The following is a 115,343-nucleotide window of genomic DNA, read 5'->3' on the forward strand; positions in this document are numbered from 1 at the left end:
TAAAAATAACACCCCCTAGAATTTCATCGGCTAAACCCGGGGGTTTTTCCAATGTCTATTCTAAGGGGTGCACTTCACACAGGCTAAAGAGTCTTATGGCTATACAGCCCTTATAGGTAAATCTTAGTGTCAGACACTTAAAATCCCCTCACAAGGAGTAGCGCCGAAAGCTCTGGCCAGCTCGGCCAGCTCCCTGTCCGTTATTCTCTGCCTGATATCCTTGCCGGCAATCAGCATATAGATCTGAGCAGCCTTCTCGATCGTTTCAATCAAACCAAATGCCTCGTCCAGCGTGCTCCCTGTTCCGAATATCCCGTGATGCGGCCATAACACGGCTCTGTGATGCTTCATTTTGTCCGCCGTCGCCCGGCCAATGTTATCTGAACCCGGTACCATCCAGGGGATAATGCCCACTCCCTCGGGAAACACGACAATGCACTCTGTACACATTTCCCACAGCGTTTTTGTGAATTTTTTCTCATGTAAATCATGCACAAAACTCATGGCAACTACATGGGTCGCATGATTATGAATGACTGCGCGGTGCTGCGGGTCCACCTTCAGGCGTTCGATATGGCTCATAAAATGGGAGGGCAGCTCGCTTGTCGGTACAGCCCCGCCCTGGAGTCCCCATAAAAGCTCGATCTGTTCCCCATCTGCTGTTACCCGCAATATGCCCAGATTGGCTTCCGGGTCACTTATCACATTCTTGAAGTATTTGCCCGAGCCTGTCACGATGAAATAAGTACCTGCCAGCTCATGCACCGGAAACGCAAGCTTGATCGTCCGCTGCACCTGATGAATATCGATATAAGTGGCAACCGTATCTTCGTCGAGAATGCAGCTGACATTGCCGCCGTTCCGTTCATCCCAGCCGAATCTCCACATAGCCCGGGTCAGCTCGGCCACTTCGCGGACAAACGGGATCTCAAGACCCGGGATGGCGGCTTCACCTGTATGAATACCTAAAGTGCTCATGAACTCCACTCCTTGATCACAGTGTAATTTAACAAATGGCTTTTGTTCATCACTGTTTGCATCTTTAGCGTACTGCCAGATGTGGATAGAGTCAATGTATTTATTTTGTTTGTGTTGTTTTATTTTTGTTTGTGACTATTTGTTGAAAAAGGGACCCCGAATTTCAATATTATTATTTTTGAGCAGTAGAAATTCGGGATCGAAGGCGAACGCTCCGCTTTTCCGGAATTGCTTCGTTCTCTCCGCTGCTGCGTGCATATTCCTACATAAACCATGTCATCCTTCGGAGCTGCCAGCAGCCAGTTCCCCCTTCACTGCCGGGGTTGCTGTTTTTACAGCCGCCTGCTGGACATCTGAAGCTGCGCCTCCGGAATCAGAGGCTGCGGATGTCATGATATCGATAACGGGATCTGCTCCGGTGATCTCGAACCGGATTCTATACATGGGGACACCTGTCAAATTCACTTTGCTTGTCATCACGGAACGAGCGGGCAGAATGAGCTGCTGTTGAATGGCGGGGAGCCGCTGCTTGCCATTTTCATCATTCTCTTCATTAAAAACAGACCATTTGATATTGGCGGCTTCAGCCTGATTCTCGTTGCAGAATCGGATTTCAAGCGGGTCGGGCAGGCTGCTGCCCGTGTTGAGAATCGGACCGCTAGTGTACACAGGCATATCCTCTACCTCCTGCTCCCGTAAGAACTTGGCATGACTTGCTCATAAGGCAATTTTTCTAATATATTCTGATGCTTGACAAGGTGCATGGACTTTACTATCGGCTCGATTGAAACAGGGTTCCTACCCCTCCGCTCTGTCAACTGTCAACACTCCGGCTTGGGGATTCCATGTCATTTTTACTCCAAGCCCCTTTTCCAGCAGCTGATAGGGCACCATTACCGCGCCCGTAACTGCTGTTACCGGTTCAGGCAGCGCAGCTTGCTTCGTGCCTGTCTGGAATAAACTCTGATTCATCATGAAAGTAACTGTTCGGCCATTGCTGCCAATCTGATATGACCCGCTTCCATCTTCGTCCCGTAGCATGGAGAATTCTGCTCCCAGCGCTTGGGATAATGGCTTGGCCGGGACCAGCACGCCGAAATCCGTGACGATGGCCGGAAATATCGAATCAAATCGCTGACCGTTGATCATTATGTCCACCGCCTGGCGTGCGGGAGCCGGGCGGTAGGCCATACCGCCCTCCGAAGTAGGCGGCCCGCCGGTTTCATAATACTTGTCTCCGCCCCATCCCCAGACTCTTCCATCTTTCGTGATCGCGAGGTTATGATGAGAGCCTGCGCCGATGGCGGTTACACCCAAAAGTCCGGCGACTTTCCCCTGTTTCCCCGTTACCGTCGATCCGAAGCTGAACACATCGCCTTGAGCAGTTAATAATAGTACATAACCATCTCCTGCACGTACGCTCTGTATCGTCAGCTCACTGTGATAACTCTTTGCTTTCCCGCTACCGCTTAATGTCCATAGCTTCCCCTTTGAATCCAAAGCGTAAAGTTGATCATTATTGGCGGAAACCTGTTTGATTTTGCTAAAACCCATTATCTTGACAGGATGCAGGGAAACAGCCCCATCCGTATTGCTTGGGGCGGACGGCTCTCTCCACTTCCACAGACTTCCGTCCGACTTGACGGCATAAGCATTTCTCCCATCCGCAGCAACCTGAACCACATTGCTCAACCCAGGAACGGGCGCAGGCTTGCGAGCATCTTGGGCCAATGCTTCATTGCGGTATCGTCCCCACGACCACACTGTCCCATCCTCTAACAATGCGACACCAAAGTCTTCGCCAGCAGCTGCTGTGGCTGCACTGGAAACTCCATCAACCTGCCGGGGAAGCAGGGAATGCACCTGCTGATCTGCATATCCGTCCGCTGCTCCCCACTGCCAGACGGTTCCATCCGATTTCACGACAAGATTATGGCCGCTGCCGTATACACTCAACGAGCGAATATCAGACAAGCGTCCAACTCTCACAGGAGCTTCAATACGCCGAAGGTTGACCGTTTCCTGCAGCCCCAGCTCGCCCCACAGGTTCCGCCCCCATATCCAGACCGATCCGTCATTTCTAAGCGCGGCCGTATAATACCTTCCTCCTTCAACCTGAATAAACCGTTTGCCGCCACCCTCTACCTGTGCAGCTAAAGTGAAATGCGGAGCCATAATCGCCGCAAATATCAATAGAAGGGTTAAAGCCAAAACAACCCTGCGCCATCTACGAGTCAAACCCAATACGACTCATCTCCTTCTATAATTTTGTCATTCGCATCTCATCATAAAGTTCTTCCTCCAGCAGTGTTCACCTCCCAATTCAACAAAAAAAAGCAATAGGCTGCCAGTTGGCAGTCCATCGCTTTAATAGAGGACCATGTTATCTTCATACTCGACTTAGGCTTTTACTTCCCGCAGGGGTGCCTCGCCGGAACCAGATATGTTGGCCTTTCCGTTTTTATTCTGGTATTTGGCCCAATAAGCCGTCAAGATCGGCACCAGGATAGAAGTGACGATTACGCAGGCCGCTACCAGCGCGGTCGCGGATTGGGCCACAGGCAGAAATTCAGGCTTCATGTTGGCCACGATAACCGGGTTCGCCACGGCCGCGCCTGCCGTACTGGAAGCCGCAAGGCCCGCAGTGCCGTTGCCGCCGCCAATGTATTTATCAGCCAGCATGAGCGGAATGCCTGTAATGATAATGACCGCAATGCCCAGCAGAATCCCGAGCAGCCCTGTCTGCAGGATTACTCCCAGATCGATGGTGCAGCCAAGCGCAAAGCCGAAGAAAGGAATCAGCGTATGCGTCGCTTTTCCAAAAAATTCACGCAAATCATGATCCAGGTTGCCCAGCAGAAAACCGATCAGAAACGGCAGCACTGCTCCCACAAAGGTCTGCGGCTCAAATACCGCGAGCCCGGTGCTGCCCAAAATCAGCATTGTAACCAGCGGTCCGGATTCCAGCGACATCAGCACAAACGCGCCCGCTTCCTCCTTGGAGCCATACTGCTGCATAATGGAAGCATATAAGCCGCCGTTGGTCATATCCATGGCCGCTACCAGCGCCAGCACAGACAGCCCTGCAAAAAATCCGGTCTGAATGCCTCCCCCCGGCAGAAAGGTGGAGGCGATCATCGCCACAACCCAGGCGACAGCGATTTTGGTCAATACGAGCGTACCCGATTTTCTGAGCACCGTGCCTGTCGCGCGGACATCGATGGACGCCCCCATGCAGAAAAACCATACGGCCAGAATCGGCACCGTGCCTGTCATCAGCCCGTTGGTAAATGATCCGAAATATTCTCCTGCACCGGCCCAAAATGTATGCACGATGGCACCGATGAACAGGGGAACCAGCATCATTCCGCCAGGAATTTTCTCAATGCTTTGTTTGATTTTCATCATTACCATACCTTTCTTTTTGCCGTCGCATAAATTAAAGCGCTCTCATTTTCGGCTCAATCCAAGCTCAGGGATCAGCTTCCCTAACGTATCATGATTTTCTTTCAATTGGCGGCCGAAACCTGCGCCGTCTTTCACCAGCAATCCCAATCCATTCTCTTTCATTTGTTCCTTGAATTCCGGGTCTTCGGCCGCATTCATAAAAGCTTGCGCCAGCACATCTGTAACATCATCGGGTGTGCCCTTCGGAACCGCGAGTCCTCGCCAGGTTCCCGCAAAGGTGACATCCAATCCGGTGGCCTCCTTCAGAGTCGGAACCCCTGGAAGCGCTTCCGAAGGAGCGGTATCATTAATAGCCAGCGTGCGCAGCTTTCCCTGCTGCACGTAGTTTTTCACTTCGGCCGGGCTTACAGGCACCGCATCCACAAACCCGCTCAGGAGCGCCGATACGGCTGGCCCCGCTCCCTCATACGGAATATGCGTGAACGTAAGACCGCTTTCTTTTTCCAACGTCGCCGCAGCCAGATGCCATATGCTTCCTGTCCCCGCATTGCCCATCTTGACTTCACCGGGACGGGTTTTCGCGTAGTCCAGAAATTCGGCCGCCGTCTTCCACGGCGCGTCCGCCCGCACGGTGATGGCGGAAGGATCGTGATTGATCTGCGCAATCGGCTTGAATTGCTCATAGGTAATCGGAAGCAGCCCGAGATGGGGCAGGATCGTCAGCTCCGTTACCATGCAGGTGACGGTATAACCGTCCGCTTTGGCATCCGCGCCTTCCATTAATCCGATGGCGCCTCCTCCCCCTGTCCGGTTCACGACCACAACCGGCTGGCCGAGACGCTTTTCCGCCGCTTTAGCAAGCGCTCTTGCCATGATATCGGTTCCGCCGCCGGCAGCATACGGGACGACCAGTGTGACCGGTTTGTTGGGAAAAGCAGCCGTACTACGTTGCTCCGCCTTCAAAGTCCAAGCGTTCCCTTGAAAGGTTAAGAACCATACTCCCGCCAGTACTACAGCCGCTGCTGCGAGTGCAGTCCAGCTCCTCCATCCTCTGCTTTTCACGTCATCCCTCTTTTCTTCACATATGCGGCCGTCATCCGGCTTGACCCTCTAATCTCTCCGGTCCTCCGGTACCCGTCCTTCTTCACCCCCCGTGCTTGTTCTGAGTGTGACAGCTGGCTTCGTCATATGAGCAGCATTTCACAGCCTCAGTGTAATCCAGGGCGCGGGGGTTATCCATCGTTCAATCTGCTTAAGTATCTTCAAAAATGCCGGAGTGGCGCGGTTTTGGCAGATCTGCATACCTGCTGGAAGATTTGCTGCTTTCCCGGAATTTGCCCGGGGTTACCGCTTTGATTTTACGAAATACTCGGATAAAGCTGTTTTCATTCTGATAGCCAACCATGCTGGCGATGCTGGAAATTTTGTGGTCACTTTCCGTCAGCAGCTCACATGCCTTCGCGATGCGCAAATGCGTGAGGTAGTCATATACGGTTGTTCCCGTTTCTTCTTTGAACATGCTGCTGACGGATGACACACTCATCCCGACATGTCCGGCGATATCCTGCAAGCCGATATTCTCCTGCATATGCTCTTCCATGTACTGAATCATGTCCTGTACCCGTTTGTATTCCCTTGTATGGCTGTGAACCTGAATCTGCTCCGCGATTTTGACGGTAACCTGGCACAGCAATTGCTCAATGTCCGTCAGGTCCATCGTCTGCACCTGACTCCAGTTATAGTTGTTAATTTCCTCAGGAGGATCCATGCTGCGGGCGGCGGTCATGTCCAGAATTTCCTCCAAAATATGATCCGCAGCCCTGTATACCTGCTCTGGTTCAACACCATGCTCACGGATGAGAGACGCCCATTTCACCACCGCGGCCGCGTTCGCGCCGCCGTCACCGTTCTGCAGACCCTGAATGATCTCGGCGGACCAAACCTCCTCCATGTCGGCTTTCATATGTTTATCCCAAGCCGCATGCGCGTGCACCCGCCCGTAGCCTTCGTACAGCCGGTAAGTCAAAATTTTGCGTGCAGCGGCATGGGACTGCTCCAAAGCGGAAATATCCTGCACCTCCGGACCGATGCCTGCGGAGACGGACATATTCAGATGTCTGCTCACAATTTCAATCAGCTTCTCCGCGTCCAGCCGCAGTTCCCCGGCATCGGCCGCTTCGTCCTTGGGCTGCAGCAGCACCACAAAGCTGTCCTTCTTCGCTGTGACACATACCATCCGCCACGCCGGAGCAAGAACCTCTTCCATAATATTTTGCAGGGCATATTTAAGCAGCATCCTGTCTTCCTCCATAAAAGAAGCCGCCCACTGCCAGTACCGGTCAATGGACACCACCATGACGGTCAGGGAATCTGCGCTCCAATCATGGAAATAGTGGCTCCATTTCGTGCGGACCTCCTTGATGCCAATACAGCGGTTCAGAATATCCTGGATATATTTGCTCCTCAGCTCGGGCAAACTTCTTTCCGCCACGAATGTTCTGCGCTGGTATTCCCCTACCCATTTGCCGATCACGGGCTCAAGATCAAACAAGCTGCCCTGCGAGCTGCCGCCGGAAGCCGGATTTAACAGCTGATGAATTCTGCGCAAGGGCCGGAAAGCCGCATAATTATAGTAGTAAATAGCCGAACAGCCCACGATGATCGAGACGAGGGACAGGAACAGCATCATGTTTCTGGCCAGCTTGACGTTTTTGAGCATATGGTCCATGGGCACCAGAGACACCAGCCTCCAGCCGGTCACGTCCGAGAAGGTCTGGTTGGCCATATATTCCTGGCCCTGTACTTTTACATAGCTGAACGGTCTGACATCAAGCTCATCAATAACCGCGTCCATATCGGATGGCCGAACGCCTGTGTTCAGCTTCGGGTAGATCAGTTCGCCGTCCAGGTTATATACATACTGCTGGCTGGACAGGTGTGTATACATTTGCGAGAAAAACAGATCGTAATCCAGATTGACGATAACCGCTCCCGCCGCCTTGCCGTCCGCCATCACGGGTCTGACAATGCTCAGCAGTTCGGTGCTGCTGTCCCCCATCTCTGAGCCAAGCCATCTCCGCTTGATCAGCAGCGGACGTTTCTCAATCTCCTGAATCCATGCAGTCCAGGCAGAGTCCTGCGCTTCCTCCCATTTCGCCAAGTAGCCAAAATCACTGGAGACCACGGATTTATGGGCAAAATCGGCCACTGCAACTGATTGCACCTTTTTATCCGCTGCAGCACTTGCCAGCAGCTGCTGTACCTCAGCAGCCTCGGCCCGCTGCCTGGATACTGGAGCATTCAGATATGACATCATTTCCGTACGATACGACAAATCCACCGCTTTCTCGTCCGCCTCCCGGAAGGCACGGTTCGTCACATCCATATTGATTTGCAGCAGCTCCACGTTAGGCGCATTCAGCTCGGTATCCAGCCCCTCCCGGTAGCGGACGTACGACCCCAGCCCAATCAGTGTAATCAGCAGGGATACGGATAACGTGAGCAGCAGAATCAGCCTTGTCTGTTTGTTTTTCAACATATATCTGAATTTAAAACGAATCATGCATCCTTCATCCTTCCATTCCGGCAATCTCGCAAAAGCGCCGGCATTCAGCGCCTGTATTGTCCAATATATGAATTCGCTTTCTTGCAAGAAAATGGATATCTTTATCTATTGTAGCTAATTTTCAACTGAATTGCAGTGCCGTTTTTTACACATGGTTGGAAAACAAAAAGACGGCAGACAACGCTGCCGCTTTTTAGAGGTAGTTCAAAAAGTGTGGAAGGGAATCTATCATTTTTTATCGACCAGCAGCATATGCACCGGCTTTAACGACATGGCAGGACGGATCGCTTCCTCCGAAATGACCTTCAGCTTAAGCAGGCTTGAGATTTTCGCCGGATCCGCTTTGGACAGCAGACGCCAAACCGTGGGATCAGACAGCGCCTCGTACAGCTTGTCGTCATCATATTCCCTATGGTTCTTCTGCACCAGTTTCAGTGTATATCCGCCTGACTCGAACTCGCTGATTCCATGGTCTTTGCAGTATGCGGTAATTTCCTCGCGCAGGGCCGCCAGCTCCTTCTCCGTCTCCTTCTGCCGCTGCTTCAGCAGATAATATCGCTTCACGTTTATATCCATCCTCTCCCCTCCTCTGCTATGTATGTATGCTGCCGGGCATTTTTTTAGGACAGACGTTAAAGCGGGCACAGAGGAACTTTTATACATATCATTTTCTATTCCGCTTGTCTTTGGGATAAATTAACTTGGTTTAAATTACTATATTCTATTACATTCTCCATATATTGATGAAATTATAAACATCTTTTATACTTCTTATATCCGGGGATTGAGGAGGAGAAACATTTGGACGAGAGCAACCGTTCCGGAATCGAAGATCTGGACACCCTTGTAAACATGCTGAAGATGGCCTTTGCATTTGAAAATTGGGACAAGATCATAGAGCTGTCCGAAGACTTGCTCTCCCTTGTTTCTCTTAACGGAAACGGCACATTGAAGTCGAACCGTACAAGGTCATTAGTGTATTACTACGGTTACGGTCATATGATGAAAGGCCAGGCTCTGACAAAGCTGCGGCAGTACGATCGAGCCAGGGCGTGCATTGCGGAATATGCCGAGCTGGACAGGTACGGTAATCTTGACGAACACGATCTTGAAGAAGTGGAATACTATCGTTTCATGGCTACAGCCCATCTGTTTGAAATCAACATGCTTTCCGGACATACAGAGGTGCTTGGCGATTACGTCAGCTTTTTGCAGGAAAATCCTTTTGAGGTACTGCCCGGTCTGACTACGATTGTGGAGGCCGCTCATGAGCACGGATTGAACGTTGACTCCATTCTGGAGCAATTCTCCGCACAGATACGGGAATTCGGAAATACGGAAGAAGCGGCGGATCTGACCGCTTACCATTTCTTTCTGCTGGAACTGGCCAACTACCAAATCAGTCGAGATGAACAAGGTGCCGCGGCGGAAAACATTTTAACCGTTCTGGAAGCTGCCGAGAACATGGAGAATCAGAGCAACTTCAGAAAATGCGCCGCCCTGTTCGAGCTTATTCGTGACTCGGCATCCCCGGCGCAGAAGGAGCGTTACAGAGGCATGATGCGGGCAGTTGTAGAAAAAGAGCTGTAACCAAATAGGCTGGCGTCTCTGGAGGACGACGCCAGCTTTGTTTTGTTATAAATCATACACTGACATATAGTTCTATAAGACCAATTTCTTGTTCACAACGAAGTATGTACAACATTATCTTGCTTGGTTCCGCTGTTAAACAACAAGGAATATGAGGAGACAATTCAGTTTTCTGCAGTGCACTCTACCATATTTTGATTTAAAAACTTCAATAAATCGTTATTCAACCGCACAATTTCATTGTTTGCGCTGCTCGCATAATCCGGCAACATCATCTCCTTAACCATTTTAGTCCGGAGCCATATCATAAAGAAAAAATCCAAAATCAAATCAGGGAATTTAAGCACAATTTTGAGTGCAGATGGATTAATAGCAATGCCAGCTTTTTGGATTGCCTTTAAATACGTTTTTAAAGTGATTGTTATTTTATGTGCCGTTTTTCTGGTTTTAGCTGTTTTTTCATCAATGATCTTATCTGCAGCATGTAAAACACTAAGCATGGCAATGTCCGATACTGAATGTGTGATTAGATAAGCTTTCATATCCTTATTAATTGCGTAGGGAAGTTTTGCTGTTTCAAATAATTTTGCGAGGTTTTCTGCACGTTCTGTCACTAAACCATTAATTTCTCCAAACATAGTAGCCACTAGAACCTTTGGTGGAAACCGGGCATACAAAACTCCATCTTTAATCTGTCCGCCGGCGCCGGGGAAAGCTGGTAAAAGTCTATCTCCAACAATATCCAGCCACGAAGAAAATCCAATTGAATTGCTGATCATCGTAACAATATTTTTGCTTTGATTGTCTTTTAATGCTAACAACGCTGATTCGGATCGATCGTAACGAACTGTAACGAAAATAAAATCATATACATCATCATTTTCAAGCGTATCAATGACATTTACTTTTATAGATTTAACCGCACCTTTTTCATAATATAGAAGGCCATTTTCTTTTAATGTTGTAAATCTATTAGAACGCGCAAACAGATTGACGTCAATTCCTGCTTCAATGAATTTGATTGCGTATGCGCTGCCTATAACACCTGCACCAAAAATTAAAACTCTATTTTGTTTTGCGGACATAAAACCACCCCTATTTTTCAACATTCCTTTCAATCATCAGACAACGTGTTGTATAATGCGATCATAGGTCTTTAGTATTCCTTTATCAACCATCAGTTTTTTATTATTTGTCGGATGATATTCTTGTTCGAATAGGAGTATAAAATGAAAAAGCAGCCAGAAATAACCGAGAAAACAAAACAAATTTTTATAGATGTTTTTTGTAAGTTATACAGCCAAAAGCCGGATTGAAAAAATCTCCATTCAAGAAATTGCGAATAAGTCAGGATATAACCGCAGTACATTTTATCAGTACTTTTCTGATATTTACGAACTGTTAGACTTTGTTGAAACTAATTTATTGAACTATATAAAAGAAGAATTGGCGAATAAAGAGTTATCGATGGACACGGTTCAAAATGCGCTCCATTGTTTGGACAAAAGGGAGTATCTCTCGATTCTCAGTGCCCTCCTGGGCGATTATGGAAGCACTCGTTTTTTAAATCGCTTAAAAAGAGAAATCACCTTGAATAGATTGGAATTAAACTTTCCGCAAAACCAGTCCATAACGCCGTACTTGATTGAGTTTTACCTCTCAACATCCCTTTCTTTATTTCGGCTTTGGCTCCAGCGGCAAAAGGATTTATCGTCAGAAGAATTTTTCAAGTTAGTGGACAACCTGTATACAAAGGGGATTACGCCCTATTCTAAATAATAAATCTCCCATTTAGACCCAATCATGGTTTAGTACAATAAGGACTTCCTTCCTATATGCCTAGCATTTTTAACGGGACATCATTTTCCATGCTACAATACTACCGAATCCATCATGCAAAGGCGGTAGTTTCATTGATTTATTTCATCAAATTCGTTTACAGCTTCGTCCTGCCTCCCGGGCTGTTCATACTGCTGCTGCTGGCGCTTGCGGTATGGCTGTGGCGATGGAGGCGGGAGGGTAAAGCGGCGTCGGTTCTGCTGGGGATCACGCTACTCTTTTATTTATCTTCCACTAATTTGGTAGGAGACGCGTTGATTGCCGGACTGGAAGATGATTATCCGCAGCCTTCCGCCGTGCAGGGCGACGTCATCGTCGTCCTTGGCGGAGGCGCCGCCTCCGGGACACCGGATGTGGATGGGACAGGCAATATGTACGGATCGGCGGCCAACCGGCTTATTACCGCCGTGCGGCTGCATGAACAGACAGGGCTGCCCATTTTGTTCTCAGGGGGCCAGGTTTTTGCGGACAGCGGCAATGAAGGGGATATCGCCCGCCGGCAGCTGCTGGGAATGGGCATCCCGGACAGCAGTATTTTAATAGAGAACCGGTCGCTCAATACAGAGCAGAATGCGCAGAATACGGCAGCTCTTTTGCGGGAGAAAGGGTTGTCCCGGCCTGTGCTCGTCACCTCCGGCTTCCATATGACCCGGGCGGTTCTGCAGTTTGAGAAGGCGGGCGTTGCCGTGCAGCCGTATCCGACTGATTATCTGGTCAGCAGGCCGATGAGGATGTACACCGGAAGATTGTCCCCCTCTGCAGGGGCGGTATCCAGTACGGGACTTGCGTTGAAGGAGTATCTGGGGATATTGGTAACCAGGCTGAAGTAGCGGGAAAGCGAATAATGTAAAACCTCGTTCCAAGTACAGGACAGCTGTCCACGTACAGAGAACGAGGTTTTTGCCATTCAACCGAGCAGTTCCGCCGCTGCCGCCGGTTTGATTTTCTGCTCAAATCCGTGCTGCAGCAGCTGGGTAATGACACCCGGAATTCCGGAGCCAACCTTGATGCCATTGATGATCGTGACCGGCATCACTTCCTTGGTCGTGCTGGTCACGAACACTTCATCGGCATCCATCAACTCTTCAAGGGTAAAGCCTGTCGTCCGGTACGGAATACCGCTCTGCTTGGCCAGCCGTTCTACCACCTGCTTGGTAATTCCATCCAGAATCAATGGACCGTTCGGATGTGTAATAATTACGCCTTTCTTGACCATCATCACATTGGAAGAGGTGCATTCCGTAACCCGTCCGTCACGGACCAGAATGGCCTCTTCCGCTCCTGCATCGGCCGCCTCCTGCCGCGCCAGCGTATTGGCCAGCAGATTCAGGGATTTAATATGACATTTGTGCCATCTTTCATCATCGAGTGTAATCGTGGCTATGCCTTTTTTCAGCTGCTCGACAGGGCGCGCAACCTCTTCGCAGTATCCGAGCATAACCGGCTCGACGGATTCGGGGAGCAAATGCGACCGCTTCGCCGCCCCCCGCGTAATCTGCAGATACAAAATTCCATCTTTCTTCCCGAATGTTTCGGTGAGGGAGTCCACCATGCCGGACAGCTCTGCTTCGCTCCAGGGCAGCGTGATTCTTACTTCGCGCAGGCTTTGGAACAATCTGTTCAGATGCGCCTGCTTCTCGAACAACTTGCCACCATAAATTCGGAATACTTCATAAATACCGTCACCGAAATAGTAGCCGCGGTCCAGGTAAGAGACCTGAATTTCATCTTCCTGTACGAGTCGTCCGTTCCATAAAAACATGATCTCCACTCCTGTCATAGTGAATTTGATTGGCATAAGAGGCCGCTTACACTTTGGCGGTTCATCGCAGTGGGCATTCAAATACAACCTTGCCGAAGTATGCATTTGTTGTATTTTAACTTATTTAATGATTTTTACACTTCACCGTCAACTGTTAATTTTAGATAAACGCTGCCAGCTAAGGATTGAATGAAAACCATACAACCGTATCACCTGCGAAAGGCAGGACTTTTTTACAGTGCCGGACTGCCTGCCACTGCCATACTGTGTTACAATGCAGAAGTAGCTGACAGCCACATTTAACGGCCTTCCGAGAGAAGTCCCCTTCCTCTGCAGGTAGGGGATGAATCTCGGTTAGGCGAAGCCTAAATGCACTTGTCTATTGTATAAGGCTCGTGCTTTCCTAGTCGAATGTTTGTGTGGTATGATGGGAATATATGTTCTTGTTAAGGCGGTGACCCTTCGTGCAAATCACGTACCAATTTCGCCTCTATCCGACCCCCGAACAGGAAGAACTCATGATTCGAACGTTGAACTTGTGCCGGAAGCTGTACAATCGGGCGAAGGAGCAACGGGATACCGTCTACAACCAAGAGGGCAAAACCGTCACCTACGCCATGCAGCAGAATGAATTGCCCGCCTTTAAGAAGGAATTTCCCGAATATAGAGAAGTTCATTCGCAAGTGTTACAAGATTGCCTGCGGCGTTTGGATGATGCCTATCAGCGATTCTTTCGCGGCGATGCGGGCTTTCCCCACTATAAGTCAGCCGACCGATATCTCTCCTTTACATACCCCCAGCCTGGTGCGGTAAGTAAGACCTTCGCCCGGGATGGATATGTCTATCTGTCCAAAATCGGCTTTGTCCGCCTGCGTACACATCGTCCGTTCGACCGGACGAATGTGACCCAAATCAACGTAAAGCGGCATGCAGACGGATGGATGGTGGGGATCGGTGTGAACATAGAGGCAGCGGAAGTCGGCCAGACGATGGAAGCAGCCGTGGGCATCGACGTCGGGCTACGCACGTTTGCGGCACTGTCTGATGAGACGAAAGTGGACAACCCACGTCATCTGCGAAGAGCGGAGAAGCGGCTCAGACGCGCCCAGCGGCGGCTATCCCGTAAAGCGCGCGGTTCCCGCAACCGGCAGAAGGCCAAACAGAAAGTCGCGAGCATCCATCAGAAAGTGGCGCGGCAGCGAAAAGATTTCTTGCACAAACAATCGTACCGCATCGTTCAGAGACATGACCTGATTGCGGTGGAGCAGCTGAAAGTGAAGAACATGATCCGCAATCGCCGACTGTCCAAAAGCATCTCGGATGCCGGATGGCGAAGGTTCATCACGTATCTGTCGTATAAAGCTGCAAAACAGGGGAAGCGACTCGTACAAGTGCCCGCCCACGGCACATCGCAAACCTGCATCTGCGGTGCGGATGTTCCCAAAACGTTGGCGATCCGGCTTCATGAATGCGAAGCATGCGGACTGGTGCAGGACAGAGACATCGTTTCGGCCCAGGTCATTTTGCAGCGGGCTTTGAATATCGTAGCGTGATGTACCGAATACCGTAGGGAGGGTTTGCCCCGAACGGGATGCGTACCGCATCGAACGCTTGTGGAGATCCAGTCAGACCTTTCCTACAGAGAGGCAGCGATCGTCGAAACAAGAAGCCCCCGCCTCTTCAGGCGGTGGGAACATTCACGTCCATTAAAAACCAGGAGTTGTACTCAAATGCGCAAAAAAATTGTAGCCATCGATATGGACGATACGATCTGCCACCTTGTTCCAAGAGCGATTCATTATCACAATTTGCTGTACCCTGATCTGCCGCTGACGATGGAGCAAATGATCAGCTTTGACATGACAGGCATTTGGCATCCGCAGTGCACTGAGGATATCTTCTTCGGAAGACCAGGCCTTTATGAAGAACTGGAAATTTTCGATGAGCATACCGTAGAGGAAGTTAGAAAGATTGCCTCAGACCATGAAGTCATTATCGTAACGGCGGCCAGACCGTCCTCTGTGGCAGAAAAATGGAACTGGCTGCAGCGTTGGATGCCGTTCATTCCGTTTGAGAACTTTTTCGTGGCCAAGAGGAAGTACTTGCTGAACTTTGACCTGCTCATTGATGACGGTCCGCATAACCTTCTTCCGGCTAAAGCAGCCGGCAAACAGACCATCGGCATCCCCCGCCCCTGGAACAAGCATATCCAGGAGCAATTTATAATGAAGGATGCCTGGCAAGGTATGAGCGATCTAGTCAATCGGTTGCTGACAGGGCAGACAAGTCAGGGCTGAATAAATGGCATTTTTAAAGTATACATTATTGCGGGCAGCTGCCTGCATACCGATGGAAGCGGATAAAGCGCCATGTTGGCCGCATCAACCATGCCTTCGGCATGAAAGCTGTATCCAAAGTCACCCTGAGTCCAAAAACGGATAAACTGCTCTATTTTAGAGCTTTCCTGGCGCTTGTCCAGGCCATATTGAACCATATGCCTGTCCATGGTTTCCTCATCAATCACGACCGGATCTGCCGATACCTGTTGCGGAATACATAAGGTGATGAATAGCAGGATCATTACAAGTCGGCTTGTTTGTTTCAGCATAATCTCCCCGCTTTCGCTGGAATGTCATGTCAAATTTGCTAGATTGCCCGCATCGTCATATAATCAGCTTTAAGCAATCTTTTTTGCATTACCGAAACTACATAGGAGGACCGATATGTTATTGCTAGTTTCTGCCATGCTGTCTTGTTTGCTGGTCGTACTGCTGATCCCTCCCCTTCGTAAATTGGCCATCAAAATTGATTTTGTTGACAAACCTCGTCCTGATCTGGAGCGGAAAATCCACCGTGAACCGATACCGCTTACAGCCGGAATTGCCATCTTTGTCGGTTTTTTTGCCACCTATTTCATTTTTGCCGGCTTTACAGGTGCCGGGCTGACCGGAAAGTCGGCAGCCATTTTTTGCGGAAGCCTGCTCATTCTCGGCATCGGCATGCTGGATGACTGGTACAAAACCCGTGGAAAAGAGCTTGCCTCCCTGCCGAAAATGATCGTTCAGGTGGCTGCTGCACTTATTGTTTATTCTTCAGGCATTGCTTTTGAAGGCTTCAACAATCCATTCAACGGACATTATATCAACCTCCCGGAATGGCTTCAGCTAATCCTGACCATTTTGTGGATTTTCGGCGTGACAACGGTCATTAATTTTTCCGACGGGATTGACGGCTTGGCCGGCGGCCTGTCCGCCATCTCAGGGGGTACGCTCTTTATTGTAGCCCTGACCATGGGACAAAGCGAGTCGGCGCTGATGTCGGTCATTCTCGTTGGTTCCGCAATCGGCTATCTCCGATATAATAAGCCGCCGGCGCGTGTATTCATGGGAGACGCGGGGGCCACCTTCCTTGGCTTTATGCTGGGAATTATCGCTTTGGACGGAGCTTTCAAAGGGGCCACGCTCGCTTCCTTGTTCATCCCGATCTTTGCTCTGGGCGTCCCGATACTGGACAATGTCATCGTGGTCATCCGCAGACTGATCCAGCAAAAACCAATCTATAAAGCCGATGCCTCTCAGGCTCACTACCGGCTGCTTGCTACAGGACTGAATCAGACCCAGACGCTTGTTTTCCTCTGTCTGCTCAATGTTTGCTTCGGGCTGACCGCCATTATTCTTGCACTTCAATCAGATATGTAGCTTCACCCTAATCATTGATCCACCTTTACCGGTGGATCAAATTTTTAAACTCCCGAAATAAAAGAATGCTCTGAGCTGTTAAAAAACATTTGACCAACTTGAAATAAATGGTTATATTTGTAACATAATAGCAATTTTATCAGGGGTGGTTTATTTGAACGATACAACCACGATTCGCTCCGAATTGGAGGATTATATAAAACAGCATAACCTGAACATTACCCAATTCAGCAAATTGGCAGGTTTAAACCCAGGTACAATGAGCGCCATTTTGAACGGAAACCGGGTGATGGCTGTCAATCAGCTGGACCGGATTACCGCAACGCTGACCCTGCCCGACGGTTATTTTTATGAACAATATATAGAGGAGTATTTAAATGAGGCTTCTCCAAACTGGCGCAGAATCAGACCTTTTTTATACCGCTGTTCCGAGCTGGGCAAGCTTGAGTGCATCCGGCAGGTTTTGGAGTTGTTAATGGACAATTTGCTTTATTCCCCCTTGCTGTTTGAAACGGCAGAGGTGTTTTTTCAGGAAGGCAAAAAGAAAGCAGCCATCCTTTTATTTGAATGCGTGGCCGCGAACGAGCGAAGCCAGTATTCGGAGCGGCTTGCTTTTTGCCAGTACCGTCTGTTCACTCTTAAATTGGGGGACGACCAGGAACAGAATTTATTGGTTGCCCATCAGTTTGAGCCATACGTGGATCGTCTTGACGAAACGGATCAGCTGGATGCGCTGAAGGATTTGGTAAATACATACCGCTCTTTAAGGCAGTGGGATAAAGTAAAAGAGCTGGCACAGCAAATGGGACACAAGGCGCGGATTCAATACAAGCTGGAGCAGCGGCAGACGCGAAAGAGCAGCAGCGAAACTAAAAAAGCATCCAAACCATTATTTGTCTATATTGCTTATTCCAGCTTGTTACAGGCTGCTGTTTGTGATGCAAGAAAAGATTACAAGCAGGCGCTGCGTTTTACTTATGACTATGCGGATTTAAGCTGGGTGAAAGAAACGGACTCTGAATCTGTGCATTGGAAGGGCCTTTTTGAGCACTGGGCGCAGGTCAATACCTATGTAAACAAATTAATGATGGGGGATATCAGCATACTTCCCAAGTATGTGGAATATATTGAAGGTAAAAAAGAAATATTTGCAGAGCTCCTGAACATTGTGGAGGCAGCTAATCTTTACAATATGGATGTCGATCATATCCTTGACCAGTTTAGCGATGCCATCATGTCTTATGAGCAGCAGCCATCCTCAGGTGATGTCTATACCCGGCAGGTCATTCCCGAACAAGCCACACGCTTCTGGTATGAACTCGCCAAATATTACTTGAGAAACGGGCACTTCTCCAGCGGGTTCAGGTACTTGTTTAAAGCAATGGAAAAGTCTTCGGAAATTAATAATAAAACGGTCATTATTAATTGCGTAGGCTTGTATGAGCGCTTTAAAAACTTCGCTGTGGACGAAATCCAGCACCAGTACCAATTTTACATCAAAAAGGTGTGGGCAGAAAATGAAAAAAGCGATCCCATTGTCAGTAATTATTAGTCTTGTGTTTTTACTCTCCCCTTTAGTCCAAGCTCTGAACGCGCTCAGTGAAGCGGCCGAGCAGGTTGGAGGAGTATAAGGAATTTCTTTAATCATATACACACTTTTTTCAACTACACGGTTGACAGAATTGCTCTGATTCTGTTCAATCGTCTTTTTTTGTTTAAGCGCAAGACAACAAAGCCGACTGCTTTGGCAATCGGCCCTTTGGCGAGAAACTTTTGCCGGGTCACTCGCACTTTTATTTTAACCCTTAACACCTTTTTTTGACCTACATTCATTTTTTGCAACACAATAATTTTAACTGTAATGAAAGCAGCCGGGCCGAGGCATAATCATTATGTCCGATGTACACTCTATCCTTAACAGGAAGGAGCTGACGCTTATGCCATATGATCGTAGACCTGATATAACAGATGGAAATCCGCAGACTGAATATGAAGATACCCGGCCGCACATGAGAACAGGCTTTTTCCCGACGCAGCCGGACCGGACCGCGCTTCCTTCAGAGGACGACAGAAGCACACAAAATCCTGCTCCAGCCCATAAAGAACATAAGTAGGCATTTTTACCAGCAGCAGGCCTCGTAGGAGAGCCTGCTTTTTACATGTTATACGGGCCACTCGTTTAGGCACAACAAAGAACAGTCGCTGTATAAATAGCGAAAACAGAAGCAAATTATGGGAAACGAAAAAAAGGAGAACACATTCATTATGCTTCAGTTTTTAAACGAACTGCTGTTTCAACAACGCAAAAAAAAGAACGGCACCGACAATAAAAAACAGCAAGCTTCGGCCCCGCAAACCAGTTCAACAACCATGGAGGAGCCTGTCAGCTCTTCGTTGATGGATACAGTGGCATATTTAAATTATAAAATGGGCGGCAGCTCCGATTTCATTGCCCGGGAGTTTCGGGACTCCGACGGCGTTTCCAGAGTTGCCGTTATCTATATTGACGGTCTCGTTGATCAACAGCTTATGGGCAAGCTGATGGAGGGTATCGTCTCAGATCAATATAAACAGCTCTCCCAGCAAACCGATCCCGCGGAATGGCTGAAGAATCAGCTTCCTGTCGGAGACGTTCAAACAATGTACGGCAGAGAAACGCTGCTTCAGGCCATTCTGGCAGGACAGACCGCCATTATTATCGACGGGGTGCAGTGCGCATTCACCACTCCCATACAAGGCGGAGTCCGGCGGTCCGTAGAGGAGCCATCTTCACAAACGGTCGTACGCGGTCCCAAAGAGGGCTTCACGGAAGACATTGGGACCAACATAGCGCTGCTGCGCCGCAAGATCCGATGCGCCGATCTGAGATTTGAGTCCCGCACTCTGGGCCGCTATACACAGACCAAAATTGCTGTTGCATACATTCAGGGGATCGCCGACCCGGAAGTGGTCAAGGAAGTATCCAGACGTCTGGATACCATTCATACCGACAGCATACTGGAAGGTGGTTATATCGAAGAGTTTATTCAGGACGGTGTACTCTCTCCATTCCCTACCCTGCTGAATACAGAGCGTCCCGATGCGATTGCCGGGGGGCTCCTGGAAGGATTAGTCGCCATATTTATTGATGGAACCCCGTTTGTCCTGCTTGCGCCTGTTACATTTTTCAGGTTTTTTGCCTCTCCGGAGGACTATTACCAGGGCTTTTACCTGGCTTCCTTTTTACGGATTATACGCTTCGGTTCCTTTCTTGTCGCGTTGCTGCTTCCCTCCCTTTATATTGCAACGACGACCTTTCAGCAGGAAATGCTGCCAACGACGCTGCTCATCAGCCTGGCGGCCCAGCGGGAAAATACACCTCTGCCCGCTCTGCTTGAAGCTTTCGTTATGGAGCTGACCTTCGAGATTATACGTGAAGCAGGGGTGCGAATGCCGCGGGCGATCGGCCCCGCCATCTCCATCGTTGGCGCGCTCGTGCTGGGCCAGGCCGCCGTACAGGCGGGTCTCGTATCAGCAGCCATGGTCATCGTCGTCTCCTTTACGGCGATCTCGAATTTCGTGCTGCCTTATATTAATATGGCCGCGTCCATCAGACTTCTGCGTTTCATCCTCATGATACTTGGCGGCTCGTTTGGCTTATACGGTATTCAGTGCGGATTAATTCCTATTATGATGCATCTCGTTTCACTGCGTTCGTTTGGTGTTCCTTATTACACACCGGTGAGTCCGATTTATTTCCACAGTCTGAAGGACTTGGTTATTCGCTTGCCCTGGTGGAGGTTGAAATCTCGGCCCGCCGTGCTTGGGGATCAAAATCCCATGCGCCAGGCAGCAGAACCGGATTCGTTTGTCCAGCAGGAGCGGAACCATGAGCGAGATCCACTGCCTTAAGGAGGCTAATCATGTACCGAATCAGAGTGTCAGGGATTCTACTTATGACGGCAGTCATCCTCACCGGCTGCTGGAACCGGACGGAGCTGAATGAATTGGCCATTACGACAGCGACGGGGATAGACCGCTCGCAGCATGATTGGATTGTCAGCTACCAGAGCATTGTTCCTTCTACAGTGGCTTCTTCTACAGGAGGATCGGGGGGAGGAGGCTCTCAGCCTGCTGTCCATACGTTTTCGCTCCGAACGAAAACCATCCATCAAGCGATGAACGACAGCAGCATGGAAAGTCCACGCCGGGTATATGTGGCCCACAATCACGTGCTTATCATTAGCCAAAAATCTGCTGAACAAGGGCTCAGTGAATTGCTGGATTATTATCTCCGCAGTGCGGAAACCAGGGAGACGGTGGGTATGGTGATCACAGATGGGAAGGCCAGCGATATGCTCAAGAACATGATCCCCCCCGAAAAGATTCCGGGAATGAGTCTGTCAAACATTCTGGAAAGAGAGACGGAAAATGTATCCGTCTATCCTTCGGTTTCCGTGTTTGAATTTGCACAACATTTTTATTCGGACGCAGGCGGACAAATCGTGCCGATGATCGGGCTCACAGGACAACAAAGCGCTAAAAACATGGACAAGCTACGGTCGCTGGACATTCTCAAGAAAACGTCAGCTCCGGTCAAGATTTCGCTCACCAAAGCGGCTGTTTTTAACGGAGACCGGTTAGTCGGATTTCTTAACCGCAGTGAGAGCTACGGTCTCTCCTGGCTCAACAGAAAGATCAGAGGCACCGAGCTGCCTCTTCCCTGCTCGGCATCAGAAAGCTCCGGCAGACTGGGATCCGTCAGAATCAACAGAGTGAAAACTCATTTTAATCCTGTAAAAACGGGCTATCATTATACGATGCAGGTTCGAGTGAAGGTCAGAGGTGTCTTGTCCGAATCCGCCTGTCAGCAAGACCTGTCCAAACCGGAAACTATCCGCAGCCTTGAGTCCATACTGGAAAAACAGATTGAAAAAGACATTTATACAGGCTGGGACAAAATACAGAAGCTTGGGGTAGATGCTTTGGGTTTTGCAGATAAAGTACACCGAAAGTATCCCGGTCAATGGAAGAGCATCAGGAAAGAATGGCCCCGGGAATTTAAAAAGATGGATCTGGATGTTCAAGTAAAAGCAACCATCAGACGAACAGGACTTCTAAAGAAAACGTTGAAATAAAGGAGCAGCATGATGAGCAAAAACGCAATTCGGATCTCTGAACTGGTGGCCGTTCTGATCCTTTATGAAATAGGCAGCACAACCCTTTATTTACAGGGAGCAAAGGCTCTGCAGGATGCCTGGGCAGTGATGATGATCGGAGCATGCGGCGGCTTTTTGCTCCTGCTCATGTACCTATGGATCTTTCGTCTGGATCCGCGGCGGGATCTGTTTGAGCTGTGCATCCATTATCTGGGCAAGATTGCCGGCGGTTTTATCGGGTTATTATTCGTAGGTTATTTCGCCTATGAAGCCTCACGTGTGACGAGAGATCTCGCGGAGCTGACTGCGTTGACCCTGCTGGACAGAACTCCTTTAGTTGCCATTGTACTGATGACGCTGCTGGTGTCTTACAATGATGTGAGATACGGCCCAAAATCCGTTTTTCTGATCACCCTTACATTGCTTCCTATCGTCGCTGCAGGATACATTATTTTGCTGTTACTTCTCTCATTCTCAGGAAGAATCCAGCTGGAATACATATTTCCCGTGCTGGAAAACGGATTGTTGCCGGTATTTAACATCGCCTTTCCCACCAGTATCACATTTCCGTTCGGCCAGGTTGTCATCTTACTGGTATTCTTCAGGCTTCTCGATGCAAACCGGAAGCAGATTAATAAAGCGGTCATGCTTACCTACGGTATTGTGGCATTGATTCTGATCCTGCTGAATCAGCTGAACATCGTCGTTTTGGGACCAAAGCTTGCAGCCATGTTTACCTACCCGCTGCTTGAGGTGGTGCGGCTTATCAACATCGTCAGGGTGTTTGAACGGTTGGATGTGATTTTCGTACTGATTCTGTTTATGGGTCTTGGTACCAAAATTGTAATTTTTTATACCGGAGCCGCAATCGGCTTTTGCAGGATAACAGGTTTAAAATATAAAGCCTCGGTAGTCCTGTCGGGCATCATTATTTTTGCCTGCTCACTTTTCCCGGCAAACTTTACCGAGTATATATGGATTGGCCTCAATTTTACTGTAATATGGGTCTGGCCCATTTTCCAGTTCGTTCTTCCCCTGCTTCTGCTGCTGATGATGCTAATCCGGAAAAAGAAACGGCAGCAGCAGCCGGAAGATGCAGTCCCGGCAGCAGCAGAAAGAGCCTGAAACTCCCAGTCATTTCCCGGGTAGCTTTCAGGCTCTTTCGTATTTTGGCGCCTCTGCAAGATGCCCATACCGGAGAATTATCCTCCGATGTGCGACATTTCCACCTTGGCAGCCGATGTGATGATCTTACCTGTCCCGCGTTCGAGAGAATATTGGTCATGCCGGTTGCCCCAAATGGATGAGATGGCAGCGGCGAGCTCCTCATCACGGTTATCGGACCGCAGCAAATGCTGCAGCGGGTGCCCTTGCGATGCGAAAAGACAGGTATACAACGTTCCGTCTGCCGACAAACGGGCACGGGTGCAGGATGAGCAAAAAGCCTGGGTAACCGATGAAATAAATCCGACTTCTCCTCCGCCGTCCAGAAAACGGTAACGGGACGCCACTTCACCGAGATAATTCGGTTCAACCGGCTCGAGCGGCCAACGCTCGCCGATCCGCTGCAGCAGCTCCTTCGTGCTAACCACATGCTCCCTGTTCCAGCCATTGGTATTGCCTACATCCATATATTCAACCATGCGCAGAATATGGCCCTTATTCCGGAAGTATTCGACCATAGGCAGAACGGCTTCATCGTTGATTCCCTTCTGCACCACCATGTTGATCTTCACCGTCAGGCCTTCAGCCGCGGCGGCATCAATCCCGTCAAGCACGGGTTGAACCCGTCCTTTTCCCCCGTTCATGTACAGAAAGGTATCATCATCCAGCGCGTCCAGGCTGACTGTAACGCGATGAAGCCCGGCCTGCTTCAGCTTGGCTGCATTCCTGACCAAAAGGCTGCCGTTGGTCGTAAGCGAGATATCCTCCACGTTCAGCCCTGCAAGCCTTGTAATGATCTCCGGCAAATCCTTGCGCAGCAAGGGTTCGCCCCCGGTTATGCGCAGCTTGCGCACGCCGAGCGAGACAAAGATGCGGGCCAGTCTGCCGATTTCCTCCGCTGTCAGCATATGCTCCTTGGGCAGGAATGCATAATCCTGATCAAAAATTTCCGCAGGCATGCAGTAACGGCAGCGGAAGTTGCAGCGGTCTGTGACCGAAATACGCAAGTCCCGCAAATGCCTGCCGTGCTGATCGTATACAGTCATAGATATCCCCTTTCTGCCGCTGCATAAGCATCTCATGCTGATTTATGTGTAATACTCCTAGGGTACCACAAATTACCCCGTCGTGTCCCTCATCACCCAGTATAAAAGAGTGGATATTTTATGCACGCAGCTTCCTCACAATATGTAAAAAGGATGCCCCAGGTCAGCGGACCTTCAGGGCACCCTTTCAAACTCGCTTTCTTTTACTTCACACCATTATACACAAAAGCCTTGATAATCGACCGCTGCGCAAAAAAGAACACGATCAGAATCGGCACGACCAGAATAAGGTTGCCTGCCATCAGCACATTCCACGTCGCCACCCCTTCGACCTCACGTATTTTCGCAATGCCAAGCGGCAGTGTGCGGGCCGTTTCGTTTGTTGTCATGACGAGCGGCCAGAAATAATCGTTCCAGTGGCTGATGAAGCTGAACAACGCGAACGTAATCAGGGCCGGTCTGGCTGCGGGAACCATAATGCGGGTGATGATTTTCCACTCCTTGGCCTGATCCAGCCGCGCCGCCTCGATCAGCTCCTCGGGCACCTGCCGGAAGGACTGACGCAGCAGGAAAATGCCGAACGCGCTGGAGGCAAAGGGCAGGATTAGCCCCAGATGCGTATTCAGCAGGTTCCACGCGCTGAGTTCAAGATAGACGGGCAGGAAAATGAGCTGTGACGGAATCATCAGCGTCACCATGACCAAACCGAACAGCAGCCCCGAACTTTTAAACCGATAACGTGCAAAGGCATAGGCCGCCGGAATGATTGTCAGCATCTGCAGGACAAGAATGCCTACCGCAATGAGCACGCTGTTCATAAAATAATGCAGGAACGGCCCCGAATTCCACGCCTGCGCAAAATTCACCCACTGCGGGTCCTGCGGAATCCATTCCGGCGGGAAGATCATCGTCTCCGGCATCGTTTTCAAGGACGTGGAGATCATCCAGGCAAAAGGCAGGGCGAAAATCAGCACCAGCAGCAGCATGCCGATCACGTTGACAATCCTCAGCACGGCATTCATCGTTCTGGCCGCCATGGCGCCGCTGCCCGCTTCTTCCGTCATCTTCATTCCGCCGTGCTCTGCCGCAGGCTGTACCACTCTCATATTAAACTCACCTCTCTCCATTACCGGTAATGAACACGCTTGGACAACATTTTGAAGTATATGACAGTCAACAGCCCGACAATGATGAGCAGCACTACGCCGGCCGCGGAGGCATATCCAATCTTGAAGAAACGGAAGCCGTTCTCATAAATATAATAGACAAGCGTGTTGGTCGAATTGACCGGACCACCCTGGGTCATGATGGCGATCGTTTCAAACACCTGAAAGGAGCCGATCATGCTCATCACCGCCAGAAAAAACAGCGTCGGCGACAGCATGGGCAGCGTCAGCTTGCGGAAGGTTGTCCATGGCCGCGAGCGGTCCAGCGCCGCCGCCTCATACACGCTTGGAGGAATGCTCTGCAACCCGGCGATGAATACAAGCGTGTTGAAGCCAATTCCCTTCCACACCGCTACGATGACCAGCGAAATCAGCGAGGTGTCCGGATGCGAGAGCCATTCCAAGGGCCCGAACCCGAACAACCCGATGACCCAGTTCAGCAGGCCGTATTCCGGGTCCATCAGCCAGCTCCACAGCAGCGAGATGGAAACCAGTGATATGATATGCGGGCTGAAAATCGCTCCCTGCACGAACCCGTAAAACAAGCCCGAGCGGTTCAGCCATAAAGCAAATGCAAGCGATATGCTTAAGGTCAATGTCACCGTCAAGATGGTATAGATCGTCGTATTGGCAAGCACCTGCAGAAACTGCGGATCACGGAGCAGGTCCGTAAAGTTTTGCAATCCGACATACTTCTTCACCGGACTGACGAAATTCCAGTCGAAGAAGCTGAGATAGATCATATAAAAGATAGGATAGATGAAAAACAAGGCAAATATGACCAGGGCCGGCGACACCATCCCGTAAGGACGAAGCTTTTCCCAAACGCTCATATCAAATACCCCCGACGGATACGAGTCCGGGCTGAACGGTCTCAATTCCCCGCAATCTGCTGCCGTCCGCCGCAAAATAATAGAGTCTGTCGTTCGGAATGCTTACAACGGCCTGGTCTGAAGCTTGCAGCGGCTCCAGAAACGTTTTGACCGAAAACACGCCTGCCACCGACCGGATCTGGTAAATGTTCTCCGCGCCCAGGCTTTCGCGGGTCACGATCTGCCCCTCCAGCCGGATGCCGTCCGTATGATCACCGCGGTTCAGCGATGCATGCTCCGGCCTGAAGCCAACATATTTAACGGTTGCAGAGGCCGCCTGTACAATCGGCAGACCTTTTACCTTAACCGCCTCCAGAATATTCATGGCAGGTGTGCCGATAAATTGGGCCGCAAACTGATTGTCCGGATCATGGTACAGCACGTCCGGGGATGCAGCCTGCTGTATGACCCCCTGGTTCATAATGACAATGCGGTCCCCCATCGACATGGCCTCAACCTGGTCATGGGTCACGTAGACGAATGTCGTGCCAAGCCGCTTATGCAGCTGAATCAGCTCCGTACGCATCTGGTTGCGCAGCTTGGCATCCAGATTGGACAGCGGCTCGTCAAGAATGAACACCTTCGGCTTCTTCACCATCGCCCGCGCCAAGGCCACCCGCTGCCGCTGTCCGCCCGAGAGCATCTCGGGCTTTTTCTTCAGATAAGGTGTCAAGCCGACGATCTCGCAAATGTCCTGAATGAGCGCTTCTCTCTCCTTCTTCGGAACCTTGCGGTTTTTCAATCCAAACTCGATATTTTCCCGGACGTTCATCGTCGGGTACAAGGCATAATTCTGAAAAACCATCGCCACATCCCGCAGCCCCGGAGCCGTGTTGTTTACGTTGCGGTCGTCGATCAGAATATCGCCGCTCGTCTGCCGATCCAGTCCTGCGATCATGCGCAGTGTCGTCGACTTTCCACAGCCCGACGGACCGACCAGCACCGTAAAGGAGCCGTCCTCAATCATCAGATTTAAATCCTTGATGACCTCGTCCTGCTGAAATGTTTTGTAGATATGCCGCAGCTCGATCTTAGCCATGCTATCACTCCTTAAGACAGGATTTTATTTGGCAAGCAGCGCGTTCGCCTGCTCGGCAGCCTTATCCATCGCTTCCTGCGGGGCTACCTTCGGATCCAGTATGGCCTTCTCAATCGCTTCTTTCACGATCTTCGCGACTTCCGGATATGCCGTTTCCATCGGACGCGGTCTTGCATATTCAAGCTGGTCTACGGCCACTTTATACTGCGGATGCTCCTTATACAGAGTCTGCAGTTCCTCGCTCTCCAGCGCCGATACGCGGGTTGGCAGGTAGCCGGTGTGCTTGCTCTGATATGTTGTCGCTTCCTTTGTCGTCATAAATTTGATAAATTCCCATGCTGCGTCCTGCTGTTCAGGGGTAAGGGCGGAGGTCATGACCAACTGGCAGCCCCCAGTCGGAACGCCGTAACTCTTGTTGGCAGGCATAAAGGATGTCTCCATTTCAAAACCGTTGCCCTCTGAAATTTCAATAGCAGCGGCTACTCCGGCGGTCGAACCGAACTTGAATGCGGACAGCTGATTGGCCCAGTCCTTGTCCGCCGTTGCGCCCGCTTCGTCGCCGACCGGAATTTTAATCAGCTTCTCGTTCGCAAGCTTTTTCCAGAACTCCACAGGTGCGACACCTTCCGGTGAATTGAAGGCTGCGCTCTTTCCGTCTGCCGACAATACCTGGCCGCCGCTCTGTGCGACAAGCGCTTCGTAGTACCAGATATCCGCCGGCATCGTCATGGCATTTTTGCCTTTTTCCTTAAGAACACGGCCGTATTCTTCCAGCTCAGCCCAAGTTTTCGGCCCGGACGGGTCAAGTCCTGCTTCCTTGAGCATCGTTACGTTTTTATACAAAATCGGAGTGCTGCGCATAAATGGCAGTCCGTAAAGCTTGCCGTCCACATACGCATTTCCCATCAGTCCCGGATAAAAATCGTCCATATTGACTTCAGCCGCATCCCGCTCCGCAAATGACGTCAATTCCGTCAGCATGCCGTAACGGGCAAATACGCCGGTCGAAGCAATCTCCAAATCCGATACGGCAGGCGCGTCCTTGGCCGCAAAAGCCGCCTGCACCTTGGCATGCAGATCGTCATAGGTTCCCTGATATTCAGCTGTCACTTCGATGCGGTCCTGCGATTCATTGAATTCCTTGACAAGATGCTGTTTGGCTTCCTCAGCCTTGTCGCCCCAGGCGTACCAGTACTTGATCTTTATCTTTTCCCCGCCTGTAGATGACGCAGAAGCGCTTCCTCCAGCATCTGTTTCGTTGCCGCCGCAGGCAGCCAGTGTCACCATGCTCAGCAGCAGCATCCATACTCCAAGCTTTTTCATTGTCCCAATCCCCCTCCAGTAATGGGCTGGTCGCAAAAAAAGAGACCTTATACAAACCGGTGGCTGATGCGCCGCCGGTCTGATAAGGTTTCTCCTCAGCTCCAACCGTTTGTTATTCACTTGTCCCCATTGTAACGGGGTTTTGTAAAACGTGTGTTTGGACTGTATTAACATTATGTTTACTTTGACGGCATGTGTGCCGGGCGCCGCCACAGCTCCGGCTTGGAGGACGACACAGCCGTTGTACCCTGCCGGAAGCAGGCCTCCGCATGCTCCCACTCATAAAGAAGTCCCCCGGTGATGATGGGAATATTCGTCATTTCCTTTACCCGGCCGATCATTTCCGGAATGCGTGCAGGCATAACCTCGATAATATCCGGTCTAACTGACTCGATGCTTTTCGCAATATTGTCCAGTCCTTCCGTATCCACCAGAAAAAAGCGCTGAATGGTGATGAGCCCCAGCTTTTGCGCCGTCTTGACCACACTTGTTTTCGTCGTGACGACACCGGTTGGCCTCACTGTTTTGGCCAGATAGTCAAGACCGTAGGCATCGGTGCAGAGCCCGCCAATCTTTTCAAGATGCAGAAATACAGGCAGATCATGCTCGTGGAACAAGTCCGTGTAACGCTTGATCACTCCGATATTGCCGGTCATGAGAAAGACTCCGCTTAATTGCTCCTTCAGTCCCAGCGCTGTTTCGAAGTGCTTTGGTTCCTTGATCGCTGCGATGACTCCCAAATGGGCCAGTCTGTCCAAAAATGCCTGCTTGCTGTTCGCCATTGACCGTTCCCCCCGTTGAGTTAAACTTTGAAAAAAGGGCGGCTGTCGGCCGCCCGCTTGCAACTTTATAGAGGCTGGACTGTAGTAGGGGATGCAGCAATCGCCACAATGCAACCGCGATCCGCATCCGCTCCACATGCGCCCGGGGTCGGACGAAAATGCTTCATATGTCTGTGCAAAACGGCAGCATGCTCTCCCAACTCCGGCTCGTTCATATCCACCGCCGCAACCCTGATTTCTCCGCCCTCAATGTCTACTATCCGAAAAGACCGCGAATCCAGGCAGGCTGACAGCTGGACGAACGTCCATTGGTCTCTGCGGGCGATGGAGTCCACATGTGTATGTCCGTTGAAGTACAGCCCTATACCTTCCTTTTGGCTTAAAACGGCCCACAGATCCACATCCGGATGAATCGATCCTTTATCGGCCGCCGAGCCTGCGGTTGTATCATAAACAGGATGATGAGCGAACACGAGCAGCGGCTTGCTGCCGGACAGCTTCACCATTTCCTCCAGCCAGTGCAATTGTTCGTCATCCACCCAGCCGCTCCAATCCTCAAAATCCATTTCACGCGCCGTATCCAAAAACACCAGCATGGCTTCATCCGTCATTACCGCATGATAGCGGGCTTGTCCGGTAAAATCGAGCACATCATGCTTCGGCTGGCCATACACATCGTGATTGCCAAGCACATGATAGAAGGTTCTGTCATGGTTTCTAATCCACTGATATACATCCTCCAGCTCGCTTGGTGTCCCGAAGTTGGTCAAATCCCCCAGCGAAATATGTGCATCCGCCTCAAGCTCCAAAAAACGGCCAATAACGGCCTCATAAAACTTTTCTCTTGCCTCTACCCATTCCTGAACATGCGCGTCCGCATCATGATAATGCAGGTCTCCCATCAGAACCAGTTTCATCGGTTTGTCTCCTCCCGGGTATGAAGTTATCCCCGATTATAGGCAGGTTTTGTAAATTGGGAATAGAAATTAGATGAAATGTATGTAAAAAGGTATACTTCAGGCTTAACGGAGCTTTCGGCTTCTACATTGTTCCTATTCGGTCGTTGACCCAAACTCCGTAATTTTCATCTTAACATCATAGGTAATATGAATCTGGCTAAAGGTTTTATCCCAATCCTTCTTGAGCTTTTCCCACAATCGGGGATGTTTAATACGCAGCTGGTCGCGAAATCCTCCAACATCCACATGATAAATATTCTGCATCTTGTTCAGCACCTGCTGTATCTGCTTACCGGCAGCTTCCTCAAATTGCTCCTCCAATTCATGAAGATACTTGGTCGTTGAAGGAATTTCAGGCGCACTCCAGTCTTCCATGAGACGCCCTTCCGATTCGATCTGGACATGAAACGATATTTCATTCCCTTGCACTTTAGGAATAATCCGGCTTTTAACGTTTTTTATTTCATAGGTTATCGTGTATCCGCCTTTTGGCGCGTAAGTTTTCAATGCCCCTCCCCGGCTTCCCCCCATGATCCAGGATAACCCTTCCAAATCCGTTTCCTCTAGTTCTCCAATCCATTTTTTTGTCTTCCCTTGATAAACTCCCGCCCCCGAAAATCTGGGCTCTCCTTTAACGTTCGTGACCACATTTTGCAAAAGAAAGCTGGAGCCCGACTCCATTAGTGCGTCCAATTTGGCCAGAGTCATTTCGGGCAAGATTTTGTTGCTGCGGAAACGGTTGTCGACAAGTCCTCTTAAATAAAAAGCCGGGATCTCTCCGGATTCAACCGCGTTTAATGCATCCGAAGCTTTTTGGTGGCTTACAACTACAAGACAGCTCGGTCTGATATCATTATCACGGAGAATAAAGTCAAGCATCTGCTCCATGCTATACTTCTTCGATAATTTACTTGAAACCACAATGATCTTCAGATGATGGCCGATCAGCGGCCGGTCATTGCGTAAAGCAAATTGACGGAAAATTTGTATGATCGAGTCTCCAGTCATCTGCTCATTGAGGAAGCCCGTTTCAGAAGCCGAACCGCTCGACGTGCCTTCTTTCTTCCCTCCCGCCTGCGGAACAAGCTGAACTGTGACTGTAAGTGCGTCTCTTTTGGGAAAATCGTGGTTCTGATTATTGGATTGCTTATTTTTCTGAACCGAATCAAATCCCAATCCTACATAGACACTCAAATCTTCAATCTCGTTGCTGCTCCAGCAGCCTGTCATAAACAGCAACAGTATGGACATAACCACACACCCTATTTTTTTGCTATGACTGATCATTAAGTCGGATCCCTTTCTTTCGTATGATGCTCAGCATTAGCAGCAGCAAAGGAACGGCGCCAAATAAATAAATGGAGGCGTTGCCGATGAAATCTCCGAGCTTGAATACCTGATCCAGGGACTGGGGAACCATGGCAAAGATATAAATAACAGGAAGCATGATGAGCCGAAATGGCGTTATTTTCTTCCGCAAAAGCTGAGCGCATCCTAGAGAGGCTGCATAATGCGTAAACGTATAGGTCGAGAACATCTGCATGATCCATATGACCAGCAGCAGCGATTCGAATCGCTCAAAGATAAGCCCTTCCATTTCAAAGCTCCGCATTAAATCCAGCGTAGGCCAGGTTTTTGTCTTTACTCCATCAACAGATAAACCTCCGACTGTCATAATCAATGTGATCAGATAAATGACCAGAGACGTCAGGATACCGGCGATCATAGCCTTTCCCCCCTTGCGGGGAGTACTCATAAAGGCCATAACCACAAGCATGCTCTCGTAACCCGTGAAGGCAAGCAGCGTAGGCTTCAAACCATTGAAGACCGGCATGATTCCCGAGCCCAGCACCGGACGGAGATTATCAGTGTCAAAAATGCTGCTGCTTAAAAAAATTGCGGTTAAAAAAAAGACCAGCGTAATCGGCAGTATGATTTCGTAAAGGCGGGAAATAGAATTGATACCCCCCATAATTAAATAAAATCCGATCCACATGAACACCAGCACAATAGCCCACTTCGGCGTTCCCTCCAGCAAGTAAAGACCTGTAACTTCAGCCATAATTCTGGTTTCAAAAGCACAAATCGTCAGAAAGAATATGATAATCGCTGTTCCGAGAATAAAGGAAATCCATTTTCCGGTAATCTCTTGGGCAAATTGAAATATGGTTTTTCCGGGAAATTTGCTGCACAGCTTTACGATAATAAAACCTGCGATCATCACGAGCATCCCGGATATGAGAATAGAAATCCATACGTCCGGGGTTTTAACAGCCTCCACGGTCGTGCGGGGAAGTGTCAGAATGCCGGCGCCCAGCATGTAATTGATAATGATAACGGCAGCTTGTGCTGTCGTGATCTGATCTTTGTTCCGGCTCATCCTGCAACACCTCTCTCCTCGAAAAATTCCTGTTTTACCGGCGCACCCGGTCTTTCGGATTCAACATAAGCGGACGCTTTTTCATCCATTTGAACGGGACACGAATAAACAAGTCCTTCCAGTCACTCGGCCTGTAAGGGACCATCGGGGTTACGTAAGGCACTCCAAAGCTTTTCAACCGGACGAGATGGCTGCAAATCAGCAAAAAAAACATAACTACCCCGAACAAGCCAAAGATGGCTGCACTGAACATGGCGGCAAAACGAAAAATTCGCAGCGTGAGACCCGCGCTGTAAACCGGGATAGCAAACGAGGAGATGGCTGTTATGGCTACTACAATGACCAGAAATTGACTCACGATCCCCGCCTGTACAGCTGCTTCGCCAATGATCAGGCCGCCCACGATGCCCATCGCCGGACCAATCGGCCTGGGAAGACGGATACCGGCTTCCCGCAAAATTTCAATGGATACCTCCATGATCAACGCTTCTATAATGGATGGAAAAGGCACTCCCTTTCTCGTCTCAATAATCGTAATTGCGAGTTTGGTGGGGATAAGCCCAGGGTGAAAAGAGATAAAAGAGATATAGAGCGCAGGAGCCAGAAACGCCAGGAAGGCGGCGAAGAAACGAAGCAGCCGAACAAAAGACCCTGGAATCCATCGTTCATAATAATCCTCCGGAGACTGCAGCAGCATACTGAACGTTGCCGGCAGGATCAATGCAACAGGAGTCCCGTCGAGCAGTATGGCCACCCGGCCTTCAAGCAGTGCGCTGATGACACGGTCAGGCCTTTCCGTATTTTGCAGCTGTTGAAATGGACTTAGTATATTGTCTTCAATCAACTGCTCAATGTAACCAGATTCAAGGGGATCATCAATCTCAATGCTGCGCACCCTTGCCTCTACTTCCGCTACCAGCCCAGGATCAGCGATGCCTTTCATATGAGCTATGATCAAGTCCTTTTTCACGACATTTCCAATCTGGAATTTTTGCAGGAACAGAGCATCGTTTTGTCCTTGCATTCTCAGCAAACCGGTATTATCGCCTATCTTTTCCGTAAATCCGCTGCGCGGCCCGCGCAGAAGAATTTCAGACAAGGGCTCTTCCGTATTTCTGCTTTTGCCTTTGGCAGAGCCTACAAGAATGGCCCCCTTCATTCCATCAATCATGAGACCGTTTTGTCCGCCCAGAACCGCCCGTGCCAAATCCGGCAGCGATGCTGCCTCACTGATCTCAGTAACCGGAAGGAGATGGGTCACGATGTATTTTTTTATCTCTGGGCTCGCCCAATGTTCAAACTGTTCACTCTTCAGCGAAGCAAGGCCGTCTTTCATCAATGGCGTGATTAAGTGCGTATCGATCAGATCGCTGTTGAACAGGCCGTCAACATACAGGAGAGCCGCACGTATGGTTGTTCCCCGGATGACAAATTCCCGAATGCGCACGTCAGAACTCTGAGCGAATGTAGCTCTAACGGTGTTCAGGTCCATATCATATTTCCCTGTAAGGGGGAGCTCGCCCCAGGAATTACCTTTATCTTGATGATCGTTGGCCTGTTTGGAGCTTTTGGCAATTGAACCGGACCGGCCTGTATTTAAGTATGGCTGCAGCCGTTTGGTTGCTGTCAAGAAGAGCAGAGGGATGGAGAGAAGGACAACTGCCTGCAGCAGAATGGCCCAATCCGGAATGAATGAGCGTATAACGGACCACAAAAGTATCTCCTCACAATCTTCAAGATGATTTAAGTCAGAAGGTATTTTTACCAACCTTATCCTTAAACATTCCTAGAAAATGGTGACGGACCGGATCAAGACGCAGAGATTTTAAACGTCTTCAGGGTATTGCCAAAACGTAATAATTACGATAACATTCTAATCGTAATTATTACATATCAGGAGGACCCCATATTTTGTTTACTTCGAACCGAAACAAATCCGTACTGGCCCTAATTTCTCTGTTGGTTTGCATCAGCCTGTTAAGCGCATGCGGGCATGCTGAGCCAAGCAGGGAAGACGCCTCGGTCCGCAAGCATATCAGCTTCTTGTACAATTTCTCCACCAGTTCGCTGGATCCGCATGTGGACTCCAGCTACGTTCCGCTTAGAGCCGGTATAACGGAAACGCTGGTCAGGCTGGATGAAGATAATCTAACCGTTGCGCCCTGGCTGGCTGAAAGCTGGGAAAGCCCAGACGGGCAGCATTGGACAATCAGACTGCGGGATGACGTCACCTTTCAGAACGGCAAAAGCATGACAGGTGAAGCTGTCAAAGCCTCTCTGGAACGGGCGCTCAAGGAGAGCGCAGCCATCCGGAATGCACTGAAAATTGACACGATCGTGGCGGACGGACATACGCTGAAGATTACCACGGCTCAGCCCTTCCCTGAATTTGCATCCGAGCTGGTCAATCCGAATGTCTCCATCATCGATGTAACTGCACCGGATATCGTCAATCACCCGGTCGGCACCGGCCCTTTCAAACTCAAGGCTTTTACGCCCGGAAGCAAGCTGGAGGTGGAGCGTTACGATGAATATTGGGACGGGGCTTCTCCGTTGGATTCCGTAACCTTCGCGTTCAATGAAGATGCCAATGCCCGTTCCCTCGCGCTCAAATCCGGGCAGGTCGATATTGTGTACCGCCCGGAGGTCGAGAGTCTGCAGTCGCTTGATGCCGTGGAAGGGATCAAAGTCGAATCGACAGCTACTTTCCGAGTGCATCAGCTTACCATGAACATGGAACGGGAGAGCATGAAGGACCTCAACGTGCGCCGCGCCATGGATGCACTGATTGACCGCCAGGAAATTGTGGATACGATCTTGATCGGATATGGCGAGCCTGCCATTGGCCCGTTCCTGCCTTCCCTGCCGTTTGCTCCCAAATATGAAGACAGCAGGCTGGAGAATGGTCCCGAGGCGGCAGCGCAGTATTTGAAGAAAGCAGGTTACACAATTCAGAACGGCATTATGCAGAAAAATGGGAAACCTTTGCAGTTGACACTGCTGACTTACTCCGCCAGGGCTGATCTGCCGCTGATTGCTCAGGTATTTCAATCCGATGCCAAGCGGATCGGGATTGATGTGCAAATTCAGCAGATTGATACCCCTGAGGAATATATGGCCACCAACCGCGACTGGGATCTGGCGACCTACAGCAACCTGACAGCGCCACGCGGGGACGCCGGTTATTATCTGAACGCCACCTATCACCCGACAGGAGCGCTTAACTTTAGCGGGGCTTATGAAGAAGAGCTGACAGCAATCATTGACGAGCTTAACCGCACCGTTGAGCCCGGGCAGCGGGCCGTGCTGGCTGAAAAGGCGGCAAATTATGTGCACAGAAACGTAGTCAACTCCTTCGTGCTTCATCCTTCAACCATCGTTGCCTACAATGAGAACAAGATTGCCAACTGGGTGACGACAAGAAGCGAGTACTACATGATGACCAATAAGCTGGATGTGAAAAAATGATTCGGATTCTGACCCGCAGATTTGCGGAAGTGCTCCTGTTTATGTTGTTTATCACGTTTATCAGTTTTCTGTTTATTCGCCTTGCGCCCGGCGACCCGGCACTCACGATACTGAATGTGGATGAGTTGTCCGTAAGCCAGGAACAGGTAGAGGCCCTGCGCGAGGAAATGGGCTTCAACAAACCGCTGCTCGTACAGTACGGTGTTTGGCTGTTTGATTTTGTACGGCTCGATTTTGGGCAGTCCTATGTTACAGGCCAGCCGGTTATGGAGATGGTTTTGACGGGGCTGCCCACCACACTGGAATTAACCGCAGGCGCGCTGCTCATCATGCTGGCGGTATCGGTTCCGCTCGGTTCGCTGGCGGCATTGTACCGCAATAGCTGGATTGATCAGATCAGCAGAATTTTGTCCATTATCGGTGCGGCTGTTCCCAGCTTCTGGCTGGGCCTGATCTTCATCGACCTGTTTGGCGTGCGGCTCAACTGGCTGCCGACCATGGGCAGGGACGGATTCCAGTCCCTGCTTCTGCCATCCCTGACGCTCGGACTTGCCATCTCAGGCGTGTATGTGCGGCTGCTTCGCTCCAGTCTGCTCGATTCGCTGAGCCAGGAATTCATTCGCGCAGCGAGATCACGCGGCCTGTCCGAACGGCGCATCTTTGTGAAACATGCGTTCCGGCACAGCCTTCCGCCGGTCATTACCGTATTCGGTGTCAGTCTCGGCAGCCTGATCGGCGGTGTGGTGGTTGTTGAGGTGTTATTCGCTTATCCGGGTATAGGCAAACTTGTTGTGGACGCGGTCAGACAGCGGGATTACCCGTTGATTCAGGGGTACATTCTTATTATGGCTGCCTTTGTGTTTGTGGTGAATACGGCTGTCGATCTGTCTTACCGTTATCTGAATCCGGAAATGAAGCTGAAAGAAAAGGAGGCGCGGCCATGAGAACTCAGTCTCTTTGTCGTATGGGCAGACAGAAGTACACCTGGCAAGCTGCCATTGCGCTTCTGTTTGTGCTGCTGGCGGTGGCTGCAGCCCTGTATGCCTTCGTATATCTGCGGCACGACCCGACACTGACCGACCTGAGCAGCCGGCTGCAGGATACCAGCCTGCAGCATCCGCTCGGTACCGATCATCTGGGGCGTGACGTATTAACCCGGCTGCTGCTGGGCGGCCGGCAGACGCTGGGCTACAGCCTGCTTGCCTTGACGGCAGCGCTGATGATCGGAGTTCCGTTCGGCCTGATCTCCGGTTACTTCCGCGGCTGGACCGATCGGATTCTCATGCGTATTGCAGATAGCTTTCTTGCCTTCCCGGACACCATCGTTGCGATTGTGCTCAGTGGTCTGCTCGGTGCGGGAATCGGCAATTTGGTGCTGGCCATCGTCACCGTAAAATGGGTCAGCTACGCCCGGTTAGTACGCAGCACGGTCCTGGCTGAATCACAGAAGGAGTACGTGCTGATTGCCCGCATTAATGGCTTGTCTCCCGCCAGTATCATGCGCAAGCATCTTTTGCCCCATATTGTAGGCAATGTGCTTGTACTGGCCAGTCTCGATCTCGGCAAAATCATTCTGCTGATTTCCGCCTTTTCTTACATCGGGCTTGGTGTACAGCCGCCGCTTGCCGAATGGGGGGCGATGCTGAACGATTCCCGGCCATATTTTCAATCCAAACCCTTACTAATGATCTATCCGGGTCTGGCGATCGTCGTGGTGGTCCTGCTTGCCAATATGCTGGGGGATTATTTGCGCGACCGTTTCGATGTAAAAAAGGAGGTTCATTTTTGATCTTATCTATTGAGCAGCTATCCGTTCGCAGCCGGGAGAAAGCACTTGTTCATGAGGTAACGCTTTCTATTCGCAAGGAAGAGTGGTTCGCTCTTGTAGGCCAAAGCGGCAGCGGAAAAAGTCTGCTCTCGCAGGCCATCGGGCAAATGCTGCCGCCTAATCTGGCAGCGCACGGTCGAATTTTTTTTCAGGGGCTGGATTTGCTGAGACTGCCTCCATCGCGTGCACGATCCTTACGCGGCAGCGCACTGGCATATGTCTTTCAGGATTACCAAGGCTCCTTCACTCCGTTCCGAACCATCGGCCAGCATTTTGAAGAGTATCAGAAGGCGCATGGTGTTGCTTCAGCCGGAGTACGCAAGCAGCAGGCCATGGAGGCGCTCGAATCGGTGGGGCTGGACGGCCAGCTCCTCTCCCGTTACCCGTTCCAGTTGAGCGGGGGGCAGCTGCAGCGTGCGTCAATTGCCATCGCGCTCCTGCTGTCGCCCAAGCTGTTGATTGCGGATGAAATCACGACAGCGCTGGACAGTGTCTCTGGTCACCGCATTCTGCAGCTGCTTGCTGACAAACAGCGCCAAACGGGCTGCGCCATCCTCTTCATTACTCATGACTGGCGTCATGTCAGACGTTATGCCCAGCGTATCGCTGTTATGAAAGAAGGAAAAATTGTCGAATCCGGCAGCAAGCAGCATATACTGGAACACCCGCAGCATGACTATACCCGGAGGCTCATACAGGCAGTGCCTGTATTACCTGTACCCGACAGTAACTTATCTTCCGGTCTGATGGAGGTGGGGCAACGATGAGCCTCTTGGTTGTAGATCGTCTGACCAAATCCTACCGGGAGAGCAAAACTGCGGTGAACGGGTTTTCTTTTCACCTTGATAAGGGAGAATGTCTGGGACTTGTGGGAGAAAGCGGCTGCGGCAAGAGCACATTGGCCCGCTGCCTGCTGCGTATTGAAACCATCAACAGCGGCTCCATTGTGCTGAATGGGCAGCCGCTAGAGCACCTTAATGAACGCAAGCTGAGGCCTTACCGCAAGCATATGCAGATTGTGTTTCAGAATGCGTCCGCTGCGCTCAATCCGAAGCTGAGAATCAAAGACTCCCTGATAGACCCTTACGAACAGTTCAACCATCAGCTAAAATTGAAGCATTTCACGTATACTTCCAAAGCCGCTTATATCAGGCAGCTGCTCGAGGCTGTTGAGCTGCCGGCCTCTCTCGCCGACCGTTACCCGCATGAGCTGAGCGGCGGCCAGCGTCAGCGTGTAACCATTGCCAGGGCCATCGGTATTGAGCCGGACATCATTGTGCTGGACGAGCCTACGGCCAGCCTTGACGTGATCTCCCAAGGGACAGTGCTGGACCTCTTGACATCTCTGCGCACTCATCTGAATCTGTCCTATCTCTTTATCTCGCATGACCTTGCCGCTGTGCACCAAATGAGCCAGCGTGTTCTTGTTATGAAGGAAGGCAGACTCGTTGATCAGTTCGACCGGGATCATCTATTTCAGGAAGACCGTCATCCATACACCAAAGAGCTGATCTCGATTTTTTAAGTATATATAGGCTCCCCGCTGTCTGCTGTGGGACGCTCCGGGAACGAAGCATTCCTTTAATCGATGTTGCCCCCGAATTTTGTTTCATTATTATTAAACGGAAGAAATTCGGGGACAGCCTCTTCTGAGTTTTTATAATTTTGAAGCTATGTACCTTATGGTCTTCTAATGGAAAAAGTATGCCACCCCACGGGAAGGCCTTTAAAGCTGATTTGGCCATCGCTTATCAAACTCCATACCCGGTAACTCAGGAAATCATAGTCTATCAACTGATTAATTTGGTTGTAAAAATGCAAACTCAATTGTCCGGCCGGAACATAACCGTCTTCTTCAGCTTCTGTGCTCTGAAGCGCTGTTAAAATTTCCATGATCATGCCATCCAGCTCATCCTCAGGCACTCCAACAATTTGGCCGTTGCGCAGCAAACGGAGACAGTGCTCCTGGCTGGACAATTCAAGCCACTCCGCCTCATACTGTTTTCTTGCCTCGCTGCTCAAAGGTTGGGTCTGTTCAAAATCGCGGATGATTTCTTGAAATTGATCCAGCTCGATCTGGCCTTGAAAATAAGGAATTTCTGCATCATCACCACCAAACTGCCTCCGGTACGCTTCCGACACATTGATGACATGAATCGGCTGCTTCCGGTTTCTTAAAAGATATGCGGCAAACCGGAGTCCCGTCTGATCATGGGCATTGTTGGCACACCAGATGAAAATGGACTTGTGCTCCGCTATATTGACCAAGGTCTTCATCATTGGAGCGATTTGGTGCTCCCTATTATGCATTTGATTAAAAATATAATGATTCACCCGATTCTGCATCCAATCTGCTCTGCTTCGTTGTCCTTCTTCAGTATGCAGCTGATAAATCGGACCGACTGAAAATATATCGTTAAAGGCAAGCACCTTGCTTGCCTGTCGTTTACCCAAATTGCTTAACGTAACCTTCATAGAGCCGGCATCCGACTGGCTGAACATGATATGTACGTTTTTTTCCTGCTCTTCCCACTCTCTTTGCAAATTCCTCTCGTAAGCCAGCCGCGAGTCAAGTAGATCAAGGATTTCCTCAGCCGTGTACTTCTTTTTCTCATCGTGCCTAGCGGCACCCTGAATTTCTTCGACCAAATGCCTCAACAGGCTGCGGCTTTCTCCTTCCTCCAAATAGCCCCATTTTTCTATAAAATCCTGCAAGCTGCCACCTCCTGAATTTGGTTATTTTCCCTGTTACTCAATATTTCGCTTAAGTTTACGACAATTCCTCCGATAAAAGTATATAAAGTCTTTTACACATAAGGAGGAGCACGATTGACCCAACATTACAGCAAACAAGAAACAGACGCATATCTGGAGCATTCATCGGATACGCCGATCAGTGTGAAGCTGCTTTCCGCTCTTTTGGCGATCGGCGGAGCGATACTGCTGATTACCCAAGCGGCTTTGTTCAGCCGTTTCAGTGAGTTGTCTCCCCTGCTCGGCGTGTCAGGATGGGTAGTTCAGGGAGCCGTCGCTTTTCTCGGAGTGCTTGGCGTCGCCGCAGGGATCGGTCTCTGGCTTGGACGCCAATGGGGCTGGTGGCTTGCCCTGTTCTATTTCGCTAATGGAGTATGCCGCAACATCAATGCCATGATATCCATCCCCGGCATTTACGAGGTCTACGGCAGTGAAGGAGATGTATCCATGATGGCATCGTACATAAGAAAAACGTCTATCGACGTAATTCACAGAAGCCAGACCGCGTTTAGCGGAAGTTTTTCTTGCGATATTAGGAGGATTAATCCAAGAAGTTTATACTTTCTAATATCTTAAAATACGGATTTCGCACTCTATGGGACGTTCTTTTGCTTTATTGGTTGTGCAGGGATACCGCTGCTTATCATTCCGGGACAACCCATGTCAAAAAGGTAAAGGCGCTGCTGACCGTATTCGGTGCAAGTCTGCTCATCTTTGTTCTAGCAGCCTTGCTGGGCTAAGCGGATATTGGATTCCAAAAAAAAGGACCCTGCTAAAACTCAGCAGGGTCAAGCATCTATATAAAGGGGGTTATTAATTAAAACTATAATACCTGTAGATTAAGGCAATATGAAGAGAAACTAAAATTCCACTTAAAAATCGAATTTCGGCAAAACTTTTGCCGTTTGAAAGGATTGCATCTTTTCATCCGTGTTTCTTGTCACCTTTGCGAAGCTTGTCCCCCTTCCAGCCGCCTGTAAACGGCTCCGGCTCGCGCTCTATAATGTCCATGGCTTTCTCCGTTCTCCGCCCTTTGAACAAAGTGATAATCTCCTCCAGATCCTCGCGATCCAGCAAAGTAACCCCGTTGGCGCCGGCCAAAATAGCGCAGGATTCGGTATATCTGCCGGAAGTAATGACAATAGACTTGTGCGCCCGGTAATAATTCATGGAGGCATAAATCTCCTGAACGGCTCCCAAGCCGACCGGACTCTGCATCCCATAACGCTTCGCCTGCACCACATTCCGCAGTCCACTGCGGTCGGTGAACACAAGATCCGCCCCGAAATCACGGCTGCCTGTCGTCTTGTACACCTCTTCATAGCCCAGTTCGGTAAACAAACGATACAAGTAAGTTTCAAATTCGGAGCCGTCCTCCATCCGGTCGATGTCCTTCATTGTAATTTTGCGCGGATTGAGCTCACGCAGCACACGTGTCCTTCGGCGGCGTATCCATCCAACGACGAACGCCGTCAAAATGAGCAGCCCTATAATCCATGCTGTCAATGGTGTTAAATAGGTATGTATGATGTCCATGTTCTGTTACCTTTCTGTTTTTCCAAACGATACGCCCTTAAAAATAGGTTTCACGCATCGGGCTGTTCTTCTTCCGCTCCCGTGACTTGATCAGGATGTAACGCTGAAGCCCGTTGGCTCCTTCGATGGCAAGGTCTCCATACTTCTCGGCTTGATCATGCTCCCCCTTGCGGAAGGCAGCCTCCGCCTCCAGTGCATGGATGAGGACCTGCTGCTTCAACTGCGCTTTCTGTGCCTCGAAGTCATCCCAGTCTCTTTTATAGATGGCAATCAGCGCTTTGGAATAATGGCGGATATTGGAATGCTTGATCTGATCGGCGATACGCTCCGCCTCAGCCATATCCCTTCTCTCCAGGTCAAGCTGAATCTTGGTCATAAGCTGCATTTGCGTGCCTTTAACCTTCTCCTGCTCGCGGGCTGCCGTTTCCAAATCACCATTGACTAAGTAAAAGATCATTCTGAAATAAGGATTTTCAGCCTGCTTCAACACCTTTTCAATCTTGGTATGATCCTTCATAAGCTTAACAACATAGACGGTGTAAGCAAGGTTGATGATCTGGATTACGGCCGCTGCGCAGAGCGCCCAGACCATGGGCTTTAAGGAAGTTCCACCACCGGTCATTCCCGGGTCGTCACCTATAAATCCCATAACTGATCCAATCACGACCGCAATCGCGAGGAGCCAGGGCCATTTAATTAACTGCAAACGATTTTCCCCTCCCACTGTAATTTTGCATGGCTGCTTTTAATAATCTCATATTTTTTTATTGTAACTAAGGTATAGCTCTATTACCATAAGCAAGAAAAAATATACCCCGTCTGATTAGACGGGGACACATTGTACTATCTAATGAGACATTCCTTTTTTCCATATCTCCTATTCTTTCCTCATCACTTGCTCCCGGTATTGTCCGGGGGTGATGCCCTCCAGCTTCTTGAACAGCCGGTTCAAATAAGAAGGGCGATAGCCGATCTGCTGTGCGATTTCATTTACCATCATGTCTGTTCCGACTAGCATTTCCTTTGCCTTATCAATCTTTAACCGCATAAGGAAATCAATATAATTGCTGCCAGTGACTTGTTTAAAAGCTTTGCTCAGCGTAAAAGGGCTAGTTCCCAGATGCTCCGCACACCGTTCAAGCGACAGCTCGGAATCGAACGTCAATTTCATATAGTCCATCGCCCGCTCTACAAGGCGCCGGAGATGCAATGTTTGCTCTCTCTCCAATGTCTCGCAGTAAGGCTCAACAATCCTGTGCTTCAGCCATGACGTGATTTGATCAGGCTCGCGAAGCCGACGAAGCTCCCCGTACAAATCGTCATCGCCATATAGGGTGCGGGGGTGATACCCCGCTTCCAGAATCGCATGCTGAATGCTGCCCAGCAGCTGAACGGCTCCATCCTGAATGAGCATCTCCTTGTTTCCTTCCCTGACAAGTGTCTCCATGAAAGATTGAATCGCATCGCATACTTCATCCTTAAGCCCCATACGGATCGCCTGTGTAACTTCCTTTTCGGCCGAAAACGGATAAGGAACCGTCTCTCCGGTTAAGCCTGGCAGCAGCTCTTCCAAAGATAAAATCTGATTCCCCTGCCGGACTTCACGGTAACGCACGACCTGCCGAAGCTGCTGGAGTGATCCGGGAATATCCGTAATCCTCATCATCGGCCTCCCGATCAGAATGGTGCTATGAAATTTCAAAACGGCGCTCGACGCTTGCGCAAGTGAGTTCACGAGATGAAAAATTCTGCTGCGAACCGTTTCTTCAGGCTCCTCTTTATTGAAGGAGAGCAGAATACCGACAGACATATCCTGGAAATTGATCGTGTCCGCTTCTTCGCCAAGCCCGGCCGTTAGCTCTTGCGCCAAATTCTCAGCCGCAAAGGAAACAAGCTGCACGTCGTTTTCCTCAAATCGTCCCTGCTGCCGGCCAAGGCCTGTCACCTGAAACAAAAGCAGCAGAAAACCTTTGTTGTTCACGGTCCAGCCAAAACCGCTCATCCTCTCGCGCAGCTCATCCTCATTCAAATAATAGTAATGCCCCTGAATCAAATGCAGCAGAAAGCTGGAGCGCAGCCCGGGCCGCGCTTTCTCCAGCTTATCCCGCAGTTCATGGCTTTCTTCATAGAGATGGCGCCACTCATTCTCGAGAAAGCCAATCTCATCCGGGTTTGGCTCGCTCGGGCGCCTGTTGTCCCGGAATAAGCTGACCAGCCTGGAGATGGGGGAATACATTCGTTTGGAAGCCAGCCAGGACAGAAGCAGCGCCAGGACAAAACCGCATAGGCTGATGACGATAATAATCTTCGACAACAATTGGACAGGTGCCGTCAACGAGGAAAGCGAAGTGGCGGTTACATAAGTCCAGTCCAAACCCAGCTTGGAAAAATCCCCATATGTGACGGTATAGGTCCTGTTCTCCCATTCATAAAGAAACGTTCCGCTCTCGTTTGTTTGCTGCCGTCTAATTTGCTCGCTTAATGCAGTCTCAAACGGCGATCCTTCCGGCAGCCCGGCCCCTTTGTCCGTAACGACGAAATTGCCCTGTTCATCGAAAATGAATGAATGGCCTGATTTGCCAAGCGACAGTTCCCGGACCATCTCCACTAGCTTGTCTCTGTTTAAATAAAAGACTAAAAGGCCGTACGGTTCTCCCACGCCCGGCACCTTTTGGGCAAGCACAACCTCATGGTTGTCGTGTTGATTGATGCGAGGAAAGCCGTTCAGCCAGAAGGAGCTTTTATTTTTGCTGTCGATGACCGCGCGATACACGGCTTTATCTTCGTAGCCGTTAACGGCCTCAATGCCGTCCTGATCAGATACAATCTGCGGATAAGGTCCGTCGAGGTAGAGGTGGACCTGATCGATAAACGGATTAAATCCTTTCATGCCAACCAAGGTACGGTACAATTCCTGGGTAGTGCTGTATTCCTCCTTGAGATCGATATTCCGCAGGCTGCCGTCAAACCGGGGATCATACGCCCACTGCACAGCTGTCAGCTCAAGCTGGTTTAAGTCCTCCTCCATCCGGTTCAAAGCGTTCTGCAGCAGCGCTTCATTGGAATAGGTGACTTCCTCTTTGATGTTAGCGCTTCCAAATATGTAAAATAAACATCCCATGATAATGGTTGGCAAGCAAGTAATGCCGAGCATAAGCAGCAGGCTTTTACGGAAAAATTGGCCTTTCACGGCAGGCAGCAAAAACCCCGTTTTCCGTATGCGGGCAAATAAATGCTTCATCCTATTCCCCCTCGCAGTACCTTATCAATATATGAAATTCATTCATCCACGGCAAAAACCCTCTTTTGAGAAGCGTGAAAAAGAGGGTTTTTGCCTGTTATTTTATGCTCGCTGTGCGCTGCTGATAAGCTGCGTTTATTTCCTCCGTCATTTTAAGCAGATCCGGATTGCTCTTAAGCTCATTCACGAAATTATCCCATTCGCTAATCGGCAACTTACCCAAAATTATTTTTGTTTTCATATCCTGAATGCTTTTCTGCAGCTCATTGCCAACCCTCGTGCTTGTTTCGGAATAAAGACCTGCCGCGAGATCAGGTACGCTGATTTTCGCTCGTTCATCAACAATTTTTTTATTCCGCTCCAGCACATCGTCAGGCATCCCCGATCGGTAAGCCCGCATGTATTTATCATACTTGAGGAAAATTTGGCCTAAGGCCTGCTGGGCGACGATATCGGTTTTGGCTTGCTCAGTCGGCACCTTGATGCCGTTCTCTTCGGTATAGTGCACATCCTTAAGGCCATAGTTTGCCAGATCGCTGCCTTCTTCGGACGCACCATAGTCCATCAGTTCAAGCAGCTTTTTCATCTTCTCTTCCGGCACGGTTTTTGGGATGGCGAACATGCCGAAAAATCCGGCATCACGATTGACATACCCGTTCAGGGAAACCAGCGGCTCAAAATCGGCCTGCGGATCTGTTTTGCGAAGCTCTTCGGTCGGCTCCCATGCAGCCTCAACCGTATCCTGGAACCCGCCTGCGCGGCCAGCCTTCAGCATATCCTTTGCCTGCGAGTTTTTCAGCGTCGCCAGATCCTCAGGGATAAGCTTCTCTGTGTAGGCTTTGTTTAGCCATTCCAGCGCATCTCTCATTTCCGGAAGCAAATTGATATTGACCAGCTTGCCATCCACAAGCTTCCAATCTCCGTTATTATGAACAAAAGCGTACTGCAGCGCGTTTAAAGTACCCATGCTGGATTGGTCAACATACCCGGCATAACCGATGGTATCCGCCTTGCCATTTCCATCAGGATCTTGTTCCACAAAAGCCTTCAGTACCGTATACAATTCATCGGTTGTCTTCGGAACTTCAAGACCAAGCTTATCCAGCCAATCCTTGCGGATGTAAATGAAGTTACCGCCATCGACCGGACGAACACGCGGGATGCCGTAGTTTTTCCCGTCCGCCTGCTTTGTGTTGATCCACGCTTCCTTCGGGAACTTCATCAAATTCGGATAGTCCTGGATATACGGCGTTAAATCCCAAAATGCCCCCTGCTCCACCATCATGCGCACCTGTGCGGTAAACGCGTTATCAACCAGCATCAAGTCGGGAATATCGCCTGAAGCCAAGGTGACGTTAACCTTATCTCCATAGTTATTGGGCGACACCCACGTAATATTCAGCTTTGTATTCGTCCGCTTGCCGATTTCTTCTACGATGACATTGTCTTCACCTGGCGGTTCGGGCGTATAATACACCGACATGATATCCACATTTAACATTCCGTCGCCAGCTCCGGATTCACCGCCGTTACCACCGCAGCCGGCCAGTAAAGCAAGGATGAGTAAGCTGGAGATGATGTTCCGCGCGGATTTCCAAGAGAAATATTTGAACATGCTTTTCCCTCCAAATGAACGTCACTTTTTTTATTCCTTAACGGAACCGACCATCGCACCTTTGGCAAAATGCTTCTGCAAAAAAGGATACACGAGCAGGATCGGCACCGTTGCGATCACGACTGCAGCCATCTTCAGCGTCTCAGGCGGAATGCGCTGTTCCGACATCATCTCGGCTGCTGCCGATCCGCCTGCTGCTGTAGACGCATCAATCAGCATATTCTGAAGCAGCACCTGCAGCGGTTGTTTGGAAAAATCGTTAATATAGAGCAATGCGTTAAAAAAAGTATTCCAATAAGCGACCGCGTAAAATAAACCAAATGCGGCCATGGACGGCAGCGAAAGAGGCAGGATTACCCGGACCCAGACGCTAAAGTCATTGCACCCGTCGATGCGCGCCGCCTCTTCCAAACTCGCCGGGATGCTGTCGAAAAAGCCTTTCATCAGCAGCACGTACCAGCCGCTTGTCAGCACAGGCAGAATGAGCGACCAGGTGCTGTTGATCAAATGCAAATCACGTACCAGCAAATACGGTGGTATGATGCCGGGATTAAACAACGTCGTGAGCAGAATCGCCAGCAGTATCAAGCGTCTGCCCTGCAGCCTTTTACGGGATAGAGCATACGAAAGCCCCGAGGTGACGATCAGACTGAGCGCTGTGCCCACGATCGCCAGGAAGGCGCTGTTGCCCGTTGCCCGCAAAAAGGCGTTCGTGGACAGCAAATATTCATAAGAGGCCAGGCTCCACTTCTCCGGAAACAGGACAAGTCCGCGCCGGATATACTCTGAGGGATCGGTAAACGACACGATAAAGACATAATAGAACGGAAAAAACGTAATCAGACTGACCAAACCAAGGACGAGGGCATTCACAATGCCAAACAGGCGGTCTCCCAAACTTTCTCGCAACAGATTTCACCTCCAGCCTGGATCACTAAATATGGTTTAGACATAGTTAGTAGACACCTTCTTCTCCGAATTTCTTGGCAAGCCGGTTTGCGCCGATGACGAGCAGCAGACCAACGATAGATTTAAATAAACCAACGGCTGTGCTGAAGCTGAACTGCCCCTGCTTGATGCCCAGGCGGTAGACATATGTATCGAACACGTCAGCCACCCCGGATACGGCTCCATTCATCATCAGAAAAACCTGTTCAAAACCAACATCCATCATATGACCGATCCGCAAAATGAGCAGGATGACAATGACCGGACGGATGGCCGGCAGTGTTACATGCCAGATCTGTCTGATCCGGTTCGCCCCGTCCATCTTCGCCGCTTCGTACAGCTGCGGATCAACGCCCGCGATCGCGGCAAGGAATATAATCGTTCCCCACCCGGCATCCTTCCAGATCGACTGCACTGTCAGCAGCCCCCAGAAATAATGGCTTTCCGTCAAAAAATCGATTTTTTCCAAGCCAAAGCTGACCAACAGCTTATTAATCACTCCGTCCCCCGTAGATAAAAGAAGGAAGGTTATGCCCACGATGATGACCCATGACAGAAAATGCGGCAAATAAATGATCGACTGCACGATTTTCTTATAGGAAGATACGCGAATTTCGTTTAGCAGAACAGCCAGCAAAATCGGCAATGGAAAGAAAAAAATCAAATTGAGCAAATTGATCGCCATCGTATTGCGAAACAGCATCAGGAAATCCGGATTCGAGAAAAAGCGGATAAAATGTTCGAATCCGACCCACGGACTGTTCAAGACTCCCTGGTAAGGAGAATAATCCTGAAACGCAATGATGATCCCCCACATCGGCACATACTTGAAAATAATGAAATACAAAATTCCCGGCAGTGCAAGCAAATATAAGTACCTGTCCCTCCTGAGACCCGCCAAGGCAAGGCCAAAGCGCGAGTTTGCCCCACTAGCATGAGAGTTTCCCGCTCGGGCGCTGCCGGAGGTCTTATCTGCTCGGACTTCCATGATCGCCCCTCCTTATAGTTTTAACTTAGTCCGGCATCTGTTTGGATGCGCTTTCAAAATCATATGGTTAACATACATTCGTGCTCAATTTCCGGCAATAACTCATTCTTGCGCGGCGATTTCCGGGCATTGATTTTTCTTGCCCAGTACGTAAAATAAACCGATCACTGAACTTATCATTCAATGATCGGTTTATACATGAACTTCTTTTGAAACGGTATGGGAAACAGCCTACCTATCCAATCTATTCCCTTTCCAGCAGCTCCTCGCCGGCGATGCCTGGCTTGGTCATCTGGAATGGGTCAAGAATAATATCAAGCTCTTCTTCTGTCAGCACGTTATACAGCAGGACCAGCTCCCGAACGGATTTGCCTGTCGTGATGGCTTCGCGTGCAATGCGGGACACCACTTCATAGCCAAGGTGCGGATTGAGCGCCGTAATGATGCCGACACTGTTCTCCACATACTCCCGGCAGCGTTCCACGTTGGCCTGGATGCCTTCGATGCAGTGCACCCGGAACACCGTGAAGCCCTGGTTCATAATCTCCAGCGACTGCAGCAGATTGTATACCAGCACCGGCTCCATGACGTTGAGCTCTAGCTGGCCTGCCTCGGAAGCAAGACAGATCGTGTTATCGTTGCCAATGACCTGAAACGCAATTTGGTTAATGACCTCAGGGATAACCGGATTCACCTTGCCTGGCATGATGGATGAGCCTGGCTGCCGTGCTGGCAGCAGCAGCTCGCCAAAGCCGGCTCGCGGACCGGAGGCCATGAGCCGGATATCATTCGCCACCTTGGACATATTCATCATGCAGATTTTAAGGGACGCAGACACCTCTGTATAGGCATCCGTATTCTGCGTTGCATCCACCAAATGCTCGTCGGCATGCAGCGGAAAACCGCTGATCTCCGACAGCACCTCGGCAACACGCTTGATATAACGGCGGTCCGCATTCAATCCCGTTCCTACTGCTGTTGCTCCCATATTAATGCTCAGCAGATGCTCGCGTGTCGCGGCGACCCGCTGGATGTCGCGGCCCAGCACGCGCGCATACGCATCAAACTCCTGGCCCAGCCGGATGGGAACCGCATCCTGCAGATGCGTGCGGCCCATTTTAATTACACCGTCAAACTCCTGTGCTTTGCGCTGGAACGCATCACGCAGCTCGTTCATCGTGTTAAGCAGTTTGTCCAACATCGCCAATGTCGCAATATGGACCGCAGTCGGAAAGGAATCATTCGTCGACTGTGCCATATTCACATGGTTGTTGGGGCTGAGCTCTTTATAATCCCCTTTGGACAATCCCATCAGCTCAAGCGCACGGTTTGCAATTACCTCATTTGTATTCATATTAATGGACGTTCCCGCCCCACCCTGGATCGGGTCCACGATGAAGTGGTCATACCACTGGCCGTTAATCACTTCTTCAGCCGCCTTGATGATTGCTTCTCCCTTCGGCCGATGCAGGCGGGTAAGCTCCATATTGACCGTTGCGGCCGCCTTTTTCACGATTGCCATAGCCTTGATCAGCTCAGGGTGCAGACGCTGTCCCGTGATGGGGAAGTTTTCCGCAGCTCTCATCGTCTGTACGCCATAATAAGCGTCATCCGGTACCTCTTTTGTGCCTAAAAAGTCATGTTCCAGCCTCATCCTTCATTCCTCCGCTGTGTGTACTCGTATTTCAATTTTCCCGGTACAACTTTCCTTTTCGTGTCCTCACTCATTATACGGTTCCCGTGCAGCAGATTTCCAGTCAATTATCACGAGTTATAACAATAGGCAAGGACAACCCGACAAGTTTTTTGCATACGGAAATTCAAAACCATGACTCTCCGTTCCAACAGGATACCAAAATTGCATTATGAAGATGGCATAACGATATCTTTTTCAGATTGGCTGTGATGCCGAGCCCATGAATTTCATTGATCAGCTTGTATACGGAAACCAAAGTTCATCCTATAAACTAAAATAGCCCCCTATGGAGGCTATTTTTCAATTTTGTACATGTAGGAAAGGAGAAATGTTGAATATCTCGAGCAGGGTCACTTTTCAACATTTAATTGGAGTGCTCTCCTTTGTCCTCACCAAAGATACGCAGGCCTCTTCTTAAAAAAATAGCCCTCTCCGTCATTATATAGAAGGGATAAGGCTATGGTCGTAAATATTTTAGTCTCGGTTTGTCAGCAGATTCAAAGCAATATGTTGGACAAACTTTTTTTGACCAATTATTTTAACTTTAACTTGTACATCCCCTCTCTTATGGATGGTGTATCCCTGGTTGGTGGATCTTTCTCATCCTGCTCTTTAATAGCATACTCTAGCCATTTATCAGGTTCGTCTCTAGATCTTTCAATCCATGACCATTTGGTTTTGTTGCTATTTGGCACTGGGAGGAGCAGGCTCGTACCATTCGATTCCTCTACAATCTGTACAGTCAGTAAAGGTCCCGTTGAGAAGTAAACCTCCATATTCTGCAGTGCTTTCGTACGGAATTTTTCCATCAATGCGATATCCTTCACAGGGAGTATACCCGAAGTAGCATGCGCAACGGCAAAAGGATCCATCAGAAGAGTTATATATGCTTCATTATGGGATTCCTGAAAGCTTAATCGAATGTAATGTGCATTTTCATGCTCGCTTCGCTTTGTTCCGATTTGTTGGACAAAATTTGATTGATGATTGTTCGGTTCATAAACCGAATAAAAGCGGTTATAACGATCCCCTAGAAAGTAGCCAAGCACTCCATCCTGTTTAAGGTGAAGATTACCGAGTTTAATTTCATACTTATGCTTTAAGTAATTTTCATTCCTGTCCCTGGGATATATACTCCCGGCTGAATATACAGGTAATCCCTCCAGCTCCAATGATAATTTAGCTCGTACAAGCACCAAGGGACGTCCCATGAAAGCTGCTAATACCTGATCAGTTTCATGCCCTTTGGGGTCAATAATCCACAGGGTGTCATCAATCACTTTGAGAAAGGTAGCAAATTCATCTCCACCTGCTGCCACCATTCCGCGAATAGCTCTGTTAAGGTGAGTATGAATGTTACTTAATGCTAAGCTACTCTTTATTTTGGGGGCATCCTCCCACTTTACTATTTTTTTGCCCTGAAGATCCTCCCAAAGCCGGAGATGTCCTAAAGGGCTGCCATCCGGATCGTAAATAGACAGGCCTCGGTTCATATGATTAGGTATCACCCAACCACACACCGGATTAGCATACTGTTCGGAGTGCTCGTCTTGTTCAGGTTCTGCAGCCACCATCTGAAAATTAAGTCTTGCACCCTGCACCAGCCTTGGTTTCAATTCAACCTCGCTTCCGCTAGAAGCCAAGGGGCGTACTGATTCCGCAATCATATGGCGTTGGCCAAGGGGGACAACATCCAACTGGCCAAAACCATCCATGACTTCCAAGCGAATAATACGCAGTTTACCGGCTCGGATGGGCTGAAATGTAATCTCATCGGGATGAGTTGCAGCGCTTGGAACGGGCATGCTTCGAAATTCCGAGCCCAATATCTGATCTATAACGTCATCAATTTCTCCAAAGCTCGGAACCGGGTGGATACGATCATCTCTTTGCAAAAGCTGTAAATGAAATCCGCCTAAAGTTTGAGAAAGAACGTCCCAGTGATCAAGTTTTTCGATGAATTTGACCACGTCCTCAGTAATCTTCTCATTGGGATGCTGCTTGGCATAATCCTGAAATCTGGACTTTAATGAAAAGATAGCGTGCGGGCTCAAAATGGTCCGACCTTTTAATCGCTGCGTAGATGCGACTGTTCCATTCTTCATCGATCTGTCGTAACCGTCGAATGTCCAATGATCACCTGTGTATGGCACCTGCTCCCACTCCACCTCCCATTCTAAAAACAACGGTAGCCAGGGTTGTCGCCATACATCGGTTAGAGTTGTATCATTTAATCTGTCCACTAATAGACTGGCAACATGCAGAGGAAGCTTTGATAAATCTATGGCAGGCCAGCTTGGCTCAGCATCAATATCATATTCGAATATTGAGCATTCCAACAGACCGACCATAAACTGATGGGATGCCTTCTGAAACCCGGTGATCATCACAACGGGATCTTGAGGAGCCCAGAATCTGGGCATTTCCAACTTTTTTATAATTCGCTTGGAACGATGTTCCCGTAATACTTGCTCTAATCCTTTCTTATTCGCTAAACATTCTCCCCTTAAAATCGCGACGCGTCTACTAAGTTCATTGGACTCGCTAATGTAGTCCACTAGGATATCTTCCGGGATAATTTCTCTGTTCCACTTCCACCAAACCTCGTAGAGCATCTGCAGAAACGAGGAGTATTTGCGAACCTCTGAATCATACCTTTGTTGACTGTCATTCAAAGCAGCGAGCAATGCATCTTCTTCTTGAACACAGCCAGTTGGGCAAATAGAAGAAGCAGTGCTGTCTTCGGGATCGACCAACTCCCATAATGTTCCGCCAGGGGAGGAATGAAAGCTGTTTCTATGAATTTGATGCTCGAGTCGTTCTTCTTCACCGGGTTCTTCAAAAGAACGAAGCAGATCATACTGCAAGGCTTCGACAATATGATCAATCGATTCCTCCTTCTGAGGGATATCATATTTAAATGAACCAAGGAGCTCGGAAATGGCGTCAACTGAAGTTTCCGCGATAACTAGATTTCGATTTGGATGATGCACAGCATGACGATATGCAGGATTTCCGTTCCTACTCCAGGTTACTTTCTGAATTTGACCTTTTAACACGATTTGGTCTGCAAACAAGGCGTTCGGATCAAGCACTGACCAGTCGTAAGAACGAAGCTTTGCCTCAAATTCCTGGATTGATTGAACGCCAAATAAAGGATCATATTTAGGGTTGGAAAACCAACCCAGTACGATATAATCCAATTCCAGTTCATCCTCTGTAAGATCATCCAGTTTATCTACTATGGAGAAAACATTCTCACAACTTGGCTGATATGTAGAGAAAGTAAGGTCTCCCGATCCCATAGCTGTCAGAAAAAGCGCTTTGTTTGAATCGGTTTCAGACCAAGCATCAATTCCGTTAACCACCTTTCCGATCGTAGTGGATCGAATATATCTCCCCTGCTCTACCCGATAAGGGCTTCCGGTAGGAGAATGTAGCCGGTCGCTCTCGACGATCCATGAACGGAGTTTCCGCTGATTTGTAGGGCCACTTAAGCGAAGAATGACCCAGCGATTTGGTACGACAGGATAGGCCGATTCCTCCTTGTCCTCGGACGGCTTTAAGAAATAATCAGGCAAAATCCAATGTAAATAGATGCCTTGCTCCAAGGACTGAATTTTGCCGCTAAATGCCTCGGGCTCAGCAGTCAAAAATTGATCCAACTGTTTGTAATCTCTTTTAAATCGGCGATTGGCTTGGTATTGTTCAACAATAGGGTCGACAGCTAAAGCGTGTAGTACCATCGGAACAACTAGCGTATTTGAATTCATGTCATCACAACCATTTCTTCAAGATATATTGATTACGCCCCGATCGGCTCCATTTATCAGCTGCAGCATAAAGCTGACAGGATTTAATTCAATGTTGCTCCCCGTAAGATCGGAAATCCGAGACTGCAAGTGAACGTGTAATGCCGAGATATCAATCTGACCGCTGGGAGAAATAAATCCTCGAATGCAAGTTTCTCCATTTGCAATAATATTTCCAAATTCGGATGAGGTTACATGTCTCAGCTCAATGGTATAGTCCGTATTCATACCGTAGGTGAGATCATCTTGATCTTCTGTAATGGTGATCATGTCAGGAACCTCATCAAACAGGCAGAAGAGAATGTTTTCCCGCCGATCATCCGATAGCACATTTAACTTTCTACCCTGTCTCCAGCCTTCAACATGAACATCCGGCCAGCCGGATACAAGCGCCGAACGGAGGATAACGCCGAATACGGGGGTATCAATATTTGCTGTATAATCCCATCGAATGTACTGATTGATAATCTCATCCAAATCCGTCTGAATTCCTATGCTGAATACACCATCGAACATCGCTTCAATCCATGTAGGATCGACATGAAATAAGCGAATTGCTTCCATTGGCAGCATATGTTCATTAGGGATTAAGTACATCATCGGTATATCCGAAAAGTTGACTGCGTTCGTGGCCCAAGTTGTACCGTTGTCATAGAATGAAGGCTTTCCCTGTATGGACCTGATCAATTCGCCATCATTTGCGGCACGGCGAAGCCGATCGATTGGATCAGGACGGGATAGCAGACGGTTTCTTCTCCATGCAGGCCGTTCCTCGGTGGGCACGACAGTGTCCGTATTAAAAGACAATGCTCTGTCCACTAATTTAGACCAGTCTAATATTCGTTGATTCAGTTGTTGGTCGATAGAATGGCCTTCAAAAGCCGAGGCTTTATCTAAGGAACGCACCCACCATTTCCTCGCTTGCAGCAAGTCTTTAATGAAGTTTGAATCCTGCAGGGCGAGCGCCTTTCCTATTTCACTACTTACGCTCCATGTCGTGTCTAGAACACCTTTATCAGGATCATAAATTAACAGCTCGTTTGATGTATAATGTGGTTTCCCCACTGGTTTTTCCAGCGTCTTAGAGACGGGAATGAACGGACCACGGTACCACGTCAGGGTTTCTTCCCCCGAACGAGTATGGTAGTTGAGCGGGATATAACCGTCGAGAAGACGTTTGCGATCACCATCAGGAATTTGCTCAATTAGCGAGCGGGGAAGCCGAAGCCAGATATCATCGGGATGAGCGATTGTGTTATTCAGCATATTTTTAAGGAGATCCCTGAATGACTCGCCTGTTTGGTTTATAGTTGTAAACGTCCAGTGATGCAGACAGGCAAGTCTGATTATGGATTCTGATCTTGTCGTTGTCGGCATCAGAAAATCTTCCAATCCCTCAAGTGAAACCAAGTAGCAGGCATATTTCTGCTGTGGGATCTGAGGGTCACTAATTATCGGAAAGCGACGGGCCGTGATGATCGCTCTTCCCTGTGCCGTGCCCGGCTGAACTCTTGCGGAGACGATCCAGCGTAAATCATCTACCTTTGAAAAATGCGTACGAAATGTCCCAACAGACATTTCAAGGTATTTGCAGGATTGTGTAGTGTCCTCAATTTGCTGGATATCGATATTAGGAACGGCTATTTCTCTGGAGTTTGTTAGGAACTCCGCAATAGAAGCGGTCGTAGGAATCCCCTCCCCTTGCCATTCATTCTCTTGAAGCACTAGCAGGGAAAGCCATGGAAGATTATCCGAATCAGGGATTTTTGAAGCATCTAGTTTACGGATCCAAGGCAAATGCGGATTATTTAACTGAATATAAGGCAATACATTTTCGAATAATCCCGGATGCCCCGGAGGAGGATAGCTGTTCCCTAAATCGGCTGGCTGTAGCGAGAACTGAGGGCCGCTAACAACAAAATCCTTCTCTCCTCTTGCTGTTAAATCGTCAAGCAGGATTCCAGACGGATCAAATATCTGCTGGTTAAACTCCAGTTGATATAATCCGGCACGCAGGGTCGGCTCAAACTTACTATAGAGATCCACAATGTCCGTATAACGACGTTTTTGACGTTGGGCACACATCTTAAAGTACCTCCGACTTGTTATGTCATGATCAATGGGGGTTCTGGGTACAACTGAGCAGCGTCCCTAGATAGGAGGAGAAGTGAATCATTGCTCCCGTTGTAAATTCCTGCTTGCGTCAAAACATGGATAATTCGTTGCCGTTCGCTTTTAGCCGGGTTATCGTTTATATGGCTAAGTATTTTCAAACGGTCTGATAAAATGTCAGATGGCTCCCCTGGCATATGTCTTATATTTATGTTCGTAACGGTAGGCTTCTCCGGAAGACACTCAATTCCGATTTTCCCATGAAGATCAATGGATCCTTCCGGCTGGATCGCAGGTACAACGGGCCGAAAGGCCAAGCCAACCGTTTGCTGAGTGAGTTTGGAGCTTGGACGAAGTGAAGCTACTGGCTCTCCCCATAAGGCTTCTGGTACGTACATTTCAAGCTCTTTAACCTCCCACTCCTTATCATCCCATGTACTTCCGGATGATTGTACTCGGACATATAGATGCGACCGATATGTGCCGGGGCAACTACTGCCGCATGGAAGCGGGCGGATATGCAGTTTTGGTAGCTTCGTGTCATGGACTGCATCGAAACAATCATATGAAGTAATTGGAATTCCTGATTCTATAGTGAACGCAAAGTCATCCGGCCGGATAATCCATTCACCGGCATGTTCTCGAATAAGACCTTTCTTTACCTGGGCTTGAAGATATCGTTCTCCTCCCGGCAATGCTTCACGAAGCTTCTCTGGACTACTCACATTCGAAGCACCACTTCGTTCTTTGCCAAATCCAACCGTCAATCGTAACGATTTGTAACCAAAGCTCACCTTGCCTCCGGTCGGGGTTCCCCACAGTTCCAAATTTGCACCGATTTCGAACGAAGCTGAGACATTTCCTACATATTTCATCTTTATTCTTGCTCTACCCTTAATGGTAACTCCAATGGCCACATCAAAATGAAATGGCTCCCATTCCACCAAAACATGTGCGTATGCGGTTAATGAAATGCTGGCATTGTTACCGCCGTAAGTTAACTCCAGGTTCCCCCCACCCATCAGGCAAGAAGGAGTGAGAGCAAAATAGGATTGACCTTTTATCGTCCCACCCTGAATCGGCCAATTAACGCTTACCCTTTCTAAGGTTGGATAATGGGAAGGGACCACAAACTGTGGATGGTACCCCCCCGCAGATAAAATAAAATCTCCTTGCTGAGAGCCTTTATACCATGACCAAAAGGCAAAGTCTCCTGTTAATTTGCAATCAGGGTCGAATAAGTATGAATTTGAGGTGATTTGTGCCGTGATGCCAACAAACCCCTTATTCGGCTTCCAGGATCCTTTATATTGCAGCTCAATATAGACATAAGGATTCTCACGTGGAATTTTTAATTCGGAAAAACCTAAAATCAGCATCTCAAAGTCATGCTTAAATTGCGCAATAAGTAAGGCATGGGATTCAATAAACTGAAATGTCAAAAAGTCTATACCTAACGCGAGCCAATTTGAACCTACATTATTCTGAATCCAACTGCCTTCCAAGGAAGCTAAGACTTGTTCAATATCATTACATGGCGACTGCAACAATGGGAATTCACGAACCTTATCGATCGGCGGCTCAATGAATTGCTTATTGACTCCAAACCCAAAACCAAGCCCTGTAACGTATAAATAGGGTGGCCCCCCCAAAAGCTCCTTCACGCTGGCGAATATAAATAAAGATTCGGTGCCATCACGCTCTGCATAAGAGCCAATTGCCACAAGCGTCCTTTGAATCAGTTCGACTACCGCTATACCGCTATATTCGTGGTTATCCCGCAGTAAGCCTCCGCTGATTTCCAAAATATCCGGCATATCGTAAGATAACGCTAAACTATCCAACCACGTTGTTGGGATCCACTGTTTGAAGGGGGAAGTCACTTTTAAGTCGGTTAAAACGAGCTTAACGTTAGAGACGGACAGCACCGCCTCAATGAGAAATTGAAATCGCTTTGCTTGGGTGTCGTAAGATAGACCAACTCTGCTAAGGGTTAGGGGGCCAAAGGTGTATTGCGCGGGATACCATACCTCTAATCTATAGTCAGTATCAGTCAAGCTGTTTAGAGGCAGGTTTACAAAGGTACTGTCACGAAATCCTAAAAATTGTGAAATGGATTGGAGGTAATCTCCAATTTGAAACAGACCCATCAAGCGGAGACCATAATCAAGGTCTACTTCTGGAAATTTGTATTGTTCTTCACCAAGTTCGGATACAATCCTGGCATTCCAATCACGGATTGTTTCTCTTGTAATCTTATTATCCTTATCGCTAGCGAATATGAGCTCATCGATTTTTAAATTTATAAATCCGAGCTCCTTGTAGGATTTCCCAAAAATTTCGATGTCAGATAGCGAGAAAATACGTTCTAATTTGATGGAAAAGGCAAAGAGATATTCTACAGGAGCGGACGAAACTCGCTTAGCAAACAAGACAATTTTGCATGGATTTTCATTAGAATATTCGCTAATATCTGCCGTCATGATGAGCTCATCGGGTAGATCAACATCCGTATTTTTACAAATGTTATTTAAATTCAATTCATAAAACTCAGTCGGAACATTTAATGGGATATTCGAATCCAATATTCTTAGACGATGCAGAACATTCTGAAGCAGGCCATCATCTACTGGCACGCAGGTTACCATTTTTAACCTTCTTTCCTTCAGGCATTTTTTTAATTATTTCCTTCATCTCCTTCTTTATTCTCAATGTTTACATGGCAGGCTGAGCTACAGAGTGCAACTCACGCTCCACTCCTTTGCTGGCGTTTGAAGCATAAAAAGAAGAACTACCACTCGCCTACAAGACAAGCGCCCATTAGTGACCCTAGCCCAAACCATGTTGTCACGCAATCGATTTTCTTAATGAACAGCTCGATATGGAGGCAGCTAGGCTGTTTGAACCCAGTATGCCTTGAACCGATGGAAATCATTAGGGAATTGGATAATTCCGGTTGAAATAAGCAGGATATCGTCCCGCTTCCTAGTGTAGCCACCTCTATTCCTATTTCGGGACTGGTTTGCTGGCAAACGTGAACCATCCCAAACACGAATAGAGAAATAAATACTTCCGTGCTTCTAATACCAAAGTAGCCAGGGCTTTGCATGTTATAAAGAAAAAAACACATGAAGCAAGAATGCTCCATGTGATTATTATTTGTTTGTATAGAATCATTTCTTAAGTATGTCTGAAGGTTACATCCAATTCTCCCCAGACTCTAAGGTGTTATTGACCAGAAGCAAGCTCGTACATGCTCCCTTCTCTTGGTCTATTGAATGGTGTATCCTTGCCTGCATTTGTTCTGGCCGCAGGTAGAATTGAAAGTGATAGTGAAAAAAAGATTACTCAAATCACGCAGAACGATTAAGGGAAATCGAGGTAAAACGATCTTTTGCGATCACGAGATTTTGATGTGAAGAAAGGGTAATTAATATCTGTTAGGTTTGACGGGCTCGGTCATGATCAACTTTTAATCCTCAAAGAAACGTATGTACCACACTTAAACAAGTTGCCTATTCCCAGTTCCCAAACATTCTAGAACAAACTGAAGACGTTTGTTGCTATCTTTTATTCAATAATAGATGAACAGAAGGTATATCCGCTGGAGTCCATTCACGCTCTCCTATAAGGGGCCGAGGTACCCATTCCAACCTTTCATGTTCAGTAGCGATCGGCGGTCCCATCAACAACTCTAGCTTCATAAGTAATCAAACGAACTATGACGGTAAGGTAGCTGTACGTTGTATCCAATTTATTCACCTACTACAATGTCACAATGTAGCTCTTCTTTGATTTCTCTCATTAATGCAGTTGTATGATCCTCTCCTTGTTCAATTTCCCCCCCCTGGAAATTTCCACAGCCCCGGTTGAGACATGTGTTGAGACCGAAGAGCACAAAGAACTTCATCTTTATCATTTATAATGATTTCTCCCACAACATCAAATTCAGACCGGGCGAATTCTGTGGTACACTAATCACAATCAGCATTCAAAAAAAGAAGCGATAGGATGAGCACAATAATGGAACATTTAATGAACTCACATGTAAAAGACATTCAGATCAGCGGTATCCGCAAGATCGCCAACAGAGCGGCAGGCATACCGGACGTCGTGTCCCTGACCCTCGGGCAGCCTGATTTCCCGACTCCCCGCCATATTATGGAGGCTGCTCACCGTGCCATTGATGAAGGACGCACCGCCTATACGCCAAATGCGGGATTGCTTGAGCTGCGCGACGCCGCCGCAAATTACATAGCAAGCAAATACGGACTTTATTACCGGGGAAATGATGAGGTTATTATCACGAACGGAGCCAGCCAGGCGCTTGATATCACACTGCGCACGATCCTTTCCACCGGCGACGAGGTGATTTTGCCTGGCCCTATTTATCCGGGCTACGAGCCCTTGATCCGCCTTTCGGGCGGTATTCCCGTTCTGGTCGATACCCGTTCTTCCGGCTTCAAGCTGACAGCCGAGCTGCTTGAGCCTCATTTGTCAGCCAAAACCAAAGCAGTGATTCTCGGTTATCCGTCCAATCCGACAGGCCGGGTCATGACGGCAGCAGAGCTGCAGCAAATCGCTGAACTGCTGCAGGAGCGTGAAATTTTTGTCATTTCCGATGAAATTTACAGCGAGCTTGTTTATGATGTGCCGCATGCCTCCATTGCTTCCATGAAAGGAATGCGCGAGCGGACTATTGTCATCAACGGCTTGTCCAAGTCGCATTCCATGACTGGCTGGCGGATCGGCTTTACCTTGGCACCCGTTGAAATTACGCAGCATATGGTCAAGGTACACCAATACAATGTGACCTGCGCCAGTTCGATCAGCCAGTACGCAGCCCTGGAGGCGCTAATAGCCGGGACCGATGATGCGCTGCCCATGCGCGAGGAATACCACAAACGCCGGGACTATGTCCACGGTCGCCTGACTGCGATGGGCATGCCTTTGGACAAACCGGAAGGGGCTTTCTACCTGTTCCCGTCCATTCAGCAGTTTGGCCTGAAGTCCATGGAATTTTCGCTCCGTCTGCTTGAAGAATACGCCACCGCCGTTGTGCCTGGAGACGCCTTTTCCGTGTATGGCGAAGGTTATATCCGCATCTCCTATGCGTGTTCGCAGGAGTTGCTGGAGACTGGACTGGACAGACTGGAAGCCTTTATTGGGAAATTGTCATAAAAATCTGCGGCTGGGGTTGACGCTGAATCAAAGCCGACCGCTTTTTGCCAGCTTTCTTGCAGGAAGGGGATTCGATCCCCTCAAAGTCTGGTAGCCTGAGTGAGACGAGTGTCTATAGGGTGTGGTGCGTGGTGTCTGGTGTCCGTTGCCTGATGCCTATTCATACAGCTTTGCACGATTATCCCTTTTGTTCAGAATGGAGGAGTTGAGGGCACAATCAAAAAATAATAGACCCATTCAATGGTCCTGAATCGCGTAACCACAGGCATTTTCGTGCCTCATTTGATCCATTACTTTCTTTAACGAGCCTAAAGTATTTTCGGCCGCCGGGTCGCTGTTTCTTTGCACCTTATCAAACGGGATAATCGTGCAAAGCTACCGGACAGCGAGTTCACATGCCTTGCCACGATCGATTGGAGGCTTCCATTTTCAAGCACGTATGATTAGGTTGAGTCCATAAAATGAGTTAACTTAACTTTCGCGGCATTGCCTACTCAAAAAAAGCCTCCGCCCCACTTTACAGTGGAGCCGGAGGCTTCTTTGTACTGTCTGGCTAATCCAGACTCATTTTAAACTGCAAATACAGCTCGTTATAATGAGCCAGCATTCGTTTTCCGAGATTGTCGTATACCTCAAGATGCTTGATCAGCTCGGCATCCGGATAGAAGCGGGTATCGCCGGAAATATCCTCGGGCAGCAGCGTCAAAGCCGCTTTGTTCGGGGTGGAATAACCGACATATTCCGTGTTCTGGGCAGCCACCTCGGGATCCAGCATGAAGTTGATGAATTTGTGGGCCGCCTCCACATGGGTGGCCGTCTTCGGGATGACCATATTGTCAAACCACAGATTTGAGCCTTCCTGCGGAACGGTGTAATCCAGCTTCTCGTTCTCGCCCATGATTTCCGAGGCGTCACCGGACCAGACGAGCCCGACCGCAGCTTCCTCATTGGCCAGCATCATCTTGATTTCATCGCCAACAACAGCCTTGACATTCGGGGAGAGCAGCTTAAGCTTGGCCAAGGCCTCCTGCAGATGAGCCTCGTTCGTATCATTGAGCGAGTAACCAAGGCTGTTCAACCCCATGCCCATCACTTCACGGGTTCCGTCCGCCAGCAGGATGTTGTTGCGCAGCCTTGGGTCCCACAGATCATCCCAGCTGTTGAAGTCGATTCCTTTTGTCATTTCAGGGTTGAATATAATTCCGACCGTTCCCCAGAAATATGGAACCGAATACTTATTACCCTCGTCGAAGGACAGATTCATAAACCGTGAATCGATATTTTTCAGGTTCGGCAGTTTGGAATGATCGAGCGGAATCAGCAGATTCTGTTCCTTCATCTTCGATATCGCATAATCAGAGGGCATGGCCACATCAAAGGAGGTGCCACCCTGCTCAATCTTCGTCAGCATCGCTTCATTGGAGTCGAAGGTCTGATAAATGACCGTGATACCTGTCTCCTTCTGGAACCTGTCCAGCAGCTCAGGATCGATATAATCGCCCCAGTTGTAAATGGTCAGCGTATTCCCGCCCGAATACCCTTGACTGGAATTCAGCCATGCGGCTACTCCCATCAGGATAAAGGCAGCGGCAAAAACCGATACGAACACTCTAACAAGGGATTTCATTGCGGCACCCCCACTTCCGCCGCAGTCTCCTTCACCCGTGCCGCTTTTTGCATGGAAGTCTGGTTGTACCTGCGGTTAATGAAATAGTAGCCGATGACCAGCAGCACGGTGAACAGGAAAATCAGCGTGGACAGAGCATTGATCGATAATGCCACACCCTGCCGGGCCCGCGAATAGATTTCAACCGACAGAGTTGAATAACCGCTGCCTGTCACAAAGAACGTCACCGCAAAATCGTCCAGGGAGTAGGTCAGAGCCATGAAGAAGCCCGAAAAAATCCCCGGCTTGATGAACGGCAGAATGACCTTCGTCAGCACATCCGTCCGGCTGGCACCCAGGTCGCGGGCGGCATCCACCAGCGTCGGGCTCATCTCCTGCAGCCGCGGCAAAATCATCAGCACCGTAATCGGGATGCTGAACGCGATATGCGAAAGCAGCACAGACACGAAGCCCAGCTTGATGCCGGCGATGGTGAACAGAATAAGGAACGATGCTCCGATAATGACATCAGGATTGACGATCAGCACGTTGTTCAGCGAGAGCAGCGTATTTTTGACACGTCGGCGCTGCACACGCTCAATCGCCAAGGCCCCCATTATACCGATCATCGTAGCAATGGCGGACGACAGCAGCGCAATCACCAGCGTGTTGATCACAATGATGATAAGCCGGGTGTCCTGGAACACCTCCATATACCATTCCAGCGTAAAACCTTCAAAGCCGTGCATCGTGCCGCCGCTGTTGAAAGAGTAATACATCAGATACAGAATTGGCGCATACAGCACCAGAAACACAAACAAGAGATACACGCTGCTGAGCCTGGACTTATTTTCCACGCTGCACCTCCCCTCTGCCGCCGAACAGCAGCATGAGAATAATCATGGCGACAACCAGGAATACCGCAACCGTTGAGCCCATGCCCCAATCCTGGGTGACCAGAAAATGCTGCTCGATGGCCGTGCCGAGCGTGATTACCTTATTGCCTGCAATAAGCCGGGTAATCATGAACAGGGACAGCGCGGGAATAAAGACAGCCATACAGCCTGAGCGCACTCCCCCCAGCGTGAGCGGAAACACCACCCGCCGGAAGGCTGTCCACTTCGAAGCCCCAAGATCGCGCGCCGCAGCCAGCAGTGAAGGGTTGAGCCCTTCCAGCGCATTGAAAATCGGCAAAATCATAAACGGGATGAAAATATACACCGATACAAACACAAAACTGAAGCTGGTGAACAGCAGCTGCTGCTCTCCGATGCCAAAGACGCTGAGCAGACCGTTGATCGGTCCCTGTGTGCCAAATATGCCGATGAAGGCATATGTCTTCAGCAGCAGGTTGATCCATGTCGGCAAAATAATAAGCAGAAGCCACAGCTGCTTGTGCTTCGTCCGGGTCAAATAATAGGCCGCCGGATAAGCTACGAGCAGCGAAAACACGGTTACAAGCAGCGCATACCAGAAGGAGCTGAGCGTCATTTGCAAATAGATCGGGGTCATAAAGTTGGCGTAATTCGCCAGCGTAAAATTCCCGTCCACATCAAAAAAGGAATAATACAGCACCAGCAGCACAGGCGCTACGACAAACAGCACAATCCACAAATAATAGGGCAGCAGATATACTGCGCGCGTATTACCGGACATGCGGCTGCACCTCTTCGTAAGCCTCCAGGCGGCGGTCAAATTCTTCCTCGGTCTCCCCGAATCTCATGACATGAATAGCCTCAGGATCAAAATACAAACCGATTTCGCTGCCAGGATCGGCGCGGCGGGTGGAATGCACCAGCCACTCATGGCCTGATTCGTCGTAACAGCTGATCTCATAATGGACGCCGCGGAACAGCTGGGTGTCGACCTTTACCCGCAGCTTGCCTTCATCGACGGTGGTAATCTGCAGATCCTCCGGGCGGATGACGATTTCCACTTCTTCATTCGGACGAAGTCCCGCATCCACGCACTCGTACTGCCGTCCGTTGAATTCAACGAGATAATCGGAGAGCATTTTGGCAGGTACAATATTCGATTCGCCGATGAAATCAGCTACAAAACGGTTGATCGGCTCGTCATAAATATCATTCGGCGTACCGCTCTGCTCAATTTTGCCGCGATTCATGACGAAAATTTCATCCGACATGGCCAGAGCTTCCTCCTGGTCATGTGTAACAAAGATAAACGTAATGCCCAGCCGCTGCTGCATTTCGCGCAGCACGTACTGCATTTCTGTCCGCAGCTTCAGGTCAAGCGCAGACAGCGGCTCATCCAGCAGCAGCACCTCCGGCTCGTTGACGATTGCCCGGGCAATAGCGACGCGCTGGCGTTGGCCGCCGGACATTTCGCTGATGCTGCGCTGCTCGTAGCCTTCCAGGTTGACGAAGCTCAGCGCCTGCTTCACCTTGGTGTCAATGTCATGCTTGTTCATTTTTTTGATACGCAGACCAAATGCGATATTCTCATACACATTCAGATGCGGGAAAAGGGCATAGTCCTGAAACACCGTATTGACCTGGCGCTCATTCGCAGGCACGCGGTTAATCAGCTTGCCGTTCATATAGATAGAGCCTTCCGTCGGCTCGGCAAAGCCGGCAATCATGCGCAGAATCGTCGTTTTGCCGCAGCCCGATGGCCCCAGCAGGGTATAAAACTTGCCCTTCTCAATGGTAAAGCTGACATTCGACAGAACGGGCGGATCGTTATCATAACGCTTCGTTACGTTCTCGAACCTTATGATCGGCTGCTCTTCCATTATGACCTCCTAATGTCCGGGAGCCTTCAGGCTGCTCCGGGGCGCTGCTGTGCGCCGTTTTATTTTGTTACACACTTATTCACGAATTCAATCACGGGAAAACCCCTTTCCCATGCCGTTAAAGCTGGGAAAAGGGCTGCAATATGGGGAACGTTTTTTACGACTGGGATTTCCAGGTGAAGTAATCGGTCATAACCCGGATGGCCACACCGATAGCCTCCTCCTTCGGCTCAAGCTTGGCATGGTGCAGGCCGTACGGCGTGTCCACACCCAGCCAGAACATAAATCCGGGAATGCGTTCAAGGAAATACCCGAAATCCTCTCCGGTCATCGCTTCACTGCACTCCACCAGCTTCACGCCCTCGCGTCCGCCGAGCCAGTCCATAAATTCGCCGGTCAATTCGGCTTCATTGAACACCTGCCGATAGTTCGAGCCGTAATCGACTTCAGCCTTGCACTCGAAGCCTGCTTCAATCCCGCGCAGCAAAGCCTCGATTCTCGACTTGATCACCGTCATCGTTTCCGCCGACAGCGTACGGATCGTGCCTTCAAGGCGGGCCGTTTCCGCGATGATATTCTGCTTGGTGCCGCTCTCCACCTTTCCGATCGTAATGACAGCCGCATCCAGCGGGTTGATGTTGCGCGCCACAATGGTCTGCAGCTGTCCGACCAACTGGGAGCCGGCCACCACCATATCATTTGCCCGGTGCGGATATGCGGCATGACCTCCGACACCTGTCAGATCAATAAACAGCTCGGACGTATTGGCAAATAAAATGCCGGGGCGTGTAGCAATGGTGCCTACCGGATACTCGGGAGCGATATGCAGCCCAACGATCTGGTCAGGCATCCAATCCGCCAGTTCCTCGCTTTCCAGCATCGGCAGCGCCCCTCCGGGTCCCTCTTCGGCGGGCTGGAACAGCACGACCAGATCGTCGGCCATCGGCTCGGTAGCGAAATGGGTTACAATGCCAAGACCAATGGTCATGTGGAGATCATGGCCGCAGGCATGCATATAACCCGGATGCTGCGATTTGAAGTCATACCCGGTCTCCTCCTCAATGGGCAGAGCATCCATATCTGCACGATAGCCAAAACGGCGCTTGGGCGCTGTCCCGCAAATCAGCACCAGAATCCCCGTTCTCCAGGTGCGTACCTCCAGCCTGTCCTGCGGCAGACCGGCAATGTAATCAAGCAAATATCTCTGTGTCTTGAACTCCTTGAAGCCCGGCTCCGGAATCTGGTGCAGATCGCGCCGGATCTGGATGTATGTACTGAAGTTCCCTGTTGTCATCGTCGTTCCAGACCTCCTTTCGACACATGGTTGCATAAATCATCATAGCTTATAATTGTAAGAAGAACGTCAATCGACGTAATTCATAGAAGACAAGTCAAGGCCCGGCGCGTCCGCCGAGCCTTGTCCGAGGTTTGCCGTCTACGTATCCTGAAATTAAAGGGTGCGCAGCTCCTGCAAAATTTCCGTTTTGGATCTTGTCTTGTCGTCGACCTGCTTGATCACCTTCGCAGGTGTTCCCGCCACCACGGAGAATGGAGGAACATCTTCCGTTACAACAGCGCCGGCCGCCACCACGGAGCCTTCACCGATACGTACGCCTTCAAGCACAACAGCGTTTGCGCCGACCAGAACGTCATCCTCCAGCACCACCGGCTGAGCGGAAGGCGGCTCAATGACACCTGCAAGCACAGCGCCTGCGCCAACATGGCACATTTTGCCGACTTTGACACGTCCGCCAAGCACAGCGCCCATATCGATCATGGTGCCGTCGCCGATCTCCACGCCGATGTTGATCACCGCGCCCATCATAATAACGGCATTGTTGCCGATGCCAACCATGTCGCGAATGATCGCGCCCGGCTCAATGCGCGCATTGATGCCCTTCAGGTCCAGCATGGGAACAGCCGAATTGCGGCGGTCGTTCTCCACCACGTAATCTTCTTCTTTTGCATTGTTGCTGTCGAGCACAGCCTTGATATCGGCCCAGTCGCCGAATACGACGCCAGCGCCACCGGAAATAAAGGACTGAACATTCTCCCCGAAGTTCACGGAAGCCAGTTCACCTTTAACGTATACTTTTACAGGGGTCTTTTTCTTGCTGTTCTTGATCAGATTGATTACGTCTTGAGTGTTCATTTCAATAGACATCTCGGTTCAACCACTCCTTCATCGCAGGTCATACGCTTTCCTTATGGATACAATCATGCTCCTTTTGGAAACAAGCATACACTATAATCCTTTATAGCATAAAAGACAGGGCCCCGCAATTGACACCTTTCAGGTCATTCCATTGCGAAACCCTTATAGAGGTAGTTCAAAAAGTCATCTTTTGATCACGAAGGAAGTCAGGAAGCGGACTCGACATCGAATCTTGAATTCAGCCGGGCCTTCCGGGGCTCACGTACCCCAAGTACGCTCCGCTCCTCAGTCCCTAGCTTCATCCAACTACAGCGTTTTGAAAAAACGCACTTCGGAAGCATAAGCTTCGGTGCTGAAAACCTGACTTTTTGAACACTCACTTATGAACAGCGGTTTTCCGCCGCTTCATAAAAACTTTATTGCAGTGTGTTCAGCGTCTTGTAAATATGCCCCATAAAGCCTTCCAGCGCATCTCCCTGCGGGGCATTGACTTTAACCGCAAAGCCCTGTCCCTCATTCTCCAGTACGATGTATTTCTGAGTTACGCCGTTGCCGGCAGCGGAGAGGAATAATTTGGCGCCTTTAAGATCAGCAGGAATATCTGACCCTTCAGCCTTCTCCACTTTACCTGTTGCCGCCAGCTCTTCCTTGCCTTCTTTCTCCAGTGTATCGAGCTTAAAGTCGGATGGCAGCTTGGAAATCTCCGCATAGTAATTATCGTCTACCGCCATGGCAACCCTGTTCTGGTCCGGGAAAAAGGACATCATATCGAACACGTACAGCGAGTAGCCGTCTCCCTGTGCCAGCTCAGCCGTGCGCTCCTCCTTCGTTCCCTCCAGATTCACCTCGAACGTTGCAGTCGCAGGACGTGCGCTGCCTTGTCCGCCTTGTGCGGAATCATTGCCACCATGTGAAGCGGCATCCCCTGTTTTCGTAATTTTAGTGATGGTAAGCTGCTTGGCTGTATCTCCTTCAATCGGTTCTTCCGTATACTCAAAAGAAACGGCATCCCCTTCATTCAATTGAGCAACCTCTGCGTCCACACCTTCGCCAAGCTGGTATGCAGTGGGTTCACCGTCTACTTCAATTTCCACAGTATGAGGATCGGCCTGTCCGTTATACACCCCTGTACCGGTATGCGTCTCCGGTGTCTGGGCAGCCGGTTCGTTCTGCTCCGGAGCCGGAGTGTTGGCGGCTGGCGTATTATTAGCCGGCGGACTGACCTGCTTGCCGCCGCAGGCAGACAGAATAAGAGCCATTACGGAAGCAAGCGCTGCTGCATAGATCATTCGTTTTTTTATCAAAAGTAACACCTCCACATTATTTAGACGACAATTGGCTGGAAAAGTTCCTCTTCTCAATTGCTTGCATCCCCGCCCTTAAGCGGAAAGGTCTTTTGCTCGCTAATACGTGAATTTGGTTCAGGGTTATTCCACACCTGCCGGCGGTCAGGTATAATGATATTTTGTCTGACACACCATTCTTACCCGTTTTTTAATCTGAATTCACGGAGATGCAAAATGAATACCCATCAGAAATCGTTCTACTCTCTGGAGCTCCTCTACGTCATCGGCATTATCGCCATTTCGTTTTCTTCCATTTTTATAAGATGGTCGGAGGCGGAGGTCTCCGTCATCGCCATGTACCGATTGTACCTGACGAATCTGCTTATGCTGCCGCTGGTATGGAAATACCGCCATGAGCTGTTCAGGCTGACAGGCAGGCAGTGGCTGCTGATGGCCGGATCTGGAATCATGCTCGGACTGCATTTTTTGTTCTGGATGAATTCCCTGCGCTTGACCACGGTTGCCAGCTCTACCGTTATTCTAACGCTTGAACCGATTCTTGTCATGCTCGGATCGTTCTGGCTCTTCCGCATACGGGCCAACCGGATGATGATCATCGGCATGTCCCTTGCCGTTGTTGGCTCCATCGCCATCGGAGCTGGAGATTTCCGCGCCTCGGGAAACGCCCTGCTGGGTGACTTCCTGTCCTTGCTGGGGACCATTGCCGTCGCGGCTCATATGCTGATTGGCAAGCATCTGCGGGAATCCATAAGCGCCTATGTATACAACTTCTGGGTATTCGCCATAGCCGCCAGCTCGATGGCTTTGTACAATGTCGGCAACGGGTTTGCATTTACCGGTTATGCCTGGCGTGAATGGGGACTGTTCCTGCTGCTGGCCATCGTTCCGACCCTGTTCGGGCACTACCTCTTCAACTGGCTGTTGAAATATATCAATGCGACAGCCGTATCCATGGCCGTGCTCGGCGAGCCTGTCATCTCCTCCATCCTAGCCTGGATGCTGCTGCATGAAAGGCTGACGGGCGTGCAGCTGCTGGCGGGCATGCTCATTCTATGTGGAGTATGGATGTTTATCCGGTTTGGAAGTGACTTTAAGAAGTCTGTAAGTGCTGCTGGTGACGCTAAACTGAGCGAGGCGGGGTAGGACTCTTTTTTCAAAAAAGCTTCTTTACAATAACCATCCACTTGGTATGCTTAAACTATTAAAAGGAGATGAGAACATGCTACATACCGTACCGATCAAGTGGCTGCTGGCCCGGTTATATGAACCGGACCTGGTCATCGTGGACTGCCGCTTCTGGCTGAACGATACTGCAGCGGGAGAGCAAAAGTATCTTGAAGAGCACATTCCCCGCGCAGTTTATCTGAATCTGGACAAAGACCTGTCCGCACCTGTGACCGAGCACGGCGGACGGCATCCGCTGCCGGATGTGGAAGCGATGAGCCGCACGTTCGGACAGGCCGGGATCAACCGGGACAGCCGGGTTGTCATTTACGACGACAACAACGGTATGAATGCGTCCCGGGTCTGGTGGATGCTGACCTATCTTGGGCATGAGAATGTCTATGTGCTGGAGCAGGACTTCACGGCCTGGAAGCAGGCCCAATATCCGGTGACACAGGAACGGCCCATTGTTGTTCCTGCAACATTTGCAGCTCAAGTGAAGCCGGAAATGCTGGTACAGATGGAAGATGTGCGCGAGGTATCCAGCCAGGCGGGACCGGACGACAAGCTCCCGGCAGGCTCCCCCATCCTGATCGACTCCAGGGATCACCGCCGCTATCTCGGCCTGGAAGAACCGCTGGACAAGAAGGCAGGCCATATTCCGGGCGCGATCAACTTTTTCTGGAAGGATGTCGTGAACGAGGACGGCAGCCTGAAGAGCAAGGAGCAGCTGGAGCAGCACTTCAGTGGGTTGGATAAGGATGCCGAAATCATCGTGTACTGCGGCTCCGGTGTATCGGCCTGTCCGAACGTGCTGGGATTAAAGCGGGCTGGGTTTAACAATGTGAAGCTGTATGCAGGCAGTTGGAGTGACTGGATTAGCTATGAGGAGAATCCGGTAGCGACCGGGGAAGAGTAGAAGCAGTACAAAGTATATGATGATGATACACCGCCCTCAGCTTTGAGAATTGGGCGGTGTATTTTTATACTCAGAGTCATTTGGTTGACGAGACACCCCAATTATTCACAGAATTTATTGCCCCTCTAAATGAGGCAGCGGAACTTGTGAATAAACAATGGTATCCCCATCTTCATCACGTTTTAGAACAATGCAAAAAACTGCGCCGTTTGTATGATCTCCCTTGGGAAGAGCAGAGATCATGGGTGGACAACGCAACTCATTTTGATAAGGGAATTGCTTGTTCCAATGATCCTGAGCAGCCTTCAGCAGTTCATCGATTCGAGTGAATATGTCCGTAAGATCTACTGCGGAATTTTTATAGAAATCTTCTTTTTTCTGGTACTTCTGCTCTAGTTTTGCTTTGTACTCATCTATATCTAAAAAACACAACTCCCAATCAAGCGGGAAAAAACCTAGATCATATGAGAAAAACTGCATCTATACCCTCCTATCTTTTTAGACCCTTTACATCGCAACTTTGCAGACATCCACTGATATGTCTTTGCTAAGTAATCAAAAAAAGGTATCCAATTAGCTGTTCCCGCAACTACCATGATATACTAGGGGGCAACTCCAGGTCGAGAAACCGCTCAGAAATATGCAAAAGGAGGAACTCCTGTGCGAGCAACAGGCAAACGCAAAAACATTCCCGTCATTCCCGCCCCTTCGCTGGAGACCGGCGACTTCCGGCTGCTGCGGCTTAACCAGGAGATGCATGGCGATGAGCCTGAGCTCTACGACTTGCACCGTCATGACTGCTATGAATTATTCTGGATTATGGAAGGACACGGCAAGGTTCAAATTGATTTTCAAAGCTACAGCTTTTCCCCTAACACCCTGAGTCTTATTGCTCCAGGTCAAATCCACGGCTGGATCGCCAAAGAGATCGGCATGGCGTTCGACGGTTATCTGCTCATCTTCTCAAAAGACCTCATTGCCGGGCACCAACTGGATCATGCAGGCTGGTTGCAAACGTCTCTATTGAATCTAATGGGTGATAATCCGTTCTATAATATAAGCCCTGATCATGCTTCCGTATTCAACGAGCTGTTCCGCCTGCTGGAACGGGAGCTGGCGAAGGAGCGCAAGGACCAAACCGATGCCGTCCGCAGCTATATCCGGTTATTGCTGATTGAAGCAGGACGAATTCATGATCAGTGGCAGCAAGGCCACCGGGAAGAAGCAGGCTTCAGGCTGACCAAGCAGTATCTGTCCCTCGTGGAGTCCCATTTTCGCACCGTGAACAGTGTGTCCGACTATGCGTCCATGCTTCATGTCACCACCAGCCACCTGATTGAATCGGTCAAAAAAACATTAGGGAAATCGGCTGGCGAAGTGCTGCGCGAGCGCCAGCTTCTTGAAGCCAAACGCCTGCTGCGATACTCCTCCTCAACAGTCGATGAAATTGCGCATCATCTGGGCTTTCACGATCCTTCCTACTTTGGACGCTTATTCAAAAAAAATGTGGGCCTGTCTCCAACCGCCTTTCGCAGACAGGGCTGACGCATGTATAACCGCCCTTTCGCACACGGCTTTCCGATGCGGAGGGTGGTTTTTTGCTGGTTTTCAGGACAAAGCAACAAAATAACCGGACTTCTTATGGCACTTTCCTGTTCCTCATTGACGGTGAGAATGGTTATCACTAGTATGGTGCTCAGAAGGAGGATCAGCCTATGAGTCTTGAGCAATTAATCCGGGAACGGAGAACCATTCGGAAATTTAACGGCAGCCCTGTTTCACAGGAGCTGGTGATACAGCTTTTAATGAAGGCAGAGCAGTTGTGCCCTTATGAAGGAAAAGCGCGCTGGCGCTATATATATGCAGGCTCCCCCGAAGAAAGAGAGCGGCTTACGGGTTATTTATTGGAGAAGATTACGGACAATAAAATCGCCAAATTTGCGCTGGGGCCGCTGCTCAAGCCCTATCAAAAGCACTTTAGTGAGGTGCCCGCCTATATTATTGTTCTTGCCAAAAGAGAAAGAGAGCCGCTAAAGGATGACGCAACCTACGGAACGGTATGCCGTATTCTGCAAAATTTTCAGCTGCTTGCATGGGAGCAGGGGCTGGGAATGACCTGGAGAACCGAGCCTTTTCTTCAAAATGAATTATTTTTTGGAAACATCGGCATGCAGGAGGATGAGCGGTTTGTGGGCATTATACTGCTCGGACATTTTGACAAGGCTCCCAAAGGGCGTCCGCGAACACCTGCCGAGCAGCGTTGGACGGTCATCGGCGAATCATAATTCCGCCACACACCAAATTTTAAGGAGGATGAGGCCAAGTGAAACTGTTGGACCGCAACATTGCAGAGCTGAGCAGACTTGGACCGGATCATCAACCGGTGCCGGAGGAGCTGGTGCTGAAGCTGCTCAACCATGCCGTATGGGCTCCCAACCACAGGCTCAGAGAGCCGTGGCGGTTTATTTTTGTCCCGCGCAACGAAGCGAAGAAGATGGAATGGCTCAGTCATGAGCCGGGGGCACATTTAATCATCGTCAGCCAGAATGACAACGACCCGTATAAACAAAGTGAAAATACAGCTGCCGTCTTTTGTCTCGTGCAAAACTTTCAACTGCTCGCCTACGAACGGGGACTGGGCGTTAACGTCATATTCCGTGAATGGATGTATGACAGTGCAGCATGCCGGAGGCTTGGCGTAATGGAGAAAGAAAGAATTACGGCCGTGCTGGAGCTCGGCTTTGGGGTTGAGCAGCCGGGGGCTGTACCTCCCATGCCTGTTGATCTGAATTGGAGCAGGCTCTGAAGAGTCTGAGCTTCCGCCAAGATTCCTATTATCGTTTTCATACGCCCTCCATTTGGTATAATCAGGGTAACTATACCAATCTCTCAGATCATTCTGACATTACGGGGGCAGCTATGGAGCAAAAACTTATCGAGCAATTGAACCAATGGCACGAGGATGATGAGCATCAGCAGATTGTAAACACCCTACTGGCAATCCCCGAGAACGACCGGGATTATGAGACGATCAGCCGATTGGCCAGAGCTTATAACAACCTGGGACAGTACGATAAAGCGCTTCAGCAATTCGACAGAATCGCTGCAGAAGGCAAGAAAGATCCCAAATGGCATTACCGGGTCGGCTTTGCTCTTTATTATTTGAAAAGGTATGAAGAAGCGGCGCGTGCGTTCGGCATGGCAGACAGCCTTGAGCCTGGCGACGAGGATACCGGGCTGCTGTTAAAATGGAGCCGGCAAAAAGCGGAGAAGCAGCGCAGACAGGAGCAGCGGTTGGCGGCTAAACGGGCAGCAGCGGCATCAGCCTCTTACGATTCGGCCGCGAACGATGTTCCTTTTGCGGGAATGTCACTTTCGGATTTCTGGGAGGGCAGCCAGTATGCCAGGGAGTCCTATGTCTCCGAGCCGCCAACGGATGAAATGATCGCATCCGTCGAGAAAGAGCTGGGATATAAGCTGCCCGCCTCGTATATTGCTTTAATGAAACAACAGAACGGCGGGATACCGAAGAATACCTGCTTTCCGACAGAAGAAGCGACCTCCTGGGCCGAAGATCATATGGCCATCACAGGCATTCTGGGCATTGGACGGGAGAAAAGCTATTCGCTCTGCGGGGACCTTGGCAGCCGTTTTATGATTGAAGAATGGGGCTACCCCGACATTGGGGTTGTCATCTGCGACTGTCCTTCGGCAGGCCATGACGTGGTGATGCTGGACTACCGGGCATGCGGCCCGGAAGGCGAGCCGGAGGTCATTCATGTGGATCAGGAGGACGATTATGAAATCACCTTTCTGGCCGAAAATTTCGAGGAGTTTATCAGGGGCCTGGTGAATGAAGAGGAATACGACACCTCCACGGAAGACAAAGAAGCTGATTTACATAAAGTAGCCCATGGGAAGTTCTCTCCCCTGCTGGCGGAACTGTGTGCCCAAGTCACCGAAGTGGAACAAATTGAACAAAAAATCCGCAAAATCTGTACCCGCATCGTCGAAGAAAAAGGCCATTTTTCCTTTCATGCAGACGAACGATCGTATCTGATGTATGATGTGCAGTTTTGGCTGTACACGAAGTGTTATCCGGATACCAGCCGTCAGCAGTACCTGGATGTCTATCCAAAAATGATTGCATTCGGCGGCGAATTCGGCCAAGGCGGCTATGCTCCAAGCTGGATTACCGACTGGCTGGACCAGCGCAAGCGTGAAGGGCGGATTGTACAGGAAAACGGCCAGCTCCGCTTCACAGATCAGGCTAAAGCGGAAGTGATCAGGGCTCTGGAAAATCTGATCGACTAGCTTATTTAGTAACCGAAATAGAAGCTTATCCATTGCTGGATAAGAGCACGAACGAAAGCCCGCGTCAGTCGCGGGCTTTTACTTATGAGCCAATCCCTTTCGAGCCGATCCCTTTCTGTCAACACTAACCTTTAGGAAAGTAGCTGAACTAAAAGTGCATACTTACATAACTGCGATCAGCCTTTTATACTCATGACATACATCATCTGCAAGGAGGACAAATCGTTGAAAACTCTTGTTATTGTTACCCATCCTAACATGGAAGAATCCGTCATAAACAAACACTGGGTGGAAGAGCTCCACAAACACCCGGAAAAGTATACGGTGCATGAGCTGCATAAGGCCTACCCTGACGGAAACATCGATGTGGAAAAAGAACAGCAGCTCATTGAATCACATGACAATCTTGTGTTGCAGTTCCCTGTCTACTGGTTTAACTGCCCGCCCCTCTTAAAAAAATGGCTTGACGATGTCTTTACGTATGGCTGGGCTTATGGTTCAAACGGAGGCGATAAACTAAAGAACCGCAAAACCGCTTTGGCAGTATCTGCTGGCGCAAAAAAAGAAAATTATAGTGAAGCGGGGCGGTTCCGCTATACCCTTGAGCAGCTGTTATCTCCCTTTGAAACGACCTTCCGATACTGTGATGCGGATTACCGTTCGTATTTTGCGTTTTATGGGACAGAAGGTGATCCTGGCGAGAACGTGCCTGGTGCAGAAAATGAAACACCTGCCAGCCAATTGGACAAAAGCGCACAAGCTTATTTAAATTTTATTGACAGTCTGTAACCAGCATGTTCTCCTCTCCCCAGTCGCACATCATGTTCAACACCGGCATGAGAGAAAGACCACGTTCAGACAATGAATATTCAACCTTTGGAGGCACCTGCGGAAATTCCCTGCGTACGATCAGGCCGTCTGCCTCCATTTCTTTTAGCATCATGCTTAGCGTTTTAAAGGAAATGGTGCCGATGCTCCGCTGGAGCTCATTAAACCGCATCACTTTATTTTCATACAGCCAATACAAAATGATCATTTTATATTTGCCGCCGATTAAGGACAACGTATATCCAAAGCCGGTGTCTTTCAATTTCACGCCACTAGGAGCACAGGTTTCGGACATTATTTACACCCTCCTTCAGGTCAGTATATGGATAACTTTACAACAAACCGTTGCCCCATCTCAATGAAAGTAAAGCAAGATCACTGCCCTTTCAACATCTTGCCTCAATTATTGTATAATAGGAGGGAATCAGACACAGGGGGACGGTTAGCCGTGATTGAAGTCATCACCTACGCAGAATGCTTGATAAGAGTGCCTCACGAGGAGGACTATGAACAATATATAAAAAATGAGCTGCTGCATTTGCAGAATGAAATTGTCACAGAGCAGATCGTCTCCATCGACAAGCCTGTGCGCAACCCCGCCAACTGGACGCTGGAGGCCCGGGTGCTGGCCCGCTTTATCCTCAATATCCCCGAGCAAAGTCCGGACAAAAGGGTTGGGGATTATCAGGAGGATGTCGTTCCTTTCCTGAAGCGGCATGTGCCAAAATGCAATCATATCGCCGGCACCAAAATCGTGCAGATGAAAAGAGCCTTGTATACGGACTGAAGTTGCACAAAAAATGGACAAGCAAAATGACCTGCAGAAACCCATTCCACACGAATCGGTTTTTGCAGGTCATTTTCATGGTTCAGCATGCTCCCATCAAGCCTGCTAATTGAACAAGCCGCGGTACTTGCTCGGCGTAATCTGCTCGATTTTCTTAAACGTCGCCACAAAGTGGCTTACATCATGGAAGCCTACCTTGCTAGCAACCTCCTTCAGCGGCAGCTCGGGCCTTGCAACCAGCAGCTTTTTGGCCTCACGGATGCGCAGCTGAATCAAAAAAGCATAAGGGCTCATGTTAAATGTCTCACGGAACAAATGGCTGAGATGCTGTGGGCTCACGCCTGCTTGCCGGGACATTTCCTGCAGCCCGATATTTTCCGCATACTCGCTCTCAAGCCACTCCACAACCGGCCTGATCCGGTCGTAATAGTGAGATAGCGACGGCTGGTTTTCCGTCTTGCCGTATTTTTTCAGCATGATTAAAAAACGGTACAGCTCCTCGGATGCATCCAGCCTGGAAAACTCCGCACCTTTGCCGATCTTTTTCAGCATACGCCATATGAGCCCGGAAAAGGGAAACTCCTCCGACTCGGTATATACCTTCGACGCCCCAATCTCAAGCGCATTCAAAATGCTGTCGGCAGAAGCTCCTCCGAACGTGACATACAGCGTAGACCAGGCTTCTCCCGTGCTGTAATAGGAATGCTCCGTAAATGGCATCAGCAGAATGCCTGCGCCTTTGCCAAGGGTGTACTCCTCGCCGGAAAAGGAGAATACCCCCTCTCCCTCGACGGTCTGCAGCCAGTGAAAATAAGGATATCCTTCAGGCCGTGCAAAATCCTCTTCCTGCGGATTGTAGCCAATGCTCTCCACAAATAAGGGCAGAGGCTTCTCCTGTCCGGAAAACGTATATCTGATCTTCTTCAAGGCCGCTCCTGCCTCCTCCTTAAGCTTGTCTTGTACTTGTGTAATAGAGAAGCAAGTCCAATCATCAAACCGAAAAGCCTGCTCACTATGGAACAGGCTGACAGTTCAGGCTTATTCTATTTTACCGGATTGCATCTCGCTTTAAAACCGCATATCCGTAGGCGGGGAGTTCAAGAGGTTCACCTGAACGCCCGGTTTGATCCAGCAAATCCTGGAATTGGCCATCAGGCAGCTTTACCTGCTTGGCGCTGTCCGCAAAATTCATGATAAAGATATAATCATGCTCTCCGTCGGAACGCTGCTGCACACTGATTCCTTCCGGAACCTCCATATCCAGAGCCTGCCCAATTCCGAGCTGCCCCACCAGCTTGCCATAGAATTCATCTTGGAAGCGTGCTTCATTCCGAGAGGCGATATAATAAGCTGCACCCTGTCCGAATGTGTTGATCGTCAGCGCAGGAGATCCCTTGTAGTAATCCTGCTCATACTCGGCCAGCACCTTAGCGGTTTCGGCATGGATCACCTCGCAGTATTCTCCAGCTTCATAGGCTCCTTCCAACCCAAGCCCGTTCTGATGGAAGCGGATGCTGTTCCGGTCCGTTTCATACAGTGTATCGATTTCCTCGGCCCAGATGCCAAGCAGCTTGCGCAGCGGTCCCGGGAACCCGCCCAGGAAGGTCAGATCATTCTCATCCACAATACCGCTCCAGTAGGTGACAACAAGTGTTCCTCCCTGCTGCACAAATTGCTCCAGTCTTTCCGCTACCCCCGGACGGACCATATAAAGCATTGGGGCGATGAGCAGCTTATATCCGGAAAAATCCCTGTCCATGTCGATGATATCCACGGGAATGCCACGTTTCCAGAACGCCTTGTAGTGGGTCTGGCAGGTAGCGATATAACCCTTCTCCCTTGGCTTGAGCGCCTGCGCGTCATCCATCGCCCATTGATTTTCCCAGTCATAAATCAAGGCTACCTCGGGCTCCACCGAAGTCCCGCGGATTTCTCCGAGCTTCTGCAGCATATCGCCCACTTCGGCCACTTCCCGGAATACGCGCGTATGCTCATGCCCGCTGTGGTCCACCACAGCCCCGTGGAATTTCTCGGAAGCGCCTCTGCCTTTACGCCACTGAAAATACAAAATGGAGTCGGCGCCGTGAGCCAGGGACTGTACAGCAGATAAAGCATGCATTCCGGGCCGCTTCAGCTTGTTCACATTATGCCAGTTCACCAGGGATGGCGTATTCTCCATGACAAGGAACGGCTGCCCGCCTTTCATGGAGCGGTAAATATCATGCACAAAAGCGACGTCTGCCGCCAGATCGGCGGTTTGCTGAAAATCGCTGTGCCAGGCCGGATAGCTGTCCCAGGAAACGACGTCCACCTCCTTGCCGAACTTGGCATAGTCGAGGCCAAGGAACGGACTCATATGGGGGTAATTGCCCATAAAATTGGTCGTTACTGGAATATCCGGCGTAATTTCACGCAGGGGAGCGATCTCGTTGCGGTAGAAATCAATCGTCTGATCCGTCACAAAACGCCGCCAATCCAGATTATGGCCATGCACCTGATTCTCGCCGTGCGGTGCCGGGGATTCGATCTGCTCCCAAGCGGAGAATCTGTGGCTCCAGAAGCCGGTCCACCAGGCATGGTTCAGCTTGTCGAGCGTTTCATATTTCTGCTTCAGCCATCCGCGGAAGGCCTCCTGGCACAATCCGCAGTGGCACTCTCCGCCGAATTCATTGGAAATATGCCACAAAATCAGTGCAGGATGATCCTTGTACCGCTCGGCGAGCTTAGTATTGATCTCCCTTGTTTTCTCACGGTAAACAGGAGAGGTAAAGCAGTGATTATGGCGCAGTCCGTGCAGATTCCGCTGCCGGTTGCCCTCCACCCGCAGCACCTCCGGGTACTTGGCGGACATCCATGCCGGTCTGGCACCGCTCGGAGTTGCCAGAATTACCTTCATATTTCTGGCCGCCAGATCATCCATGATCCGGTCCAGCCAGCCAAACTCATATCTGCCTTCCTCCGGCTCGATCGCGCTCCAGCCGAATACGTTCAGCGTAAAAGCGTTGCAGTTCGCCAGCTTCATCAGCCGGTAATCCTCCTGGATAATTTCGGGGTAATCAAGCCATTGATCCGGGTTATAGTCCCCTCCGTGCAGCAGGCCTGTCACCGCCGGATGGAACGGGGCATATTTTTTGGTCATTATGATGTGTTCTCCTCTCAATTTAAATTATGGAGTATTTGACAAATCCTCTTGATCTGTACCAGCTTACTTCACCGCGCTGCCCAGCATGCCGGCAACGAAGTGCTTTTGCAGAGCCAGGAAAAATACAATGATCGGAATGGTGGCAATCGTAATGCCGACCATGACCTGACCGTAATCAATCGTCGAAAAGCCCACCAGACTGGACAGCGCCACCGGGAAGGTGAACATGTCGTTCGTATAGGTGGCCATGAGCGGCCACAGGAAGTTATTCCACTGCATCATGAACAGGTAGATGGCCGTTGCAGCCAGCGCCGGCTTCATCGAAGGAAGCACAATGGAGATCAAGGTTCGCAGTTCACCCGCGCCGTCGATCCGTCCCGCTTCCATCAGCGCAGTCGGGAAGCTCAAGAAATTTTGCCGCATCAGAAAAATGGCGAATGGATAGCAAAGCTGCGGCACAATCAGCGCAAAATAGGTATTCAGCAAATTCAGCTCAGCCATCAACCGGAACTGCGGAATGACCAAGGCTTGATAAGGAATCATCATCGACAGCATAAATACGGTGAAAATCAGGTTTCTGCCCCTGAAGTTAAATTTGGACAGCGCGTAAGCTGCCAGGGAGCAAACCAGCAGGGCCAAAACAACATAAACCAATGATACAAATAAAGAGTTGAACAATACCCGATATATGCCGATGGATTCGTTCAAATTTTGCAAATTCACAAGCAATTGGCTGCCAAACGATAACGTGGGCGGGTTCGTGAACATTTTCCCCGTCTCGTTGGTGGAACCGACAAACATCCAGTAGAACGGAAAGATCGAAATCAGCAAAAATATAATCAGTACAGCATACAGTCCGATCACGCTGCCGGATTTCAGCATGCCTTTTCCAAGAGCGGCTTCTGTCTTCATGTCAATCCTCCCCCGTCACTTTCATCTGCAGCCAGGACAGTAGCGCCATAATGATGACCACCACATAAGCGATCGCCGAGGCATAACCAAAGTCGAAATATTGGAAACCGTTCTGGTAAATGTACAGGCCAAGCGTCATCGTTGCGTCTGCCGGACCGCCATTCGTCAGGTTATACGGCTCATCAAACAGCTGCAGGGTGGAAATGGTTGAAATAACCGCTGTAAACAGAATGACTGGCTTCAGCTGCGGCACCGTCACACTGAAGAACTGCCGGATCTTCCCTGCTCCATCCAGCGAAGCGGCTTCATACAGATCCTCCGTAATATTTTGCATGGCCGCCAAATAGATGACCATGTTGTAGCCCGTCCATCTCCAGGTCATCGCCAAAATAATGGACACCTTGGCCCACACCGGATTGGACAGCCAGGAAATAGGGTGAATGCCGAACAAGCCGAGAAAAGCATTCATAATTCCCGTATCCTGCAAAATGATCGAAAACAAAATGGAATAGGCAACCAGCGATGTTACGGACGGCAGAAAAAATCCGACCCGGAACAGTCCCCTGGCCCTGAGCAGCTTGCTGTTCAGCCCGTTCGCCAGAATGAGCGCCAGCAGCAGCATGATTGGAACCTCGAATATGAAAATGATAAAGGTGTTCCAAAGCGCTTTCAAAAACACGGAATCATGAAGCAAACGGCTGTAATTGGATAAACCGACAAAGTGATACTGCCCGCCGTCCAGCCGCTGAAAGCTGAGCAGCAGCGAGGACAAAATAGGATAGACGGTAAAAGCCAGAAACAGGATGATCGCTGGCGTCAAAAACAGGTATGGTGCAAATTTATGCTGCTTCATCTATAACTGCCTCCTTTACTGAACTCGGTTCTCGATTCTTGTTGCAGCACCCTGCAGCGAAGCAGCCGGGTCCATGCCATTGGTAACCTCCGCCTGCACCTTGATCGCTTCGTTGCGCGCAAAAATATCATTGGCGGTATACAGAACCGAAGGAATTTTCGACATCTCGTCCGCAAAGAAGGTCCATACCGGCTTGCCTGCAAAATATTCGACAGGCTCGGAGAACAGTTTGGACTCATAAGTCGGCAGATAGCTAGGGAACAAGCCGCCTTCCATGGCCAGCTCTTGCATTTCAAAGCTGGTCGTAAAATATTTCAGGAATTCATAAGCTTCATCAGCACGCGGACTGGTCCGGGAAATGACAAAGGAGCTTCCCCCTTGATTGGCAGATTGGCTGCCTCCTTCTTCAAATGCCGGCAACGGCATGACGCCCCATTTTCCGCTTTGATCCGGAAGCTGCTGCTGAAGCGTTCCGATCAGCCATGCTCCCGTGATGGCCGTAGCTGATTGACTGGAGGACAGAGACGTTACCCATGCATTCCAGCCTGGCGAGCCGATCAGCAGACCGTTCTTTTTTAGCTCTGAGAACAAAGAAGCAACATTCTGCGCCTGTGGAGTCCCCAGTGTTGCATTTCCCTGCTCATCAAAATAGCCAAGCCCCTGCTGACTGAGCAGAATCGTAAACACCGTGGAATCGGTCGAATCATAGCTCAGCATGGACGCGCCTGTTGCCTGCCTGATTTTTTTGCCTGCTTCAATGTAATCCGCCCAGGTATGAATCCGGGAAGCATCCACACCTGCCTGCTCGAACAGATCCGTCCGATAGAAGACCCCTACCGGACCTGCATCAAAGGGAAACGCATACATATCACCGTTCAAAGATACGCTATCCACTTTATAGCCCGGAAATTGGCTGCGGTACTCATCAAAGCCTTTGGCCGACAAATTGACGAATACATCCGGAAACTTCTCCAGATACCCGTGTATCCCGTCGTCAACAAGCAGCGCCGCATCCGGCAGCCCCTGCCCCTTCGCCTGCAGCCCGATCGTAACCTTGGAACGGATATCATCGTTTGCCATTTCCACGACATTCAGCTTAAAGCCGGGATGATCCTTTGCATATAATTCCGCCGCCTTCTGCAATATAGGAACGTTGACATTCGTTGCCCATATCGTCAACGCCTGATCCCGGGCTCCCGAGCCCGTCCCGCAGGCGCTTAGCAGCAATACCGCTGTCAGAAGACAGCTGACCAAAGCTCCTAACCTTTTCAATGAAACGACCCCCAATCTTATTCTGTGTATGGCATATCCTCAGCCTGCCTTATTCTGTGGTGCAGGCCGGGTTGCATTGGCCGATACAGCTAATTGTAAAGCGGTTACACCCGAATCAAAATGTAACAAAATGATGATTGAATATAAAAATCTGAAACTGCTCGGCAACAGTGGAGCCTAGATGGTGCATTGGCCTGAGGTGCTCCTTCTACTGGTTGTGAGACGCTCCGAGAACGAACCATTCCTGCAATCGCTGTTGACCCCAAATTTCCGATGATTATATTTTTAGCGGTTGAAATTTGGTGCCAAAGGCGAACGCTGCCGCTTTTCCGTAATTGCTTCGTCCTCTCCGCTGCTACGTGTATATCCCTGCATTAAAACAGAAAAACAGGAGCAAGTTTTGCCCCTGTTTTCAGCCTTTTGTGCTCGTATGTTGAAAAGGAGAACGTCTCATTTCTTCAACTCCTTCGCCCCTTTCAACTGGGCTCGCCTTATCATCCTAATAGTGCTAAAAGCTGTTCGAGCCCGTTTTTGAGCGGCGGCTGTCCTTTTTTGACCGCTTTGGCGAGCTTTTGGGCGCTGCCGAAAATCCGGCACAGCACCAATTCACGCTCATAGTCCTTTTTATCCTTCAGCGCTTCGACAAGTGCCTCGGCGAGCTCAGGGCGGTCAATCGCTATATTTTTAACAGGTCTAGCCTCCTCGTTCCCTCCCAGCAAAATCGCCACCAGCACAGGTATTTGCTCCGCCTTGACACCATGAGCATCAACAAAAGCTTCCGCATAGCTGTCCTGTACCAGCTGATGCTCGGTATCCACCAGTTCCATATAGCGGCATACCAGCGGGAAATAAGACTCACTATACAGGCCGAGACCAAATACAGCATAGGTACCGGGCATGACGGATTTTTCACTGGGCTCCACATCCCCGTACCAGGCAAATTCCTCCATGGCCGTTTCGGCATATTCGGCAAGCTTGGGAAACAGGGCCGGATATTGCAATGCGTTGCCAAAAAACTGATGAAGCCTCGACTTGGCCAGCTTTTTTAACGGGAGAAAATGCTTTTGTCCGCTTTTCAGCTGCAGCTTGTATCCTTTCGGAAATCCTTCTCTCAAAAGGCCGATCAGATAGTCCAGCGCTTCCCCGTAAGCCTGCTCTTCTTCGGACAGAATGCGAATTTCGATCGTCTGTGTCACATCGTTATTTCTGCCTTCCATCCGGCTTCCTTTATAAGTACTATCAAATTTCCCGCTTCCGGCCTGCAAGTAATTTGCCGCTTTCCCGGAACCGAGCTGGACGGCGAGCTCCAGATACTTCTGCCTCGTATGCGGCTCCTTTCCGCCGATCTCCAGAGCTGCAAAGAGAAAGAAGTCCATTTCCCCCGGATCCGGAGCCTGGCGTTGGGACTCCACCTTCAATATCCAATTTGACGAGTAATCATCAGGACGAACAAAATGCTTATTCAGAAAATGCTCCTGCGCCCAATCGTTCAAAGCCGAGGTATAATGGCCTGTCCACTCGTCCAATCGTTTACGGTTGCTGCGAAGCTTGTCCGCAAGCCGGCGAATCAGCGGCCCCACTGCTTTTTCATCCTGCTTTATAACATCCGGATTCGTCAAATGCCGTGCAAAGAAAAACATATCATTTTCACCCGGCAGCACGGGAGGATCAGGCAGAATTTTCGTCTGAATAAAATGATCCAGCGATTCTTTGAGCTCCGCAAGCTTCGATTCATTCACCATGTGGTGGCTGAGTCGCAATTCAGATTGCTCCCGTTCAAATACAAATAAGATTTCAAAGCGGTAATCAAAAAAACGGGATCCAAGCTCATCAGACCGAAACAGGGTATCCATCCGGCTGCATAAAGCCGGGAAAAACTCCTGAATCAGAAGCTCGTCTGTCAATTCTTCTATATAAGGGCCCGCATCGATTTTGTACGAGCTGTCACTCCAGGAGAACGGTTCGTAAACATCGATATGGATGCTGCCTTGAGCCCAGTTGAATTTCCCTTTTCTCCACGCCACCTGAAGGTAATCGCGGATGCCTGCCTGCAGTTTGCTTGGCTTTTTCGGCTCATGGAAACTTTTGCTTTCCTTGGCGTAAATCGCGGTGACTTCCTCCCATACATCGGTCAGAAAAGCTTCGACTGCTTGATTCAATGATCTATCCCCTTGTCTAGTTAATTAGTTGTATTCACACGGTTTTCTTTTATTCTAGTAGCTGGATAAGGTTGTTAAAAGAGCTTAAAGGCTTAGTCGGACATAACAAAAATGGGCGGCAGGGTCAATTGACGCTGGTTATTTTTGCATGATACATTGATGCCAACTATAAAAACCCGGAGGACAGGCAGATATGTATACAGGCGCAGCGCTTTATCAGACCGAGTCGATCAGCCCGACCGAAGCTTTCCGCTTGGGGGAAGCCTTTTTCCATGCTATGGGTGTAATTAAAATAACGGACGGAGGCTATTACAAGCTGCTTGAGGATGGAGACCATGACGGCGATTTCGATCTGGAGGAGGTATCCGCTGAAGCATTGAAAGAGAAGCTTTATGATGGCGAGGCGGACACCTTTTGGCTCTATGGCAATGTAAGCGATCCCTGGTCCGCTTCCTTTCATTATGCGACTGGCCGATTCGGCAGCTTTCCCCATATCCAGCTGCAGTTTGCCAAGCCTCTGAAAGAGCTGTATCCCGCTATCACCGGGTGGCTCAAAGAAGCGGCTCAACAATTTTCATTTCCATACGGCATTTTATATGAAGCTGCCTCCCCTATACGCACATTGAATTATGCGGAAGGACATAATCTGACCACGCTGTTTCCGAATGAAAATGGATTTGCCTGGAGCCGTGAAACACCGGGATTGTATGAAGGGCAGGCCCGTTATACCGGTCAGATGCTGCGGATGGTATACCCGTGCAACTTGCTTAACCACAGACATCTGCACTTGCAGATCGGCGACACTGCCCTGAAGGATTGGATATTCGGCATGAAAACACGCGGCTCGCTGATTCAAGTCGGAGATGACATGTGGATGTGGGAAGCCCCCTCGGAACAGCTTGCGGAGCTGAACAAGACTCTCGGCGAAGCCGGCTTGCTCGTAGCATGGCGCCCTGAAGCGCCCAGGAAAGCAAAGCGCCGGCTGCCTTAAGCGAAATCATCTCAGATACTCGCCAAAGTAATACTCCAGCTTGTCCCGGGAATAGCCGTCTTCCCCCCGCCAGGTTGCCACAGACCTAAAGTCCGTACCGCGTCCGCGTTCCTTGCGGAAATCATCCTGCGGGTGCAGCAGACCTGTATATCCCCAAATTTCCAGCACACTGTCCCGTTCATGCTGATTGGACGGGAACACATTCTTCCATCGTTTCTCGAGCTGTCTTGCGGCATCCTTCTCGCTGCAGGCTTCCACCGCCTCAATCATTCGATGCAGGATGGCAACATCCTCCCCGCTTACGGTTAACTCCTCCTCTTTGCTGAGCAGCTCCAGGTCCATAAGACAATAGATCAGCCATTCTAAACGGACGCCTCCCCATTTCACCCGTTCAAAGTTCAGCACGTTCAGATCCTCGTTCACGTACTCTTCATTCGACATCAGCCTATGGTCATTGCAGTCCGCGCAGGCACTGTAGCCCGGCTGGCTCGCCCCCCTCTGTTGATAGGTATGCAGAGGTAAATCATGGGTAAGCGCCCAACTGGACAATGCGCTCCGCAGATGAACTTTTCTGGTGGACAGGCTGTGCATAAAGGCGAAAACAACCATTTCCCGGGTCAGCACCTTTTCATGAAGCTCTCTTAATCTTCCGACACACTCATCATGCGTCATCGTCACAGGATCGAACATCAGCCCTTTGCTTTTGGCGTAGGCAAAATCCTCGTCCGGGCATGTAAATCCCCCGCTTTTCCAGCCCCGCGAACTCCAGAACGTTTGCATTAATATTTTTTTCGCTTTTGTGTCCACGCTGTCTCCTCCTTTCTAACAGCTCTTGCAGCTTATTTAAAAGTCTCAGCCAGTTCCTTCTTTATGCTTCCTTCTGCCATTAAACCATCAATCCCGTCTACTTTTATGTATACTCAAAGCAAATGACGGCTTTACGAAGCTCGCGCGAATAGAACAAATACACCGCGTCAGCACCGAAAATATCGTATTCCTTATCTGCCTGTGCAAGCTGCTGCAGCTTGGCCAGAATGCGCTCTATTTGCTGTGCGTACAAGGCGCCCCCCCCTTTTTATCCTTTACGTACGCAGTTGCCTGCAACTGTCTCAAAAAAGTTCGCTCAACACGCCAACCGGATCGGCCATAAAATCGGCAAACTTCACCAAAGGGGCAAACTCCAGATGTTCTTCATCGTAGTATCCTATTTTTTTGGAGCCCGGGTGCCACACGATCAGAATATGGCTGTATTGATCCACTCCGGCCGACAGACGCAGCAGCTTTTTGCGGTCAACCTTCATTTCGACGGTATCCGTCAGGCTCAAAAAATCAATGTATTTGATCTTAAACTCATTGTGGGGGAGCATAAGACGCAGATTGTCACCGCTTAGAAAATCGATCAGCTCTTGCGGAAGCTTATAGCTTTGCAGTGCGTACAGCTTATTGCTCCGGTCATGAAATTCAGGCGGCTCCAGCGACTTCAGGTATGCGGCCAGATTGTGATTCTGATTGGCAGCCGCAATAATGTACGGCCGCTCGCCGTTCTGCTCGGCCAATGTGACATCCGCCCCATGCTCAATCAGAAACCTTGCCATCTGCATATCGTTATTTCTGACCGCCACGGTCAGCGGCGTGGCCCGGTAAGGGTAGACCATATCCGGTTCGTTGAAGTTGATGTCAACCCCATGCTCCAGCATATATGTCACAATTTTCAGGTTGTGATCCGAAACCGCGGTACGCAGTGTTTTACCACCATATTTGCGGATATCCAGTCCGAGCTCTTGGACGACCGGAATGTTTTTAACGTTTCCGTAATAGGCCTCCTGATAGGCGCTGGATTGGACTGAGTTCAGCAGATCCATCCGTGCCCCCTGCTGATGTACATAACGTACCGTTTCCTCACTGCCATACCGGACAGCCAGAAGAAAAGCAGGCTTTTTCTCTTGATTCAATTCTGCTCCATGCTCTATGAGCAGTTTTACAGCGTCGAGCCGGTCCATAATCAGCGCGATTTCAAGCGGTAATAGATTTGTATACTTTCCAAGTTGAAGCGGGGCCTGTATATCCCACCCCTCAGCAATCAGCCTTTGCAGTGCCGGCATATTTCCTTCATAGATATGCAAAGCTTCCTCCGGCAGGGTCTCGAAGTTTCCTTTGTCCTTTAATTTGTACACCACAGACTCTCCTATCATGCTTCATTATTAATCAGCCGCAATTTCCTGCTCCGCTGCTGTCTCCATCAGCTGGTGAATCTTCCGGGTCGTATTCACGTTGCGGACCGTCATATGCTTATATAGCTTGGTGCCCACCAGTTTGATCAATCCACTCCTTGAGGCATTCGCTTTACTGACGGAATACAAAATGGCCCCGGAAGCAAACAGCACCGTGTCGATCTCCGGATTTATCGGAATCTGGTCGAGAACCGACCTGTCGTTAATCTCATCCCACAGGAAAAGAACATCACCTTTCATTTGTGCATCATTCGTCCAATGCTCAGGCAAGACTTTCATAACTTCCCTGATTTCCGGCAGATTACGGATAAGGACACGGATATTGAGGCCAAAGTCGGCGGAGATGCCCTGCTCCAGTTTGTCTGCCAACTCCTGGTGACTCATGCTTTCGTTGGAAAAAATGATGTTTCCCGAATTGATATAAGTGGTCACATGCTTCATGCCTGCTTTTTCAAACGTTTGCTTGAGCAGCTTCATATCCACCTTGTTGTTGCCACCCACATTGATTCCTCTCAGCAAAGCGATGTAGATCAAGAGCTTCCCGACCTTTCTGTGATGTAATGTAAAAATTTGCTCCGGTTATTTCAGGGGGATTTCATACAGCTTGATTGCGGTCTGCAGCGATTGCTGAAGGCGGCGTATCACCTCAAAAGCCGGTTCGAGGCTCTCCCCGATTCCATTCACAAAAAGGTCAATATGAAATTTCAGTGTTGTTCCGATCTGTCTGCCGAAAGGAGTTGAGGGCGGAAGCGCAAAGGGGCGAAGCTGAATCCGTGTTCCGCCACGCGCAGAATCCCGCACGAACCAGGCAAGAAACTCCAGAGAATGCATGCTTTCCAGCGAATAGTCCGTGCAGAGCTCAAATTGGATTAACACTTCATTCTCCAAGCCCCCGTTCGTGCGGAGCAAGGCTGCATGGGGAAGATGGGCGAACCCCGAACTCCCCAACAGCTCCGCGCTGATGGGCTCCAAATTTTCAACTCCGCTCTGGACTTCCGTAATTCCCTTCAACTGCAAAAGGGTAGTGTGAAATGTTTCAATATCAACGGGATAATGGCTCATATGCACTCCTCCAAAAATAATCCTCTACAGTTAAAATGAATAATTCAAAATAAGAGCTTCACACGAGGAGTCATCATAGGCGACCCACAGCTCATCCCCTTCCATTACCCCATATACCGGCTCAATCGTTTGATGAACGGAATAAGTGGTCCCTCCTCTTTCCACCGTAACATGAGCCAGCGGCCGTTCACCTAGCGTACCGGTATACTCCACCGCTATGACTTTGGCAGCCCCCTGCTTTCCTTTAAGCAGCCTGAGCTCCTTGGCATAGTCATCTCTCTTCATTGAGACGGGGATAACCGCCCCCTCCTTGACAGGAAGCTCACGTGGCACAAACAAACTGTTTATTTTGCGGATACGTTCCGGCCCCTCCGTGATCATAACCTCCATAACCATGAGTTGGCGGTTTTGAACGGTTACAGGATATTTTTCGATCCTGATAATTTCCCCCTCCAGGGACAGCTGCTCTGCCTCCTCAAAACGGACCTTTTGCCCGTAGGAGAGGATTCTTGGGGCTCCTCCAATCAGAGCAAGGTTTGCCTGTTCTCCGACCCGGTATTCAAAACCGGCAGGCTGCACGACAGGTACTGTGTAGTGACGGTCATTAGCCCTGAAATGGAGCAGAAGCGCTTGTCCACGTCCCACACTGCCATAGCTGTCCATCCGCTGCAGCACTGCATGGTGTATGATATCAAGCGCCTGCTTCTGCGGCATGTTCTCGCCCGTCACAAAAACCGCACTGTTCTTTCTCCGATTATAGCTGATGACGACGGCGTCACCGACATGCAAACGCTCCAGATAGGAAATTACCTTTTTGATCTCAACCTCCTTCATCCGTTCTTCATCCTCAAAGCGGACGACAAACCGGACCTGTGGCTGATTGTTGACGAGCAGCCCGGTCTCCTCCATCTGGATGATCGTCCCATGCAGAATGACACCGTTCGCGACGGCTTGGGTCTGTTTTCTCAACAGAAGACGCGGAATACCTGCCAAGGCAGTCAAATTAAACAGCGGAATGAACAGCCATACCAGCCAGTTGATGATCAGCGGCCCTCCCTGTTTGACATACTTCCAGAAGCTTTGTGGTGAAATCCGGTCCTCACCCGCATGCATCCACAGGGAAACCTGGGAAGCCGTAACCTCGTGCGCTGTATGATTCTGTAAGTTCATCATTCCGGCAGTTGATTCTTCCCCGGCGTAATAGAGTGTCTCGCTTTCCGATTCCTTGAAAAATTGCAGATCCGGGTGATCCAGCTCTTCGTAGCTCAAATTTCCGAGAAGGCTCGTCACATCCGTAAATTGTCCGGTTTTCTCATTGAACAAATACCCAAGCACGGTGCCTTGGAGTTCATCCTTCGCCGAGGAACCGGCAATGAGCACTTCGTCGTCATTAAGCAGATATACTTTTGCCTGGTATACCGGCTTTGGCGTCGGGACTGCCTTACCCCATTGTTCGGTGGACGCGTTATAAAAATGTGCCTGCTCAGGGTAACGTCCATCCACTCTGATCAGTTTTGTGCTGTCCAGCCCGAGATGACGGGCAAACTGCAGACCAGCCCGGTCCCGGGCTTCAAAGCTGGACTCCTCTTCGTTCTTTATCAGAATTTCCGGGGCACGACGATCAACCCAAATACCACTTAGATAAGCGGTTCTGTCGTCTATAAGATCCGCCTCAATAACCGGGACCGCCATCTCATTATCAAAACTGTCGCTTACTGTATCCAAGCGTTCCGGCCTTGCGGGAAGAAGTTCCTGCTGATTCAGCATCACCTGCTGCAGCTTTCCGCCCTCCACCTTAGCCACATACATCGCCGAGCCGGACGTTTCGCCGGTTATAATTAATTTGCCCCGCCATGAATTCACACCGGACGTTAGATAAGAAGGGACCTGCAGAGTTCCCATGGCCAGTTCCTCGATTTCACCTGATGGATGAAGAACATTCAACTGCAGCCCCAAGTTGTCGTCATAGGTGGTAATGACCAAGCCATCCTGCTGATAGGAGATGGCAAGCACCCCATGGACGTTGGAGAGGATCGTTTCTTCCTTGAGCAATTGCCCGGTTTGCGCATCAAACATTTGAACACGGGAACGCATTCCGTGCTGTTCATCCGTTAGAGCAGCCACTTTACGGCCGTCATCCATATAATAAAGACCTGTTATAAATGTATTGTTATGTACATTTGCGATCTGATCCGTGTAATCCCTCCAAACGAAAATACTCAGAAGGATGGCGGGGATTAAAAATGGCAGATTGATGAGAAGCAATCCTTTTCGTTTCACCCGGCCTCTCTCCTTTCATAATCATAAATCTATGCAATATGTATAAATCCCTTGGTTCTTTCTGGAAGTATACTTTGATTATAATATAGCTGGCTTATATCTTAATTGATACAAATTAACTATTTTCTGAAGCAGCAGGGGACGTAGGAATGCAAATGAAGCTCGCCAAACACGATAAAAGACTATGCCCCGGTAAACCTCGCACGCGGCATAGTCTTTCTTTAATAACCATCAGGAGTCGGAACGAGAATACTGCTTCATGGACACGCTGGACTCTCTTACGATCAGCCGGGGCTCGAATTCCACCCGCTCATATTCGGTATGCTGGGGGGACTGGATGCGCTTCAGCAGCAGCTCCGCAGCCAGACGGCCAACTTCATTGCCCATGATCGATACCGAGCTGATCTGCGGGGTGGTCACGGTTGCCCACAGATTGTTGTCGATCCCGACAACGGCTACGTCCTCAGGCACCCGTACGCCCAGCTCCTTGAAGCGGTTCACAATCCCGATCGCCACCATGTCATTCACTGCATAGATTGCGTCCGGCATATTTTTCAGACTGTAGAAATAGTCCGCCGCCTGCCGCCCCGTTTCAAATGAAAAGTCTTCGCCAAAGTAGACCAGCGAGGCGTCCACCTGTCTTAGCGACTGCTCATAAGCCAGATACCGCTCCTCGATCTTGTCCTTGGGAGCGCCCGCATAGGCGATCCGGGTTCTCCCGATCTGCTGCAGATGCTCCATCACCAGCTTGCCTTCCTGGCGGGCCAGGCCTACGACATCCGCCTTCAGGTCCGGGCTGAGCCTTTTCCCATAATTGATTACAGACACCGGAATCCCGCACTGGTTAATCATGCTCTCCAGCGTTTTCGGGTAAGCCAGCGGAAAAAGAACCAGGCCATCCACATGCATCTTCTTGACCTCTCGCAGGACCTCCAGCTCAAGACGGGCATTGCCGAGCGTGTTAATCTGCACAACCCGGTATCCGTGCTGTTTGGCCGCCTGTTCAACTGACCAGGCAATATCCGGGATAATGGCATTGCGGATATCGGGAACCGCCAGCGCAATCTGCCGGGTCTGGCGGATTTTCAGACTCTGTGCCGAAGTATTCGGAACAAAACCCATCTCTTCCACCACCTGCAGAATACGCGCTTTTGTCTTGGCGCTGATGCCCCCGCTATTATTAAGCGCCCGGGATACGGTAGCGATGCCGACCCCCGCTTGCTTGGCTACATCCTCAATCGTGACCTTTTTTTTATTCGCCATGCGAAATTGCCCTTTCTTATCGAAATCGTTTCCGATGAACGCTGAAAATTTTCATTCTTTGCTTACATTATAACATGAACAAGCTCATAAATCGCAGAACCGACAATCTGCAGCACAACCTCAGCCTAGAAATAGGACTATGATCACATTTTCACAACCAAATTCGATTGACAATATGTCTAAAGTGTGACAATATATTTTTCGGAAACGTTTCCTATTTTTTTAGTTTTAATGTTTTAAGCATTCGAATTTTGAGGAGTTTTCATTTTTAGTTAGAATTGGGAGATGACTTCATTGAAAGCATTAAGATGGCATGGTGTAAAAGACGTAAGAGTGGACAACATCGAAGAACCGGCTGCCCTCAAGGGCAAGGTTAAAATAAAAATTGAATGGTGCGGCATTTGCGGCAGCGACTTGCATGAGTATGCGGCAGGTCCGATTTTCATTTCGCAGAACAGCCCCCACCCGCTCACCAATGAAAAAGCCCCTGTTGTCATGGGACATGAATTTTCCGGTCAGGTTGTTGAGGTCGGCGAAGGTGTGACCAAGTTGAAGGCAGGCGACCGTGTTGTGGTGGAACCGATCTTTGCCTGCGGCAAATGTACGGCCTGCAGACAGGGCAAATATAATCTGTGCGAAAAAATGGGCTTCCTCGGACTTGCCGGAGGCGGCGGCGGTTTCTCGGAGTATGTCGCTGCAGATGAGCATATGGTGCATAAAATTCCGGACAGTGTATCCTTTGAGCAGGGCGCTCTCGTGGAGCCTTCGGCAGTTGCGCTGTACGCCGTTCGCCAAAGCCAGTTCAAGGTCGGAGACCGTGCGGTCGTGTTCGGAGCCGGTCCGATCGGACTGCTCGTCATTGAAGCACTTAAAGCATCCGGCGCATCGGAAATTTATGCGGTGGAGCTGTCCGCTGAACGCAGAAATAAAGCGGAAGAGCTGGGAGCCATCGGCCTTAACCCTGCGGAAGTGGATGTCGTGCAGGAAATCCACCGCCTGACAGACGGCGGCGCTGACGTCGCTTATGAGGTAACAGGCGTGCCGGTCGTATTGACTCAGGCCATTGAATCCACCAAGCTGAGCGGCCAGATCATGATTGTCAGCATTTTCGAGAAAGAAGCATCCATTCATCCGAACCGGATTGTCATGCAGGAGCGCAACATCGCCGGCATCATCGGTTACCGCAACGTGTTCCCTGCTGTCATCAGCCTCATGAATCAAGGCTACTTCTCCGCAGAGAAGCTGGTTACCAAACGTATCGGTCTGAATGATATTGTGGAGCAGGGCTTTGAAGCACTGCTGAAAGAGAAAAATCAGGTGAAAATCCTCGTTTCTCCAAATCTATAATATTGAAAAACGAAAATAGCCGGACAAGGCGGATCATTCCACACCGGCTATTTTTTCTTTTATGTAACAATTATATATAGTTTACTGTCTTTTTTTATTATTTCGTATACTCTCTCGATTTTCCCAAAGCAACTTACGAAGATTAGACTTCGAACCTTCAATCTTAAAATGAGGAATATGATGTTCTTTCGCAATAGGAATGCAGCTCGTTGTTGCCTCATGGGAGTTTGCAGTAAGAAGATAAAAAAGCGCATCGGCTCGACGCAGCTTCGGATGTATTCTGGATGGCGTTTCTCCACTATCATGATGGATTTCAGCTCCCGTTTCCTCGACAACGGAGTCGAACCATTTCTTTAATCCTCCGATGATGACAATCTTACACCCTTCGAGGAAGGGTTCGGCTTTGGTACCAGTCTGCCTATATTTCTCTTTTGACCCGGCAGCGGTGCTTCCGTGGATTGACCGCTCTTTTTTTAGCTTCTCCTTGGTGAAATATTCCTTTTCATACCTGGTGAAGAGTTTGGACAATCGGGCATGCTCTCCGCCGTGAGCAACATTAAACAAACACGGATCACCATCTTGAGGATTTTGAATTTCAATATCCTTTTCATACAATGGGAACCGATGAGTTGGGTCAGACAGATCCACACAGTAGTATTTGAAGTGTTCACCAAGTTCAATATATCCCATATATTGGGTCATTGGGGCATAGGCATCATCCCCTTGGAAAAGAACCCGAATCATATAATTTGTGGAACCATCAGATTTACGTGTTGGTGTACATTCAACTTCAGCTTCATGCTCTATAACCAAGGAATTTACCAATGACTCAGGAATATTGAAAGCTGCGCCGTTTTCCAGCTTAATATAACCACCATGATCCAATCTATAAAAGGTACCCATTTGTGAACGGGTAGTTTCATCGTTTTGAATACTTCCCTTTGGATCAGGTATTTTTACTTCTTCCAGAAGCAATTCCAGGGCATTCATGAGCTGAAAGTGATCGTTTATTTTTCTTCTTAGCTCTTCCCGCTCTGTCCGGATTTCAAGACCGCTTTTCAGTTGAGCAAAATTTTGATCAATACCTTGATTCAGATACTCTAACAGCATCTTTCCTGCTTCGTTCAAAGATATATGGATAGAGGGTTTTTCCTCCTTCATTTGCTTTAGAGCCGCTTCATACCTTTGAACTGTCCGTTGTTCGCCAGCTATTAACTTTTCTATTTTATCCTCATAATTTTGAATGTTTAGCTGCTCATTTGCTATTTGCTTTTCAAGTGTTTCCTGAAGGTTGTATATTTGATCGTTCAGATGATCCTTTTCGATTTCCAGGTCAGTGGTTTTATTGCGATAAAATTGCGTAACTTCCTCCATTTCAGACAACTTTGCCTGCAAAGAGACATTCTCAGATATTAAAAGTTCGCTTTTTTGTTGTAAACGAGTCTGGCTTTTTTCCAAGCTCCTCATTTGTTTCTTTAAGCTTTCTGCCTCTTGCTCTGCCTTTACTCTTAGATCCCGCTCCTTTGCAACGAGAGAGTTCTCTTTTTCTTCTTTAGTTTCATCTTTTGAAAAAGTCAGATCTTCAGTCACTGCCACTTCCTTTGAAACATCAGTAAAGGTTGTCATCTGCTTCCCAAATTCAATGAGGCGCTGCTCTATGTTGTTATCATTTATAGGAAACATTCGCAATCCCCAATAAAAGTGGGCCGGTCCATATTTCTCGATGATCCTGCATTCTTCAGACAAAAATTTATCCACGGCAATTTCTTCAGGTTCGCCATAGATATCGAATATAAGATTAAAGATTTGCTGGTAAAACAATATTTTTGTTTTTTCTTTTGAATACTTCGTTCTTAATAAGGTGATTAGTTGAGAATCAGGAAAAGGTTTATTAGAAAAGGTTTTGATGCGGATATTCATATTTAATGCGAAAGCTCTTTTTTTCTGATCAGTAGACTCTTTTAACAGGAGTGATAATTCACTTAAGGGAAATGGAGAATTCATCTGCTTCAAAATAGCCAGGTTAAAGCCTTCACTTAATTTTACCTCGATCTCATCCGCCAACATTCCAAAAGTTTTCAAGAGTTTTTTACTTATCATCTGCTTCACTCCATTAAAAAGTTTGATTATAAATAAATAACCTCAAAACAGACGAAAAACGCCAGATTGAGGTCATTGATAGTAGAATATAAGACTTATTATACCTTTGCGACAGTCAGACGAAAAGGTGATATCTTAAGGTTCTCATTCCCTGCATCCGCGCGAAAAAAGCCGGAGAAGGAGATCACTCCATTCCGGCTATTTTTCATCTATGAATAAACAGGATGCCCAGTATGATTACAGGCGGAAACGGGATGGTTCATTCTTGATCTGGCTCCACGTGTAGCGCAGCATCCATATATCCCAATCCGTGATCACCTGGGAGTTGCCTGCCCACATAATGGTGGGGACAGGAAAACCTCCCGGCGGGCGATCCTGAGGCTGATAAAAATCAGGCAAGCCGAAGCCATGCCCTATTTCGTGGCTGACAATCACATTCGTGCTGGAGTTAACAGTGCTGAGGATATAATCCTCGGACATCCGCTGCCCCCAGTCTCCGCCGGCTCCTCCACCAAAGTTGGTAGTCCCCCAAAGGTACATGTCAAATCGTTTATCTAATCCGCCGGGATATTGATAGTTCGGATCGTTAAAATGGTCAAATCTCGACAAAGCGCTTGGCGCCACCGGCAGCTTGGCGGGAATGCGCGGATCGGTTTTGCTCAAATCGTCGATGATATAATCCGTATATACGATTTCATTTGGCTGCTTATTCAGAATCTGATTCGCATTGGTAACCGCCCAGCCAACAACTTTGACTTGAATTTGGCCGTATGGCCAGCCGTCATAACCTTGAAGATGCTTGGTCCAGTTATCCATTTGGCGCTGAAGCATGGCCGCGATATCTCTACGCTGCTGAAGTGTAACCGCTTTGTCAGACTGCCAGCGTACCACATAATTTATGGTCCCTTTTCCCGCGAAAATCTGATCAAATATCAGATTCCTTCTGACGGTAGAACCTTCCCTGACCATTCTATTATTCCAAACCCATTCAATAGACGATCTGTAAGCAGACGGCATATCCGCAGGCGTCAAGGCAGCAACTGAAGGGGAAGTATTTTCAGAACGATCACCGGCATTGGCGGATAATGAGGCCCCTGTCGTTGTTAGAAGCAATATAGCAGCTATCATTGAAGTAAATAACGTGCGGATCCCTCTCATCTTGAACATGGAATTACCTCCTTCTTGTCATTGAGAATGCATGCAGACAATGACCGGCGGTACACCTCCAATCTATTAAAAGGAGTTATTTCCAACTAAATAGAATAAATTGGATGATCAAATTCTAACATTAACAATCAACAAATTGTAGTGACATTTGACATAAAACTTCTTTTACTAGAAAAATTAGTATAAAAGTCTGATAGAAAAAGGCCGTCCAAGGAGCTTCCCTGAACGGCCGTTTTATAGTTCATTTATTGCACTCAGATTGCCATTCACACGAATTATCTGGTGTTTGCCGCACTTTTCAAGCGGCGTGCAATCTCAGCAAAATCCTCTTCTGAAATGCCTGGAGCAAACTCTTCCTCCACTTCCGGATACTCCGGTACAGGCACGCCTTTCGGAACCCCATGTATCACTTCAAGCGGCTGCCCGTCTTCTGGATGAGTCCCTTTCCAGATTTGGTCAATCGTCTTGAAGTCGCTGTCACTATAAGTGTAGAGCTTGGTATGAACACCCTTCTCCTCATATTTTCTTGCTTCGCTGAATTTCCTGTTATCCAGTGAAGGAATAGGAATCAGCTTGGTCACGTCCACACCTGTCGCCACTTCCAGCGCTTTGGCGTATGCCACCACATGAACGCCTCCCCGTACGAGCAGGAAACCCACAACCTCTCGGGCGGACGGATGATCGGTCATTTCGTACACCTTCATTTTGTGAGTTCTTGCCCCGACCTCAAGGAAGAAATTATGCAGCAAGTCCTCGATCAGATTGCCGCTGTTGAACACGTTGTCGCCTGTCCACGGTCTGCCCATGGAATCCAGCGGCATTGCACCTTGTCCTCCGGCAAGGAACGGCAGAGAAAGGCGGACGTCTCTGACGGACTGCAGGGGTGTCTCATCCGGCTTGCCCGGTGCAGTGGAACCCTGCAGACAATGATTGATGGCATGGGACACAAGCTCCACATGACCGAGCTCTTCGGCCGTGATACTTGTGACCAGATCGTAAAACGGACGAAGCTTGCTTTTGCTGCGGAAATTAAAGGATTGATACAGGTAATTATTCAAGGTCGACATTTCTCCGAATTTTCCGCCAAGCAGCTCCTGCACGGCAGCGGCTGCGTTCGGCTCAGGGCGGTCCACTTTGGGAATCTCAATCAAAATCTCGTCCAGGCGTTTAAACATTTCGTTACCTCCAATTCAGATTTAATCAAGGAAAACTGGAGCTGAAAGAAACATCCGGCAGAGCTCATTGGGAACATCCAAAATATCCCATACCCTTTCAATAAACATCGTTAGGTGTATATAAACTGAATTCATAGAATTTTCATAATTTATGGTCAGTTTCCAAGCTGGAAGAAAAACACAAGTGGCACACAGCCTGTCGACCGGAGATGGCTTCAGAAAACACGGCTGCACTTTTCTGCAAATGGATGCCTTTAGTCACATAAAAAAATAGGAATCTGCTCAGAGAGGAATTTTTTGCCGAATGTGTTACTCTATACAGGTCATTATAAAGAAGATTTATACAGGGGGAAATATGCTTAGAAAAATATGGTTGACTTTTGGCGTACTCACGATCTTCGCAGGATTGCTGGCAGCATGCAGCGATGACCGGAATAACGGCAGCTCCGAACCTGTTAACACCGTTCCTTCCAAGACAGAAAGCAGTCAACAAGCAAGCGAAGAGCCAAGATCAATCGATCTTGGAAAAGCAGAAAAAGGAATCTACACCAACAACTATTTTGGCGTTTCTTTAAGCTATCCTGAAGAATGGCATGTGCTGGACACGGAAGCCCTCAATGAGGTGGCGGAGGTCGGCTCGGATACAATTCAAACGGATAGTGCATTAGAGAAGAAGTCCCTGGAATGGGCACAAAAAAGAGTGCTGAATCTGTTCGGAGCGTCCGAGCTCCCTTTGAGCGAAAGCACTCCAAATACGTCAGTTATGGTGGTAGCGGAAAAAATCCTCAAGCTGCAGAACATCAACTCAGGCGCCGAATATTTGGAGGCGTCCAAAAAAATATTGATGAAATCAGAGCTCCCCTATGAGTTTGAGCCTATTAAACCTGTAACTGTAGGCGGCAAGACGTTCGCCGTGATGAAGGCGTCTATTGATTTTGGCGGCAATGAAATCATTACGCAATATTACTACAGCATCCTTTTGGATAATTATACTTTTAATATCATCACGACCTCTTACGATGACGAAAGTCAGGCTGTAGTACAAAAGATTATCGACTCGGTTACATTTAGATAGAAAAGATACAGAACTCAAAAAAGACAGGTCCCCTGGCAGAGACCTGTCTTTTTGCTCTATACGGTGATCTTATTCCGTTCTGGAATACTAGAGATAGGTGGTTCATTCGTTTTTTCTGCGAGATCATTGTTATTCATCCAGGTAGCGGCTCAGCTCTTCTGTATACCGTTCAATAAAGTTCAAAATCAGCTTCTGCTCGTGCGGAGAATAGCTGTCGAAATCCCGGTCGATATCCGCGCTGCGGGATTCGTGATACCGATAATGGCCTTCAAACGCAAGCTGTCCAAGCTCTGTTAGCCGAAAATGGACTTCCTTCTTATTGCCCTCCAATTGATACTTGGAAATCAGGTTTTTGGACACCAGCTTGGTAATCGTTTTTGAGGCCGTCCCCTTCGTAATATTTAATATATGGGAGAGCTCTGTAAGATTGGAATCCGGATGGCGGCCGATGGCTTCAATCATATGGATTTCCGAATAATATAGTAACATGCCTGCCACGTATTCTTTTGGCCGTTTATTGAGGAGATTATAGATTTCGAACATCCGGCCCAAGGCCAGATCCACTTGGATATGAAACCGATCCAATAAAAACGCCCCTCTTAAAAAGTATCGCCCAGCATCGGACGGACCGTAAGCTCCTCGACAACCGCCTGCGGGCTTAAGGTAAGCATTGCTGCAACCAATATGCCGATGTCGCTGGCTTCCAGCAAGCGGTCCGGGTCCGTCCGTTCATCAGGCACACGCTTCTCCGTAAACGTGCCCCCCGGATGAATAAGCGTCACTCCAACCCCGGCCGGCTTCAATTCCTCCCGCAGGCCCAATGTGTAATTCCGGAGTGCTGCTTTGGAAATGCCGTAGAGTGAGGTATCCGCTCGCAGCGCCGCCGTGGACCCGATCACAAATATCCGCGGGTATTCACCCTCCCGGATCAGCGGCAGCAATTTTTGCACCCAATTGTAGTTGGATATGACATTGGCCTGCAGGATGCGCTCCAGCTCATGGGCGTCAGGCTTCGTAACTGAACGGGTGTCGTCAAAGAAAGCGGCAGCATTCAAGATGAGCACGTCCGGATGAAATTGCTGTTCCTTCATATAAAGGATGAGCTTATCCGGCGCCTCATGGATCGTTTGGTCTGCAGGGTAGACGAGCGTGTGCTCCGCAAGACTGGATTTGGCTTGGGCTAACGCTTCTCCGCTTCGGCCAACCAGCAGCAGTTGATGGCCGGCGCGAGACAGCTGCCGGGCAATCGCGTATCCGATCCCCCGGCTGCCACCCGTGATAATAACCCTCATGATAATTCCTCCACTACAACTTGGATTCCGCCCGAAGACCCGGTTAAATAAAATATTCCGTATCTTTGCTTATTACCGGATTATTGATTTCCATATAGATTTTTTCCACGATTTTCAGAAGCTCCATATCATTTCGGTTTCGCGGCCTTTCGAACGGAACTTCAAAAATTTGCTGGATACGTCCGGGACGCGGGCTAAGAAGCACAATCCTTGTTGCCAAATATACGGCTTCCGACACATCATGCGTAATAAAGAAAATCGTCTTCTTTTCTTTCTGCCAAATGCGTATCATTTCATCCTGCAGGGTCAGCCGGGTGAGATGGTCCACCGCGCTGAAGGGCTCATCCATGAGAATGACGCGCGGATCGGCAACGAGCGTGCGGGCAAGACCTGCCCGCTGCCGCATTCCTCCGGAAAGCTGATGGGGATACTTGTCCTCGAACCCGGCAAGTCCTACTAGCTCTATCGTTTTCTGCACCCGGTCGCGGCGATCATCACGGCTGACGCCGGCAATCTCCAAGCCGAATTCAATATTACGGCGGATGCTTCGCCATGGGAACAGTGCCGAATCCTGAAAAACAACGCCGATCTCGCGGCTCGTTCCGGATTGCGGAACCTCGTCCAGCAGCACCTCTCCGCTGGTTTGGGAGAGCAGACCGGCGGTAATTTCGAGCAGTGTGCTTTTCCCGCAGCCGCTTGGACCGAGCACACACACAAATTCGCCATCCCGCACCGTCAGGTTGATATCCTGCAGCGCATAGGTTTGCTCTTCATCGATATTTTCGTACTCCTTGGTGATGTGTCGAAGCTCGATCGTAGGCATGAAATCAGCTCCTTTCCATTCCCCCTATTATTTGTCCGATTTGTATTTGCCCAGCTTCAGCCTCTTGGCCACATGCTCCGCAAAGGTGTTGTCAACCGTGCCGTCCACCGAAATTTTGTCCCGCTGCATTCCATATTCAGTCAACAGATCCTCGGTGACCTGGAGGCGTTTCGTATCAACGATCGGGTCGTTCTCCCAGAGCACGCTTTCCGATTCAATCGCGGTACGGGCCGTCTTCTCATCCAGGTTCAAATATTTAGCCGCCCAGGGAAGGAATTCATCCATATGTGTTTTGGCATATTCGTTGGCATAGAAATACACCTCCAGTACACGTTCCACAACTTCAGGCTGTTCGTTGATCAATTTCTCGCTGGCAACCAGCACCCCTGTTTGATATTCAGGCATAAACTCCCAAGTCTTGGCGAGCACAGTTCCCTTGCCCGATTGTTCCGCCATCGTGGCAAACGGCTGGTGAATAATCGTGGCATCCACTTCACCGGATTCAAACGCGGCATAAGCGGATTGATACACGCCATTCGGTACGAGCTGAACATCCTTTTTCGGGTCAATGCCGTTCTGCGAGAGCACGTCCATCAACGTAAGGGCCATACCGCCGATGGGCTGTGCGGAGCCAACGACCTTGCCCTTTAAGTCCGCAAACGATTTGATCTCAGGCTTGGCGATAATCCAGTAGGCGCCGCGGCTTCTCCACATGTTGCTGACAACTTTGATTTTAACGCCATTGACAATAGCAGGAATGTAGGTACCCGGATCTCCGTCCGCGATGTCGACTTCTCCGGCTCCGAAAGCGGCTACCGGGTTGATCGTATCAACGAAGTTCAAGTGAATTCCGGCCTCTTCATACCATCCTTTGGAGATGGCGAACTGATTGGCGATCCCCGTCATCCCCTTGGAGAAACCGGCGGTAATCGTGACTTCCTTATTGTCGCGCCCTTTCCAAGGCGGCTTCCCGGCAGCAATATCCACTGTCGTATTGTCCAGCGCGCTTGAAGCTGCTGCTTCCGTACCACCGCCCGCTTCAGATGAACTTGAGGAAGCAGAATCACCCTTGGAAGAAGAGCCGCAAGCCGCGAGTGTAAAAACTAACGATAACGCGATGACTGCACCTATTGTTTTGTTAAACCGTTGTTTTGAGTACATGTTCTTCTTTCCCACCCTTTTTCAGTTTAAACTCAGATGTTACGGCTCGGCATCCAGCGGCGGCATACCAGTCTCTCGATCAGGTTGATCAGCCCGACGAACAGCACGGACAGTACCGTCACCACAATAATGATCAGATGCAGTCTTGGCGTGTTCAGGACAGCCTGGGATTCATTCAGCAAAAATCCCAAACCGTTCTTGGCCGCAGCCATCTCGGCAAATACCACGCCGGTGATCGCTGTAGCAGCCGTCACCCGCAATCCATTAAAAATGGAAGGCAGCGCCGAGGGCAGCAAAACCTTGAACACCGTTTGCGCCCGGCTGGCTCTAAATACTTTGGCCAGCTTCAAATGCTCGACCCGGGTTTGCTTGGAGCCTGTCACGGTGTTGTACAGAATATTGAAGAAGCAGAATAGAATCACCAGGATGACCTTGCTTTTGAATCCAACGCCGAACCATACGATGAGCAACGGCATGATGGCCGTTTTCGGAATGGCCATGATCGCAGCCATGAACGGGTCAATCAGCTTCTCCAACAACGGGAATGAGACAAACAGCACGCCGAGGCCGATGCCCGCCACAACGGAAATGGCGTAACCGAGCGCTACCTCCTGCAAAGAAACGAACAGATGCGGCCAAAGGGTGTTTTCTTTTAACATATAAATGAATTCCTCAAAAATCTGCGATGGCGAGGCCAGGAAAACCCGGCTTACCCACTCATTGGACACCGCCAGCTGCATGCCTGCCAGCAGTACGGCAATAAACACGATGTGTACGGTTCTGATCCACAGGTTCTTCACTTTTGTGTCTTTTTTGGTGCGCACCGCCATGTGATATCCCCCTTTCCTCCCGATGCCCCAGCGGCTACCTCAAGTGATACAAGGAACCATGAACTTCGACGTATTGCTCGGACACACCATCCAGCCCGCTGTTCAATCCGACCAAAAACGGCCGTTCGCCCCTGGCCTGCAAATACTTCCAGGCTAATCCTTCAAGATCGGGCTCAATAAATATCAGTTGAAAGTTTCCAAGGTGCAGGGCTTGCTTCTTGCCCTTCCAGTAGTCATCATATACAGCCTCCCCGGCCTCGAGGCTGAGCCATTTAGCCCACTGGCTTACCGTCTCCTGCAAATCGCGTACCGTAAAAGCCACATAATCCAGGGCAAGCGGACCGCGAGCGTGATCCGCGATGGTTCCATTTGCCGTCAGATCAGCCCTTCTCGCCTCATCGGAATCGTCCCATTGGATAAAGAAAGGAAGCGGCAGTCCTTCATCCGGCAATCCGGCGAACAAGAGCTTCCATTGCAGCAATTTCCCGTCCGGTCTTCTGCGGGAGCAATCCACGGGACCGATCACCTCCAGGCCCTGAGCGGCCAATTGGGCCGCCAGCTCATCGATCTGTTCGGTTCGCAGTGCAATCCGGCTGAGCCCTTTGACATATCCGTCTCCTGCCAGTGTATCGACCAGCCCATACCGGTGCGTCTCCTGGTGGGGGGGCAGCAGCTTCGGGTCGAAGATGCCAATCCATTCGATATAACGCAGATCGAAATACGTCAGTGCGTTATACGTTCCTATGGACTCATGTCTTCCGCCCTGTACCGTATGAATCCCCAGTTTGGCAAGCTCTGCAGGCGCATGCTCGGGCTTATCCACAAAATGTACCGCATGGTCAAATGTTAAACGGGCTCCCATGGCTGATTCCTCCTTCTGTAATTAGGGATGAATGATGATTTTGCCGAAAAATTCCCGCTCTTCAATCAGACGGTGCGCTTCTCTGATGTCATCCAGCGGAAGCACGCGGTCAATGACCGGCTTGAGCTTTTTACGGCTTACCAAATCCAGCAATGTGTGCAAGTCCCGTTCTCCCCAGCCGTTGGACCCGATAATCGAGATTTCTCTGACCCAGACGTATCGCAGATCGGTGACGGCCTCAAATCCCGTCGTCGCTCCGCAAGTCAGAATCCGCCCCCCTTTACGGGTCGCTTTGATGCTCTGCGGCCAGGTGGCTTTCCCCGTATAGTCCACCACAACATCCGCGCCTTGCTTGCCCGTCAGGCTCCATACTTCCTTGGAAAAATCCGTTTTATTGTAATTGATCACATGATCTGCTCCGAGCTTCTTCAGCTTCTCCGCCTTGCTGTCGGAGCCGGCTGCCGCGATGATGCGGGCCCCGGCCAGCTTGGCGATCAGCACGGCGGCATTTCCAACTCCGCCGCTGGCTCCCAGAATGACGATAGTCTCGTTAGCCTGCAGCTTGCCCTGCGTGATGAGCATTCTCCAGGCTGTTCCATATGCGATGGGCAGTGCCGCCGCTTCATCAAAGGAAATGTTATCGGGAAGTGGAATCAGATTTCCGGCCGGAACCTTTACATATTCCGCCAGCCCTCCCGTCGTATCCTCGCCCAAGGCCCCTTTGCCCGGAATATGCGGGTCGATCAGGACACGGTCTCCTGGCGTGACATTTGCCACTCCTTGACCGACCTCTTCGACGATGCCCGCAACATCGCCGCCTGAAATATGCGGCAGCTCCAGCTTTCTGCCGGGAATTCCCCTTCTCACGAATATATCCAGATGGTTAAGGGATACAGACTTTACTTTAACCAGGACTTCACCGTGATCGGCCACCGGTTTCGGATAATCTCCCACGACAACGTTATTGCGATCTCCATGTTCAAGAATTAGCGCTGCTCTCATGATGGTGTGCTCTCTCCTTTTTGTAATTGTTCAGCCAGCATTTGCTTCAAGCGTGTCCGGTCCACTTTCCCGGGACCTGTCAGCGGAAAAGCGTGCAAATCATAAATCTCGCGTGGATGTGCGTAGGCCGGCCCCCGTTCAATGAAAAATCGTTTAATTTCCTGCTTGTCGATGGGCTGCCGCGTAACCACGAAAGCGGCGGGCACCTCCCCTTTGAGTGCATGAGGGATCGGGAGAACACAGGCATCCTCGATGTGCGGATGCTGCAGAAGAATGTTCTCGACTTCCTTCGGGTACACATTCTCTCCGCCCACATTGATCATGTCGTCCTTGCGTCCGACGATGTAGACGTACCCCTCGTCATCCTGCCATGCCATATCTCCCGTCTTCAGCCAGCCGTCCTCTGTTATCCGTTTTTTGGTCACCTCCGGAAGGTTCCAGTATCCGTCCGCAACGCCCGGATTGCGCACCCACAGCTCGCCGATTGTTCCCGCAGGGACGTCTTCTTCCAACAGGCTTACAATCCGAATGGAACCTCCCGGCAGGGGAAAGCCGGCTGAGCCGGGCTTATGCATGCCTTTCCTTGATTCCAGAACGACAGGCCCGCCTTCTGTGAGACCATACCCTTCGTACACCTCGATCCCCATCCACTTGCTGATATCCTCCAGGAGCTCCACCGGGGCATCGGATGAACCGCATATGGCATACTTCAGTGAGCCAAGATCGTAGGAAGCGGATGACTCCTTCAAATGAGTTACGAGCATGCGGTAAAGTGCAGGCACACCGGAAATATAGGTGCATCGATGCGTCTCAATCGTTTGTAATATTTCGGCTGGCTCCGGCGCCGGAAGAATGACAGCAGAAGAGCCGGAATAAAACACGGCCTTCATGGACAGCATGGCGTTCTTGTGATACAGCGGCAGTGAAATGACAATCCGGTCGTCGTGCTGCAAATCGCGAATTTGCGCAATCGCGGTGACATTCCACAGCTGCCCGCCATGCGTGAGGCGACAGCCCTTGGGATTTCCTGTGGAGCCGGAAGTGTATGGGAGCAGGCATAGGTCGCCTTCCCGGGTCGGATATACATCCAGATCAGGATTCTGGGACGGCAGAAGTTCGTCGTATACTAACGAGTTCAATCCAAAGTCGGACGGATAGGATTCTGCAGTGCAGATTACGCTGGACACGACGTCTGCCTGTTCCTGAATGATCCTCGCCTTGTCCCCCATGGATGCGTGATATACCAATATGCGGCTGCCGCTATCCCTATAGATATAAGCCAGCGTGTCCGCACCCAGCTTCGAATTCATAGGTACGGGAACCGCTCCGATGGACATCAATCCGAAGCATATTTCCAAAAAACGAAAATCGTTGGCAAATAACACCGCCACCCGGTCTCCCGGCTGAGTGCCAAGTCCTGCAAACAGGTTGCCTGCCTGATTCGTACGGCTCCCAAGCTCCCCGTAGCTTATCGTTCTGCCTTGAGCGATAATGGCTGGGCTTGAAGGTGCACGGGAAACCGAGGAATGGATGATGTCTGCAAAATTGTATGTGTTCATCGCTGCTCCACCTTTTTTTCTGAATATCGTTTTCTCGCTACTCCTGTTTGGAACTGAACAATCCCCTTCCTATCGCGATCTGTTTGCCGGATACGTCGGTGGCGACAATATCGGCGATACTGACGGTTCTCCCCAGCTTGACCACCGTAGCGGTAAAGAGCAGATCACCCGCCCGGCCTGGCCGCAAATAGTCGATTTTGAGATCGACCGTTGGCACCGGCTGATTGAGCCGGCTGAACACCGCGAAATATCCGGCGATATCGATGACCGTTGCCAGAATGCCCCCGTGGATATATCCATCGGCCGATGTGTAAAAAAGCTCATTATAGGGCAGCCGGATCGTAATCGATTGATCGTTGATTTCCTCGAGCCGGATGCCAAGAAATTGATGGAACCTGGAACCGGTCAGGACCGGCTCAATTTCCTCACGGCTTAATAGCGCAGTCATTCTAGATGTCCCCCCCTTTTTTGTTCGCCCTTGAAACATTTTTAATCATACTAAACCGGTAGGAAATTAATGTCTAATTGAACTTTTCTATTAGTTCAAGGGATTTTCTATAATCATTGACTCATGACCCTCCGTGTTTTATAGTTCTCACTAAACTTCGTACAATGAGGAGAGCATTCATGGAGACGCTGCTCGAACATGTCTATCAGATCCGCCTCCCTCTTCCCTTTCGTCTGGACCATGTGAACAGTTATTTGATTCAGGACGAGCACGGATGGAGCGTGATTGACCCCGGGCTGGATACGCCCACAACCAAAAACGTATGGCTCCGGACGCTGCGTCATTTCAATCTTCAGCCCTCGGATATCAAAAGGATTTTCATTACTCATTTTCATCCTGATCATTACGGGTTTGCGGGAACGATGCAGCGCTGGACTCATGCCGAAGTGATCGCAAGCCCCCGAACGTTCGCCTTGGCCGAGCGATATTTCAGCAATGAGCAAGCGGGGCGAGATTTCCATTATTACCGGAAGTGCGGCATGCCTGAGCAGCTCGCTGAAGAAGTGACCGTGCTGGATTCACAATTGCTGGAACAAATCTCTCCAATTGAGGGTAATAGGGTGAATTTGCAGGAACATGAAACGGTCATGCTCGGCGGCAAACCGTTTAAAATCATTGTTGGCGGCGGACATGCCGCAGGAAGCACGGGGTTTTGGAATGAGAAGGAGCGTATACTGATTGGCGGGGATATGCTGCTGCAGAAAATCACGCCAAACATCACATATTCTTACGAAGATGATGAGGAAGATAATCCGCTGCAGCAATATTTTGATACGTTGAATGCGTTACAACGCCGGAATATCCAAACTGTTCTGCCCGGTCACGGACCGGTCTTTCATCCAGATCCCGGCTTTATCGAAACTGTGATTTCCCACCATGAGGAGCGTCTTGATCACATTTTAGGCATTGTTCAGGATGATGGAAAAGATGCACTCAGCGTTTATAACATCTGCCTGCGGCTGTTTCGCAAGGTATTCAACACGGATAGCGCCAGATTTGCGCTGGGAGAAACGGCAGCCCATCTGCGTTTCCTGGAAAAGCAAAAACTCTTGCATTTGCATGAGTCCGGAGGGGTGTATTATGTTGTGGCCCCATGAAAAAAAGAACCTTCAACAACTCTCTCAAGCTGATGAAGATTCTTCGGGTTCAATGGGTTCTCTCTGCTTACTCCGGATTGGAAGAAGGATACAAATGACACGCAACCTGCCGCCCACGCGCCGCCTCGGCAAATACGGGCTGGATCTTGCTGCAAATGTCCATGGCTGCCGGGCAGCGGTTATGGAATGCGCAGCCGCTTGGCGGGTTCTCGGGACTTGGCACGTCACCCTTCAGGACGATTCGCTGCAGATCCGCTTCCGGGTCGGCGACCGGAACAGCGGACATCAGCGCTTTGGTGTACGGATGCAGTGGCTCCTGAAAAATTTCCTTTGTCGGCGCCAGTTCCACCAGTTTTCCCAAGTACATAACGCCAACCCGGTCGCTGATGAATTTCACGACAGAAAGATCATGGGAGATGAACATATAAGTCAGGTCGTACTGCTCCTGCAGATCCTTCATCAGGTTCAGCACCTGCGCCTGAATGGATACGTCCAGGGCGGATACCGGTTCATCGCAGACGATGAATTTCGGATTCAGGGCGAGCGCTCTTGCAATGCCGATCCGCTGCCGCTGTCCTCCGGAAAATTCATGGGGATAACGCCCGGCATGGTAGGAAGACAGTCCGACGACCTCCAGCAGTTGGCCAACCCGCTGCTTAAGCTCCGTTTTGCTTAAATTTTCATGGGTGATCAAGGGCTCCTCCAGCACCTGCTGCACCGTCCATCTGGGATCAAGCGAAGCAAAAGGATCCTGGAACACCATTTGCATATCAGTCCGGAATTTGCGCAATTGCTCGGGATTCAGACTGCGCACGTCCGTGCCGTTGAATAGAATCTCGCCATCCGTAGGCTCAATCAGTCTAAGGATCGCCCGGCCGGTCGTGGATTTGCCGCAGCCGGATTCACCCACAATAGCGAGTGTTTCTCCCTTTTGCACCGTCAGGGTCACACCGTCAACGGCCCGGACTGCTCCCACCTGTTTGGAAAATAAGCCTTTTTTGATCGGATAATGCTTCTTCAAGTTGCGAACCTCAAGCAGTGTGCTCATGATATCCCTCCTGCTGCAGCAAACAGCGGCATTTATGCCCTGCTTCCACTTCTTCCAGCTCAGGCGCATTGGCACGGCAGATGTCCTGGGCAAATTGACAGCGCGGCGCAAATCTGCAGCCTTCCGGCATTTCCAGCGGATTCGGTACCTGCCCGGGGATGGAGGCCAGCCGGTCCTGCTCGCTGTTGAGCTGCGGCAGGGAAGCCAGCAGACTTTTGGTATAAGGGTGCTTCGGATTTTTGAAAAGAGTCTTCACATCCGTCTCCTCCACGACCTGACCGGCGTACATGATGACGACCCTGTCACACATTTCCGCAACTACGCCCAGATCATGCGTGATCATCAGGATGGACGTGCCTTCCGTCCGCTGCAGCTCTCTCATCAGATCCAGAATCTGCGCCTGAATGGTCACATCCAGCGCTGTTGTCGGCTCGTCTGCGATAAGCAGCTTCGGGTTGCAGATCATGGCCATCGCGATCATTACCCGCTGCCGCATCCCGCCGGACAGCTCATGCGGATAGGAGACAGCGACTTTCTCCGGGCGGGGAATTCCGACCTTGGTAAGCATTTCCACGGCCCGCGACATCGCTTCCTTCCTGCCTACGCCTTGATGATATCTGACGGCCTCGGCAATTTGCTTGCCCACCCGGAATACCGGATTGAGCGAGGTCATTGGCTCCTGAAAGATCATGGCAATGCGGTTGCCGCGGATTTCGCGCATTTTTCGTTCTGAAAAGGCGAGCATGTTCTCACCCTCCAGACGAATCTCCCCGGCGGCCACCTTTCCCAGCCCTTTGGGGAGAAGCTGCATAATGGACAGGGATGTAATGCTTTTTCCGCAGCCGGATTCGCCGACGATCCCGAGGGTCTCTCCTTTATCCACCGCCAGATCCACGCCATCCACCGCCCTGATCACACCTGCGGCTGTTTTGAATTCTGTGCGCAGGTCCGTCACCTCAAGCAGCTTGGCCATATCTCCGTCCCTCCTGTTCCAATATAATCAAAATCATTGGGGTATTCTGTTAGCCTGATGCTCGTTCGATATTCAAGCTCCAGTTGCTTATTTACCGGCATCCAAATATTTCAGCGCAGTCAGCGCGTATACTTTGGCCGATTGAATGATCTGCCACACCGGCGCTTTTTCATTGAAGTTATGAATGGTCGGCAGCTCGGCCGGACCATACTGCAGGACAGGAATGTCGTACTTGCGGAATGCGCGCGCATCGCTGGTCGCCCACTGCAGCACGCCATACGCCTCCTTGCCGCTCACCTCGGCAATCGATTCCACCAGATCGTGCACGATGTCCGTGGTTGGTGGCGTCCAGTTGGCATTTCCAAAGAAGCCAAACTGCTTCAGTTCGCTATGGATGCCCACGCCTGCCAGCAGCTCCTTTGCTCTGGCCAATACATCCAGGTAGTCCACGCCAAACGGTACACGCGAATCGACCTGCACGGTACAGCGGTCCGCTACCACATTCACTTTGGTTCCGCCCTGGATCGTTCCGATGTTGACCGTCACATGGTCAAAGGCCTGCCCGTATTCTGGCGTTCTTTCCTCGGCTACATATCGTTTGGAGATTTCAATAATTTCCTTGACCTCCTCCGGAATGTCCGGTTTGATCTCCCAGAGCTGCTGCAGGGCTTCGATGCCCCGGGCCGCTTTCAGAATCGCGCTTTCGCCTGCGATCGGCTGCAAGCTGCCGTGCCCTGGCGTGCCTTCCACCGTAAACTCAAACCAGCAGCTGCCCTTCTGGCCAATCGTCGGATTTTGCGGACCTGACGGCTCGGCAATGACAGCCGCCGTTCCGTCGATATGCTTGCGTTCCAGCATCCACGGCACACCGAGATGACCACCGGTTTCCTCGTCAGGCACGACCAGCAGCGACAGGCAGCCATCCAGCGGAACCCCCAGCTTGGACAGCAGGGCGACCGTAAAGATCAGCCCCCCAAGGCCTGCCTTCATATCCGATGCGCCGCGCCCCAGCAGATAGCCGTCGCGAATCTCGCCGCAGAACGGGTCAAAATCCCAGCGGGACAGATCTCCCGCAGGCACAACGTCCGTATGGCCGCAGAAAATGAGTCGTTTTCCGCCAGCTTCCGGTGAACCGTAATCAGAGACGAGGTTCCACATCTTGGGCTCAGCTTCATAGACGGTCGTTTCGATGCCGGCCTCCTTCAGATAGTTCATGATAAACTGGCTGATGTCCCGCGAGTCTCCTGGAGGATTTTCGGAAGGGAACTGAATTAACCGCGAGCAGAGCTCCAGCAGTTCATCCTGCCGTTTATCAATTTCTTCGAGCACAAGCTTTTTCCAATCTGTCATATCGGTCCATCTCCTTTGCATTTACCAACAGTCTGTTTTGTCGCAAGAGGCACTATCCGCCTTGTTAGAGAAGCATCGTGCAACTGCACGATCACGAATATGACAGCCCCCGGCTGTGCATGGACCGGGGGTGTCATGGCGGACTTCCGAATTATTGCTTGTTCAACGAATAGAAACGGATGACTTCATCAGGATAGTACACATATCCGCTGATATTTTTGTTCATGCCCACAATCCGGTTGTATTCATAAAGGTAGGCCCATGGCGCCTCGGAAGTGATGATTTCCTGGGCTTTGCCGTACAGCTCCTTGCGGGCGTTTTCGTCCTGCTCCGTGCTGGCCTGCTCCCACAGCTTATCCACTTCAGCATTGTTGTAGTGCATATAGTTGGAGGAGCCCTTGCTGTACATCAGGAAGCCGAGATGATAACCCGGATCGTTAACAAACGAAGTCCATTTGGAAATGTAAGCTGTCAGGTTGCCTTCGCGCTGCTGTTCAAGGAACTGTGCACGCGCCACGTTAACGATGTTCATCGTTACCCCGATTTTGGCGAGTTCAGCCTGAATCAGCACGGCATCGTCCGCCCAGTCCTGGAACCCGGAACCAAGGGTCAGATCAAAGGTGAACCCGTCAGGATAGCCCGCCTCAGCCAGCAGCTTCTTGGCTTTTTCCAAATCGTAGGTGTAATTATATCCGGCATCCGTATAACCCGGGGTGTTGCTCGCAACGGCGCTCTTCATCTGCTTCGCCTGTCCGTACATAACATTATTGATCAGCTGATCATAAGGAATCGCATAAGAGATGGCCTGGCGCACCTTCGGATTGTCGAATGGCTTCACTTTGTTATTCATGGCAAAATACAAGATCCGGTTGCTTGCGTTGGATTGAACCTTCAGCTTCTCATTGCTTTGCAGGTTGGCAACGTCCTTCGGCGGAATTTCAATGGCCATATCCACATCGCCTTTATTCAGCAGCAGCACGCGGTTGGAAGCTTCTTTTGTAAACTTCATGTTGACCTTGCTGACCTTTGGCGCCCCCTGCCAGTAGTCCGAATTCGCGTTAAACACCGCTTCTGTAGCGGGGTCCCACTTTTCCAGGAGGAATGGTCCGGATCCCGCTTCATTCGTTTTCAGGAAGTCTCCGTCGCCTTTTTCCTTCACAAGCACATCATCGACAATGGAGAAGTTATACAGGGAAATCATCTGCAGGAACATATGGTTCGGCTTGGACAGCTTGACCTCAACCGTGTGATCGTCTACAGCGGTCACCTTATCGATGGCGCTCATCCCGTACAGGAAGCTGCCGGAGTCCGAGTTTTTCAGACGTTCAAATGAATAGAGCACGGAATTGGCTGTCAGCGGGTTGCCGCTGTGAAACTTGACGCCTTCACGCAGATGGAAAGTATAGGTCAGCTTGTCATCGGAGACATCCCAGCTTTCCGCCAGCATCGGCTGAATATCCTCAGTATTGGCGATTTCGCCGCCTTCGGAGGACTTCGTACCATAAGTGACAAGCTGATCATACAAGGCAAGCACCAGTGTGTCGGACGTCAGATCGCTGGCTTCGGCCGGATCCATCGTCGAACCGCCTTCAGAATAAGCAATGGTGACTGCTTTGGGTGCGGATGAACCTTCCGCGCTTCCTCCGCCGCTGGAGGCCGCCTGATTGGCGTTGCTCGCGCAGCCTGCCAGCCATAGAACCATGGACATGGCGATGAGTAGATAAAGACTTTTTCTGAGCATTGCATTTTCCCCCTTGTGTGTGTTCAAACGTGATCAAAAGATGACATTTTGAACTACCTCTATTAGTTATTTGCTGGAGCGCAGCCTTGGATCAAGTACATCCCGCAGACCGTCCCCGAGCAAATTGAACCCCAAGATAGCTGTAGCAATGGCGAGTCCGGGAAAAGTAACAATCCACCACTCTCCCGATATGATATAAGCGCGTCCTTCCGAAATCATGGCGCCCCACTCCGCCGTCGGCGGCTTGACTCCAAGACCAAGGAAGCTGAGGCTCGCTGAGGTCAGAATGGCAAATCCCATGCCCAGCGTGGCATTAACCAGCAGCGGAGCAAGCGCGTTAGGGAA

The 115,343-nt window shown here is 49.8% G+C and carries 101 protein-coding genes (1 of these 101 running past the window's edge); 31 read left to right on the plus strand and 70 right to left on the minus strand.

Features of this window, described 5'->3' with window-relative positions; translation table 11 throughout:
- Positions 1–129: 129 nt before the first annotated feature.
- The 7 genes from rhaD to ACE5KN_RS12730 form a co-directional block, all read right to left on the minus strand.
- The gene (gene rhaD / locus ACE5KN_RS12700; RefSeq protein ID WP_375527837.1) at positions 130–978 is read right to left on the minus strand and encodes a rhamnulose-1-phosphate aldolase; all 849 of its coding nucleotides are present in this window, start codon (positions 976–978) and stop codon (positions 130–132) included.
- Positions 979–1,254: 276 nt separating this feature from the next.
- Complete coding sequence (locus ACE5KN_RS12705) at positions 1,255–1,653, minus strand: hypothetical protein (protein ID WP_375527838.1); 399 nt, start codon at positions 1,651–1,653, stop codon at positions 1,255–1,257.
- Positions 1,654–1,776: 123 nt separating this feature from the next.
- The gene (locus ACE5KN_RS12710) at positions 1,777–3,222 is read right to left on the minus strand and encodes a stalk domain-containing protein (protein ID WP_375527839.1); all 1,446 of its coding nucleotides are present in this window, start codon (positions 3,220–3,222) and stop codon (positions 1,777–1,779) included.
- A 156-nt stretch (positions 3,223–3,378) separates the two neighbouring features.
- On the minus strand, positions 3,379–4,383 hold the full coding sequence (gene kdgT, locus ACE5KN_RS12715; RefSeq protein ID WP_375527840.1) for a 2-keto-3-deoxygluconate transporter: 1,005 nt from the start codon (positions 4,381–4,383) through the stop codon (positions 3,379–3,381).
- Positions 4,384–4,428: 45 nt separating this feature from the next.
- Positions 4,429–5,394: a tripartite tricarboxylate transporter substrate binding protein gene (locus tag ACE5KN_RS12720; protein WP_375527892.1), complete on the minus strand. Its 966-nt coding sequence runs from the start codon at positions 5,392–5,394 to the stop codon at positions 4,429–4,431.
- A gap of 244 nt (positions 5,395–5,638) precedes the next feature.
- Positions 5,639–7,948: a helix-turn-helix domain-containing protein gene (locus ACE5KN_RS12725; protein ID WP_375527841.1), complete on the minus strand. Its 2,310-nt coding sequence runs from the start codon at positions 7,946–7,948 to the stop codon at positions 5,639–5,641.
- Between the two features lie 231 nt (positions 7,949–8,179).
- Positions 8,180–8,527: a hypothetical protein gene (locus tag ACE5KN_RS12730; RefSeq protein ID WP_375527842.1), complete on the minus strand. Its 348-nt coding sequence runs from the start codon at positions 8,525–8,527 to the stop codon at positions 8,180–8,182.
- A gap of 225 nt (positions 8,528–8,752) precedes the next feature.
- On the opposite strand from ACE5KN_RS12730, the gene ACE5KN_RS12735 reads away from it, so the two are divergent.
- On the plus strand, positions 8,753–9,541 hold the full coding sequence (locus ACE5KN_RS12735; protein ID WP_375527843.1) for a DNA-binding protein: 789 nt from the start codon (positions 8,753–8,755) through the stop codon (positions 9,539–9,541).
- A 164-nt stretch (positions 9,542–9,705) separates the two neighbouring features.
- Here the strand turns inward: ACE5KN_RS12735 and ACE5KN_RS12740 are convergent, their stop codons facing one another.
- A complete protein-coding gene (locus ACE5KN_RS12740; protein WP_375527844.1) occupies positions 9,706–10,626 on the minus strand; it encodes a ketopantoate reductase family protein in 921 nt (306 codons plus the stop codon).
- A 193-nt stretch (positions 10,627–10,819) separates the two neighbouring features.
- Between ACE5KN_RS12740 and ACE5KN_RS12745 the strand changes: the two genes are divergently transcribed.
- Entirely contained in the window at positions 10,820–11,320 is a 501-nt protein-coding gene (locus ACE5KN_RS12745) for a TetR/AcrR family transcriptional regulator (RefSeq protein WP_375527845.1), read from the plus strand.
- 134 nt (positions 11,321–11,454) lie between these two features.
- Positions 11,455–12,210: a YdcF family protein gene (locus ACE5KN_RS12750; protein ID WP_375527846.1), complete on the plus strand. Its 756-nt coding sequence runs from the start codon at positions 11,455–11,457 to the stop codon at positions 12,208–12,210.
- A gap of 77 nt (positions 12,211–12,287) precedes the next feature.
- Here the strand turns inward: ACE5KN_RS12750 and dat are convergent, their stop codons facing one another.
- Positions 12,288–13,142, minus strand: a complete 855-nt coding sequence (dat, locus tag ACE5KN_RS12755) for a D-amino-acid transaminase (protein ID WP_375527847.1) — start codon at positions 13,140–13,142, stop codon at positions 12,288–12,290.
- A 464-nt stretch (positions 13,143–13,606) separates the two neighbouring features.
- Between dat and ACE5KN_RS12760 the strand changes: the two genes are divergently transcribed.
- Complete coding sequence (locus ACE5KN_RS12760; RefSeq protein ID WP_375527848.1) at positions 13,607–14,695, plus strand: RNA-guided endonuclease InsQ/TnpB family protein; 1,089 nt, start codon at positions 13,607–13,609, stop codon at positions 14,693–14,695.
- A 177-nt stretch (positions 14,696–14,872) separates the two neighbouring features.
- Entirely contained in the window at positions 14,873–15,439 is a 567-nt protein-coding gene (locus ACE5KN_RS12765; protein WP_375527849.1) for a 5' nucleotidase, NT5C type, read from the plus strand.
- On the opposite strand, the gene ACE5KN_RS12770 is transcribed toward ACE5KN_RS12765, so the two are convergent.
- On the minus strand, positions 15,430–15,723 hold the full coding sequence (locus ACE5KN_RS12770; protein WP_375533083.1) for a hypothetical protein: 294 nt from the start codon (positions 15,721–15,723) through the stop codon (positions 15,430–15,432). The genes ACE5KN_RS12765 and ACE5KN_RS12770 overlap by 10 nt on opposite strands.
- A 142-nt stretch (positions 15,724–15,865) precedes the next feature.
- On the opposite strand from ACE5KN_RS12770, the gene ACE5KN_RS12775 reads away from it, so the two are divergent.
- The 6 genes from ACE5KN_RS12775 to ACE5KN_RS12800 all read left to right on the plus strand — a co-directional run bounded on the left by ACE5KN_RS12775 (position 15,866) and on the right by ACE5KN_RS12800 (position 23,103).
- Positions 15,866–16,840 (plus strand): MraY family glycosyltransferase, encoded by a 975-nt coding sequence (locus tag ACE5KN_RS12775; RefSeq protein ID WP_375527851.1) that lies wholly within the window; start codon positions 15,866–15,868, stop codon positions 16,838–16,840.
- Positions 16,841–16,985: 145 nt separating this feature from the next.
- Positions 16,986–18,392 (plus strand): transcriptional regulator, encoded by a 1,407-nt coding sequence (locus tag ACE5KN_RS12780; protein WP_375527852.1) that lies wholly within the window; start codon positions 16,986–16,988, stop codon positions 18,390–18,392.
- Positions 18,393–18,777: 385 nt separating this feature from the next.
- A complete protein-coding gene (locus tag ACE5KN_RS12785; protein ID WP_375527853.1) occupies positions 18,778–18,954 on the plus strand; it encodes a hypothetical protein in 177 nt (58 codons plus the stop codon).
- Between the two features lie 151 nt (positions 18,955–19,105).
- Positions 19,106–20,731 (plus strand): spore germination protein, encoded by a 1,626-nt coding sequence (locus ACE5KN_RS12790; RefSeq protein ID WP_375527854.1) that lies wholly within the window; start codon positions 19,106–19,108, stop codon positions 20,729–20,731.
- Positions 20,732–20,742: 11 nt separating this feature from the next.
- Positions 20,743–21,957: a Ger(x)C family spore germination protein gene (locus tag ACE5KN_RS12795; RefSeq protein ID WP_375527855.1), complete on the plus strand. Its 1,215-nt coding sequence runs from the start codon at positions 20,743–20,745 to the stop codon at positions 21,955–21,957.
- Positions 21,958–21,969: 12 nt separating this feature from the next.
- Positions 21,970–23,103 (plus strand): GerAB/ArcD/ProY family transporter, encoded by a 1,134-nt coding sequence (locus ACE5KN_RS12800; protein WP_375527856.1) that lies wholly within the window; start codon positions 21,970–21,972, stop codon positions 23,101–23,103.
- Between the two features lie 77 nt (positions 23,104–23,180).
- Here ACE5KN_RS12800 and moaA read toward each other — a convergent pair whose 3' ends face one another.
- The 10 genes from moaA to ACE5KN_RS12850 all read right to left on the minus strand — a co-directional run bounded on the left by moaA (position 23,181) and on the right by ACE5KN_RS12850 (position 34,423).
- Positions 23,181–24,188: a GTP 3',8-cyclase MoaA gene (gene moaA / locus ACE5KN_RS12805; RefSeq protein WP_375527857.1), complete on the minus strand. Its 1,008-nt coding sequence runs from the start codon at positions 24,186–24,188 to the stop codon at positions 23,181–23,183.
- A 203-nt stretch (positions 24,189–24,391) separates the two neighbouring features.
- The gene (locus ACE5KN_RS12810) at positions 24,392–25,225 is read right to left on the minus strand and encodes a carbohydrate ABC transporter permease (RefSeq protein ID WP_375527893.1); all 834 of its coding nucleotides are present in this window, start codon (positions 25,223–25,225) and stop codon (positions 24,392–24,394) included.
- Between the two features lie 89 nt (positions 25,226–25,314).
- Entirely contained in the window at positions 25,315–26,187 is an 873-nt protein-coding gene (locus tag ACE5KN_RS12815) for a carbohydrate ABC transporter permease (RefSeq protein ID WP_375527858.1), read from the minus strand.
- 1 nt (position 26,188) lies between these two features.
- Entirely contained in the window at positions 26,189–27,265 is a 1,077-nt protein-coding gene (locus ACE5KN_RS12820; RefSeq protein WP_375527859.1) for an ABC transporter ATP-binding protein, read from the minus strand.
- Positions 27,266–27,289: 24 nt separating this feature from the next.
- Positions 27,290–28,588 carry an ABC transporter substrate-binding protein gene (locus tag ACE5KN_RS12825; protein ID WP_375527860.1) on the minus strand — a complete coding sequence of 433 codons (1,299 nt, stop codon included), beginning with the start codon at positions 28,586–28,588 and terminating at the stop codon, positions 27,290–27,292.
- Between the two features lie 179 nt (positions 28,589–28,767).
- Positions 28,768–29,370, minus strand: coding sequence for a glycerol-3-phosphate responsive antiterminator (locus ACE5KN_RS12830; protein ID WP_375527861.1), 603 nt, complete (start codon positions 29,368–29,370; stop codon positions 28,768–28,770).
- 65 nt (positions 29,371–29,435) lie between these two features.
- Positions 29,436–30,287 carry a metallophosphoesterase family protein gene (locus ACE5KN_RS12835; protein WP_375527862.1) on the minus strand — a complete coding sequence of 284 codons (852 nt, stop codon included), beginning with the start codon at positions 30,285–30,287 and terminating at the stop codon, positions 29,436–29,438.
- Between the two features lie 135 nt (positions 30,288–30,422).
- Positions 30,423–31,616: a Ger(x)C family spore germination protein gene (locus ACE5KN_RS12840; protein ID WP_375527863.1), complete on the minus strand. Its 1,194-nt coding sequence runs from the start codon at positions 31,614–31,616 to the stop codon at positions 30,423–30,425.
- Complete coding sequence (locus tag ACE5KN_RS12845) at positions 31,603–32,709, minus strand: GerAB/ArcD/ProY family transporter (RefSeq protein ID WP_375527864.1); 1,107 nt, start codon at positions 32,707–32,709, stop codon at positions 31,603–31,605. Before ACE5KN_RS12845 ends, ACE5KN_RS12840 begins: the two co-directional genes overlap by 14 nt.
- A gap of 34 nt (positions 32,710–32,743) precedes the next feature.
- Complete coding sequence (locus ACE5KN_RS12850; RefSeq protein ID WP_375527865.1) at positions 32,744–34,423, minus strand: spore germination protein; 1,680 nt, start codon at positions 34,421–34,423, stop codon at positions 32,744–32,746.
- Positions 34,424–34,620: 197 nt separating this feature from the next.
- On the opposite strand from ACE5KN_RS12850, the gene nikA reads away from it, so the two are divergent.
- Genes nikA through ACE5KN_RS12875 form a run of 5 tightly spaced genes read left to right on the plus strand, consistent with a single transcriptional unit; the run spans position 34,621 to position 39,530 of the window.
- On the plus strand, positions 34,621–36,177 hold the full coding sequence (gene nikA, locus ACE5KN_RS12855) for a nickel ABC transporter substrate-binding protein (RefSeq protein ID WP_375527866.1): 1,557 nt from the start codon (positions 34,621–34,623) through the stop codon (positions 36,175–36,177).
- The gene (gene nikB / locus ACE5KN_RS12860) at positions 36,174–37,121 is read left to right on the plus strand and encodes a nickel ABC transporter permease (protein ID WP_375527867.1); all 948 of its coding nucleotides are present in this window, start codon (positions 36,174–36,176) and stop codon (positions 37,119–37,121) included. The genes nikA and nikB overlap by 4 nt, the downstream gene beginning before the upstream one ends.
- Entirely contained in the window at positions 37,118–37,966 is an 849-nt protein-coding gene (nikC, locus tag ACE5KN_RS12865) for a nickel transporter permease (RefSeq protein ID WP_375527868.1), read from the plus strand. Before nikB ends, nikC begins: the two co-directional genes overlap by 4 nt.
- Entirely contained in the window at positions 37,963–38,772 is an 810-nt protein-coding gene (locus ACE5KN_RS12870; protein WP_375527869.1) for an ABC transporter ATP-binding protein, read from the plus strand. Before nikC ends, ACE5KN_RS12870 begins: the two co-directional genes overlap by 4 nt.
- The gene (locus ACE5KN_RS12875) at positions 38,769–39,530 is read left to right on the plus strand and encodes an ABC transporter ATP-binding protein (protein ID WP_375527870.1); all 762 of its coding nucleotides are present in this window, start codon (positions 38,769–38,771) and stop codon (positions 39,528–39,530) included. Before ACE5KN_RS12870 ends, ACE5KN_RS12875 begins: the two co-directional genes overlap by 4 nt.
- 155 nt (positions 39,531–39,685) lie before the next feature.
- On the opposite strand, the gene ACE5KN_RS12880 is transcribed toward ACE5KN_RS12875, so the two are convergent.
- Positions 39,686–40,720 (minus strand): DUF1835 domain-containing protein, encoded by a 1,035-nt coding sequence (locus ACE5KN_RS12880; protein ID WP_375527871.1) that lies wholly within the window; start codon positions 40,718–40,720, stop codon positions 39,686–39,688.
- A 114-nt stretch (positions 40,721–40,834) separates the two neighbouring features.
- Between ACE5KN_RS12880 and ACE5KN_RS12885 the strand changes: the two genes are divergently transcribed.
- Both ACE5KN_RS12885 and ACE5KN_RS12890 read left to right on the plus strand, forming a co-directional pair.
- On the plus strand, positions 40,835–41,335 hold the full coding sequence (locus ACE5KN_RS12885) for a hypothetical protein (RefSeq protein WP_375527872.1): 501 nt from the start codon (positions 40,835–40,837) through the stop codon (positions 41,333–41,335).
- 32 nt (positions 41,336–41,367) lie between these two features.
- Positions 41,368–41,499: a hypothetical protein gene (locus ACE5KN_RS12890; RefSeq protein WP_375527873.1), complete on the plus strand. Its 132-nt coding sequence runs from the start codon at positions 41,368–41,370 to the stop codon at positions 41,497–41,499.
- A gap of 184 nt (positions 41,500–41,683) precedes the next feature.
- Here ACE5KN_RS12890 and ACE5KN_RS12895 read toward each other — a convergent pair whose 3' ends face one another.
- From ACE5KN_RS12895 to ACE5KN_RS12940, 10 genes are all read right to left on the minus strand, one after another.
- Positions 41,684–42,295 (minus strand): restriction endonuclease, encoded by a 612-nt coding sequence (locus tag ACE5KN_RS12895; RefSeq protein WP_375527874.1) that lies wholly within the window; start codon positions 42,293–42,295, stop codon positions 41,684–41,686.
- A 37-nt stretch (positions 42,296–42,332) separates the two neighbouring features.
- A complete protein-coding gene (locus ACE5KN_RS12900; RefSeq protein ID WP_375527875.1) occupies positions 42,333–43,001 on the minus strand; it encodes a hypothetical protein in 669 nt (222 codons plus the stop codon).
- 171 nt (positions 43,002–43,172) lie between these two features.
- Positions 43,173–45,536, minus strand: coding sequence for a helix-turn-helix domain-containing protein (locus ACE5KN_RS12905; RefSeq protein WP_375527876.1), 2,364 nt, complete (start codon positions 45,534–45,536; stop codon positions 43,173–43,175).
- A 97-nt stretch (positions 45,537–45,633) separates the two neighbouring features.
- Positions 45,634–47,151 (minus strand): extracellular solute-binding protein, encoded by a 1,518-nt coding sequence (locus ACE5KN_RS12910; protein ID WP_375527877.1) that lies wholly within the window; start codon positions 47,149–47,151, stop codon positions 45,634–45,636.
- A gap of 30 nt (positions 47,152–47,181) precedes the next feature.
- On the minus strand, positions 47,182–48,060 hold the full coding sequence (locus ACE5KN_RS12915; protein ID WP_375527878.1) for a carbohydrate ABC transporter permease: 879 nt from the start codon (positions 48,058–48,060) through the stop codon (positions 47,182–47,184).
- A 46-nt stretch (positions 48,061–48,106) separates the two neighbouring features.
- Positions 48,107–49,087: an ABC transporter permease gene (locus ACE5KN_RS12920; protein WP_375527879.1), complete on the minus strand. Its 981-nt coding sequence runs from the start codon at positions 49,085–49,087 to the stop codon at positions 48,107–48,109.
- A 244-nt stretch (positions 49,088–49,331) separates the two neighbouring features.
- Positions 49,332–50,741, minus strand: coding sequence for an aspartate ammonia-lyase (gene aspA / locus ACE5KN_RS12925; RefSeq protein WP_375527880.1), 1,410 nt, complete (start codon positions 50,739–50,741; stop codon positions 49,332–49,334).
- Between the two features lie 575 nt (positions 50,742–51,316).
- Positions 51,317–54,556 carry a hypothetical protein gene (locus tag ACE5KN_RS12930; RefSeq protein ID WP_375527881.1) on the minus strand — a complete coding sequence of 1,080 codons (3,240 nt, stop codon included), beginning with the start codon at positions 54,554–54,556 and terminating at the stop codon, positions 51,317–51,319.
- 18 nt (positions 54,557–54,574) lie between these two features.
- Positions 54,575–56,680, minus strand: coding sequence for a hypothetical protein (locus ACE5KN_RS12935; protein WP_375527882.1), 2,106 nt, complete (start codon positions 56,678–56,680; stop codon positions 54,575–54,577).
- A 20-nt stretch (positions 56,681–56,700) separates the two neighbouring features.
- Positions 56,701–59,355: a DUF6603 domain-containing protein gene (locus tag ACE5KN_RS12940; RefSeq protein ID WP_375533084.1), complete on the minus strand. Its 2,655-nt coding sequence runs from the start codon at positions 59,353–59,355 to the stop codon at positions 56,701–56,703.
- A 1,375-nt stretch (positions 59,356–60,730) separates the two neighbouring features.
- Here ACE5KN_RS12940 and ACE5KN_RS12950 point away from each other — a divergent pair.
- A complete protein-coding gene (locus ACE5KN_RS12950; protein WP_375527885.1) occupies positions 60,731–61,888 on the plus strand; it encodes an aminotransferase A in 1,158 nt (385 codons plus the stop codon).
- Between the two features lie 553 nt (positions 61,889–62,441).
- On the opposite strand, the gene ACE5KN_RS12955 is transcribed toward ACE5KN_RS12950, so the two are convergent.
- The 7 genes from ACE5KN_RS12955 to ACE5KN_RS12985 all read right to left on the minus strand — a co-directional run bounded on the left by ACE5KN_RS12955 (position 62,442) and on the right by ACE5KN_RS12985 (position 69,708).
- Complete coding sequence (locus tag ACE5KN_RS12955) at positions 62,442–63,515, minus strand: ABC transporter substrate-binding protein (RefSeq protein ID WP_375527886.1); 1,074 nt, start codon at positions 63,513–63,515, stop codon at positions 62,442–62,444.
- The gene (locus tag ACE5KN_RS12960) at positions 63,512–64,351 is read right to left on the minus strand and encodes an ABC transporter permease (RefSeq protein WP_375527887.1); all 840 of its coding nucleotides are present in this window, start codon (positions 64,349–64,351) and stop codon (positions 63,512–63,514) included. The genes ACE5KN_RS12955 and ACE5KN_RS12960 overlap by 4 nt, the downstream gene beginning before the upstream one ends.
- Entirely contained in the window at positions 64,341–65,150 is an 810-nt protein-coding gene (locus ACE5KN_RS12965; protein ID WP_375527888.1) for an ABC transporter permease, read from the minus strand. The genes ACE5KN_RS12960 and ACE5KN_RS12965 overlap by 11 nt, the downstream gene beginning before the upstream one ends.
- Positions 65,140–66,249 (minus strand): ABC transporter ATP-binding protein, encoded by a 1,110-nt coding sequence (locus ACE5KN_RS12970; RefSeq protein ID WP_375527889.1) that lies wholly within the window; start codon positions 66,247–66,249, stop codon positions 65,140–65,142. The genes ACE5KN_RS12965 and ACE5KN_RS12970 overlap by 11 nt, the downstream gene beginning before the upstream one ends.
- Positions 66,250–66,406: 157 nt before the next feature.
- Entirely contained in the window at positions 66,407–67,543 is a 1,137-nt protein-coding gene (locus ACE5KN_RS12975; protein WP_375527890.1) for an N-acetyldiaminopimelate deacetylase, read from the minus strand.
- Positions 67,544–67,699: 156 nt separating this feature from the next.
- Positions 67,700–68,413, minus strand: a complete 714-nt coding sequence (gene dapD, locus ACE5KN_RS12980) for a 2,3,4,5-tetrahydropyridine-2,6-dicarboxylate N-acetyltransferase (RefSeq protein WP_375527891.1) — start codon at positions 68,411–68,413, stop codon at positions 67,700–67,702.
- Positions 68,414–68,820: 407 nt separating this feature from the next.
- Positions 68,821–69,708, minus strand: coding sequence for a DUF8580 domain-containing lipoprotein (locus ACE5KN_RS12985; RefSeq protein ID WP_375533085.1), 888 nt, complete (start codon positions 69,706–69,708; stop codon positions 68,821–68,823).
- Between the two features lie 216 nt (positions 69,709–69,924).
- On the opposite strand from ACE5KN_RS12985, the gene ACE5KN_RS12990 reads away from it, so the two are divergent.
- Both ACE5KN_RS12990 and ACE5KN_RS12995 read left to right on the plus strand, forming a co-directional pair.
- Positions 69,925–70,854, plus strand: coding sequence for a DMT family transporter (locus tag ACE5KN_RS12990; protein ID WP_375524950.1), 930 nt, complete (start codon positions 69,925–69,927; stop codon positions 70,852–70,854).
- 76 nt (positions 70,855–70,930) lie between these two features.
- Entirely contained in the window at positions 70,931–71,794 is an 864-nt protein-coding gene (locus tag ACE5KN_RS12995) for a sulfurtransferase (protein WP_375524949.1), read from the plus strand.
- A 114-nt stretch (positions 71,795–71,908) separates the two neighbouring features.
- Here ACE5KN_RS12995 and ACE5KN_RS13000 read toward each other — a convergent pair whose 3' ends face one another.
- Positions 71,909–72,274 carry a hypothetical protein gene (locus tag ACE5KN_RS13000; RefSeq protein WP_375524948.1) on the minus strand — a complete coding sequence of 122 codons (366 nt, stop codon included), beginning with the start codon at positions 72,272–72,274 and terminating at the stop codon, positions 71,909–71,911.
- Between the two features lie 180 nt (positions 72,275–72,454).
- Here ACE5KN_RS13000 and ACE5KN_RS13005 point away from each other — a divergent pair, with 180 nt between their 5' ends.
- From ACE5KN_RS13005 to ACE5KN_RS13025, 5 genes are all read left to right on the plus strand, one after another.
- Positions 72,455–73,339: a helix-turn-helix domain-containing protein gene (locus ACE5KN_RS13005; RefSeq protein ID WP_375524947.1), complete on the plus strand. Its 885-nt coding sequence runs from the start codon at positions 72,455–72,457 to the stop codon at positions 73,337–73,339.
- Between the two features lie 170 nt (positions 73,340–73,509).
- The gene (locus ACE5KN_RS13010) at positions 73,510–74,079 is read left to right on the plus strand and encodes a nitroreductase family protein (RefSeq protein WP_375524946.1); all 570 of its coding nucleotides are present in this window, start codon (positions 73,510–73,512) and stop codon (positions 74,077–74,079) included.
- Positions 74,080–74,117: 38 nt separating this feature from the next.
- Positions 74,118–74,600 carry a nitroreductase family protein gene (locus ACE5KN_RS13015; protein ID WP_375524945.1) on the plus strand — a complete coding sequence of 161 codons (483 nt, stop codon included), beginning with the start codon at positions 74,118–74,120 and terminating at the stop codon, positions 74,598–74,600.
- Between the two features lie 113 nt (positions 74,601–74,713).
- The gene (locus ACE5KN_RS13020; RefSeq protein ID WP_375524944.1) at positions 74,714–76,108 is read left to right on the plus strand and encodes an SMI1/KNR4 family protein; all 1,395 of its coding nucleotides are present in this window, start codon (positions 74,714–74,716) and stop codon (positions 76,106–76,108) included.
- Positions 76,109–76,333: 225 nt separating this feature from the next.
- Complete coding sequence (locus ACE5KN_RS13025; RefSeq protein ID WP_375524943.1) at positions 76,334–76,897, plus strand: NAD(P)H-dependent oxidoreductase; 564 nt, start codon at positions 76,334–76,336, stop codon at positions 76,895–76,897.
- On the opposite strand, the gene ACE5KN_RS13030 is transcribed toward ACE5KN_RS13025, so the two are convergent.
- Positions 76,881–77,231, minus strand: a complete 351-nt coding sequence (locus ACE5KN_RS13030; RefSeq protein WP_375524942.1) for a winged helix-turn-helix transcriptional regulator — start codon at positions 77,229–77,231, stop codon at positions 76,881–76,883. The genes ACE5KN_RS13025 and ACE5KN_RS13030 overlap by 17 nt on opposite strands.
- Positions 77,232–77,384: 153 nt before the next feature.
- On the opposite strand from ACE5KN_RS13030, the gene ACE5KN_RS13035 reads away from it, so the two are divergent.
- The gene (locus tag ACE5KN_RS13035) at positions 77,385–77,723 is read left to right on the plus strand and encodes a hypothetical protein (RefSeq protein ID WP_355321032.1); all 339 of its coding nucleotides are present in this window, start codon (positions 77,385–77,387) and stop codon (positions 77,721–77,723) included.
- A gap of 105 nt (positions 77,724–77,828) precedes the next feature.
- Here the strand turns inward: ACE5KN_RS13035 and ACE5KN_RS13040 are convergent, their stop codons facing one another.
- The 6 genes from ACE5KN_RS13040 to ACE5KN_RS13065 form a co-directional block, all read right to left on the minus strand.
- A complete protein-coding gene (locus ACE5KN_RS13040) occupies positions 77,829–78,650 on the minus strand; it encodes an AraC family transcriptional regulator (protein ID WP_375524941.1) in 822 nt (273 codons plus the stop codon).
- Between the two features lie 121 nt (positions 78,651–78,771).
- Entirely contained in the window at positions 78,772–80,862 is a 2,091-nt protein-coding gene (locus tag ACE5KN_RS13045; protein ID WP_375524940.1) for a beta-galactosidase, read from the minus strand.
- A 66-nt stretch (positions 80,863–80,928) separates the two neighbouring features.
- Entirely contained in the window at positions 80,929–81,777 is an 849-nt protein-coding gene (locus tag ACE5KN_RS13050) for a carbohydrate ABC transporter permease (protein ID WP_375524939.1), read from the minus strand.
- Position 81,778: 1 nt separating this feature from the next.
- On the minus strand, positions 81,779–82,630 hold the full coding sequence (locus tag ACE5KN_RS13055; protein ID WP_375524938.1) for a carbohydrate ABC transporter permease: 852 nt from the start codon (positions 82,628–82,630) through the stop codon (positions 81,779–81,781).
- Between the two features lie 15 nt (positions 82,631–82,645).
- On the minus strand, positions 82,646–83,902 hold the full coding sequence (locus ACE5KN_RS13060; RefSeq protein ID WP_375524937.1) for an ABC transporter substrate-binding protein: 1,257 nt from the start codon (positions 83,900–83,902) through the stop codon (positions 82,646–82,648).
- Positions 83,903–84,396: 494 nt separating this feature from the next.
- The gene (locus ACE5KN_RS13065; protein ID WP_375524936.1) at positions 84,397–86,061 is read right to left on the minus strand and encodes a DUF6138 family protein; all 1,665 of its coding nucleotides are present in this window, start codon (positions 86,059–86,061) and stop codon (positions 84,397–84,399) included.
- A gap of 193 nt (positions 86,062–86,254) precedes the next feature.
- Here ACE5KN_RS13065 and ACE5KN_RS13070 point away from each other — a divergent pair, with 193 nt between their 5' ends.
- Positions 86,255–87,052 carry a hypothetical protein gene (locus ACE5KN_RS13070; protein WP_375524935.1) on the plus strand — a complete coding sequence of 266 codons (798 nt, stop codon included), beginning with the start codon at positions 86,255–86,257 and terminating at the stop codon, positions 87,050–87,052.
- A 6-nt stretch (positions 87,053–87,058) separates the two neighbouring features.
- Here the strand turns inward: ACE5KN_RS13070 and ACE5KN_RS13075 are convergent, their stop codons facing one another.
- The 7 genes from ACE5KN_RS13075 to ACE5KN_RS13105 form a co-directional block, all read right to left on the minus strand.
- Entirely contained in the window at positions 87,059–87,859 is an 801-nt protein-coding gene (locus ACE5KN_RS13075) for a hypothetical protein (protein WP_375524934.1), read from the minus strand.
- A 103-nt stretch (positions 87,860–87,962) separates the two neighbouring features.
- Positions 87,963–88,112 (minus strand): hypothetical protein, encoded by a 150-nt coding sequence (locus tag ACE5KN_RS13080; RefSeq protein WP_375524933.1) that lies wholly within the window; start codon positions 88,110–88,112, stop codon positions 87,963–87,965.
- A 49-nt stretch (positions 88,113–88,161) separates the two neighbouring features.
- The gene (locus ACE5KN_RS13085) at positions 88,162–89,226 is read right to left on the minus strand and encodes an ankyrin repeat domain-containing protein (RefSeq protein WP_375524932.1); all 1,065 of its coding nucleotides are present in this window, start codon (positions 89,224–89,226) and stop codon (positions 88,162–88,164) included.
- Between the two features lie 27 nt (positions 89,227–89,253).
- Positions 89,254–89,817: a DUF1697 domain-containing protein gene (locus ACE5KN_RS13090; protein ID WP_375524931.1), complete on the minus strand. Its 564-nt coding sequence runs from the start codon at positions 89,815–89,817 to the stop codon at positions 89,254–89,256.
- Positions 89,818–89,862: 45 nt separating this feature from the next.
- Positions 89,863–90,345: a hypothetical protein gene (locus ACE5KN_RS13095; protein ID WP_375524930.1), complete on the minus strand. Its 483-nt coding sequence runs from the start codon at positions 90,343–90,345 to the stop codon at positions 89,863–89,865.
- Between the two features lie 30 nt (positions 90,346–90,375).
- The gene (locus tag ACE5KN_RS13100; protein WP_375524929.1) at positions 90,376–92,625 is read right to left on the minus strand and encodes a hypothetical protein; all 2,250 of its coding nucleotides are present in this window, start codon (positions 92,623–92,625) and stop codon (positions 90,376–90,378) included.
- Positions 92,626–92,856: 231 nt separating this feature from the next.
- Positions 92,857–93,888, minus strand: coding sequence for a LacI family DNA-binding transcriptional regulator (locus ACE5KN_RS13105; protein ID WP_375524928.1), 1,032 nt, complete (start codon positions 93,886–93,888; stop codon positions 92,857–92,859).
- A gap of 294 nt (positions 93,889–94,182) precedes the next feature.
- Here ACE5KN_RS13105 and ACE5KN_RS13110 point away from each other — a divergent pair, with 294 nt between their 5' ends.
- Entirely contained in the window at positions 94,183–95,235 is a 1,053-nt protein-coding gene (locus tag ACE5KN_RS13110; protein WP_375524927.1) for a 2,3-butanediol dehydrogenase, read from the plus strand.
- Between the two features lie 81 nt (positions 95,236–95,316).
- Here ACE5KN_RS13110 and ACE5KN_RS13115 read toward each other — a convergent pair whose 3' ends face one another.
- The 3 genes from ACE5KN_RS13115 to ACE5KN_RS13125 form a co-directional block, all read right to left on the minus strand.
- Positions 95,317–97,317 (minus strand): hypothetical protein, encoded by a 2,001-nt coding sequence (locus tag ACE5KN_RS13115; protein ID WP_375533086.1) that lies wholly within the window; start codon positions 97,315–97,317, stop codon positions 95,317–95,319.
- A 255-nt stretch (positions 97,318–97,572) separates the two neighbouring features.
- Entirely contained in the window at positions 97,573–98,502 is a 930-nt protein-coding gene (locus tag ACE5KN_RS13120) for a dockerin (RefSeq protein WP_375524925.1), read from the minus strand.
- A gap of 275 nt (positions 98,503–98,777) precedes the next feature.
- Positions 98,778–99,677 (minus strand): manganese catalase family protein, encoded by a 900-nt coding sequence (locus tag ACE5KN_RS13125; protein WP_375524924.1) that lies wholly within the window; start codon positions 99,675–99,677, stop codon positions 98,778–98,780.
- Positions 99,678–100,032: 355 nt separating this feature from the next.
- Between ACE5KN_RS13125 and ACE5KN_RS13130 the strand changes: the two genes are divergently transcribed.
- Positions 100,033–100,752: a hypothetical protein gene (locus tag ACE5KN_RS13130; protein ID WP_375524923.1), complete on the plus strand. Its 720-nt coding sequence runs from the start codon at positions 100,033–100,035 to the stop codon at positions 100,750–100,752.
- A 129-nt stretch (positions 100,753–100,881) separates the two neighbouring features.
- On the opposite strand, the gene ACE5KN_RS13135 is transcribed toward ACE5KN_RS13130, so the two are convergent.
- The 9 genes from ACE5KN_RS13135 to ACE5KN_RS13175 are packed head-to-tail and all read right to left on the minus strand — an operon-like array spanning position 100,882 to position 108,729.
- The gene (locus tag ACE5KN_RS13135) at positions 100,882–101,337 is read right to left on the minus strand and encodes a MarR family winged helix-turn-helix transcriptional regulator (RefSeq protein ID WP_375524922.1); all 456 of its coding nucleotides are present in this window, start codon (positions 101,335–101,337) and stop codon (positions 100,882–100,884) included.
- 14 nt (positions 101,338–101,351) lie between these two features.
- Positions 101,352–102,044, minus strand: coding sequence for an SDR family oxidoreductase (locus ACE5KN_RS13140; protein WP_375524921.1), 693 nt, complete (start codon positions 102,042–102,044; stop codon positions 101,352–101,354).
- A gap of 43 nt (positions 102,045–102,087) precedes the next feature.
- Complete coding sequence (locus tag ACE5KN_RS13145) at positions 102,088–102,867, minus strand: ABC transporter ATP-binding protein (protein ID WP_375524920.1); 780 nt, start codon at positions 102,865–102,867, stop codon at positions 102,088–102,090.
- Positions 102,868–102,894: 27 nt separating this feature from the next.
- Positions 102,895–104,028 carry an ABC transporter substrate-binding protein gene (locus ACE5KN_RS13150; protein ID WP_375524919.1) on the minus strand — a complete coding sequence of 378 codons (1,134 nt, stop codon included), beginning with the start codon at positions 104,026–104,028 and terminating at the stop codon, positions 102,895–102,897.
- 32 nt (positions 104,029–104,060) lie between these two features.
- A complete protein-coding gene (locus tag ACE5KN_RS13155; protein WP_375524918.1) occupies positions 104,061–104,858 on the minus strand; it encodes an ABC transporter permease in 798 nt (265 codons plus the stop codon).
- Positions 104,859–104,892: 34 nt separating this feature from the next.
- A complete protein-coding gene (locus tag ACE5KN_RS13160) occupies positions 104,893–105,720 on the minus strand; it encodes a VOC family protein (protein ID WP_375524917.1) in 828 nt (275 codons plus the stop codon).
- 21 nt (positions 105,721–105,741) lie between these two features.
- The gene (locus tag ACE5KN_RS13165) at positions 105,742–106,722 is read right to left on the minus strand and encodes a zinc-binding dehydrogenase (protein ID WP_375524916.1); all 981 of its coding nucleotides are present in this window, start codon (positions 106,720–106,722) and stop codon (positions 105,742–105,744) included.
- Positions 106,719–108,281, minus strand: coding sequence for a class I adenylate-forming enzyme family protein (locus ACE5KN_RS13170; RefSeq protein WP_375524915.1), 1,563 nt, complete (start codon positions 108,279–108,281; stop codon positions 106,719–106,721). Before ACE5KN_RS13170 ends, ACE5KN_RS13165 begins: the two co-directional genes overlap by 4 nt.
- A gap of 37 nt (positions 108,282–108,318) precedes the next feature.
- On the minus strand, positions 108,319–108,729 hold the full coding sequence (locus tag ACE5KN_RS13175; RefSeq protein WP_375524914.1) for a PaaI family thioesterase: 411 nt from the start codon (positions 108,727–108,729) through the stop codon (positions 108,319–108,321).
- Between the two features lie 179 nt (positions 108,730–108,908).
- Between ACE5KN_RS13175 and ACE5KN_RS13180 the strand changes: the two genes are divergently transcribed.
- Positions 108,909–109,886 carry an MBL fold metallo-hydrolase gene (locus ACE5KN_RS13180; RefSeq protein WP_375524913.1) on the plus strand — a complete coding sequence of 326 codons (978 nt, stop codon included), beginning with the start codon at positions 108,909–108,911 and terminating at the stop codon, positions 109,884–109,886.
- A 67-nt stretch (positions 109,887–109,953) separates the two neighbouring features.
- Here the strand turns inward: ACE5KN_RS13180 and ACE5KN_RS13185 are convergent, their stop codons facing one another.
- The 5 genes from ACE5KN_RS13185 to ACE5KN_RS13205 form a co-directional block, all read right to left on the minus strand.
- A complete protein-coding gene (locus tag ACE5KN_RS13185; protein WP_375524912.1) occupies positions 109,954–110,934 on the minus strand; it encodes an ABC transporter ATP-binding protein in 981 nt (326 codons plus the stop codon).
- Complete coding sequence (locus ACE5KN_RS13190) at positions 110,918–111,907, minus strand: ABC transporter ATP-binding protein (RefSeq protein WP_375524911.1); 990 nt, start codon at positions 111,905–111,907, stop codon at positions 110,918–110,920. The genes ACE5KN_RS13185 and ACE5KN_RS13190 overlap by 17 nt, the downstream gene beginning before the upstream one ends.
- A gap of 87 nt (positions 111,908–111,994) precedes the next feature.
- Positions 111,995–113,257, minus strand: coding sequence for a M20 family metallopeptidase (locus ACE5KN_RS13195; protein ID WP_375524910.1), 1,263 nt, complete (start codon positions 113,255–113,257; stop codon positions 111,995–111,997).
- Between the two features lie 151 nt (positions 113,258–113,408).
- Positions 113,409–114,998 carry an ABC transporter substrate-binding protein gene (locus tag ACE5KN_RS13200; RefSeq protein WP_375524909.1) on the minus strand — a complete coding sequence of 530 codons (1,590 nt, stop codon included), beginning with the start codon at positions 114,996–114,998 and terminating at the stop codon, positions 113,409–113,411.
- 66 nt (positions 114,999–115,064) lie between these two features.
- A protein-coding gene (locus tag ACE5KN_RS13205; protein ID WP_375524908.1) for an ABC transporter permease crosses the window boundary here: on the minus strand, positions 115,065–115,343 show its 3' portion. It continues 627 nt past the right edge of the window; 279 of the gene's 906 nt are visible here — the last part of the coding sequence; its start codon lies beyond the right edge, outside the window — the gene reads right to left on this strand; the stop codon is at positions 115,065–115,067.

It is taken from the genome of Paenibacillus terreus, assembly GCF_042138595.1.
Taxonomy (GTDB): Bacteria; Bacillota; Bacilli; order Paenibacillales; family Paenibacillaceae; genus Paenibacillus; species Paenibacillus terreus.

Excerpts from the sequence above, each read along its gene's own strand:
- rhaD (WP_375527837.1), bottom strand. The coding sequence starts at position 978 with ATGAGCACTTTAGGTATTCATACAGGTGAAGCCGCCATCCCGGGTCTT.
- ACE5KN_RS12705 (WP_375527838.1), bottom strand. The coding sequence starts at position 1,653 with ATGCCTGTGTACACTAGCGGTCCGATTCTCAACACGGGCAGCAGCCTG.
- kdgT (WP_375527840.1), bottom strand. The coding sequence starts at position 4,383 with ATGAAAATCAAACAAAGCATTGAGAAAATTCCTGGCGGAATGATGCTG.
- ACE5KN_RS12725 (WP_375527841.1), bottom strand. The coding sequence starts at position 7,948 with ATGATTCGTTTTAAATTCAGATATATGTTGAAAAACAAACAGACAAGG.
- ACE5KN_RS12730 (WP_375527842.1), bottom strand. The coding sequence starts at position 8,527 with ATGGATATAAACGTGAAGCGATATTATCTGCTGAAGCAGCGGCAGAAG.
- ACE5KN_RS12740 (WP_375527844.1), bottom strand. The coding sequence starts at position 10,626 with ATGTCCGCAAAACAAAATAGAGTTTTAATTTTTGGTGCAGGTGTTATA.
- ACE5KN_RS12745 (WP_375527845.1), top strand. The coding sequence starts at position 10,820 with ATGTTTTTTGTAAGTTATACAGCCAAAAGCCGGATTGAAAAAATCTCC.
- dat (WP_375527847.1), bottom strand. The coding sequence starts at position 13,142 with ATGTTTTTATGGAACGGACGACTCGTACAGGAAGATGAAATTCAGGTC.
- ACE5KN_RS12765 (WP_375527849.1), top strand. The coding sequence starts at position 14,873 with ATGCGCAAAAAAATTGTAGCCATCGATATGGACGATACGATCTGCCAC.
- ACE5KN_RS12770 (WP_375533083.1), bottom strand. The coding sequence starts at position 15,723 with ATGATCCTGCTATTCATCACCTTATGTATTCCGCAACAGGTATCGGCA.
- ACE5KN_RS12775 (WP_375527851.1), top strand. The coding sequence starts at position 15,866 with ATGTTATTGCTAGTTTCTGCCATGCTGTCTTGTTTGCTGGTCGTACTG.
- ACE5KN_RS12785 (WP_375527853.1), top strand. The coding sequence starts at position 18,778 with ATGCCATATGATCGTAGACCTGATATAACAGATGGAAATCCGCAGACT.
- ACE5KN_RS12790 (WP_375527854.1), top strand. The coding sequence starts at position 19,106 with ATGCTTCAGTTTTTAAACGAACTGCTGTTTCAACAACGCAAAAAAAAG.
- ACE5KN_RS12795 (WP_375527855.1), top strand. The coding sequence starts at position 20,743 with ATGTACCGAATCAGAGTGTCAGGGATTCTACTTATGACGGCAGTCATC.
- ACE5KN_RS12800 (WP_375527856.1), top strand. The coding sequence starts at position 21,970 with ATGAGCAAAAACGCAATTCGGATCTCTGAACTGGTGGCCGTTCTGATC.
- moaA (WP_375527857.1), bottom strand. The coding sequence starts at position 24,188 with ATGACTGTATACGATCAGCACGGCAGGCATTTGCGGGACTTGCGTATT.
- ACE5KN_RS12810 (WP_375527893.1), bottom strand. The coding sequence starts at position 25,225 with ATGGCGGCCAGAACGATGAATGCCGTGCTGAGGATTGTCAACGTGATC.
- ACE5KN_RS12815 (WP_375527858.1), bottom strand. The coding sequence starts at position 26,187 with ATGAGCGTTTGGGAAAAGCTTCGTCCTTACGGGATGGTGTCGCCGGCC.
- ACE5KN_RS12820 (WP_375527859.1), bottom strand. The coding sequence starts at position 27,265 with ATGGCTAAGATCGAGCTGCGGCATATCTACAAAACATTTCAGCAGGAC.
- ACE5KN_RS12825 (WP_375527860.1), bottom strand. The coding sequence starts at position 28,588 with ATGAAAAAGCTTGGAGTATGGATGCTGCTGCTGAGCATGGTGACACTG.
- ACE5KN_RS12830 (WP_375527861.1), bottom strand. The coding sequence starts at position 29,370 with ATGGCGAACAGCAAGCAGGCATTTTTGGACAGACTGGCCCATTTGGGA.
- ACE5KN_RS12835 (WP_375527862.1), bottom strand. The coding sequence starts at position 30,287 with ATGAAACTGGTTCTGATGGGAGACCTGCATTATCATGATGCGGACGCG.
- ACE5KN_RS12840 (WP_375527863.1), bottom strand. The coding sequence starts at position 31,616 with ATGATCAGTCATAGCAAAAAAATAGGGTGTGTGGTTATGTCCATACTG.
- ACE5KN_RS12845 (WP_375527864.1), bottom strand. The coding sequence starts at position 32,709 with ATGAGCCGGAACAAAGATCAGATCACGACAGCACAAGCTGCCGTTATC.
- nikB (WP_375527867.1), top strand. The coding sequence starts at position 36,174 with ATGATTCGGATTCTGACCCGCAGATTTGCGGAAGTGCTCCTGTTTATG.
- nikC (WP_375527868.1), top strand. The coding sequence starts at position 37,118 with ATGAGAACTCAGTCTCTTTGTCGTATGGGCAGACAGAAGTACACCTGG.
- ACE5KN_RS12875 (WP_375527870.1), top strand. The coding sequence starts at position 38,769 with ATGAGCCTCTTGGTTGTAGATCGTCTGACCAAATCCTACCGGGAGAGC.
- ACE5KN_RS12895 (WP_375527874.1), bottom strand. The coding sequence starts at position 42,295 with ATGGACATCATACATACCTATTTAACACCATTGACAGCATGGATTATA.
- ACE5KN_RS12905 (WP_375527876.1), bottom strand. The coding sequence starts at position 45,536 with ATGAAGCATTTATTTGCCCGCATACGGAAAACGGGGTTTTTGCTGCCT.
- ACE5KN_RS12910 (WP_375527877.1), bottom strand. The coding sequence starts at position 47,151 with ATGTTCAAATATTTCTCTTGGAAATCCGCGCGGAACATCATCTCCAGC.
- ACE5KN_RS12920 (WP_375527879.1), bottom strand. The coding sequence starts at position 49,087 with ATGGAAGTCCGAGCAGATAAGACCTCCGGCAGCGCCCGAGCGGGAAAC.
- aspA (WP_375527880.1), bottom strand. The coding sequence starts at position 50,741 with ATGAGGCTGGAACATGACTTTTTAGGCACAAAAGAGGTACCGGATGAC.
- ACE5KN_RS12930 (WP_375527881.1), bottom strand. The coding sequence starts at position 54,556 with ATGAATTCAAATACGCTAGTTGTTCCGATGGTACTACACGCTTTAGCT.
- ACE5KN_RS12935 (WP_375527882.1), bottom strand. The coding sequence starts at position 56,680 with ATGTGTGCCCAACGTCAAAAACGTCGTTATACGGACATTGTGGATCTC.
- ACE5KN_RS12940 (WP_375533084.1), bottom strand. The coding sequence starts at position 59,355 with ATGGTAACCTGCGTGCCAGTAGATGATGGCCTGCTTCAGAATGTTCTG.
- ACE5KN_RS12950 (WP_375527885.1), top strand. The coding sequence starts at position 60,731 with ATGGAACATTTAATGAACTCACATGTAAAAGACATTCAGATCAGCGGT.
- ACE5KN_RS12955 (WP_375527886.1), bottom strand. The coding sequence starts at position 63,515 with ATGAAATCCCTTGTTAGAGTGTTCGTATCGGTTTTTGCCGCTGCCTTT.
- ACE5KN_RS12965 (WP_375527888.1), bottom strand. The coding sequence starts at position 65,150 with ATGTCCGGTAATACGCGCGCAGTATATCTGCTGCCCTATTATTTGTGG.
- ACE5KN_RS12970 (WP_375527889.1), bottom strand. The coding sequence starts at position 66,249 with ATGGAAGAGCAGCCGATCATAAGGTTCGAGAACGTAACGAAGCGTTAT.
- ACE5KN_RS12975 (WP_375527890.1), bottom strand. The coding sequence starts at position 67,543 with ATGACAACAGGGAACTTCAGTACATACATCCAGATCCGGCGCGATCTG.
- dapD (WP_375527891.1), bottom strand. The coding sequence starts at position 68,413 with ATGTCTATTGAAATGAACACTCAAGACGTAATCAATCTGATCAAGAAC.
- ACE5KN_RS12990 (WP_375524950.1), top strand. The coding sequence starts at position 69,925 with ATGAATACCCATCAGAAATCGTTCTACTCTCTGGAGCTCCTCTACGTC.
- ACE5KN_RS12995 (WP_375524949.1), top strand. The coding sequence starts at position 70,931 with ATGCTACATACCGTACCGATCAAGTGGCTGCTGGCCCGGTTATATGAA.
- ACE5KN_RS13000 (WP_375524948.1), bottom strand. The coding sequence starts at position 72,274 with ATGCAGTTTTTCTCATATGATCTAGGTTTTTTCCCGCTTGATTGGGAG.
- ACE5KN_RS13010 (WP_375524946.1), top strand. The coding sequence starts at position 73,510 with ATGAGTCTTGAGCAATTAATCCGGGAACGGAGAACCATTCGGAAATTT.
- ACE5KN_RS13020 (WP_375524944.1), top strand. The coding sequence starts at position 74,714 with ATGGAGCAAAAACTTATCGAGCAATTGAACCAATGGCACGAGGATGAT.
- ACE5KN_RS13030 (WP_375524942.1), bottom strand. The coding sequence starts at position 77,231 with ATGTCCGAAACCTGTGCTCCTAGTGGCGTGAAATTGAAAGACACCGGC.
- ACE5KN_RS13045 (WP_375524940.1), bottom strand. The coding sequence starts at position 80,862 with ATGACCAAAAAATATGCCCCGTTCCATCCGGCGGTGACAGGCCTGCTG.
- ACE5KN_RS13050 (WP_375524939.1), bottom strand. The coding sequence starts at position 81,777 with ATGAAGACAGAAGCCGCTCTTGGAAAAGGCATGCTGAAATCCGGCAGC.
- ACE5KN_RS13055 (WP_375524938.1), bottom strand. The coding sequence starts at position 82,630 with ATGAAGCAGCATAAATTTGCACCATACCTGTTTTTGACGCCAGCGATC.
- ACE5KN_RS13070 (WP_375524935.1), top strand. The coding sequence starts at position 86,255 with ATGTATACAGGCGCAGCGCTTTATCAGACCGAGTCGATCAGCCCGACC.
- ACE5KN_RS13095 (WP_375524930.1), bottom strand. The coding sequence starts at position 90,345 with ATGAGCCATTATCCCGTTGATATTGAAACATTTCACACTACCCTTTTG.
- ACE5KN_RS13105 (WP_375524928.1), bottom strand. The coding sequence starts at position 93,888 with ATGGCGAATAAAAAAAAGGTCACGATTGAGGATGTAGCCAAGCAAGCG.
- ACE5KN_RS13120 (WP_375524925.1), bottom strand. The coding sequence starts at position 98,502 with ATGTTCAAGATGAGAGGGATCCGCACGTTATTTACTTCAATGATAGCT.
- ACE5KN_RS13125 (WP_375524924.1), bottom strand. The coding sequence starts at position 99,677 with ATGTTTAAACGCCTGGACGAGATTTTGATTGAGATTCCCAAAGTGGAC.
- ACE5KN_RS13130 (WP_375524923.1), top strand. The coding sequence starts at position 100,033 with ATGCTTAGAAAAATATGGTTGACTTTTGGCGTACTCACGATCTTCGCA.
- ACE5KN_RS13140 (WP_375524921.1), bottom strand. The coding sequence starts at position 102,044 with ATGAGGGTTATTATCACGGGTGGCAGCCGGGGGATCGGATACGCGATT.
- ACE5KN_RS13145 (WP_375524920.1), bottom strand. The coding sequence starts at position 102,867 with ATGCCTACGATCGAGCTTCGACACATCACCAAGGAGTACGAAAATATC.
- ACE5KN_RS13150 (WP_375524919.1), bottom strand. The coding sequence starts at position 104,028 with ATGTACTCAAAACAACGGTTTAACAAAACAATAGGTGCAGTCATCGCG.
- ACE5KN_RS13155 (WP_375524918.1), bottom strand. The coding sequence starts at position 104,858 with ATGGCGGTGCGCACCAAAAAAGACACAAAAGTGAAGAACCTGTGGATC.
- ACE5KN_RS13160 (WP_375524917.1), bottom strand. The coding sequence starts at position 105,720 with ATGGGAGCCCGTTTAACATTTGACCATGCGGTACATTTTGTGGATAAG.
- ACE5KN_RS13165 (WP_375524916.1), bottom strand. The coding sequence starts at position 106,722 with ATGAGAGCAGCGCTAATTCTTGAACATGGAGATCGCAATAACGTTGTC.
- ACE5KN_RS13170 (WP_375524915.1), bottom strand. The coding sequence starts at position 108,281 with ATGAACACATACAATTTTGCAGACATCATCCATTCCTCGGTTTCCCGT.
- ACE5KN_RS13175 (WP_375524914.1), bottom strand. The coding sequence starts at position 108,729 with ATGACTGCGCTATTAAGCCGTGAGGAAATTGAGCCGGTCCTGACCGGT.
- ACE5KN_RS13180 (WP_375524913.1), top strand. The coding sequence starts at position 108,909 with ATGGAGACGCTGCTCGAACATGTCTATCAGATCCGCCTCCCTCTTCCC.
- ACE5KN_RS13185 (WP_375524912.1), bottom strand. The coding sequence starts at position 110,934 with ATGAGCACACTGCTTGAGGTTCGCAACTTGAAGAAGCATTATCCGATC.
- ACE5KN_RS13190 (WP_375524911.1), bottom strand. The coding sequence starts at position 111,907 with ATGGCCAAGCTGCTTGAGGTGACGGACCTGCGCACAGAATTCAAAACA.
- ACE5KN_RS13195 (WP_375524910.1), bottom strand. The coding sequence starts at position 113,257 with ATGACAGATTGGAAAAAGCTTGTGCTCGAAGAAATTGATAAACGGCAG.
- ACE5KN_RS13200 (WP_375524909.1), bottom strand. The coding sequence starts at position 114,998 with ATGCTCAGAAAAAGTCTTTATCTACTCATCGCCATGTCCATGGTTCTA.